The organism is Stenotrophomonas sp. YJH_SMC_130, from assembly GCF_059369035.1.
On record NZ_JCAFSH010000003.1, the window covers coordinates 275,078 to 376,808 of the forward strand.

The following is a 101,731-nucleotide window of genomic DNA, read 5'->3' on the forward strand; positions in this document are numbered from 1 at the left end:
CGAGATCGCGTTGGTTGTTGTCGACGGACATGGGCGGGACCAGATCGGGGGCGGCAAGGGTAGCGCGTTGCCGCCGCGCTGGCAGCCGCCGGGTCCATACCGGGGCGTGCGGCTGGCCGTGGAGCATCGGCCGATGCCGGGCCTGCGCGTGGAACCGTCCGCGCCGTTGTACCGGCGGTCAGCCAGAGGCGTATTCTGATGCTTTGCAGCAACGACTGAATACGTTGTTGTTATTGGCCCCCCACCCGCCGGCAGGGGTAAAACGGGGAATCTCCGTGTTGCGGCGCAGGAAGGCTATTCCGTACGCGTTCCTTAACATGGCGATTCATATCATTTGTAACTTCTCTGTCGAAGGTGCAGTACGCAATGACGGTTGCCGCTGAATTCAAGATCGAATACCTGCAGTACCTGGACACGGACGGCACGCTCGTCCGTGACGACCTGCCCGCGTCGCTGCGCGACCCCAAGGTGCTGGTACCGCTGTTCAAGCAGATGCTGTTCGTACGTACGTTCGACAGCAAATCCATCGCGCTGCAGCGCACCGGCAAGCTCGGCACGTATGCCGCCTGCCTGGGCCATGAAGCCGCCCACGTGGGTATCGGCGCGGCGATGCAGAAGGACGACGTGTTCGCGCCTTCGTACCGCGAGTATGGCGCGATGTTCATGCGTGGCGTGCGCCCGCACGACGTGCTGATGTACTGGGGCGGCGACGAACGCGGCAACGATTACGGCGGCAACGCGGCCAGGGACTTCCCGTTCTGCGTGCCGATTTCCACCCAGTGCCTGCATGCGGCAGGTGCTGCGCTGAAGTTCAAGCTCAACAAGGAACCGCAGATCGCCGTGGCGGTGTGCGGCGACGGCGGCAGCTCCAAGACCGACTTCTACGCGGCACTGAACTCGGCCGGCGCCTACAAGCTGCCGCTGATTCTGTGCATCGTCAACAACGGCTGGGCCATCTCGGTGCCGCGTTCGGCCCAGACCGGTGCCGAAACACTGGCGCAGAAGGGCCTGGCCGGTGGCCTGCACTGCCTGCAGGTGGACGGCAACGACCTGATCGCGGTGCTGGCGGCAATGGAGCAGGCGCGCGAACGTGCGCTGGCCGGCGACGGCGGCACCGTGCTGGAACTGATGACCTACCGCCTGTCCGACCACACCACCGCCGATGACGCGCGCCGCTACCGCGACGACGCCGAAGTGAAGGATGCCTGGCAGCGCGAGCCGATGCTGCGCCTGCGCAAGTACCTGGTCAACGCCGGCGTGTGGAGCGAGGACGAGGAAGCCGCGTGGGTCGCCGAGTGCGGCACGCGCGTGGACGAGGAAGTGAACCTGTACCTCAACACGCCGGTGCAGCCGGTCGAGGCGATGTTCGACTTCCTGTATGCCGATCCGCCGCCGGACCTGCTGGCCCAGCGTGCCCAGGCGATCGCCCTGGAGAAGCGCCATGGATGAGATCAAGAACGGCGCGCCCGGCGCGCACACCAACGCCGCCGACAGCGCTGCGGTCGCGCGCGGAGATGACAGCATGACCACCACCCCGATCACCCTCATCGAAGCCATCACCCAGGCGCTGGCCTGGGAACTGGAACACGACCCGTCGGTGCTGGTGCTGGGCGAGGACGTGGGCGTCAACGGCGGCGTGTTCCGCGCCACTGCCGGCCTGCAGCAGCGCTTCGGCTCGGACCGCATCCTCGACACCCCGCTGGACGAAACCACCATCGCCGGCCTGACGATTGGTCTTGCCGCGCAGGGCATGAAGCCGGTGGCCGAAGCCCAGTTCGATGGCTTCATGTACCCGATGGTCGACCATATCGTCTGCCACGCCGCGCGCCTGCGTTACCGCACGCGTGGCCGCCTGCACTGCCCGATGGTGCTGCGCGTGCCGTGGGGCGGTGGCATCCGCGCGCCGGAACACCACAGCGAAGCCAACGAGGCGATCTTCACCAACGTGCCGGGCCTGCGCGTGGTGCTGCCGTCGTCGCCGCAGCGTGCCTACGGCCTGCTGCTGGCTGCGATCCGCGAGCCGGATCCGGTGATCTACATGGAGCCCAAGCGCATCTATCGCCAGTACAAGGAAGTGGTCGTCAACGACGGCGAAGCGTTGCCGCTGGACGTCTGCTTCGTGCTGCGCGACGGCACCGACGTGACCCTGGTGACCTGGGGCGCGCAGGTGAAGGAAGCCCTGGAAGCGGCCGACAAGCTGGCCGGCGAAGGCATCAGTGCCGAAGTCATCGACGTGGCCACGCTGCGCCCGCTGGACTTCGCCACCATCGCCGAATCGGTGGCCAAGACCGGTCGCTGCGTGATCGTGCAGGAGGCCCCGAAGACCGCGGGCTTCGGCGCCGAGATCGCCGCGCGCCTGGCCGAGGAATCGATCTACGACCTGCTGGCCCCGGTCGAGCGCGTTACTGGCTACGACACCCACATTCCGCTGTTCCGCCTGGAAATGAAGTACCTGCCGAGCGTTGAGCGGATCGTGGCGGCGGCCAAGCGCGCGGTGGCGGCCGGCTGACATGCGGGCCCGCCTTCTGGGGGCTTACCGCAGCCAGTATCCCAACCCGCTCCGGTTCCACACCGGCCAGATCGTCGAAGTAGGTGTACGTGACGAGGAATGGCCGGCGTTTGCCTGGGTACGCACCAACGATGGGCGCGCTGGATGGGCGCCCATCGCCTGGTTGCAGCTGCTGGACGAGGGTCGCGCCGAAGCCCTGTGCGACTACGACGCCCGCGAGCTGGATGTGGAAAGCGGCGAGATGGTGAAGCTTCATCACGAACACGGCGGGTGGTGGTGGTCCGAGCGCGCCAATGGCGCGACGGGTTGGCTGCCGGCCCGCGAACTGGAACTGCTGGAAGAGAACTGCAAATGAGCCAGACCAAGAACTTCAACCTGCCCGACCTGGGCGAAGGCCTGCCGGACGCGACCATCGTCGAGTGGTTCGTCAAGGAAGGCGATGTGATCAAGCTGGACGAGCCGCTGGTCTCGATGGAGACCGCCAAGGCCGTGGTGGAAGTGCCCTCGCCGTTCTCAGGCAAGGTGCTGAAGCTGTCCGGCGCTGCCGGCGACATCATCCCGACCGGCTCGGTGCTGGCCAGCTTCGAACTGGACCCGAACCTGCCGCAGCGTGCCGATGGCCAGGACACCGGCCACAGCCATGGTCACGCAGCGCCTGCCGCTGCACCGACGCCGCCGCCGCTGCCGGCGGCCGCCGCACCGGTTGCCGTGGAAGAAGCCAAGCCCGCCGCGGCCGAGCGTGATGACGCCGGTACCGTGGTCGGCGCCATGCAGAGCTCCAACACCGTGCATGCCGAACAGGCACTGGCCGTCGGTGGCGTCAAGGCCGTGCCAGCCGTGCGTGCGATGGCGCGCAAGCTGGGCGTGGACCTGAGCCGCGTGGCCGCTACTGGCACCGATGGAGCGGTGACCATGGCCGACGTCAAGCAGGCCGCCGCCAACGGCACCGCCAAGCTCGGCGCTGCTCCGGCACCGGTTGCCGCCGCGTATGCCGCGCCGGCCCCGGCGCAGGTGTCTGCCCCGGTGCAGAGCGAAGCCCGCACCCCGCTGTCCGCCGCCGGCAAGCCGATGCGCACCCAGCCGCCGGGCGTGGTCGCCAAGGGCCAGCCGGAACCGCTGAAGGGCGTGCGCCGCAACATGGCCCGCGTCATGGCCGATGCGCACAGCAAGGTCGTGCCGACCACGCTGAACGACGACGCCGACATCCACGCCTGGCTGCCGGGCAACGACGTCACCGCCCGCCTGGTGCGCGCGATTGTCGTTGCCGCGCAGAAGGTGCCGGCCATGAACGCCTGGTTCGACGGTGAAGCACTGACCCGCACCCTGCACGCGCAGGTAGACATCGGCATCGCCGTGGACACCGACGACGGCCTGTTCGTGCCGGCCCTGCGCAATGCCGACATGCTCGACGCGCGTGGCATCCGAGAGGGCGTCAACCGCCTGCGCGAGCAGGTGGAATCGCGCTCGATCGCCGCCTCGGAACTAAGCGGCTACACCATCTCGCTGTCCAACTTCGGCATGTTCGCCGGCCGCTACGCGACCCCGGTCGTGGTGCCGCCGTGCGTGGCCATCGTCGGTGCCGGCCGTGCCCGCCACCAGATGACCCCGGTGATGGGCGGCGTGGAAGCGCACAAGGTAATCCCGCTGTCGGTCACCTTCGACCACCGCGCGGCGACCGGCGGCGAAGCCGCCCGCTTCCTGCGCGCGATGATGGACGACCTGGCGCTGGCCAGCTGATCGACTACCTGACCGGTGGGTGCCAACCGTTGGTTGGCACCTGACTTGGAAAGAACGCCGGGCATTGCCCGGCGTTTTTTTGTGCCCGCTCCTTCGCGCTCCATCCACGCATGGCGGGGATCTACTGGGCTCTCCGACCGTCGGTTGAAAGCCCAACGGAGCATTTTGAGAATAGTTGCATGGATTCCCAAGAGCAGCTCGATAGCCTTGAGCCTCTCTGCAGACGTCGAACTTCCGTGATTGAGACACCACCCACACTCGAAGAATTCATGAAGGCGGGCAATGATTTTTTCCGCGCCTCTCCATTCTTCCTACGGTTGACGAAGGACGAGGATCCGTCAGACACGAACTGGGTCCTTGGGATCATCTTCCTGCGCTGGCTCGCCCGAAATCACGCTTTCCTTGACGTATCGGTCGGCTCTACGGTGGCAGCCGCCCCCTCGCCGACAGATACCCTGGCATGCATCGAAGCTGCCTTCCAGGACGAAATCCCCGGTACTGCGTTCGACCCGGAATTGCTGGAGTTCACCGTTCGCTACTTCTGCATGGCCGCTCCCTACTTTTCGGACTTCTTCTCGTTGTTCCCCCAAGACGCCATGCCTTCGCCGGACGCCATGTGGGACAAACAGGAGGAGGTGTACGCAATTATCGACTCCCGTCTGCGGTCATGGCGCAACGGCGAGCCCCTCGTCCGGGCGGTCCTCCCCATGACCGATCAACAAGGAGACGCCGAACCGGCTACGCCGCTGGACGCTGACGTCTGGATCTCAACACTGGCAACGCTATCGGATGCTGCGGTCACCCACGAAGGATGCTGTGCATACGCCGACCACTTCTACACGCCTCTGACGAAACCAGCGTCAGTAGAAGTCGTTTTGGCGGTCATGAAGGAATTTCTTCGGAACCCGCCACATGATGCGTCAGTGATGTGCGCAGCGGAGAACTTCCTGTCGGATATTCCGTTCTCCCGCTACGTCAAAGCCTATTCCATCCTCGCGCCCGACCTCTTGGACGCCTCTTCAGATGCCGCGCTCAATCTCTTCAATTATCCAGGTTGTGAATTGACGCCACGTCAGGTCCGGCAGTTCATCAAGAAGCTCAGGCGGTGCAACCCCGAGCGCGATGTGGTCGGAGAACTGGCCCAGCTGGCCATTGCATGGAATTCGGAAGACGACGAGACATTTTCAATCGTCATCGAAGCAGCGCAGAAGCAAGGGTAGTTCCAGGAGCCGGCACGTACCGGCTCCCTCCCTGAATCAACTCCGCGCCACCAACCCCTCGGCGCGGCTGTACACACGCAGGCGGTGGCCATCAGGATCTGCCCCGACAAAGGTATGGCCGAACTCCAGCGTCACCGGCGCCTGCAGGATCTGCACGCCGAGCGCGCGCCACGCATCGTGCATCTGCTGCACGGCGTCGGGGTTGGCGACCACCATCGCCAGTTCAGCGGCGCCGGCCTGCGCGGACACCGGAGGCTGCACGTCGTCGCGTTGCCACAGGCCGAGTGCGGCGCCATCGCCGAGCAGGAACAGGGCAAAGCCGGGCGACTGCTCGACCGGCGGCTTGCCGAGGATGCCACTGTAGAAAGAGGCGCTGGTGGCGACGTCGCGCACGTACTGCAGCAGAGTGCTGGGCGTGAACATGGGGAAGCTCCGTTGTTGGGAGCGCTCATGGTGGTACTGGCCTGCTGACAGATTCTGTCAGCATATTCGACTGTCGGTAGAGTCGACTGTTAGTCGACTGCTCTTCCCTCAACCTGCCTAAAACTCCGCGCTGCGCGCGATAGTCGACTAACAGTCGACTCTACACGCCCCGGGTCCCGGCTGTTGCTGTGGTTATGAGCGATCCAGCCAGTCCGGCGCGATGCCCTGCGCCTTCTGCCAGCGTCGCAGCAGGGTGGCGCGTGGCACGAGGTAGTGATCCTCCAGCACACGCGCCTGGCGGATGCGGTCCAGACGGAAATGGCGGAAATCCTCGCGGCGCTCGCACCACGCCGCCAGCATCGGCACCTCATCGAAGTAGCCCAGCGCGAACGGCCAGACGATGCGCTCGCTGCGCTGGCCGTGCGCGTCCTCGTAGCCGAACTTCAGGCGCTGCTGTGAACCGACAGCCTCTCGCACGGCCTGCAGACGAGCTGGGGGAACCTTGGCCGCCGCACGCGAAGGGCCCACCCGCAGGCCACTGTCACGCAAGGCCTCGCGCCGCGCTGCGGGCAACACATGCGCGATACGCGCCAGGGCATCGCGTGCGGCTTCGGCCAACGCGGGTTCGGTACGGGCCGCAACCCAGCGCAGGCCCAGCACCAGCGCATCGATCTCGGCCGGCGGCAGGGTCATCGGCGGCAGGGTATCGCTCGGCGCCAGCTGGTAGCCGACGCCGGCCTCACCACGCAGGTCGGCGCCTTGCTCGCGCAGGGTCTCGATATCGCGGTACAGCGTGCGCAGGCTGATGCCCAGCGCTTCGGCCAGCACCTGCCCGGCCACCGGCCGCCGATGGCGGCGCAGCAGCTGTTGAAGCTGGGTCAGACGCAGCGCACGCGACATCAGCCGGCCAGCGCGCTCGATGCCACCACGTGTTCACCCGGTTGCGGGGCGAGTGCGGCCTCGACCAGTGCCTTGGCAATTTCGCTGGCCGGATTGATCCGCCACGCCCGTGGCAGTACTGGCCCCAGTGCGCCGAGTACCGTCAATGCGAAACGCTCGCCGCGACGCACCTCGTTGCGCTCACCCCCGATCAGCCCTGGGCGGACCAGGGTCAACGAGTTGAAGCCCTGCGCACGCAGGTCACGCTCCAGCTCGCCCTTCACCCGGCTGTAGAAGATCGACGACTGCGGGTTGGCACCGGCTGCGGAATTCAGCACATAGGTCTGCGCCCCCCGTGCCTGCGCCAGGCGGGCGAACGCCAGCGGGTAGTCATGATCGATGCGGTGGAAAGCCTCGCGGCTGCCGGCCTGGGCAATGGTGCTGCCCAGCGCGCAGATGACCGCGTCAACGCGCGCCCATTCGGGCGAAGTGGGCAACGCGTCGAAGGCCAGCACCGGGTTCTCCAGCTTCCCGTGGGTTACGCCCAACGGGCGGCGGGTGGGCGCCACCACGGCGCTGCAGCGCGGGTCGTCCAGCAGCCTGGGAAGGGTCAGCCCGCCGACCAGGCCGGTCGCCCCCAGCAACATCACGCGCATCACCACCTCCACTGCGGCATCCTGTCGCCCATCGTAGCCGTTCAAGCCATCGGCAGCCGCGCCGATATGCTGGAACCAGTCCCTGCCAGCCCCAGGATTCGCTCCATGACGGACCAGCCCGACCACCGCCCTGCCCCCGGTACCGCCCTTGGGCCGCCGGCACGCGTGCGCGCGGTGGTGGACGATGGCCGGGGTGACCGCGTGGTGCTGCAGGGCGGCGGTGGCGTGGCGCTGCAGCAGCTGTTCGCGGGCGCCGATGCGCCGGAACCGCTGCTGGCGGCGTTCGCCAACGGCATGGCCACCCTGCCCGGCGAACTGGGCGACATGGGCGACCGCCTGCAGTCCGCACAGGCCAGCGCCGATTGGCCACGTTACGGCCGCGCGATGCGGCAGCTGATCGACAAGTACATCCGCACCATCGAGCAGCATTCGCCGGACGGGCAGCCGGAAAGCCTGCGCCTGTCCGAGCAGCTGCGGCTGCTGCTGGGCGGTGCGGTGGTGGCCCTGCTGCAGCATGACCCGGACCTGCGCGAGCAGGCGCAGGCGCTGGCCCTGCGCCTGCGCCAATGGCAGCCGGGCACAGCCCTGGAACCCATCGAACAGGGCGTGCGCGAACTTGGCCACCAGGTCGGCGTGCGTGCCGAAAGCTGGCAGGAGCAGCAGGCGCTGCTGCTGGAGCTGTTCGCGCTGCTGCTGGAGAACGTCAGCGAGCTGCTGGATGACCGCAGCTGGCTGCAGGGCCAGATCGCGGCGGTTCGCCAGTTGCTGGACGGTCCGTTGGAAGCCGAGGCAGTCGAGCGCACCCGCGCCGAGTTGCGCGAAGTGATCTACAAGCAGGGCCTGCTGCGCCAGGGCATCGATGATTCGAAGGCGGCGATGCGCGGGTTGATGGGCGAGTTCATCGAGCGCATGGACGGCATGGCCACCAGCACCGGCGAATACCACGACCGCATCGGCAGCTACGCGTTGCAGCTGCGCGAGGCGCGCAGCATCGCCGACCTCAACCAGCTGCTGCAGGAGGTGATGCGCGATACCGGCAAAGTGCAGCAGCAGGCCGCACAGGCCCGCGATCACCTGGCCAATGCGCGGCAGGAAGTGGAGCGCGCAGAGCAGCGCATTGCCGAGCTGGAGCAGGAACTGCGCGCCGCCGGTGACCTGGCACGCATCGATCCGCTGACCCAGGCGCTGAACCGCCGTGGCCTGGACGAACTGCTGGAGCGCGAGCTGGCCCGAGCCGCGCGCAACAACTCACCGCTGGGCGTAGCGGTGATCGACCTGGATGATTTCCACCAGACCAATGACGCGCATGGGCATGCCGGTGGCGATGCGTTGCTGCAGCACCTGGTGGCCGTGTGCAAGCTGCTGCTGCGCGCCACCGACGGCATCGCACGGCTGGGCGGCGACGAGTTCGTGCTGGTGCTGCCGGAAACCCAGGGCGCCGACAGCATGGCCACCGTGCAGCGCCTGCAGCGCTCGCTGGCCCATCGCGTGCTGACCGTGCAGGAGCAGCGCGTGCCGGTGCATTTCAGCGCCGGGCTGGCGCAGTGGCAACCCGGTGACGATACCGAAACCCTGCTGCGGCGCGCCGATGACGCGCTGTATGCGGCCAAGCGGCAGGGCAAGAACCGGGTGCAGGCGGGCTGATGATCCAGCGTGCAGACGCTGTAGCGCCCGAGCCCATGCTCGGGCGGCGGCGCGCAGCGCCGTAGAGCAGCCGAGCGTGGGCTCGGCTCTACAGATCACTTCCCGCGCAGCTTCTGGAACCCGGTCACCGCTGCCAGCACGATGGCGCCGGCGATGATGCCGACCACCATGTTGCCCACCGCGCTCACCAGCCAGCCCCACTGCCCTTCGCCGCCCAGCGCCTGCACCGCGTGGTGCAGGGCCGGCACGTTGTGCACCAGGATGCCGCCACCGACCAGGAACATGGCGATGGTGCCGGCCACCGACAGGAACTTCATCAGCCACGGCGCCGACGCCACCAGCCCGCGACCGAAGGCGGCAATGGCACCGCCCTTGCGCGACAGGTACAGCCCAACGTCATCGAGCTTGACGATGCCCGCCACCAGCCCATAGACGAACACGGTCATCGCCAGTGCGACCACGCTCAGCGTGAGGATCTGGTTGGTGAACGACGCAGTGGCGACCACGCCCAGGGTGAGCACGATGATCTCGGCCGAAAGGATGAAGTCGGTGCGGATCGCGCCCTTCACCTTGTCCTTCTCCCACGCGACCATGTCCACCTGCGCGTCAGCCAGCGCCTTGCGGCGTTCGGCCTGGCGCTCGGCATCGTCGTCGGAGGAATGCAGGAAGCGGTGCGCCAGCTTCTCCACGCCTTCGAAGCACAGGAAGGCACCGCCGATCATCATCAGCGGCACGATCAGCGGCACGTTCCAGCCGCGGCTGTGCAGCCAGGCTTCCAGCGCACTGATCGCCAGCGCCGCCGGCACCAGGATGACCTTGTTGACCAGCGAGCCCTTGGCCACCGCCCAGACCACCGGCAGTTCGCGGTTGGCGTTGACCCCGGTCACCTGCTGCGCGTTCAGCGCCAGATCGTCGCCCAGCACACCGGCGGTCTTCTTCGCGGCGACTTTGGTCAGCACTGAGACATCGTCTAGCAGGGAGGCGATATCGTCGAGCAGGGCAAACAGGCTGGCACCGGCCATGGGGCGTCCAAGAATGGGAATGAGCGGATTCTGACCGATCCGCCGGCCTCTGCGATAGCTGCGGGGTTCACCGCATGCCCACCTTCCCCCGGCGACACTGCCGAATCCGGACATTGCCGGCCAGCGGCCGGCACTACCGTCCTTGCCGCATGGGAGTTCCGCTTGAGCAATCCGCCCACCGCCAATGGCAATCCTCCGCTGGTCAAAGGCATGAACCGGCGCAGCCAGATCCTGCGCCTGCTGCTGCGCTACCGCCATTCGGGCGTGTTCTCCGGCATGAACCTGGACGCCGCCAGCAACCAGGCCGACGTGCCCGCCGATGGCAACCCGGAACAGTTCGTCAGTGACCTGGAGGCCCTGGGGCCGACCTTCGTCAAGCTGGGCCAGATGCTGTCCACCCGCCCGGACATGGTGCCGGTGGAGTTCGCCACCGCCCTGGAGCGCATGCAGGAGAAGGTGGCGCCGATCCCGGTAGAGCGCATCCACGCCATCATCGAGCAGGAGCTGGGGGTGGGGGTGAACAAGCTGTTTGCCTCGTTCGATCCCGAGCCGTTGGGTTGTGCGTCGATCGCGCAGGTACATCGTGCGGTGCTGCACGATGGCCGCCAGGTGGCAGTGAAAGTGCAGAAGCCCGAAGTGGCCGCGCAGCTGCGCTCGGACCTGGAAGCGCTGCGCAGCTTTGCGCTGGCCGCCGATCATCTGACCCAGGTGGGCCGCCGCGTGCGCCTGCGCGACTGGCTCAACGAGTTCGCCAAGACCCTGATGCAGGAGCTGGACTACCACGCCGAGGCCGAGAACCTGGCCCGCTTCGGACGGCATCTGCGGCCCTTCCGCCGCCTGTGGGTACCGCAGCCGATCTGGGACTACAGCAGCCAGCGCGTGCTGACCATGGAGCTCGCCACCGGCGTGCGCGTGGATGCGATCTCTGGCGTGCGCCGCACCGAGCAGGACATGGATCCGCTGGCAGCGGCGCTGATCCGCGGCTACCTGGACCAGATCTTCGTGCACGGCGAGATCCATGCCGACCCGCACCCGGGCAACCTGCGGGTGATGCCCGATGGCCGGCTGGCGATCTTCGACCTGGGCATGGTCGCGCACATGCCGCCGCGCCTGCGCGAGCGGCTGCTGAAGATCCTGTTCGCCGCCGTCGATGGCCGCGGCGAAGAAGTGGCCGACGATCTGATCAGCATCAGCACGCGGCTGGAGGCCTTCGACGAAGAGCGCTACCTGCGCGAGACCGGCCAGCTGATCGCGCGCTACGCCGCCAGTGGCAGCTTCTCCGAAGGCCGCGTGGTGCTGGACATGGTGCGCATCGCCACTGCCTGCGGGCTGCGCACGCCGCCGGAACTGAGCCTGCTGGGCAAGGCCCTGCTCAACCTGGAAACCGTGTGCCGGCTGCTGGCGCCGGAGCTGGACACGCGCCGCATCGTCGAGCGCCAGCTGCAGCACGTGATGCGCGCGCGCCTGAAGAAATCCCTGTCGGCGGCCAACATCGCCAGCGAGGCGATGGAGCTGCAGCAGCTGCTGCGCGACGGGCCGCGCAAGCTGTCGGACATCATGGCGCTGCTGGCCGAGAACCGCCTGCAGATGAAGGTGACCGGGCTGGAAGAATCGCGGTTGATGGAGAACCTGCAGAAGATCGCCAACCGCGTGGCGGCCGGCATCATCAGCGCCGCGTTGATCATGGCTGCGGCAATGATGATGAAGATCGACACCGGCTGGCACCTGTTCGGCTATCCCCTTATCGCACTGATACTGCTGTTGATCGGCGTGGTGCTGGGGCTGGGCATCGTTACCAGTGCATTGCTGTTCGATCGTCGCGCGCGGGCACGCGAAGAGCGCGGGCACCGCTAGCGCGTCGACGAAAACACCCGTATTCATGCAGTTTTTAATGCAATCCAACGAAGCCTTTCACGCTCGTTTTACCTTCGCAGCGTGATTGCGCGCGCGTGCTTTCAACAAACATTTCAGTCAGCTTCGTGCATGCACTATCGGGTCATCGGCCTGTCATGTGGATGTGCTTTCAGCAGCGCCGGTCGGATGGACACGCGTCGGTACGACGTCCATCACCACCACCCCGTCACTGCCGAAGCTGCCTATGCTCTGGATACTGCTGTTGTCGTTGTTGCTGCTGTGCTGGCTGTTCCTCGCGTCCGACAAGTGGGTGTGGTGGAAGGCCGGTGCATTCTCGCTGCTACTGCTGATGCTCAGCGCGTGGTGGCTGATCGACAAGCTGTCCGGGGATGGGCTCAACGCCGCCACGCTTTATCACCTCGGCGCCGACATGGAAGGCGCTGGTGTCTCCGACTTCAAGGGCTACATCGCCGGCTTCATCGTGCTGGCGCTGGTCTCGCTGCTGCCGCTGTTTGCCACGCGGGTGAAGCGCTGGCGCCGGCCCGGCCACGGTGGTGCGCTGTTCGCCGGTTTCGCGACCGTGTGGGTGGCCACGATCCTGATCAGCCCGCTGGCCCGTGACGGCCAACGCCTTTATCAGCAGCTGCGCCCGGTCGATTTCGCCCGCATCGCCCCCGAGTACCAGGTGCCGACGCAGCCGTTGCAGCGCCCGCGCAACATCGTATGGATCTACGGCGAGAGCCTGGAACGCACCTATCTGGACGAGGCCGTGTTTCCCGGCCTGATGCCCAACCTCAACCGCCTGGCGTCCGAGTCGCTGGACGTGCGTGGCCTGGCCTCGGCCGAAGGCAGCGGCTGGACCATCGCCGGCCTGGTGTCGTCAATGTGTGGCGTGCCGCTGACCACCTCGCAGGGCGACGAGAACAGCATGGACCGCATGGGCAGTTTCCTGCCCAAGGCGGTGTGCCTGGGCGACTACCTGAAGCAGCAGGGCTACACCAACCATTACCTGGGCGGCGCCAACGGCCAGTTCGCCGGCAAGGGCCAGTTCCTGGCCAGCCATGGCTTTGACGAAGTGCATGACCTGGCCTGGTTCAAGCAGCAGAAGAAGATCGGGCGCATCCACTACTCGGCCTGGGGCGTGCACGACGACGTGCTGCTGGACACCGCCTACCAGCGCTTCGAGCAGCTCTCGCGCGCCGGTTCACCGTTCATGCTGACCACGCTGACCATGGACACCCACCACCCGGCGGGCCACCTGCCGGTGTCATGCAAGGGCGAGCGCTACCGGAGCGGGTACGGCAACATCGGCCTGCTCAATGCACTCAAGTGCACCGACCGCCTGATCTCACAGCTGGTCGAGCGAATCCAGGCCAGCCCGTATGGGAAGGACACGCTGATCGTGATCGCCTCCGACCACCTGGCGATGCCCAACGATCTCAGCCACGTGCTGGCCAAGCAGAAGCGCGAGAACCTGCTGCTGTTCCTTGGCGACGGCATTGCCCCGCAGCAGCTCAGTGCCGACGCTGGCACCACCCTGGATTCCGGGGCGACCCTGCTCAGCCTGCTGGACCCGAACCTGAAGACGATGGGCTTTGGCCGCTCGCTGATTGACCCGCAGCGCGCGCCCAGTGCCAGCGTGGCCGCGCGCCGCGATGACGGCCGCGACTACCCGCCGTACCTGGCCTTCGCCCGTTCGCTGTGGCTGGGCCAGCCGACCCGCGAACTGAAGATCGATGGCGATGATCAGGTGGTCGTTGGCCTGCAGCACGTGCAACCGCCGGTGCTGCTGGAGTACGACAAGGACTGGGGCCTGAAGTCCGTGTATCTGGAAAACACCTCGCGCCAGTTCGATGATGCCAACCCGGACAACACCCTGGCCTACGTCGACCGTTGCACCGCGTTCGAGGACGGCTCGACCGACGGCGACTGGTGCGCCCTGCTCGTCAACCGCGACAATGGCATCAAGCTGTACCGCGACAACGACCTGCGCGGTGGCATCGCGGTGGATGCACCGCTGGATACGCTCCAGGGCCCGCGCCCGAGCGTGCGCCAGGCACACATGATCACCCAGAAGGGACGCCGTACGCGTGCCGGCCAGTACATGCTGCAACTGGTGGCGAGCACGCGCCCGGACCGCGGCTTCTGGATCGAAGCGGTGTCCTCGCAGCGCAAGGTGGTGCTGGCCCAGCAGTGGGTGCAGCCCGATGCCAACGGCAAGATCAACGTGTCGTTCGGGCTGGATCACGAAGTGGACGATCTGGAGATCCGCGCGTGGTTGAACCACGCCGAGAAGCTGGCGGTGGATACGTTCGCCCTGGTGCCCTCGCGCAGCCGACCGCGGGGGTAGGGCTATTTGCAGGGCTGCGCCCTGCACCCGCTCCAAACCGGAGCAACGGCAACAGCAACAGCGTGCATTCCGTGGTTTGGCGGTGTGGGTCCGGTTGCGGGGGACGCTGCAAGTACGTCCATGTAAGCTCGGTCGCCGCATCCATGCGGCTCACGCCCCCGCAACCGGACCCACACCGCCTTCGACAGTTTGCTGCGGTCTGTTGGACATGCCGATGGGATCAGATCCGCTTTCCGGAGAAAAACGGATCTGATCCCAGATTGATTTCGATATCTGACAGAAATGTCGACCAAGGTCGACACCTACCGACAGCCTCAGGAATCTGTCAGAGGTGGGGCGGTGTCGGAGTGCGGGGTGTCAGCCGCATGGATGCGGCTGCCAAGCCTCCATGGACGGATTTACGGCGTCCCCGCACTCCGGCACCGCCCCGCCATCCCACGGAATGCACGCTGTTGCTGTTGCTTCTGCTCGTAGCGGGTGCAGGGCGCAGCCCTGCAGAACACCCCCTACTCCTGCGGATCGCGGATGATGTGGATGTCGGTCGGGGTCGACAGCGGAATGTTCCGCTCGGCCAGGATCTGCAGCAGGCTGAAGTACAGGTCGCTGCGGGTGGCGTACACCTGCCGCGGGCTGGCCACGTAAGCGAAGCTGTTGATGGTGATCTGGCCACCGGCAATGCTGTCGATGTAGACCGTCGGTGCCGGCTGTTTCAGCACATTCGTGTGCGCGGTGTACGCATCCAGCAGCGCCTGCCGCAGATTGCCGACATCCGTGCTGGGCGGCACCGCGAACTGGATCTGGATGCGGCCCTGGTTGTTGCCCATCGTCATGTTGCGCACGGTCTTGGTGACCAGCTCGGAGTTGGGCACGATCAACGTCGACTTGTCGCCCACCTGGATCTCGGTCGAACGCAGGCTGATGCGGCGGATGTCGCCCTCCTGGTCACCCAGCTTCACCCAGTCACCGATCTTCACCGGCCGCTCGGCCAGCAGGATCAGGCCGGAGACGAAGTTCTGGGTGATCACCTGCAGGCCGAAACCGATACCCACCGACAGCGCGCTGACCAGCAGGGCCAGCTTGCTCAGCTGCAGCCCCATCGCGCTCAGCGCCCAGATCACCGCGATGATGATGCCCACATAGCGGGCAACGGTACTCACCGAATTACGCGCGCCCAGGTCCAGCTCGGTCTTGGGCAGGTAGGTGTCGGTCAGCCAGCGCTGTACCAGCTGGGTAACGGCCAGGCCAGCCAGCAGCACCAGCACCGCCAGCACGATGCGCACCGGCTCCAGCTTGGTTCCGCCAATGTCGAATCCAGAGGTGAACAGCGAGGAGAAGCGCTCCACCACCGCGCCGATGTTGCCGAACGGTGCCACCAGCGCCAGCAGCGCGATCAGTACGACGATGGTGCGCAACGCCGCCGACAGCAGCACGCCCGCCTGTTCCAGCCGGGATACGCTCAGGCCGGTGCTGAGCAGGATGGTCTGGCCGACCTTGCTGTCGGCGTTGAGCATCCAGGTGCTCAGGTCATCGACGAACTTGAACAGCAAGGTTGCGGCCAGCACTACGATGCTGCCGCCGATCAGCTGCTGGTTCACGAACTTGGCGAAATTCAGGTAGCCCAGCAACGTGGCGACGATGGCCGCCACCACCGCGATGTTGCCCGCTACCCGGGCCAGTACCAGCCAGCTGCTGCGGCGCACGGGCGTGGTTGCCCCCACGCCATCGGCCTGTGCTTCCAGCTTGGCCTCGGCCTCGGCGGTCTGCCGCCGATGCAGGCGCGCCAGGGTCACCAGCATGGCCATGATCAGGCCGAGGTAGGTCAGGGCAATCAGGCCGTCCAACGCCACCGTGGTGACATCGCTGGTGCGCGTAGCCTGGTCGAGGGCCACCAGCACCGTGCTCAGCCAGGCCAGTGCCGCAGCGCCCCAGGCGTATTTGCGAAGCTTCAGCGCGGCGGTGTCGTCCAGGTTCAACAGCCGCCATGATGGGCGCTTGGGCACCAGCAGGCAGGCGCTGAGCGCGGCAATGAAGGCCGCACGGAAGGTGGCGGTCTCCAGGCCGTCGGCCACGACCTGCAGGCGCGGCGCGATGGCATCGATCGCATCCAGCGCCGCCATCAGCACCACTACCGCATAACCGGGCAGCAGCGTGCCCACCAGCAGCAGCCACATCGCCAGGCCAGACCGGCGCAGTCGTCCATCAGGCGCGCGCTCGGACGCGGCGAACTGCCGCCCCAGCCTGCGCAGCCACAACCGCAGCGGGAACATCATCACCAGCGCGGCCAGCAGGCCCAGCAACGGCGTGCCCCAGCCATGGGCGCGGATGCCGGCGACCAGCGCGTCACGCCCCTGCTCGGCCAACGGCGCAACGCGCGCGATATCGATCGGCAGGCGCTCGGCCACCTTGCTCCACAACGCGGGCGACAGCGGCGAGGCGACCTTCTGGCCCAGTTCTTCCGTACGTTGTGCGGTGCGCTGCTGCTCGATGTCCGCCGCCAGCTGCTGTGCACGCACGGCACTGGCCTTGGCCTGTGCCACCGACGCGGCCACGCCGTCGCGCTGCCTGGTTATGGCCCGTCGCTGCGCCGCCAGCTCTGGCGGCTCTGTGGTGCCCTCGGCAGGCGTCCCCAGCTGCGCCAGTTGCTCGTTGATGCGATCCAGCTGGGGCTGCAGTGCCTTTTCCAGTGCCTCGGCGTCACGCCGTGCCTGCGAGGCATTCTCGGACAGCATCGCCAGCGTCTCGGTGGCTTCCGCATCGCCACGCTTGCGCTCGACATCCTTCAACCGCGAATCGATGTCCGCCAGCTGCTGCTTGGGCGTGGGGTCCTCCTCCTGTGCCAGCACCGGCGCGGACAGCAGGAAGGCAGTGCACAGCAGCAGGACCCACCAGGGCCCCCGTGCACGGATCGATCGCAGGAAAGAAGACACGCAGCCACACCGGTTCGCGCGGACCACCGCGCCTGCGCGCGACTATACGGCACAGGCGGTAAACGGCGGATGGGGGACGTGCAGCAGTATCAGTACTTCAGGCGCAGCTCTTCCACAGTCGGCTGCTGCAGCGCGTACCAGTCCTGGAACTCTTCCTCGGTGATCTCATCGGGCGCATACACCGCCACCGGGTGCCACTCGTGGTCGGTCGACAGTGGCTGGCGCGGGCCGGCTCGCAGGCTGTAGGCCACGCCCTCGTAGTCGACCAGGTCGTCGACCTGCGGCCACTGTTCGCGTGCGAACGCGGATTCACTCTTCAACAGGATCACCTGGTACATCGGCACCTCCACCTTGGTTGGATCAGGAAAACACGGCGCTGGCGGCAGGATACCGCCATGCCGGTGACAACAGGCACGTCGCAGCGGCGACGGATCGTTCTGGACACGGCCGTCGCCCCGGCTTCACCCGCCCATGGCGAGCCCATGGGCATCGTGGAGGCCCGTCCCTGCCACGATGACCGATGACCGAGCACCCGCCGCTGAAGACCGTCGCCGACCTCAAGCTGCCGCGCTACCTGGGCACCTGGTACGAGATCGCGCGCCTGCCGATGCGCCACGAGCCGGAAGGCTGCACCGATGTGTCGGCGCACTACACCCTGCTCGACAACGGCAACGTCGGCGTCACCAACCGCTGCCGCATGGACGGCGAGATCGAAGAGGCCACCGGCGAGGCCTGCGCCGTCGACAACGACAGCGCGCGCCTGGAGGTCAGTTTCCTGCCCAAGGGCCTGCGCTGGCTGCCGTTCGCCAAGGGCGACTACTGGGTGATCCAGGTCGCCCCGGACTACAGCGTCTCGCTGGTCGGCAGCCCGGACCGCAAGTACCTGTGGCTGCTGGCGCGCGAGCCACGCCTGGACGCGACCGTGCAGGACCATTATCTGGCCGCGGCCCGCCTGCAGGGCTTCGATCTGTCCGAACTGATCCAGACCCCGCATACCGGCCACCCCACCGCCTGAGCACGACCACGCATGGACCTGAAAAGTGGCTACCCCTGGTGGGCAGTGCGCAACGGGCTGCTGCAGGCCTTTCCCCCGCTGGAGCAGGATCTGCGCTGCGACGTGCTGGTGGTCGGTGGCGGCATCACCGGTGCGCTGATCGCCGACGAACTGTCCACCCACGGCCACGAGGTGGCGGTGATCGAGCAGCGCGACATCGGCTGGGGCAGCACGGCGGCCAGCACCGCGCTGCTGCAGTACGAGATCGATACCCATCTGCTGGAACTGGCCGAGCGCTATGGCAACGATGCCGCCGCCCTGGCCTACCTTGCCTGTGCCGACGCGATCCCGGCACTGGCTGAAGTGGCACGCGGGCTGAAGGAGGTGGACTTCCGCCAGATGGACAGCCTGTACCTGGCCAGCCGGCGGCGCGACGTGCCGCGCCTGATGGCCGAAGGAGCTGCACGCCGCGATATTGGACTGGACGCGCGTTGGCTGGACCGCGAAGCCCTGCGCGAACGCTTCGACGTGGATGCCGGCGGCGCCCTGCTGACCCGCCAGGCAGCGCGGGTCGATCCCTACTGCCTCACCTACGGCCTGCTCAAACGCGTGCGCCGCCGCGGCGGCCATGTGCACGACCGCACCGTGCTGCACACGCTGAAGCCTGGCGCGCAGGGGGTGACCGCGATGACCGAGGCCGGCGCCACGGTCCGTGCCCGCCACGTGGTCCTGGCGATGGGCTACGCCAACCAGCGCTGGCTTGAACAGCGGGTCGCGCGCAACCGCAGCAGCTACGCCTTCATCACCGACCCGATCGATGCGGACACGCTGGGCCGGCTGCAGCGCACGATGGTGTGGGAGAGCGCACGCCCGTACCTGTACCTGCGCGCCACCGGCGACCGCCGCCTGCTGGTGGGTGGGCTGGACGACGCCATCGATATCCCGGCGCGGCGCGACCGGCGCGTGCAGCGCAAGGCCGAAAAGCTGATGGATCAGCTCCTGCACTGGTTCCCGCGGCTGGACCCGGTGCCCGCCTTTTCCTGGGCCGGCACCTTCGCCGAAACCGCCGACGGCCTGCCCTTCTTCGGCCCGCACCCGCAGTGGGGCCCGCGGGTGCATTTCGCCATGGCCTACGGTGGCAACGGCATCACCTATTCAATGATCGGCGCCCAGCTGCTGCGGGCCCGGATCGAGCGGCGCAAGCATGCACTGGAAGGGCTGTTCGGGTTCGAACGGTTGTAGCGTGCAGCCAGGCATGGCCTGGCTCTACCGCAAGCGGGCGCCGACAGGCATCATTCAAGCAACCCCTGCTAGCGTCGGCCTGTACCGCCGCGTGTTGCGCGGCCACCTGTCCGCTGGAGCGCCGTCATGATCCGCCCCCTGACCCTGCTGCTGTGCCTGGCCCTGCCGGGAACCGTGCTGGCCCAGTCCGCCGCTGGCGCTACCGCGCCGCAGGCTGCCGGCCTGGACCTGACGCTGCCGCAGGCGCCGCTGCGCTACCTCAACGACCCGGCCCTGCAGCAGGACCCGCCCGGCACCTATTACGGTGACAAGAGCGGCCCGCGCGTGCACGACGACGCCAGGATCGCCGACGTCACCGACGACAAGGTCAAGGTGTCGGGCAGCTTCACCACTGGCATCGGCTATTCCAAGAACGGCGGCAACAGCCACTACAACGCGGCCACGCTGAACCTGAGCAAGAACTACACCACCGATGAGGGCAAGACCCACGGGGTCAACGTCAACATCCACGTGAGCGAAGGCAAGGGACCGGGCTTCTTCGGTCCGTATGGCGGCTATTACGGCCGCGGCCCGGGCTATTGGGACTACCCGCCGCCGTACGGCTGGTAGGGCAGCCTCTGTAGAGCCGAGCCCATGCTCGGCTACGGTTTGCCGCAAAGCCGAGCATGGGCTCGGCTCTACAGAGGCCAACGTCAATCCAGCCAGCCATCGCGCTCGCTGTGCAGGATGCGGCCGTCGTAACCGCTCAGGCGCACCTCCACCTTCTGGTTGCGGGCATTGCGGGCTTCCAGCGACCAGGTCGCCCCATCGCGTTCCAGCGAATGGATCTCGCGCAGGCCATGCGACTGCGCCCGTGCCAGCACCTGCTCGGTGGTCAGCAGCGCGCGGCCGCTGTGCTCATCGAAGATCTCGCCGGTCTTCGGGTCCACGTAGACTTCGCTGAAGCGGCCATCGGCGCGGCTCACGTCGGCTTCCCACAGGCCGTCATCGCGTTCGATCTCGTGGATCTGGGTGTAGCCGGCCTTGCGCAGGGTCTGTTCGACCTGGGCCATGCCCAGCGGTGCGGCCTGTGCGGCCGGTGCAATGGCCAGCAGGGCAACGGTGGCGAGGGTGAGCGACTTCAACATGGGGGTTCTCCTGTTCGTATTCGTGGCCGGACCATCCCGGCAACGCCACGATGCATGCCACGGCTAACAACGCCTTAGCCGTGGCTGTTAGCCGGCTGTTAGTCATCCCCGGCACACTCGCGCCTGCCCCCCTCCTTCTTTCTGCACCCGCATGCTCTCCACCCTGCCCCTGCTGCTGGCCCTGGCCAACGCCCCGATCGCCGCCGCGCCCGTCCAGGACCCGGCGCAGCAGGTCGCGCGCCGCGCCGTGCAGCAGGGCCGCTACGTGCCGCTGGAAAGCGTGGTCCGCGACGCACTCAAGCGCTACCCGGGCCAGCTGCTGGAAGTGGAGCTGGACGACGGCGTCTACGAAGTGGAGATCCTGCGCGGCGACGGCGTGGTGGTGGAGCTGGACTATGATGCGCGCAGCGGAAAGCTGCTGAAGACGGAGCTCGACGACTGATGCGCATCCTGTTGGCCGAAGACGATGCCGCACTGGCACAGCGCCTGGTGCCCCTGCTGGAGCAGGCCGGCTATGTGGTGGCGGTGGTCGCCGATGGCCGCCAGGCCGAGGAGATCGGCCAGATCGAGGACCTGCAGGCGGCCATCGTTGACCTCGGCCTGCCCGGGCTGGATGGCCTGAGCGTGATCGAGCGCTGGCGCGGCAATGGCCGCAGCTTTCCGGTGCTGGTGCTCACTGCGCGCGGGCGCTGGCACGACAAGCTGGCCGGCTTCGACGCCGGCGCCGACGACTACCTGACAAAACCTTTCCAGGCCGACGAACTGGTGCTGCGGCTGCGCGCACTGATCCGTCGCAGCCATGGCCACGCCAGCCCGCGCCTGCACTGCGGTCCGCTGCAGCTGGACGTCAACGCCGGCCGCTTCGAGCTGGATGGCCAGGCGCTGCCCCTCAGCCCGCAGGAGTTCCGCCTGCTCAGCTACTTCATCCATCACAGCGGACAGGTGATCGGCCGCGACCGGCTGGGCGAGCAGGTGTTCGACGGTGGCCACGACCCGGACTCCAATGCACTGGACGTGCTGCTCGGACGCGTGCGACGCAAGCTCGGCATCGACCTGATCCAGACCGTGCGCGGCCAGGGCTGGCGGCTGGCCGCGCCGTGAGCCGGCAACCATCGCTGCGACGGCGCCTGCTGCAGGCCGGCGGCGTCGGCCTGCTGCTGGTCTCGCTGCTGGCCAGCGCGCTGCTGGGCGAGCTGTTCAAGCGCAGCGCGCGCGACCGCCTCGACCACGAACTGCAGCAGGACATGCTGACCCTGCTGGCGCAGGCCGAAGTGGATGCGGACGGACAGCTGCGCCTGCGCCAGGAACCCAATGACGCACGCTTCCAGCGCGTGTTTTCCGGTGCCTACTGGCAGATCGCCGGTGCCGATGGCCGCGTGTTGCTGCAGTCGCGCTCGCTGTGGGACGAAACCCTGCCGGCGCCGGTTGCCGGGCCGGCCACCCGCAACCTGCCCGGGCCGCTGCAGCAATCCCTGCGCGCACGCGTGCAGCAGGTGCGCCTCCCGCGCGCCAGCGAACCGTTCGTGGCCGTGGTCGCCACCGATCGCAGCGCGCTGGATGCGGATGTCGCTGCATTCCGCAAGCGCACCGCCATCGCGCTGGGCGTGCTGGTCGCCGCCTGGCTGGCGGTGCTGGCCAGCCAGGTGCACTTCGGCCTGCGCCCGCTGCATCGCCTCGGTGCGCAGCTGGAACAGGTACGGCGCGGCGACGCGCAACGCATCGACACGCAGGGACTGGGGGCAGAGGTTGCGCCGCTTGGCGAAGAACTCAACGCGCTGCTGGACCACCAGCAACGCATGGTCGCGCGCGCGCGCACCAGTGCACAGGATCTGGCGCATGCGCTGAAGACACCACTGAGCGTATTGGCCACCGAGGCCGACGGCGACGGTACGCACTGGCGCGCCACCGTGCGCGAACAGAGCGCACGCATGCAGGCCAGTGTCGACCGTTACCTGGCTGCAGGACTGGCCGCCGACCATCGCCAGCGCACCGGCGTGGCGGCCGTCGCTCAGGCGATGTGCCGGCTGATGGCACGCGTGCATGGCGAACGTGGCATCACGTTCACGGCGGCCGGTATCGATCCGGCGCTGCAGTTCGCCGGTGCCAGTGCGGACTTGGAAGAGATGCTGGGCAACCTGCTGGACAATGCCGGGCGCTGGGCACAGCGGCAGGTCCAGGTCAGCGCGGAAGCCGACGACGGCCAGTTGCGCATTGAGGTCCGCGACGACGGCCCCGGCCTGGCCGCGGACGCCCTGCAACGGGTCACCCAGCGTGGCGTGCGGCTGGATGAGCGCGTGGGCAGCAGTGGATTGGGGCTGGCGATCGTCGGAGATATCGCCGCCAGTTATGGCGGACGCGTGGCGCTGGAGAATGTACAGCCGGGCCTGCGCGCGACGTTGTGGCTGCCGGTGGGGTGAAACGACCAACCTGACGGTGGGTAGTGCCGGCCGCTGGCCGGCAACCACGTGGTCACCGGGAACGCCCTGCGGAAGCCGGCCTGCGGAAGCCGGCCAGCGGCCGGCTCTACCAAGCGCCAATCCGACCGGCCAGCGTGCACCCGATAGCTGTCGACCTTGGTCGACACGCATCAAGCATCAACGGTGATGCATCCACCAGCAATCAATTGCGTCCAGCGCGATGTGGATGATCAGACCGATGCCGAACAACCGCGTTTTCTTCGGAACGCACAGGCCTGCATACACGGCAATTGCCGGTGCGGTGTGCAGCGGATGGAAACCGATGCTGCAGCGGTTCGGTGCATAGATCGGATCGGCCAGCAGGTGGTCCAGGTCGATGATCCAGCCCAGCAGCATCAACAACCACGCCGAGGCGAAGCGCTTGCGCCAGAACAGCCATGCCAGCAACGCTGGCACGGCGGCATGCAGGAACAGGTGGAAGATCGCGCGCGCGCTCATCGGGGCCGGTAGCGCCGGGCCTATGCCCGGCATTCCCGTTTACCTCAGACCAACGGCTCGTCGGAGAGGTAGGTATAACCGGTCAGGCCGGCTTCCAGCGCGTCCGACAGTTCCTGCGCGCGTTCCGGCGACAGCTGCGCTGCAGCCACGCGCTGCGCATAGGTCGCCCGCAGTTCGTCCAGGCGGTAACCCACGTAATCCAGCATCACGTCAGTGGTATCGCCGCGGCGCTGCTGGGTGATGGCATAGCCATCGGCATCGGCCAGCACTTCCACCGCGTCGGTATCGCCGAACAGGTTATGGATGTCGCCCAGGATTTCCTGATAGGCGCCGACCATGAAGAAGCCGATGCGGTAGCTCTCGCCCGGCTTCATCTTGTGCAGCGGCAGCGAGCTGTCCAGGCTCTCGTTCTCGACATAGGTTTCCACCATGCCGTCCGAGTCGCAGGTCATGTCGGCGATGATGCCGCGGCGGTCCGGGGTTTCGTCCAGGCGCTCGATCGGCACGATCGGGAACACCTGGTCGATCGCCCACACGTCCGGGATCGATTCGAACACGCTGAAGTTGACGAAGTACTTGTCGACCAGGCGCTCGTTCAGTTCGTCCAGCACCGGGCGGTGGCTCTTCTCGTCATAGCTCAGGCGCGCACGCACGCCGTGGGCGATGGCGTAGAACAGATCGTCGATGCGCGCGCGCTGCGGCAGGTCGATCTGGCCCAGCGCGTAGCTGGCCAGGCCTTCGGCATGGAAATGCTGCGCTTCCTGGAACAGTTCCACCGCCGGGCGCACGTCCAGCTCGTCGTGGATTTCGCGCAGGTGTCGGATCGCCGCCGGTTCGTCGTCGTGCTGGTCCGGCACGCGGCCTTCCTGCGCTTCTTCCACTTCCGAGACGTTGGCGATCAGTACCGCGTGGTGCGCGGTCATCGCGCGGCCGCACTCGGTGACGATGCGCGGCGGGGTCAGGCCGAACTCTTCGCAGGCATTGGCCAGCGGCTGCACGATGTTGCTGGCGTAGGAATGCAGGCCGTAGTTGATCGAGCAGAAGCTGCGCGAACGGGTGCCTTCATAGTCCACGCCCAGGCCACCGCCGACATCGACGTGGGTGATCTTCGCGCCCAGGCGCGACAGCTCCACGAAGTAGCGGGTGGCTTCGCGCATGCCGTTGGCGATGTCGCGCACGTTGGAGATCTGCGAGCCCATGTGGAAGTGCAGCAGGTTCAGGCAGTCGGCGTACTCGGTGTCACGCAGCGACTTCCACAGGTCCAGCAGCTGGCGCGGCGACAGGCCGAACTTGGCCTTGTCGCCACCGCTGTTCTGCCACTTGCCGGCGCCCAGCGAGGCCAGGCGCATGCGCACGCCCAGGCCCGGCTTCACGTCCAGCGCCTTGGACTCTTCCAGCACCAGCTTCAGCTCGGACGGCTTCTCGATGACGATGAAGGTCTGCAGGCCCAGCTTGCGGCCGATCAGGGCCAGGCGGATGTACTCGCGGTCCTTGTAGCCGTTGCAGACGATCAGCCCGCCCGGGCGCGACAGCGCCAGCACGGCCATCAGCTCGGGCTTGCTGCCCGCTTCCAGGCCGAAGCCCTCGCCGTGGTGGCTGGCCAGGGTGCCGGCCACGCCGCGGGTCTGGTTGACCTTGATCGGGTACACGGCCGTGTAGCCGCCGCTGTACTCCCAGTCCTGCTGGGCCTGGGCGAAGGCCGCCTGCAGCTTGCCCAGGCGCTGGCCGAGGATGTCCGGGAAGCGCACCAGCAGCGGCAGCTTGGCGCCCGCCGCGCGCGCCGCATCGACCACCTTGGGCAGCGACACCACCGGGCCGTCCGCCCCGGTCGGTCTCACCACCATGTGCCCGGCCTGATCCACGTCGAAGTAACCGTCCGCCCAATGCGGGATCGAGTAGGTCTTGCGGGCTTGGTCGAGGGACCAATCGGTCATTTCAGTCGGCCTTGTTGGCAATAAAAGGGGGGGCATGATAACGCCTATGTGCCCACAGGTTCGTTATCATGCGCGCCCGCGCCCGTGACAGGTTCCAACCTGAACGGGCCGATCCGTCCGGATGTGGCATCTGTGCCACGCGGCCCCGCCCGCCAGCCCGGCTCCACCCCTCCGAACAGGACTGTTTTCCCATGACTGACAGCAACAACTGGTACATCGAACACTTCGAGCGCACCGGCTCGGCCATCGGCTACCGCATCACCGGCAAGCTGGACGAGGTGCAGTCGCCGTTCCAGAAGATCGAGATCTTCCAGACCACCGACTGGGGCAACCTGATGACCATCGACGGGGCCATCATGCTGACCAGCAAGGACAACTTCTTCTACCACGAGATGATCAGCCACCCGGTGCTGTTCACCCACGCCGCGCCCAAGCGCGTGGTGATCATCGGTGGCGGCGACTGCGGCACCCTGCGCGAAGTGCTCAAGCACACCGGCGTGGAGAGCGTGACCCAGTGCGATATCGACGAGCAGGTCACCGTGATGGCGCGCAAGCACTTCCCGGAACTGTGCGACTCCAACGATGACGCCCGCGCCGAGCTGCTGTTCGATGACGGCGTGGCCTACATGGCCAATTGCCCGGCCGGCAGCGTGGACGTGGTGATCGTCGATTCGACCGACCCGGTCGGCCCGGGCGAAGGCCTGTTCAACAAGGCCTTCTACGAGAGCTGCTTCAAGGCCCTGAAGGACGACGGCATCCTGGTGCAGCAGTCCGAGTCGCCGCTGATGCAGCTGGCGCTGATCAACGAGATGCGCACCGAGATGGGCAAGGCCGGCTTCGGTTCGTTCAAGACCCTGCCGTTCCCGCAGCCGTGCTACCCCACCGGCTGGTGGAGCGTGACCATGGCGCGCAAGGGCGACAGCAGCTTCGACTTCCGCCAGGCCGACTCGGCCGCCAAGACCTTCAACACCCTGTACTACACCGCCGCGCTGCACACCGGCGTACTGGTGACCCCGCCGTTCGTGCAGGCGGCATTGAAGGGTTGATCCAAACAGAAACCCGCGCTGGCGACAGCGCAGGTTTTTGCTGTCTGTAGAGCCGAGCCATGCTCGGCTGCTGTTCGGACAGGTTGCGATAAATCAAGCCGAGCATAGGCTCGGCTCTACAGTCACAGCGCCCAGATACCGGCGATGACCGCCACCACCAGGCCCCACTTGATCAGCTGGTAGGCCACCACGCTGCGCTCGCGCAGCGCCTTGGCCTTCAGGCGCACCTTGTAGACGCTGCCGAATGCCTTGTTGACGCCACCGGTCGGGTCACCCGGCAGGTTCGGCGAGGCGCCACCGGCCAGCAGCGTGGCCGCCACCGCGCGGTTGAACAGCCCCGGCAGGCCGAAGCGCAGCGGGCGGGCGATGTCGCAGAACAGGATCACGCGATCCTGCTGGGTCTCGTTGTGTGCATGGTGGATGTAGGTCTCGTCGAACATCATCCACTCGCCGTCGCGCCAGCTCTTCTTGATGCCGTCCACTTCGATGTAGCAGGCATCGTCGTTGGGTGTGCTCAGGCCCAGATGCAGGCGCAGCGAGCCGGCGAACGGGTCGCGGTGCGGGCGCAGCTCACTACCCGGCGGCAGCTGCGCGAACATCGCCGCACGCACATCCGGGATCGACTCGATCAGCGCCGTGGTCTTCGGGCACAGCGTCTTCGCCGACGGGTGCGACGGGCCGTACCACTTCAGGTAGAAGCGCTTCCAGCCTCGGCGGAAGAACGAATTGAAGCCGGCATCGTTGAACGTGCTGGAGGCGGCGATCTTCTGCGCGTCGCGCAGCGCCAGCGCCTCGTCGCGGATCATCTGCCAGTTCTGGCGCAGCGGCTCCAGCTGCGGGAACTCCTTGCCCGGGTCCAGGAACGGCGTGGTCGGCACCTTCGAGAACATGTACATGACCACGTTGATCGGGGCCATGAAACTGGAGTGGTCCAGCAGCTGGCGCGACCAGCGCGCGCGGACCTTGCCACGGAAGTGGATGTACAGCACGCAGGCTACGAACAGCGCTGCAATGACGATTTTGATGATCAAAGCACTTTCCTCCAGCCGGGGCCGGAACGGGAAACGGGGCGATGCACGGCCAGGCGGCCAGCACCGGTGGGGAACGCGGCAGGGGACGGGGACGTGCCGGAGGGGGGCGGCCGCCAATGTCGCGGGTTAACAGCTTATGGTCGGCAGGCCGTGCGCCGGGGTCAAGTTGCGCGTGCGCCGCGTTCAGCCGGTTGTGAACGAGGCACAGGGCGGAGCGCGCAAGCTGTTGATGCTGAAGGCCAACTGGAATAAGTGAGACATAATTGTCCGATTCTGCGTGACGAACTGTTCCAGCCACGACCCCGACATTTCTCCGACAAATCGTGGAATAGCGAACTGGCGAGTACTAAAATTAACGAAAACTTAGTAACTCCCTGTAACACCGGTTCGCTTGACGCATTGCGCCACCCACCGGGTCGTCCGAGACCCCGACATGCATCTTCCTGCCCTGCCCCCCTCCTCCTGCGGCGATGACGCCGCCTCCCCGCTGCTGCTCAAGCGCGGCGAACGTTTCCTGGCCCCCGACGTCTACCGCACCTGCCTGGACGGGCGCGAGGCGGTCATCAAGGACTACTCCCGCTACCGCGGCACTCCCGTTTCGCTGATCGCGCGACTGATGGTGCGCCGGGAAGCCCGCATGCTGCAGCGCCTGGGCGGCTGGAAGCATGCCCCCGCGCTGCTTGGCACCTTGGGTGGCCTGGCACTGGGCATGGAGTTCATTCCCGGCCAGACCCTGAGCACCGCGCAGGCCGTGGGCAATGAAGTGTTCGAGCAGCTGCAGCACGCGCTCAGCCGTTTGCATGCCGCCGGCATCACCCACAACGACCTGCATGGCACCAACGTGGTGGTCAGCGGCGGCGTGCCGGTGCTGCTGGACTTCACCTCCGCCTGGCGCGCCCCGCGCTGGCTGCGCCGCAATCCACTGAGCCGGCAGATGCGCCGCAGCGACATGAAGAACCTGCTGAAGATCCGCCAGCGCGTGACCGGCCAGGCCCCGAGTGCCGCGCAGGCCGCACTGGTGGCCGATCCGGGCTGGGTGGCCGCGGTGCGGCAGGGCTGGAAGCGGTTCTACAAGTGGGCGAAGCGCCGGTAAGCGCTGTTCGCCCTGCATTGCTTGCGCGACTGCGGTTTGCCCCTGCATTTGCCCCGGGCCACACGCCCGATATGCTCTGCGATACTCGTCGGCACGCCACTCGCAAGGACGCTGGGGATGCCGACACCTGAACACACTCGCCTGCTGACTGCAGCCGCAAGATCCATACTGCGCCCCTTGGGCTGCGTGCAGAAAGGCCGTTCGCGCACCTGGCTTGACGACCAGGGCTGGTGGGTCGGGGTGGTCGAGTTCCAGCCTTCGGCATGGGACAGGGGCAGCTATCTCAATGTCGGCGCCTGCTGGCTCTGGGAAGAAAAGGACTACCTGTCCTTCGACGTGGGCGGCCGCGTTGCCGGATTCCAACCCTTCACCGAGACCGCCGAGTTTGCCTCGGCCGCACAGACACTGGCCGAGCAGGCCGCGGCCGAGGTAATGGCCCTGCGTGACCGCTTTCCCACCCCGGGGCATGTGCGTACATTGATGAGTCATCACCCCAAACCGGGCATCCGCGAACACATCCATGCCGGCATCACTGCCGGGCTGGCGGGCGCTTACGACGAGGGTCGCAGGCACTTGGCACTGGCCGCTACGGAGACCCACCCAGCGCCATGGGTCGATGTGCTGAAGCAACGCTGTGCCGAACTCACGCCGCTGCTGCAACCTGATGGCGGCTTCGAGGCAGAGATCGGCGCCATCGTGACGCGCACCCGCCGCGCGCTCGGTCTGCCGGAGTGGCGGTCGTCACCCCTCATTCCGCCCGGTTGATCACACCGGGAGGGCACTTCGTCGCACACGGGTATTCGCGCCTCCCGATCCCGGCTAGGGTCATCGCCTTCCACGCACAGGACTGCACCGAACCATGCGCCGCTGGCTCCTTCTCGCCTGGGCTACCCTGCCCTTCTCCGCCGACGCCATTGTCATCCGCAGCGATGTGGATGACAGCGCCTACCGCGTACCGGCATCCGCGTTCCCGGCCTTGGTCGACCTGCCCGGTGAGGGCCACGGCGTCCTGATCGCGCCGCGCTGGGTGGTGACCGCCGCACACGCCGCGCCCATGGAAGGCATGGACACCGAGGTGCAGATCAACGGTCGCCCGTACCGTGTCGAGCGCGTGTTCGTGCATCCCGGTTACCGGCGCATGCCCGAAGCGCTTGGCCAGGCGGCGCTGGCGTCAGGCAACCCAGGCCCCATCCACGCCTTCCTCGCCGCCTCCGATGACATCGCCCTGATTCAGCTGGCCGCACCGGTCAGCGACGTTGCGCCGGTTCGCCTCTATCGCGGGCAGGCCGAAGCGGGAAAGATCGCTACTCTGGTCGGCAAGGGGGCCACGGGCACCGGCATGACCGGGCTGGCGCCGGGTGGATCGCACCGCGGCATCCTGCGCCGCGCCGAAAACGCAGTGACAGGTGGCAATGGCCGCTATCTGTGGTATCGATTCGACGGGCCCAACGGCGGCCTGCCACTGGAGGGCGTGCTCGGCAGCGGTGACAGCGGCGGCCCGTTGATGATCCACGGCGCTCATGGCTGGGAGCTGATCGGCCTGGGCTCGTGGATCACCGCAGTGCCGGAGCATGCGCTTGAAGCCGGCTACTACGGGCAGGTGGTGCACAACGTGCGCATCTCGCGCTATGCCGACTGGATCGACACCATGATACGCACCGCGCCGTAGAGTCGAGTCTGCTCGACTCAAGCAACCCGCCGGCCAAGCGACAGAGCCGAATAGCCTGGTGGCATTGAATGCCTGACGGGGTAGAGTCGACTGTTAGTCGACTGCTCTTCCCGTCCGTGACCGAAATGCCCGCGCTGCGCGCGATAGTCGACTAACAGTCGACTCTACCCCGTAGCGTTCCCGGGACCAGTCGCGTTCGCGCATCCGGCGATGCACTTACAACGCGTCCGCGTCCAGCTCACCGGTACGAATACGCACCACGCTGCCCAGGTCGTACACGAACACCTTGCCGTCCCCAATCTTGCCGGTGCCGGCGGCCTTCACGATGGCCTCAACCACCGCCTCCACCTGGTCATCGGTTACCGCCACTTCCAGCTTCACCTTCGGCAGGAAATCGACCACATACTCCGCGCCACGGTACAGCTCGGTGTGGCCCTTCTGGCGACCAAAGCCCTTCACTTCCGTCACCGTGATCCCGGTGACCCCACGCTCGGCCAGCGCTTCGCGCACGTCGTCGAGCTTGAACGGCTTGATCACCGCCATGACCATCTTCATCGTCTATCTCCTGTCTTCCGGCGTGGAGGATAGCGCCTGAACGCGGCCCGTGCGAAGCCGCTGCCGCCTGTCCGGGCAGTGGGTGCCAGCAGTATCCTTGTGCCCGAACGGCCTGCCCGCGCCGGATGCACGGGCCCCCCCCCCCACGGAGCACCCCATGATCGACCTGAACCAAATCGATGACCTCGCCCGTCGCCTCAGCGACCTGGTGCCGCCGGGCCTGCGCGAATCGCGCGAGGAACTGCAGGCCACCTTCAAGAGCGCGCTGCAGGCCGGCCTGGCCAAGCTCGACCTGGTCACCCGCGAGGAGTTCGAAGTGCAGCGCGCCGTGCTGCTGAAGACCCGCGAAAAGCTGGATGCGCTGGAAACGGCCGTGCGCGAGCTGGAAGGGCGCGGCACCGCAGAATGAAAAAAGGAGGCGCACCGCGCCTCCCGTTTACAGATTATTTCCCGGATGGGGCCTTGCAGCAAGGCCCACCGGGCGCCCTAGACTCGCCGGCCTGTCGATCCGGCAGGACACGCAGGGGCAGTGCCGATGGCGCAGGACACCGAATGGACACCCGTTTCGCATGACACCTGCGACCAGATCGCCGGGCCGTTCTATCACGGCACCCGCGCTGATCTGGCGGTGGGCGAGCTGCTGAGTGCCGGTTTCCGCTCCAACTACCGCGACAGCCTGGTGATGAACCACATCTACTTCACCACCATTGCCAAGGGCGCCGGGCTGGCTGCGGAGATGGCCCGGGGTGAGGGGCGACCGCGCGTGTATGTGGTGGAGCCGACCGGGCCGTTTGAGGACGACCCGAATGTGACCAACAAGAAGTTTCCCGGGAACCCGACGCGGTCGTATCGGAGTGCGCAGCCGTTGCGGGTGGTGGGGGAGATTGTGGAGTGGGAGCTCTACGACGCGGAATTCGTTCGGCAGTTGAAGGCATTTGTTGCTTCGGGGAGTGGGGAGATCATCAATTGATGACCTTTTGGCGTTGGGCGTTGCGCACCTCTTCATCGGCTTCATAGATGTCCAGCCCGAGCTCAATGCCGCGCTCTCCCAGAGCGAGCAGCACGCGGGGCGAAAGCGAGACACCGTCATTGCTGCTGCCCATGAAAAGACCGCAGAACAGGTCAGGTCGGAAGCGTGCCAGAGCCTGCCATACGGCGAGATCGCCGGTGAGTTGATCGAGGATCTCGAAGATCTGAGCGTCCAGATCTTCAGGCTCACGACGCTCCGCATCACGTTGCCAGCTGCCAGTCCTGGCGATACGCACGGTGCCTGATGGGTTGCCTCTGAGTTCCTGGCCCTTGTGATGCGAAGCGGTCGGGGTCGCCCCGAGCAAGGCACTGACTTCTTCGGGCAGGAGGTCGTCTCCGAAGAATCTGAGGGTTACCAGGGAATGATCGAATGCGGCCATTGGAATCCAGTGCGTAGGCATCGTTGATGTCAGATTACGGCCGACCTGCCCACAAAGCACCATGTGGCGTACTTTCCCCTGGTACAGCGCGATCCTAGAGCGGCCGAGTTCAGCCATCAGGCCGACGCATGGCCGGCCCCACGCGTGGGATCAGGAGCCCTGCCAGATCCACGTTCAAGACACACGGGCAAGTTCGCTACGGGTCGCTGGCAGGTCAGTGATCCACAGGAAATGCCCTGCGCGAGCCAATGTCCGCTCTCGGCCAGTGGTGGACATTGGTGAACGTCATGAGTTGAGCCGCGAAGTGCTTCAGATCGAAAGAACGCCCAGCATCGACCAGTAAGCCTCCTTCTCGTACGAGACACTCTTGCTGTGCCAGTGATTGCCGCCCCTTAGAGCTTCGTAGTGCCCGATCTCCGTGCTGGACAAAGGGCACCAGCCAGATCCGCGGCGAAAGCCGCTTGCGACCTCGACGCCAAGGGGGAAACTGGAAAGAGCATTCTGCTGCGCTTGCGCCAGAGACTCGCCGTTGGCTCCGCCGGTGGATGTGGGGTTGGCAAGTTGCACTCCGTCATCCTCCCAGTTGCAGATCGGACATATGGCGTGGGACCCGTAGACGTCCTCCAGGGTCAGGAAGCCACACGATGGACAAGGCAAATCGATCATTGAGAATCAAGAACCTCAGGTGGACGAATCACTGGACTGGCAGGTGTCGCGTAGGGCTGAAGGGGACGAACGTCCGCTTCGGATCGAGAGCGGCCTCTAGCATTCCGGGTCGCGTTGTCTGGCGCCGGCACGTTTGCATTCAGCCAAGAGCGGGCATCAATCGCAAGAGCCTTCCATATCGTGGAGCACCGACACGAAAGTGTGAGCCCCGTCAGGCCGGCTGGATAGGCGATGCAAGATTCTCAAGCTCGACTCTTGCCGCGATACTGCAAGATGATAACCGGCTAGCGGCCGTGGTCTCTAGAGCAGCTCCATGCCGGAACCAGCCATCTACTCCAGCGATTCGTCACTCCCGCCTTTCCGCCTGGATATGGATACACGAAACACCGGAAGCCAAGGAATGATTGGACCAAGCATCCAGCTCTTCTGCAATTGAGCCATTCAGGAGCCATCCGCGGCCGGTGCCCTGAGCCGAAGCCAGGGCAAGAACCACAAATTCAGGTCACGATTGCGCAGCATGATTGGAGCAGGCACTCACCATGAAGCCGCCCTTCTGATATGGCTCGACGTGGAGATTGCTGACGCCAAGACCAGCTTGCTCAAAAGCTCGCGCCGCCACCTTGAGGGCGGCCTGCTGCGATGTGCAATCGGTGAACAAGCGCCAGTACAACTCCATGAATCCACAATCTTCTAAAAGGCCCTCTGGGCGCGGTTGCGCTACTTATAGCAGAAGGCGCGCACGACCATTTCCCCCCTTGCCACCCATGGTGCGAGCATCAAGGAACAGACAGATGGTTGAAAACGCCCAGGGCTTGAGCAGTGAGACCCCTGGCATGAGCCCCGAGAAGATCACCTTGAGCTGGGCCTGAGAATCGAGAAGTTCCTGGCTGAACCCGCCTGCTCCTGTCGTGCGCCCCCATCAATGCACGGTCTGCGTCTGCAGCACGCTTGAACCCCCGCGCAGCAGGTACAGCGCAACCAGGAATGGCCACAGCGAGTTGATCGACGAGAACAGGCGCTGGGTCAGCCCCCTGAACCCCTCCGGGTCCACGCCCACCACGTTCAACCAGAGATAGACGATGCTCGCGATGCTCACCAACGCGGTCACAGCATAAGCCCTTCGGTTGGCAGACCATGCGCTCAATTCGATGTGCGACATCGCCGGCGCAATGATATTTGCGATACCGATGGTGTAGAAGCCATGCATCGGATGGCCCATGGGCCAGAGCCCGTTGGTCAGCATAGAGACGCCAAAGACCATCCAGCAGATTGCACCTACTGCAATCCGGCGACCGGACTCCCTCCATACCCCGATGGAGAACGCCACGAAGCCTACGCCAGAGCCGATGGCGGCGATCCTGGCGCAGATGCTTGCGAGCGTCGGCGCCTGCAGCAGCTCGCTGGCGTGCTGTGCGAGCGGGTTGTAGCCCGGCGCGAACACGGCGGCAACGCTGGTCCAGAACAGGAACCACGGGAGCGGGAGCAGACCCGCAGACAGAAGAAGTCGATTGCGGCGTAACACGACAGTGATCCTTGTAGCGGCCTGCGCCAGTGGGTGGAGTCCGTTCAAACGCCGCAGAACCTTCCTGCTGCGGGCAGAACAGTTCCGAGTGACTACAGCGGTAGTCAGATTCTGCGTGGCGCCCCGTGGGGTCAATAGGCAGAAAGTCACTCACGCATGGAGGCGAAATACGCGGCATCCATCAGCGACCGTCGGACCAATGTTGTCGCATTTGCCGCTCCCTGCGTCTCTGGCGGAAGGTTCTGACGACTCCGTCCCAGAAGTGCTGCTGCGCCAAGCACGCCAAGGCTCTCGCCGCTTTCCTCGCTATGCGACAATGCCAAAAACGTCTCGGGTTTTGGCGGCATTGCCCCCTACCCGTTGGCATTCCGAACAACAGCAGGTAATCGTTACTGCGCCACCGTGCATCGGTGGTCGGGACTCGAAAACCCGGATTGCTAGACGTAAGTTTGCGCTTGCCAGCCGGCACCACCGCGCGTGGTGCCGGCTGGCAATCCGTCTGCCGGCTATGGCGGGCGGGGCGTGGGGGCCCTCGTGCCCGCCGGCTTTGTCTAGCAACCGGTTTTCGAGCCACGCTCTGCCCGCCACCTTTATCGGTGGCGGCTTCCGCCTGCATGCACGGAGCCAGCCATGACCACGCCGCACTCCCCTCCCCCGCGCCCGATCCAGCAAGCGCCCTCGGCCACTCCGGCCCCGGACCCCAACAGCCTCATCGCCACCCTGCACGCCATCGGTGCCGGTGCCGCAGCCGACGGCCAGCCCTGGCCCGAGCGACATCACCTGCGCAGCCGGCAGATGCAGTTGTCCGACGCCGACTGCGCCCTCACCGGCCAGCGCATCGTTCAGGAGATCCTGCTGGCGGCCGAGCGCACGCGCCAGAACGGTGAGCCCGAACAGTACGTCGGCGACCGGGTGATGGAGGGGCTGGTGATGGCCGATCTGGCACTCACCGCCTTCATCCACGAGCGGATGCGACCCAAGGACTGAGCGCGCTTATGGCGCGGACCTTTCTGCCTGTGTGCGGGGTGACGAATGAAGATGCACGGCCTTGCCGCTGCGGCGGTGTGCATCGCGGTGATCGGCGCGATGTGGGTGGAGTGGCCTGAGCCCGCGGGCAATCAGGTGTGGGCCTACCAGAAGCTGCAGCCGGCCGATTACCGCCTGCTGCACAGTGATGCGCTCGGCTTCGTGACCGCGAAGGCCCACGAGGGTTTTGAACTGCACACGCGCCATGCCAGGGCAACGTCCTTCGAGATCCGATGCAAGGGCGTGCTGGTGATGGAGGTGGAGAATGCGCCCTCGCGCGTGCTGATCCGCATGCCCGCCGATGCACGGTGGCGGGCGCCGGACATCGAGCGTCTACGCACCAGCTTCGAGCGCTGGCTGGATCTGCATCAGAGCCAGGGACGGTTGCTGGTGGAAAGTGCGGGGCCATCGTGGGTTGAGAAGCGGTTTGGGCGCTTCAATGGGCTGGTGCTGGATGAGCAGCGGTGTCTGTTTGGGGCGCCCGGCATCCGCCAGCCCGATCCCAGCAACGACTTCAGCGCTGAAGTGCCTTCGTAGGCTGACGCTCACAGTTGCGCTGCGCCTGCACCGCAAGGGGCCGCCCGATGCTCGATCATCAAGGACGGCGCCAACGTCAGGGGCGGTCTGTACTGATGGAAACCGAGCCGTCTTCCAGCAGGTGGACGTTTACATATGCGTCTGGCGGAGGTATCCGATCGATCGACGCCCCTGCGGGGAGAATGTCCCAACTGGTGATCGAGCCGCAGACTGTCCTATGCACCAATCGGCGACTATCCAACCCTCGCTTGGCAAGCTCGGCCACAACTACTTCAGGAGGCTGGCGGTCGAAGCCCTTGTAGGCGGTGCACGTCTCTCCCGTCTGGCCAATGGGATACGTTGAACTCTCCACCTCATCCCGGCACCCCGGCAGGCCCATGGCGAGCGAGAGGGCCATCAGTACTCGCAAGCCACGATAGAATTGTAGTGAACGCAGTTTTTCCAGCAGCTGATGTGGAGATTGGCATGCTTTCACTTGCACGCTGGTGAACCGGCCCCTGAAAAGAACAAGCCGCCCATTGGGCGATTTGTTCTTTGGTGCGAACGAAATCCCGGGACGGTGCACGCCTATCGCCTTCGATGCGAATTTTCCCACCACTGCTTCAGCGCAAGAAGCAGTTGAAGGAATAGAAAGATCACCGCGAAGTAGCCCCAAATACGCAATCCCGTGTGCATAGCGTCCGGGTAATTGCGGTACGTGAGAACTGCGAAGTACGAAACGCCAAAGACCGCAGCGAGAAGCTGAGTGCCTATGAAGCCTTTCAACAAGGGACTCATTTCTTCTTCTCCAAGTCCTTCTGTACGATAGTCGCCCCTGCTCCCGCCAGGCCCTGGCCCGCTTGGGACGCCGCACCCTGGAGCGCCGATTGCCTGGGAATGGCAGTTCCGGTTGACGCAGTGGCAGTTGCCATGTTCGGTCCACCTGGGCCGCGGGATTGACTCAGCCGTTGGAGTGATCCCCGTGCAGCTGGGCCTGCGAAATCACCCATGGCAACGCCAACCCCGGAGGCTGCCAATCCACCCGCTGCACTGCCAATCGCGTTTGAAGCGACGCCCTCCGCCGTGATGGGCTGCCCTTTGATTGCGCTCTCTGCGGCGGAGCCGGCACCGCCTGCCACCGCATTGACCACGGTCTGTATAGCAACTGCACGCCCTACCGAAATCGTGCCAGATCCGACTGCCGCAACGGCTACTCCACCGGCGCCTCCGGAGACAGAGCCAACCGCAGCCGCAATGCCAGCCTCCACTTTGTCGATAGGCTTATCCGGATTCATGGCTTTCTGGACTGCGATATCTGCGAGGCCGCCCAGGACGGCACCATAGATGAATGGCATTACCGGAACTCTTCCGTCCGGATCGGTGAAGGAATACGGATTGCCATAAGCGTAGCTGTAGCGATTGAAGTGTTTCGGACTTGAATGCGTGGAGATCGGATCCACCGAGAGGAAGAGTCCCAAGTGGGGATCATAGTAGCGCTGCTGCATGTAGCTCAGCCCAGTGGCAGCGTCGCTCACGTGTCCCGTATATCCAGGTCCATCCGCAACCTGCCCACCAACAACGGCCCCATAGGGTTCGTAGTCATAGCGCTTGACCACGTTGCCATTGGCGTCGGTCTCGGCAACCACCGAACCAAGCGCATCAGTATGAATGTAGGTGACCGTCTCGGCGCTTGCCGATGGCGCCAACGCCAAGCTCATCATTGGTATGCAACTGAGCCAGGTCCCCATGGGGGTCCGTTTAGGAAAGCGCTTCGCCAAGCCCCAAGGAAAAAGGAAAACACGGTGATCGATCTCCTCGAACTTTTCCATCCTTCCAATCCCATTGAAAGAGCCTACAGCAAGATCCCGTCTTCATATCACAGCCCCTGATGGCTGGGGAAGCCACACTGAGACCCGTGCGTGTTGACGTGAATCAAGCGCTGGTTGTTGCCACGCTGATCTTTCAGAAGCATCCGCAGGTAGGGCACCTGGATTCCCCAAGTGAAATTGGCGTGGCGCTAGGAAGTGCGCGGCATGTGAAACCGACGCCCCTCATTGGAGTAGCACAGCGTTAGCGTCGATCTTTCACTTGATGGCAGAGACCCGTGTCCGCAGAGGAAGAAGACACGCTCCAACCATCGGCCGGAATCCCCCTAGTATCTGCACCAGCAATTCCCGATAGTCCCACGCAGATTACCTGCAGCACCATCGAGCGTCCCTCTGCAGGAATCCACACATGAGCCTGGCGCTGGTCCACAGCCGTGCCCGCGCCGGGGTCGATGCCCCGCTGGTGCGGGTGGAAGTGCATCTCTCCGGTGGCCTGCCTGCCACCCAGATTGTCGGCCTGGCCGAGACCAGCGTGCGTGAATCCCGTGAGCGCGTGCGTGCCGCCCTTCTTTGCGCGCGCTTCGACTTTCCGCAGCGACGCATCACGCTCAACCTCGCGCCCGCTGACCTGCCCAAGGAAGGCGGGCCTTACGACCTGGCCATCGCGTTGGGCATTCTGGCAGCCAGTGGCCAGATCGATCCGCAGTCGCTGCTGCAATACGAGTTCCTGGGTGAGCTTGGCCTGACCGGCGAGCTGAGGCCGGTGGCCGGCGCGCTGCCGGCGGCGATTGCGGCGGCTGATGCCGGGCGCATCCTGGTGGTGCCACCGGGCAATGCCGCCGAGGCGGCCCTGGCCGAGCACGCCGATGTGCGCGTGGCCCGCACGCTGCTGGAGTGCTGCGCCGGGTTGGGCAATCCGCGTCTGTTGCCGTCCGTGGAGCGCGTGGACACGACACCGTTGCCACTGCCCGATCTGGCCGACGTGCGCGGGCAAGCGCATGCGCGGCGTGCGTTGGAAGTGGCCGCAGCGGGTGGTCACCATCTTCTGCTGATCGGCAGCCCTGGCTGCGGCAAGACATTGCTGGCCTCGCGCCTGCCCAGTCTGTTGCCGGACACCGAGGAGGCCGAGGCGTTGCAGCTGGCCGCGATTGCGTCGGTGAGTGGCGAAGGGCTGGATCCGCGGCGCTGGCGGCAACGGCCGTTCCGCTCTCCCCACCACAGTGCGAGCGCGGCGGCGCTGGTGGGCGGCGGCAACCCGCCCTGCCCCGGTGAGATCTCGCTGGCCCATCACGGCGTGCTGTTCCTGGATGAGCTTCCAGAGTGGAACCGCAGTGCATTGGAAACCCTGCGAGAGCCGCTGGAATCCGGCCACATCCGCATCGCCCGCGCGGCACGCAGCGTGCAGTATCCGGCGCGATTCCAGCTGGTGGCGGCGATGAATCCCTGCCCCTGCGGCTGGGCCGGCGACCGCAGCAACCGCTGCCTGTGCAGCGACGAACGCATCAACCGCTACCGTGCGCGCGTGTCAGGCCCACTGCTGGACCGCATCGACCTGCATATCAGCGTTGCGCGCATGGATGCGGTGGAGCTACGGGAAAGCACGCCGCTGGGTGAGCCCAGTGCCGCGGTACGTGCACGGGTGGAAGCCGCACATGCGCGGCAGCAGGTGCGTGGCGGGCTCAATGCGCATCTGCCGCCAGCGGCGCTGCGAGCCTGTACCCGACTCAGCGAGGCAGATCAGGACATGCTGGAGCAGGCCATCGAGCGTCTGCAGCTTTCCGCACGTGCGATGCACCGGATTCTGCGCGTGGCGCGCACGATTGCGGATCTGGCGGGTTGTGAAACGATCCAGACGGCGCATCTGGCTGAGGCGATTGGCTATCGGCAGTTGGATCGGGGAAAGCCTTAGAAATGCCGGTCGGGTTGGCTATTGGTAGAGTCGACCGTTGGTCGACTCTCGCGCGAAGCGCGGCCTTCTGAGAGGTAGATGCGAAGAGCGGTGGACTAACAGTCGACCCTACCAAGGGCAGGCATCAGGCTGCCGTATGCAACCGTCCCCGCTTCGCCAGCGACGCCACCCGACGGCTGACCAGCGCGTGGAGCTCCGCCAGTTCCGACGCCCGGCCAGCCGTCATGTTGTCGCCGAACAGCACCCGTGACAGTCCCGCCGCGTCGCTGTCCTCCGGGTGCTGCCAGCGGTCGCGATATACCTTCTGGCACACCAGCCACGCCTGCGGCAGCCCTCCGCCGGGCAGCGGGCGGACCACGCGTTCGTAGACCTGCCAGAACTGGTATTCGGCACGTAGGTCGATTGCAGGCGCCACGGACAGCGTCTGCCGGGGCCGTCCTGGGCCTCGGATGCCGAACAACCGGGTTGGCGGGGTCTGCTGTGCCATGCGCACAGGATGACCCAGCAACATTGTGGGAACCTTGCGTCGCCGCCAGAAAATCCCTGTTGATTGCCCAAGGCGGGCTTCCGGGCGGGCTGCGGGGTCAGAGCCCTTTGCCGTGCAAAGGGATCCGCCCCCCCGATCACGGGATGGCTGCGGGGTCGGATGCCTTTGCGCAGCAAAGGGCTCTGACCCCACCCTCATCGCCTCAGAACGCCATCGAGGTACTGAACATCAGCTGCCGTGGCGCGCTGCGCTGCAGGGTCTGGTAGTCCCCCGAGAACGACGAGCCGGCGATGGTGGCGGTGCCGATGTTGTGGCGATTGAACAGGTTGCTCACGTCCAGCCGCAACTCCAGCCCGGGCACTGGGCTGTCCGCACCGAATCGATACGCAGCATAGGTGTTGACCTGCCAGAAGGTCGGCACGCGGATGTCGTTCTCGTAGGTGAAGGGCTGGCGCAGGTACGAGGTGCTGGTGGCACCAAAACGCCAGTCACCGAAGTGGGCGGACAGGTCGCTGACCAGCGAGATCTGCGGGTAGCCCGGCTGGGCGTTGCCCTTGATCGGGTACACCGTGTCACCCACCACGAAATCGCTGTCATAGTACGAACGGGCCACGGCCACGCCCTGGTAGAACTGCAGGTGGTCGCTCAGGTCGGCGGTGATGCCGAGGTCGGCACCGATCACGTGCATCTTCGGCATCAGCCGCACGGTGTTGATCTGCGCGAACTGAGTGCCGATGGCCGCCGACAGCAGGCGATTGCGGATGTCGTTGTAGAACACGTCGCCGGTGATCGTCAGCCGATCGAAGCGGTGCGATGCGCCCACGGTAAGGTTCCAGTTCTTTTCCGGACGCAGGGTACCCGCCACGCGGTCGAACTCTTCCTGGTCGGTGATGGTCCACGCCGAGGCGGTGTAACCGATGTTGCCGCGCTGAGCGACGCGATAGCCGTTCATGGTGTTGGCCAGGTCGATGAAGGCATCGGTGGATTCGGTCGGGCTCCAGAACAGCGAGACGTGCGGCAGGAAGTAGCTCTTCGCGCACAGCGTGCCGTTCACCGGCCGGTCCTTGGCATCACCGAGGCCGCCGCCACGGGTGCGGAAGTCCACGGCCTTGAAGCCGACACCCAGCTTCAGCGTGTCGTTCAACACGATGTCGTCCTGCAGGTAGAACTGGCGCGAGCGGGTCACCCAGCTCGAGGCGTTGTCGGTCTTGAACGCGGGGCCATACACATCGAACGGACCGGTGGCCTTCAGTGGTGGACCCTCGCCCAGCAGCGGCTGCTGGTACCACTCGGTCTTGGCCGCGGCCTTGCTCTTCTCCTGCCAGAAACCGGCGGTGAAGGTGTGCGCGCCCGCCTCGAACTGCAGGTTGAGCATGCCGCCCAGCCGGTTGAGGTGTGGTGTCTGCACCTGTTCGGAGAACGGCGCGCCGTTGGGCGACGGTACGGTCGGGTCGGTGAGCGTGGCCTGGGTGTGGCTGTTGGCGTTGTACAGCTGCACGTTGCCGCTCAGCGCCGGGGTGATCTGGAAGCGATGGTTGATCGATGACACGCGGTCGCGGGTGATCTGGCCGGTGTCGTACGGAATCAGTTCGGACAGCTCACCGCAGGTGTAGGCGCCACAGGATTTGTCCGCGTTCTCCGGCGAGGCCACGTACCAGGCCCACGCATAATCGGGATAGAAGATGTCGGCCTTCCAGCCCAGCTTGCGGATCATGTCGAAGGAGATGTTGTTGTAGCCCCAGACCTTGGCCTTGCTGTCGGACAGGAACACGGTGAAGTCACCCCAGGCGACGTCCTGTTGCAGCTTCAGGTCGCCGCGCAGGAAGTTCTGCGTGCCCTCGCCCTGGTACTTGTCGGCAGACACGCGCTGCAGGTCGACAAGTACCTTCGGGCCCTGCTCGCCGAGCTGGCCGGTCTGCCCGGATACGGTGGTGACCAACGTGCTGTTGCTGCCCACGCCCTGCTTCACGCGCAGGCTGGGCGTGTCCTGCAGGTCACGCAGGCGGTACTCCAGGCTGCCGCCGTTGACGCTGCTGGAGAACACGCTGACCGGTGCGCCACCGGGGCTGACCGTGATCGCGCCGATGCCATCGGGCACGCCCACGTTCACCACGCTGGTGCCGGTGAGCGAGAGGAAGCCGTTGTCGTTCAGCGGCACGCCTTCGAAGGTGATGCCCATTTCGTTCATGCGGAAGCCGCGCACGAACAGGCTGGTGGCCGAGATATCCAGGCCCAGTCCATCTGTGGCGGTGTAGCTGGCGCCCGGCACCTGCTTGAGCATCGCCAGGCCGTTGTTGCCGGTGACCATCGCGTCGAGATCTTCGGCCTTGATGATGTAGCGGTTGGGACCAACCACCTGGGTCGGTGCCACGGCGGCGCCACGCGGCGTGGCGATGACCTGCAGGGCGTTGAGCGTGGTGGGCGTGTCGTGCGCGGCATCGTGCGTTTCTGCGGCGTACGCAGGGGCTGTGATGGCCGCGATGATCGCCAAGGCAAGGCGTGTCGTGGGTGGGGTGTTCATGGCAGCAGATCCAGGGTGCAGGGGGAAAGCGGCGCAGGCGCACGCCCAGCGCGTTGCAGCGCCGGTGTCGGCGCCCTGGCTGGCAGTGCGATTGCGTTGAGGGGGTAACAGCGCGGTGCGCGCCGGTCAGCAGATGAAGACGATCATCTGCCGCAGGATTCGATGGCGTGATTTCGACGTGCGAAATTCTTGCATCGCGCTGCTGCATCCGCCATTGCACCGTGGTACAGCGCCGATGGCGGTGGGGATGGGTGGGCTATACGTGGGTATAGCCCCGCCGTGGTAGAGGCCGGCCTTGGTTGGCGCTTGCCGCTTGCGTGTGCCAACCAAGGTTGGCACCTACCAGCGCAAGCGGACGCGCAGTTACTGCAGGACGAAACGCTCGATCGCACGCGCCACGCCTTCATCGGCATTGCTGGTGGTTTCGAAGCGCGCCACGGCCTTCACCGCATCGATGGCATTGCCCATCGACACGCTGGTGCCGGCGTACTGCAGCATGGTCAGGTCGTTTTCCTGGTCACCGATGGCCATCACGTTGGCGCGGTCGATGCCCAGGTGCTCGGCCAGCTTCTGCAGGCTCGGGCCCTTGCCGGCGCGGTGGTCGAACACTTCCAGGAAGAACGGCGCGCTCTTCAGTACCGCGAAGCGCTCGGTCAGTTCGCTCGGCAGGCGCGCGATGGCGGCATCCAGCACGTCCGGCGCGTCGATCATCATCAGCTTGATGAAGGACATCGATGGATCCATGTCCTCCACGCGGCGGTAGGACAGCGGCATCCGCGAGAGATGCGAGTCGGCTACGGTGTAGTAGCTGATGTCCTGGTTGGGCGTGTACATGCGCTGGCTGTCCAGCGCCTGGAAGTGCACGCCCAGGTCGCGGGCGACCTGCTCGCAGAACAGGAAGTCGTCGAAGCTGAGCGGATACTCGACCACGGTTTCGCGCGTGCCGATGCGCTGCACCAGGCCGCCATTGCAGGCGATGCAGTAGTCGTCGTTGCCGGTGATGCCCAGCTCGTGCAGGTACGGCGCCAGGCCCGGAACCGGGCGGCCACTGGTCAGCACGATGTGCACGCCCAGCGCCCGCGCCTGCGCGATGGCCTTCCTGGCGCGGGAGGTGAGCTGGTGCGACGGGTCCAGCAGCGTGCCATCCATGTCGATGGCGACCAGTTCGATGGTCGATTGCCTGCGGCCCATGTCCATTGCGTTCAACTCGTGCGGGGCACGCCAGTTTACCCCCTCATGCCCGGTTCACTTCTTTGCCCACGTTGGCCGGGATACTGCGGGAGCCTGTGCGTCCCCCACCGCAGGACGGCCCGTTGACCGCCCTTCCCTGGAGAACCTTGCGACGCATGACCTACCGTGCCCCCGAAACCAATGACAGCGCGCCCCTGGCCCAGCAGATCGAGCAGATGATCGACGAGCTGCCCGGCGACCAGGTGCGCGTCGGCACCCTGCTCAGCGCGCTGGGCGATGAGGGCCTGCTGCTGATCGTGATCCTGCTCTCGGCCATCTTCATCATTCCGGTGTCGATTCCCGGGCTGAGTACCGTGTTTGGCGCCTCGATCCTGCTGATCGGCCTGAGCCGGGTGCGCAGCCGCCCGCTGTGGGTGCCACAGAAGCTGGCCCGCCGCGAGATCGCCACCGACAAGCTGAAGGCCAACCTGGGTCGTGCGCTGAAATGGGTGCACCGCATGGAGCGGCTGTCGCGGCCGATGCGGCTGGCGGTGATGGTGCGCTCGAAGAAGATGATGCGCCTGAACAACCTGATGCTGGTGTTCGCGACCCTGCTGTTGATGGCGCCGGCCGGGCCGATACCCTTCAGCAACACGCTGCCGGCGCTGGCGCTGATGTCCTTCGCCATTGGTTTCATCCAGCGCGATGGCGCGGCAGTGGCAGCCGGCTATGGTTTCGTGGTGGCCACGGTGGTGTATTTCGGCGTGCTGCTGGGCGGCGTGGGATTTGCCGCCGAATCGGTGTTCAGCGGGTTCCGCAGCAGTACCGCGGAACTGTAGAGCCGAGCCCACGCTCGGCTGCTCTTCAACCTGTACGCGGAAACCCCGCGCTGCGCGCGTAAGCCGAGCATGGGCTCGGCTCTACAGAACTACTTGGCCGACACCCGCCACACCACGTCGCCCACGTCGTCGGCCACCAGCAATGCGCCTTCGGCATCCATCGCCATGCCCACCGGTGCGCCCATCAGGGTCTTCTCGTCCTTCGATGCAAAGCCGCTGACCACGGTCTGCGGCCGCCCGGTCGGCTTGCCGTCCTTGAACGAGACGTAGACCACTTCATAGCCGCTCAATGGCGAGCGGTCCCAGCTGCCGTGCTCGCCGATGAAGGCACCGCCGTGATACTGCGCCGGCAGTGCCTGGCCGGTGTAGAACAGCAGGCCCAGCGGTGCCACGTGCGAGCCGATGGCGTAGTCCGGCACGATCGCCTTGGCCACCAGGTCCGGCCGCTGCGGCTGCACGCGCTCGTCCACGTGCTGGCCGTAGTAGCTGTAGGGCCAGCCGTAGAAGCCATCTTCCTTCACCGAGGTGAGGTAATCAGGCACCAGGTCGGCACCGATCTCGTCGCGTTCGTTCGCCACGGCCCACAACGTGCCGGTGCTCGGCTCCCAGTCCAGGCCGGTCGGATTGCGGATGCCCGACGCAAAGATACGGCTGCCACGGGTGGCCACGTCCACTTCCAGTACCACCGCACGGCGGTATTCAACGGCCAGGCCATTTTCGGTGATGTTGCTGTTGGAGCCGACGCCCACGTACAGCTTGCGGCCATCGCGGCTGGCCAGCAGTTCCTTGGTCCAGTGATGGTTGATGGTGCTGGGCAGGTCGGTGAACTCGCGGCCCTTGTCCGACATGCGGGTTTCGCCGGGCACGTAGTGGTACTGCATGATGTTGCCGGTGTTGGCCACGTACAGCGTGTCGCCGATCAGCTGGATGCCGAACGGCGAATGCAGGCCCTCGATGTAGACATGCTGGGTCCAGGTGTTCGTTCCCGGCGAGCGGCGCAGCAGGGTGACCCGGTTGCCGCCCTTGCCGGCCTTGCCCGAGCGCGCCTTCACCTTGCCGGCGATCCACTGCTTGGGCGTGGTGACCGGTTCTTCGCCGGGGCCGTTGCCCTCCACCACCAGTACATCGCCATTGGGCAGGGTCAGCAGCCGCCGCGGATGCTGCAGGTTGGCGGCGATGCGTTCGATCTTCAGGCCCTCGGCCACCGTGGGGGTCTGTCCATCAGCCCAGCCGACGCCCTTGGGCACCTGCATCGGCGGCATCAGGAAGTTCTTCGGCGCCGGCAGCGGCGGCTTTGCGCCGGACTGGTCGGAGGGGTGGTATTCGGCCTTGCCCGCGCAGGCCGACAGCGTGACGGCCAGTGCCAGCGCGGCCACGGTGGGCAGGATGTGCTTAGCCATGACGACCTCCCTGCAGCAGCGGCGGCTGCAGTGACAGCAGGATCAGGCCCAGGGCGATCAGGGCCACGGTCAGCGCCGACAGGATCGTGCCCGGCACTGCAATGGCATACGCATCACGGCTGTGCACGAAGGCATTCCAGATGGCCAGCACCACCGCGACCAGGTTGAGGAAGAAGTCGATGCGGTCGATGCGGGTGGCGGTGCCGTTGCGGCGCCAGACCGTGAACAGGTTGATCAGCCGCGGAATGATGGCGATCAGCAGGCCGAAGGTGATCAGCCAGGCAGCGGCCTTGCCCCACATCACCTCGGCGCTGTTGAGGTAGATCGCGTCGAAGATCAGGGCACCGACGAAGAAGCCGAAGGGTATCGGGTTCAACAGGCTGAACAGCGTGGTGCCGAGGCCGCGATGGGCCTGGGCGAGCGGATTGACCATCATCGTGCTCCGTGCGGAAGGGTGCACGGGCTGTAGTAGCACAGCGCGATGTGAGGGCACGCGATGATGCCCCGGCAGGGCTGCCGCACCCACCGGGCAGGCACCGCACTACGCGGGCTCGTCCTCGCGCACCTCGTGGAAGGGCAGCATCGTCTCGAAGCCGAATTCGTGTTCCATGCTGGTGCGGACCAGGCCGCCGATGGCGTAACGGCTGGTGTTGGCATGCACGTCTATGCCACCGGGCCGCCACTCAGTGCGCAGATGCAGCGTCTCTGCGCGGCGCATGACGATCCGTTCCTCCTGCAGCAGTGCGCGACGGTGTTTCTTCATCAGCAGGCGCAGCGGTTTCACCGTGGTGATGCCGAATGCTGCCAACTCGGGCAGCAACTCGGCGATATCGGCATCGTCGCCGTAGTCGTGGCTGCGCGTATGCACGGACAGCACCACCTTGCGGATGGCGGCAACCGAGAGCGGGGTCTGGTCCGCGCGCGCACGGCCGCGCTTCCGTTCGTTCTTCATGTGTGTGGTCATCTGCACGTAGTTCTCCCTGTTTCCCACAACTCAGATTCAACCGCGCGAAGATCGCGTGAAGATGCTTGTGTGCACTGTCATAACCAGACGTACTAAGCGTTTGTGACGCAATTGGCACATCTGCAGATTGCTTGTGTGAAGAGGTAGGGGGTTGTTCGTTGTGTCGCGTTTGGCTCGTTGCGATGGGGCAGATCCGCCCCGCCGTCCTGCCATGCCGATTCACAACAGAAGGATTCGTGTATGAAGCGACACACGCAACGCACCGCGCCACCGCGCTCCGCGCGCCTGGCCCTGGCCACTGCCCTGGTACTGGGCAGCCTGGCCGTCACCGCCCAGGCCCAACAGGCCGATCCACTGGCGGCAATCCAGTGGCACCTGCTCAACACCGGGCAGACGGTCCCGGCCGACACGCTGCCGGTGGCCGGCAACGACCTGAACGTGGATGGCCTGTTCCGCAATGGCATCCGTGGCCAGGGCGTCACCATCGCCATCGTCGATGATGGCCTGCAGATCGCGCATCCGGACCTGGCGGCCAACGTGGCCGCTGTAGCCGGCAAGAACTTCACCAATGGCTCGAACAACCCCACCCCGACCAACCCGGATGTCGACAACCACGGCACCATGGTCGGCGGCATCGCCGGTGCGGTGGGCGCCAACAACCTGGGCGTGCGCGGTGTAGCCCCGGCGGCGACGTTGAAGGGCTTCAACCCGATTTCGCGCTCGGCCCTGGGCAACCAGCAGAGCAACATCGAGTACGCCTGGTGGGACGGCGCGGAATCGGCCGACGTGCAGGTGTTCAACAACAGCTGGGGCGCCGGCCCGGGCAATCCGAACCTGCCGCTGGCGTACAGCGAAAACACGATTCGTTCGTATGAGCAGGCACTGTCGGGGACGCGCGGTGGCCGCGGCGGCATCTACGTGAAGTCGGCCGGCAACAACTTCAACAATGCCTCGATCAGCCAGACCCAGGATGTCTGCACCACCGACACCAAGAACCGCAACACCGGCTGTGTGCCGGCCGGCCGTGATCCGCGCAACAACCTGTTCAACGTGATCACGGTAGGCGCGGTGCGCGCCGATGGCGTGCGCTCGTCTTACTCCTCCACCGGCTCGGCCCTGTGGGTGTCGGCCTTTGGTGGTGAGTACGGCCTGCAGGCACAGTTTGCGCCCGGCCTGGTGGCGCGCGCGTACGACCCGGCCATCGTCACCACCGACGTGACCGGGTGCGCGCAGGGCAGCAACAAGAACACCAACCGCCAGAACACGCTGGACAGCAACCTGTCGGCCATCGACAGCACCTGCAACTACACCGCCAAGATGAACGGCACCTCGGCGTCGGCGCCGATGGTGTCGGGCGTGGCGGCACTGGTGCTGGAGGCCAATCCGAACCTGTCCTATCGCGATGTGAAGTACATCCTGGCCACCACCGCCACCCGCAACCACCCGAACCAGCCGGCGGTGACGCTGGCCGACGGGCGCACGCTGGTGCCGGGCTGGACGGTGAATGCTGCCGGCCGTGCCTACAGCAACTGGTATGGCTTCGGCGTGGTCAACGCTGCGCGTGCAGTGCAGGTCGCTGAGAACTTCCAGTCGCTGGGCCCGCTGGTCGACAGTGGCTGGCGCAACACGACGCGTACCGTGGCCATCGGCAACACCTCGGCTGCCGCCGCACGCCTGACCTTCCAGTTGGCCAACGGCGCGCGCAATATCGAAAGCGTGCAGCTGGGCTTCCGGGTCAACCACCGCAACACGCGCCAGCTGCAGTTCGTGCTGGTGTCGCCCAGCGGCACCCGCAGCGTGGTGCAACCGGCGTTCACCGCGATCGGTTCGGGCACGGGTGGCGCGCAGAGCAACTTCACCAGCTGGGACCTGCTGTCCAGCAATGCCTTCCTGGATGAGAATGCCAGCGGCACCTGGACGCTGGAAGTGACCGACATGGGGCAGGCCGCGACCGCAGCATCGCGCGGCAACCTCGAATTCTTCAAGATCCGCGTTCTGGGGCACTGATGATGAAGACCACCATTCTGTTGAGCACGCTCGCCTTCGCGGCGATGACCTCCCCTGCCTGGGCGCAGAGCTCGGGGCAGACCCCTCCAGCCAGGACCCTGTCGACCGTGGATGCGCAGGAACTGAAGGCCTCCGCTACCGGCCGCACGTTCGATGTGGGCGGCACGCGATTCCAGCTGTCCCCCTCGGCCACCGTGAAGCAGGCCAGCGGCGGCCAGTTCACGATCACCCCGCAGGCGGCGGCGACCACCAGCTCGCGTACCAAGCGTTCGCTGGATGGCGCAACGGCGGCACCTGCCGATGCCGGCGCCGGCAAGTTCGCGGCGGCGGTCTCCCGTGACGGCGCGCCGGTGGTGGCGACGTCGCGGGTCAAGGTGTTCTTCACCGATGCGGCCTCGGCCCAGCGCGCAGCCGCCGCCACTGGCGGTACCGTGGTGAAGGTCTCCAAGGCTTCGGGCCAGGCGATCGTGGAGTACCCGTCGGTAAACGCGGCGCTGGATGCGACCACCAGGCTGCTGTCCACCGCCGGTATCCGCGCGACCGAGCCGGACGTGGTGCAGTGGGAAGAGACCAAGTAAGGCGTTGAGTGGTGCCCCTGGCCGGTTGGCTCTCCTGGCCGGCCGGGGGATTGGTCCTGCGAGGGGCGGCGAGCATGTAGAGCCGAGCCGATGCTCGGCTGCTGTCTGCGCGGCGCGCGCGTGTCGCGTTGAGCCGAGCATGGGCTCGGCTCTACAGCTGTGCCAACCAAGGTTGGCACCTACCAAGAGCGGATCCGCACGTACCAACCAAGGTTGGCACCTACCGGGGACAGTGGTCGAAACCCACCGGCGTCAGCGCGCGGCGAGTGTGCCGCTGTGCTTGAGGTGGCAGCTGGCCAGTGCGTCGTTGCCGGCGGCCGGGTAGCCAGGCTCGAGCAGCAGGCGCTGCACATCGGAGAACAGCTTTTCCACCGGCATGCCGTACGGCGCGAACAGGCGCAGGCGGCCCTGGCGGTCGAACACGTAGCCGCCGGCAATGTGGCTCATGGTGTAGGTATCCGGTACCTGACCGGGTTCCTTTTCGTAGAACGCCTTGAAGTCGCTGGCCATCGCGGCCAGCTGCGCATCGTTGCCAACCAGCGCGATTGCCTTGGGATCGAACGCTTCCACATAGGTGCGCGCGACCTCAGGCGTGTCGCGGGCCGGGTCGACGCTGACGAACACCACTTGTAGCTGATCGGCATCCTTGCCCATCAGGTGCTTGACCTGGCTCAGCTCGACCATCGTGGTCGGGCACACGTCCGGGCAGCTGGTGAAGCCGAAGAACAGATAGGTCACCTGCCCCTGCAGGTCCTTGGGGCCACGCACGGTGCCGTGGCTGTCGGGCATCGACCACTGCTGGCCAAGTTCTTCGCAGGCGATGTCCTTCGCATAGAAGTCCATGCGCGACTGCGCGCTGCAGCCGGCCAGCAGGCCGAGCAGCAGGCCTGCGGCCAGGCGCAGGCCACGATGGGGGAACGCAATGCCTTTCACGGTTCGCAGGCTCAGTTGATCATCATGTGGTAGTGCATGCTCCAGATGATCCAGACCGACAGTGCGATGACGATGAACAGGATCACCAGGGTGAACACGAAGCTGGCCAGGTTCCAGCCGCCTTCGGACTTGCGGTCCATGTGCAGGAAATAGACCAGCTGCACCAGGATCTGCGCCACTGCGAAGCCGACCAGCAGGAACAGCGTGAGCGGCCGCGACAGCACCGGATTCATCACCAGTGCGAACGGCACCACGGTCAGCAGCGCGCACAGCACGAAACCGATCAGGTAGGACTTGGTGGAGCCGTGCGCATTGCCGGCGCGCGAGGTTTCGACGTGGGCCATGTCAGAAGGCTCCGATCAGGTAGACGAAGGTGAAGACGCAGATCCACACCAGGTCCAGGAAGTGCCAGAACAGGCTCAGGCACGAAACACGGGTGATGTTGGTCGGGGTCAGGCCACGGCGGTAGACCTGGTGCATGACCACCGCCATCCAGATCAGGCCACTGGCGACGTGCAGTCCGTGGGTGGCGACCAGCGCGAAGAACGCCGACAGGTAGGCACTGGTGCTCGGGCCCGCGCCTTCGTGGATCAGGTGCGAGAACTCGTAGATCTCCATGCCGATGAACGAGGCACCGAGCACGAAGGTCACGCCCAGCCAGCGCAGCACCGCCGAGGCATCGTGGCGATGCATGGCCAGCACGGCCTGGCCGTAGGTGATGCTGGAGACCAGCAGCAGGAAGGTCTCGGCCATCACGAACGGCAACGAGAACAGCTCCTTGCCGGTGGGGCCGCCGGCGTAGGCGGTGCTGAGCACCGCGTACGAGGCGAACAGGGAACCGAACAGCACCAGGTCGGACATGAGGTACACCCACATGCCGAACACCTTCATGCCGCCCTGTTCGTGGCCATGGTCGTGCTCGTGGTGGTCCTCGTGCGCCTGCGTGTCGCTGGCCAGCTCCGGGCGGGTCAACAGGTTCATGCGCGTACCTCCTTCAGCTTGGCAAGGTTGGCCGCTTCGGTGCGCGCCACCTCTTCGGAACTGACGTAGTAATCCACGTCCTCATCGTAGGACCGCACGATCAGGGTCACGATCATCGCGATGAAGCTGGCTGCGGCCATCCACCAGATGTGCCAGACCAGGGCGAAGCACAGCACCAGGATCCAGATGTTTAGGATCAGCGGCACGCCGGTGTTCTTCGGCATGTGGATCGGGGCGTACGTCTTCGGCGGCGGCGGCAGGCCGCGCTTCTTCGCTTCGTGGAAGGCATCCAGCTCATCGGCCTTGGGCACCACGGCGAAGTTGTAGAACGGCGGCGGCGACGGCGTGGCCCATTCCAGCGTGCGTGCGTTCCACGGATCGCCGGTCAGGTCCAGGTTGCGCTTGCGGTCGCGCACGCTCACGTAGATCTGCACCAGCATCAGGATGATGCCCGCGAACACGAACAGTGCACCGATGAAGGCGACGATCAGGTACGGCGTCCACGCCGGGTTGTCGTACTGGTTCATGCGGCGGGTCATGCCCATGAAGCCCAGCATGTACAGCGGCATGAAGGCCAGGTAGAAGCCGATCACCCAGCAGGCGAACGACCACTTGCCCAGGCGCTCGTTGAGGGTGAAGCCGAACACCTTCGGGAACCAGTAGGCGAAGCCGGCCAGGTAGCCGAACAGCGCGCCGCCGATGATGGTGTTATGGAAGTGGGCGACCAGGAACAGGCTGTTGTGCAGCAGGAAGTCCGCGCCCGGGATGGCCAGCAGCACGCCGGTCATGCCACCGATGGTGAAGGTGACCAGGAAGGCGATGGTCCACAGCATCGGTACGCTGAACTCGACGCGGCCGCCGTACATGGTGAACAGCCAGGTAAAGATCTTCACGCCGGTGGGGATGGCGATGATCATCGTCATGATGCCGAAGAAGGCATTGACGCTGGCACCCGAGCCCATGGTGAAGAAGTGGTGCAGCCAGACGATGAACGACAGGATGCCGATCGCCAGCGTGGCGCCCACCATCGACTTGTAGCCGAACAGCTTCTTGCGCGCGAACGTGGCGGTGACTTCAGAGAAGATGCCGAACGCCGGCAGCACCAGGATGTACACCTCCGGGTGGCCCCAGGCCCACACCAGGTTCACGTACATCATCGGGTTGCCACCCAACGTGTTGGTGTAGAAGTTGAAGTCCAGGTAGCGGTCCAGGGTGAGCGCACCCAGCGCCACGGTCAGGATCGGGAAGGCGGCGATGATGATCACGCTGGTGACCAGCACGGTCCAGGTGAACACCGGCATCTTCATCAGGGTCATGCCCGGCGCACGCATGCGCAGGATGGTGATGAACAGGTTGACGCCGGTCAGCAATGTGCCGATGCCCGAGGCCTGCAACGCCCAGATGTAGTAGTCCACGCCTACGCCCGGACTGAACTCGATGCCCGACAGCGGCGGATAGGCCACCCAGCCGGTCATGGCGAACTCGCCAACGCCCAGCGAGATCATCATCAGCGCAGCGCCAACCACGAAGATCCAGAAGCTGAAGGCGTTGAGGAACGGGAACGCCATGTCGCGTGCGCCGATCTGCAGCGGCACGATGATGTTCATCAGGCCGACCACGAACGGGGTGGCCACGAAGAAGATCATGATCACGCCATGCGCGGTGAAGATCTGGTCGTAGTGCTCCGGTGGCAGGAAGCCATCACTGCCTGGCCCGGCCGCGGCCAACTGCGCGCGCATCATCAGCGCGTCGGCGAAGCCACGCACCAGCATGACCAGCGCCACTACCACGTACATGATGCCGATCTTCTTGTGGTCCACGGTGGTGAACCAGTCGCGCCAGAGCACGCCCCATAGCTTGAAGTACGTCACCGCGCCAAGCAGCGCGAGGCCACCCAGCACCATGGCCGCCAGCGTGACCACGACGATCGGCTCGTGCAGCGGCACGGCCTCCCACGTCAATTTACCCAACATGTTCGTTACTCCTGGGAAACCTGGGCACCACCGGCAGCACCCGCCGGGGACGCAGCAGCGGTGTTCTCACCGACGCCGATGAACTGGTCGATGACCTTCTTGAACAGCAGCGGTTCGACGCTGGAGAAGTGCTGCACCGGCGCGTTCTTCGACGGTGCGGCCAGCGCCTTGAACTGGTTGAAGTCCAGCGCCTGTGGTGCGCTGCGTACCTCGGCCACCCAGCGCTCGAACTCCTCGTTGCTGCTGGCGGTGGCAATGAACTTCATGTTCGAGAAGCCATGCCCGCTGTAGTTGCCGGACATGCCACGGAACTGGCCGGGCTCGTTGGCGATCAGGTGCAGCTGCGTGCGCATGCCGGCCATCGCGTAGATCTGCCCACCCAGCTGCGGGATGAAGAAGGTATTCATCGTCGAGTTGGAGGTGATGTTGAACGCCAGCGGGCGGTTGGCCGGGAAGTTGAGCTGGTTGACCGTGGCGATGCCCAGGTCCGGGTATACGAACACCCATTTCCAGTCGGTGGCGATCACGTCCACGTGCAGCGGCTCACCGGCCACGTCCAGCGGCTTGTACGGGTCCAGTTCGTGGGTCGACTTCCACACGATCACCGCCAGGCCGGCAATGATCAGCAGCGGCACGCCCCAGACCACGATCTCCACCTTGGTGGAGTGCGACCAGTCCGGCGTGTACTTCGCCTTGGTGTTGCCGGCGCGGAAGCGCCAGGCGAATACGAAGGTCAGCACGATGGCCGGTATCACCACGATCAGCATCAGGCCGATGCAGATCAGGATCAGGTCGCGCTGGGCGAGCCCGACCATGCCCTTCGAATCCAGCAGCACCCAGTCACAGCCCGACAGGCCGACGCAGGCCAGGGCGACCAGCGCCAGGCGGATGCGGTTCCAGCAGATATTCATTGGAGGTCAACCCTGTTGAAGAAGCGCGCTTGACCGGCTCGCCTGCGCGCAGCGCCCGGGCGTGGAGCGGCTACACTGTGGGTACGAGGTCGCCTACAAGAGAGCGATCCACTCCAATCAAGCCCATACAAGATACATGATTGTATGGACTTGTGCATCTGCACGTATGGAAAACTGACCGATGACGCCACCTCCCGCCGGCCGCCGCCTGAAAAACCCCAATCGCACCTGGGTTCGCCCCTTCCGCGAGGGCGCTGGCCCGCTGTACCTGCAGATCGCCCAGCAGGTGCGCGAGGCGGTGGATGACGGCGTGCTGCGCCCGGGCGACCGGCTGCCGCCGCAGCGCGACCTGGCCCAGCAGGTGGGCGTGGATCTGACCACGGTCACCCGTGCCTTTGCCGAGCTGCGCCAGGCTGGCCTGCTGGATGCGCAGGGCGCCGGCGGCACCTTCATCGCGCTGTCGGCCGGCAACCGCAGCACCTCGGTGGACCTGAGCATGAACATCCCGCCGCTGCTGGGCAGCGCGCCGTTCGCACAGGGCATGGAGGCCGGTTTCCAGCACGTGGGCCAGCAGCTGGGCCAGGGCGAACTGATGAGCTACCACGTCGGCGCCGGCACCCGCGAGGACCGCGCCGCCGCCGTGCAGTGGCTGTCACCGGTGCTGGGCACGGTGGGTGCCGACCAGGTGGTGATCTGCCCCGGCGCGCAGACCGCACTGTGCGCACTGATCCTGGCCCGCACCCAGCCGGGCGAGCTGATCGCCGCCGAGCAGCTGACCTACCCGGGCCTGCTGGCCGCCACGCGCGTGCTGCAGCGGGGTGTGGTGCCAGTGGCGATGGACGCCGAAGGCATGCTGCCCGAAGCGCTGGAAGAGGCCTGCCAGCTACGCCGCCCGCGCCTGCTGTACCTGGTACCGACCATCCAGAACCCGACCACGGCGACGATGTCGGCACAACGCCGGCAGGCCCTGCTGGCGGTTGCCAAGCGCCACGATCTGACCGTGATCGAAGACGATCCCTACTGGTTGCTGGCCGGGGACGCCGCACCGCCGCTGGCCGCCCACCGCGACGCCGGCTGCCCGGTGTATTACATCTCCACCCTGTCCAAATGCCTGGCACCGGGCCTGCGCACCGCTTACCTGGTGGTGCCGGCCGGCGAACCGATGGAACCGGTGCTGGACGCCCTGCGTGCGATCGCGCTGATGCCGACCCAGTCGATGGTGGCGGTGGCGTCGCAGTGGATCCGCAGCGGCCAGGCCCAGGACATGGTGCAGCGCTTCCAGCAGGAGCTGCGCGAGCGCCAGGCGATTGCCGCGCAGTACCTGCCGTCCCGCGCGCGGGCGCACCCGGCCGGCCTGCACGTATGGCTGCCGCTACCGCCGCGGCTGGACCAGTACCGGCTGATCCAGGCCGCACAGGAACAGGGGCTGGGCATCGCCAGCTCGGACGCCTTCAGCGTGGAGGAACCGCCACCGGGCAACGCCATCCGCCTGTCGCTGGGCGGCGCGGTCGACCAGGATGCGCTGGCCGGGGCGCTGGCCAAACTGAACGAGATCCTGTCTGAAGCCCCCGAGGCCCGGCACAACGCCATCGTCTGAACCGGGCGCATGGCGCCACATCCATACAAGATGATATTTTGTATTCAATGTATGGATGAAGGGACGTGCATCGATGCGCGCCGAGAGACTGAAGTTCCACCTGGTAATGGCCGGCTGTGGTGGCTTTGTGGTGTTGATGCTGGCCGCGCTGGCCTGGGTCTGCCTGCAGCCGCAGACCGTGGATGTGCAGGCCGCCGAGCGCCACGCCATCGAGCAATGCGTGCAGCGCAGCGAGGATCCGTCGCGTAGCGAGATCCAGCGTCGCGCGCAGGCCGACTCCTGCCGCGAGATGCGCAAGCAGTACGTGCACAAGTTCGGCGGGGACGCGTCCTGATGGGCGCAGCCGCGCCGCGCCGCCGCTGGCTGCTGCCGACGATGATCGACCTCGCCTGCCTGTTCATGGCCGGCGTGGCGGCTGCGCTGTGGCAGTACTTCGGCTACAGCGCGCAGTCGACGTTCACCGAACAGGCCATCGTCTTCGACGACTCGCAGCTGCGCCTGCCGTCCGATCTGGCCGGTGATACCGGCCGCATCCGCGTGGTGCACTTCTGGGACCCGGCGTGTGCCGTCTGCAACCGCGAAACCGGCGCACACCTGAGCTACCTGATCAGCATGTACCGCCGCGCCGGCATCGACTTCTATGCGATCCGCCGCCCCGGTACCCACGGCGAACTGCCTGAGCCGCTGCGCAACAAGGTGATCAACCTGCCGACCATCGACGGCATCGAACACATCCCGGCCAGCCCTGCCGTGGCGATCTGGGACCGGCAGGGCCACCTCGCCTATGCCGGCCCGTACAGCATCGGCATGGTCTGCAACTCGGCCAACAGCTTCGTCGAACCACTGCTGGACAGACTGGTGCGCGGCGAAACCGTGCGCCCGAAAGGACTGCTTGCCGTGGGCTGCTACTGCCCCTGGCAGGCCAAGCGCTGAGGACGCGCAATGACACCACTGACGCTGGCCGCTGTGGCCGCCACAAGCAACAACGGCGGTCACCTGTCCGAACCGACCGATGGTTATGGACAGGCTCCCGCCGTTGGAAGCAACGATACGCCCCGACATGCTCCGTACATGCCGCGACCGGATGTCGCAGCCCGCGAATGGGTGCAGGACGTGCTCGCGCACAACGGGCCGATCTACCTGCGCATCGTCAATTCGCTGGAGCGCACGGTGCGTCGCGGTGGTCTTGCACCAGGACAACGCCTGCCCTCGCAGCGCGCGTTGGCGCAGCAGCTCGGCGTCGACCTGACCACGGTAACGCGGGCGTTCGACGAAGCGCGCAAGCGCGGCCTGATCGAGGCGCGCGGGCCACAAGGCAGTTTCATCGCACCACCCAAGGCCGGCTTCGACCAGGTGGTGGACCTGAGCATGAACGTGCCGCCGGTGCCCGATGCCGATGCGCTGGCCGAGACCCTGCGCCGCGGTGCCGCCGCCGTGCTTGCGCGCAGCAACGCGCCGAACCTGATGACCTACCACCTGGGCGGCGGCAATCCCACCGACCGCCACGCGGCAGCGCGCTGGCTGCAACCGATGCTGGGCGCGGTGGAGGATGCCAGCCTGTTGCTGACCGAAGGCGCGCAGGTGGCATTGGCCGCGATCCTGCTCAGCCAGGGCCGCGATGGCGACGCGATCCTGTGTGACACGCTGGTCTACCCGGGGCTGCTGCAGGCCGCCGGGGCGCTTCGGCGGCGGCTGGTACCGGTGGAAGGCGATGAGTACGGGATGTGCCCCGAGGCACTGGTGAGGCAGGCGCGCGGGAGTGGCGCGCGGCTGGTCTATCTCAACCCCACCTGCCAGAACCCGACCGCGCTGACGCTGTCGTTGCAGCGGCGCGAAGCGCTGGCACGCGTATTGGAAAGCCAGGGCCTGTTGGCGGTCGAGGATGATCCTTACTGGCACCTTGCCGAAGAGGCACCCATACCGTTGGCAACGCTGGCACCGCGCCACGTGTTCCATGTGGCGACGCTGTCGAAGGTGATCAGCCCCGGCCTGCGCACGGCCTTCGTGCGCTGCCCGGGTGCCGCGCACGCCGAGGCGATGGCTTCGGCCTTGCGCTCCACCCGGTTGATGGGGCATCCGCTGGTGGCGGCGCTGGCCAGCCAGCTGCTGCTGGATGGTTCGGCGCAATCGCTGCTGGCGCAGGTGCGCAGCGAAGCGCACGAGCGCATGCGCATGGCGCGCTACCTGCTGGCGCCTTCGCTGCTGCTGCGCGCCGAAGGCCTGCATGCCTGGTGCCGGGTACCAGCGCCATGGACTGACGCCACCCTGGTGCGTACCGCACAGCTGCAGGGGCTGGCGATTGCGCCATCTTCGGCGTTCTGTCCGCCAGGGGTCTCGCACCAGAGCGGCGTGCGGTTGTCGCTGGGGCTGGCGGCGGACCGCCGACAGCTGGAGAGTGCGCTGCGACGGATTGATCGGTTGTTGTTGTCGGACGCGTTGCCGGCGATCGAGCGGTAGCCCTGGAATGGGATGTGCCGACCAACGGTCGGCACCCACCCGACCGGTAGTGCCGGCCGCTGGCCGGCGGAAGACTCCTCAGCACGGTTGGAATGTGCCAGCCAACAGTTGGCACCCACCCGACCGGTAGCGCCGGCCGCTGGCCGGCGGAAGATTCCCCGGCACGGTTGGAATGTGCCAACCAAGGTTGGCACCCACCAAAGCAGGGTCAGGCCAAGGCGGAGAGGGCCTGCACCAGCGCATCCATCTGCTGCGGCCGGGTGAACACCGACGGCGTCACCCGCACGCAGGCGCCGGAGTCCAAGCCGTCGCGATGGGTGGTGAACACGCGATGTTCGTCCAGCAGGCGCTTCTGCAGCGCGATGTTGTCAGCCACGCTGGTGCGCCCGCGCAGGCGGAAGCTGGCCAATGCACTCGCCAACGCCGGATCCGGCGAAGACAGCACTTCGATGTGCGCCATCTGCCGCGCCGGCAGCGTCCAGCGCTCGCGCAGGTAACGCAGGCGCGCCTGCTTGTTGTCCGCACCGATGCGCTGGTGCAGGGCAATCGCCTCCGGAAGTGCCAGGTAAGCGGCGAAGTTGACCGTGCCGGTATGTACGCGGCTGCCCACGCGGCCGTCGTCGGTCTCGCCCATGTACGGGTCGAGGTCCGCAACGCGGCCCCTGCGCACGTACATCGCGCCGACACCGACCGGTGCGCCGATCCACTTGTGCAGGTTGATGCCGACGAAATCGGCCTTGAGCTGCGGCACCGCGTAGTCGATCTGGCCGAACCCGTGCGCCGCATCAACGATCACGTCGATGCCGCGTGCCCGCGCACGTTCGGCGATTTCGGCCACCGGCAGCACCAGTCCATGGCGATGGCTGACCTGGGTCAGCAGCACCAGTTTCAGGCGTGGCAGCCGCGCGAACGCGGCCTCGTAGGCCTGCAGGATCTGCGCATGGTCGGGCACGGCCGGCAGCGCGATGCGCTCGACCTGCACGCCGCGGCGCTGCTGCAGCCAGCGCATCGCGCCGATCATGCTTTCGTAGTCGATGTCGGCGTACAGCACCTGGTCGCCAGGCTGCAGGCGGTTGTAGCCGCCGATCAGCGCCAGCATCGCCTCGGTGGCACCGCGGGTGAGTGCGATCTCTTCAGCGCTCACGCCCAGCAGTTCGGCCACCTGCCGCTGCACCGCCATGTACTGCGCCGGGAACTCACGGCGGCCATACCAGGCATTGCCTCGGTTCACTTCAGCGGTGTGGCGCTGGTAGCTGGCCAGCGTCTCGCGGCCCATCGCGCCCCAGTAGCCGTTCTCCAGATGGTTCACTTCGTCGGTGACATCGAAGTGGCTGGCCACGGCGGCCCAGTAGTTTTCATCGCGGGCCAGCACGTCCGGCGCCACGGTCGTTGCGGGAATCTGCATGGACGCAGCGTAACGCGTGGCAGCCATGGCCGGCGGTGAAGAAAGTGCGGCTGCGGCCGGCAGCAAGGCGCCGGCACGCAACAGGGAGCGGCGGGCCGGGTCCATCAGAAGCTCAGCCGGTACTGTGCGTACAGGTTGGCACCGTCGGTGTCGTATGGCGCGTTGCGCGAGTAGACCAGGCCGCGACTGGCCTGGAAGGTGGCTTCGTCCGGATAGCGGTCGAATACGTTGTCGGCACCGACGCGCAGGCTGTGATGTTCGTTGATGCGATAGCCGACGGCCAGGTCGAGGAAGCTCATCGCGCCGAAGCGCTGGTAGATATCGCCCACTGCATTGCCGCTGGAATCGGTCCAGGCGCCGTAGTAGCGCATGCGTGCCATCAGCGACCAGGCGCCGATGTCCCAGCTGCCGGTCAGGCTGCCCTTGTGCTCGGGCAGGCGATCCTCGAACAGCACGCGCTGGGTTTCGTTGGTGGCCACCGAGGTGCTGCCGTTGTCCACGCGGGTGCGGTTGTAGTTGTAGGCCAGGGTCAGCGTCATGCGGCCGGCGCCGAGGTCGCGCAGGTAGTTGCCGACCACGTCCACGCCGGTGGTGGTGGTATCGAAGTCGTTGGTGAAATAGTTCACCGAGGTATAGCCCAGCGGATTGGGCGTACCGGCCGGAATGGCGAAACTGGCCGACTGGCTGAAGCGGTCGCTGAGCTTGATCTGGTAGACATCCACCGAGCCGGACAGGCCCAGGTCGGTGCGCCAGGTCAGGCCCAGCGACGCGGTACGCGATTCTTCCGGCTTCAGCGGCCTGGCACCGAGCAGCTGCGCCAGCGGATCGTTCGGCGACAGGCGGCCACTGGTGAAGATCTGCAGCGTGCGCGTATCCAACCCCTGGGTGGTGCTGGTGGTGTTGAGCTGCGCCGGCGTCGGCGCACGGAAGCCGCTGGACACGGTGCCGCGCAGGGCCACGTCCGGGGTGATCGCGAAGCGCGCCGAGAGCTTGCCGTCCAGCGTGCTGCCAAAGCTGGAGAAGTCCTCGTAGCGGCTGGCCGCACCGATGCTCCAGCGCTCGCCCAGCGGCACTTCCATATCCACGTAGGCCGCCTTGCTGCGCTGGCTCCACTGCCCGGCCTGGCTGGCCGAGAAACCCGGAGCGCCGTTGGAATTGGCCTCCAGGCCCGCGGCCGCGCCCGGACCCACCGCGTACGAGGCCGGGTCACCGGCACGCACCTGGTAGGTCTCCTGGCGGAACTCGCCACCGAAGGCGACGTTGACCGGCTGGGACAGCGCGGCCACGTCCCACTCGTAGCTGAAGTCTGCGTTGGCGTTCTTCTCGGTCTGGGTCAGGCGGCCAAGATCGAACGCGGTCGGGCTGGCCGGGCCGAGCGAAGCGTTGATGGAGTTCTTCAGGCTGTAGTCGATGGCGTTGCGGCCATACGAGGCGCTGACATCCCAGCGCAGCTTCGGCGTGATCTCGCCGCGCAGGCCGCCGACCAGCTGCAGGTCGTTCTGCGTGTTGCCGTACCGCGGGCTGAAGCCGACCGGATACAGCGAGCGCAGGTTCCAGCCGGGGAAGATGGTGGTGGTGCGATAGGCGCCGGTGGTGGTGTCCGGGTTGCGCCAGTTGAAATCACTGACGCCATCGCTGTGGCTGTACAGGCCGAACGCATACAGCTCCAGCGTGTCGTTGGCATGGGCCTTCACGTTGAAGCCGACGCGGCGGCTTTCCAGTTCCGGCTGGCCCCAGCGCTGCACCGGATTGGGCACCTCCAGCTCCGGATGTGCAGCCTGGAAGGCGATCGCGTCCGGGCGCTGGCGGGTGCGCGAGGTGGCATCGGAGTTGGACGATTCGGCGAACAACACCAGGCTGCCGTAGTCGCCCAGCGACCAGCCGGTGCGTGCGCTGAAATCGCGCGAGGCGCCATCGCCCTGCGCATACTGCGAGTAGCCGGCGGTGATCTCGGTGCCGGGCCCCTCTTCGAGGATGATGTTGATGACACCGGCGATGGCATCCGAACCGTACTGCGCCGACGCACCATCGCGCAGCACTTCGATGCGCTTGATCGCACTGGTGGGAATCTGTGCCAGATCAGCCGCCTGCGCACCGCGGTTGCCGAGCAGCGCGCTGCGATGGAAGCGGCGGCCGTTGACCAGCACCAGGGTCTGATCCGGCGACAGGCCACGCAGGGTGGCCGGGCGCACGAACACCTGGCCGTCCGCCATCGGCAGGCGCTGCACCACGAACGATGGCACCAGCTGCGCCAGCACGTCCTTCAGGTCGGTGGATTCAACGGACCTGATGTCTTCCTTGGTGAACACATCCACCGGCGCCAGCGTTTCGAACTGGGTGCGATTGGACGCGCGGGTACCGGTGACCAGCATCGCGTCGAGCTGGGTGGGCGCGGCGCGGCTGCCGCCGGCGGCATCGACCGCATCGGCCTCCGCTGCGATCGCGCCTCCTGCGCTGGCCATGCAAAGGGCAAGGAGGATGGAACGCGAAAGCTTCGAACGATGCACGGCAGGGCTCCGGGAGGACGCGGCAGGGCCAGCACCTGCGGGGGTAGCGCAGGCCTGGACAAGGCGCGCAGTCTCGGCGCGATCTGTGAAGGAGGCATGACGTCAGTGCGACAGCTTGAATCCGCACAGGCGCAAGAACTGCTAAACGCCGCGCCTGCCGATCCGCTACTGTGCCCAGCATCGGATTCAAGGAACGGCAGGATGAGCGCGGCAGGCAAGGCGTTGTGGTACATCGAAACCCATGCGGACCAGCCACTGGCGCTGGCCGACATTGCCGCTGCGGCGGGCCTGTCGCCATTCCATCTGTCGCGCCTGTTCCAGGCCCGCACCGGCACCTCGGTGGTGCGCTACCTGCGCGGGCGCCGCCTGACCGCTGCCGCGCAGCAGTTGGCCAACGGCGCCGGCGACATCCTGCAGGTGGCGCTGGATGCCGGCTATACCACCCATGCCGCCTTCACGCGTGCCTTCAGCGAACAGTTCGGGCAGACGCCGGAGCGCGTACGCGAACAGGGCACCGATGGCCTGGCGCTGGTACAGGCGATCCGCGTGGACGACGCGCCGGCGCCCTGTGGTGAAGCGCCGCGACTGCTCGATACGCCCGCGTTCCAGCTGGCAGGCGTCGGCATGCGGCATACCCGCGACAGCAGCGGCGCGATTCCGGGCCAATGGGCCCAGCTCAACCGCGAGTGGCCGACGCCGGCAACGGTCAGCTTCGGCGTGTGCTGCAACAGTGATGACGATGGTAGCTTCGACTACATTGCGGCACTACCGGCAAGCACGGTGCCGAGCGTGCCTGCGCACTGGCGACGCGTGGACATCCCGGCGCGCCGCTACCTGGTGGCTTGGCACGGCGGACACATCTCGGCCATCCGCTCGACCTGGTTCTGGTTGCTGGATCATTATCTCCCTGCGTCCAACCTGAGCCTTGCCGATGCGCCGGATCTGGAGCGCTACGACGCCCGGTTCGACGAGCACACCGGCCAGGGCGGCGTGGAAATCTGGCTGCCCGTCGACGACCGTCGCCACTGACAAGGAGTTGAAGATGCGCATGACCGCTGCTGTGCTGGGAGCGATGCTGATGGTGTTCGCGAGCACCGGCGCCGCCCGCGAAAGCGGGGTGGCCGGCGAGCGCCACGGCACAACGACGCTGGCCAGCGCCGCCGTGCGCGACGCAGAGCACCGCGACGCGCTGCGCTACACGGTCTGGTATCCGGCACTTGCAGGCAGCCGGGAAACCGCGCTGACCATCGGTCCACCCGACGCGCCGCTGTTCGAGGTCGGCCGGTCGTCCAAGGATGCGCCGGTCGCGGGTGATCGCCTGCCGACCCTGCTGCTCTCCCATGGCAACGGCGGCAGCGCGCGCATGATGGGCTGGCTGGGCACCGCGTTGGCGCGGGCAGGCTATCTGGTGATCGCAGTCGATCATCCGGGCAACAACGGCGTTGACAGCATGACCCTGCCCGGCAGCGTGCTGACCTGGCTGCGCGCCGATGACCTGCGTGCCGCACTGGCGGCTGTGCAGGCCGATCCGGTGCTGGGCCCGCATGTCGATCCTGAGCGCCTGGGGGTCGCCGGGTTCTCGGCCGGCGGCTACACCGCACTGTTGGCGGCCGGCGCGCGACCGGACCTGCAGCGACTGCTGGCCTTCTGCACGGCGCATCCGGATGACGGCGTCTGCCGGCCCCAGCAGGAAGCGGCAACGCACACGATGGAGGCGCGCGTTGCCGCTGCGGCGTCGCCCGAGCTGTCGCCGTGGATGTCCCACGCCAACGACGCACGCGCCCTTCCCGGCGTGCGCGCGGTGTTCCTGCTGGCACCGGCAATCGTGCAGGCCTTTGCGCCCGAACAGCTCTCCTCGCTGGAACAGCCGGTGGCGATCGTACTGGGCGAGGCTGACACGGTTGCGCCACCGCAGAGCAATGGCGAGGCTGCGCGTGCGGTGATTGCGGGCGCTGCACTGCAGGTACTGCCCGGCGTCGGCCATTACGATTTCCTCGCCGCATGCACCCCGACCGGACAGCGGCGGCTGCAGGACCTGTGCAGGACGTCGGTGCCGAAGGCGCAGACCCACGCGCAGGCAGTGGACGCCGCAATACGATTCTTCAACCAGTCACTGCGCTAGTGGCCGCCGGGCAGTCCCCAGCGCTACAGTGAGCGCGTCCATGGAGAATCGGTCATGCGCCTGCTTCACCTCACCCTGCCGGTGTCCGACGTCGCCACCGTCGCCGCGTATTTCCACGATGTGCTGCAGCAGCGCGTGGTCGGCAACCATGTGCACATCGGCTGGAGCACGATCGAACTGCAGGCGGCGGGTGATCACCCCGTCGGTGGCGTGCACCTGGCCTTCAACGTACCGGACAACCGCTTCGGCGAGGCGATGGCCTGGTTGCGCGAACGTACCCCGCTGCAACGTAATCCTGAGGGCCTGGATTACTTTGCGCTGGAAAGCAGCTGGCAGTCACAGTCGGTGTACTTCACCGGCCCGGACGGCCTGATCCTTGAACTGATCGGCCGCCGTCGCTTGCCGGCCAGCGCGCGCGAAGGCGTGTTCCATGGCAGCGAGCTGACCTGCCTGAGCGAGGTTGGCCTGCCCAGCCACGATGTCGATGCGGTGCGCGAACAGTCCAGCCAGCGCTTCGGCCTGCAGCCGATCAGCCCGCCGTCGCCGCAGTTCGCGCCGATGGGCGACGACGAGGGCCTGCTGATCATCGTCGCCGCCGACCGTCGTTGGTTCCCCGAGCAGAAAGACCTGCCCAATGCGCAGGGCGTGCAGCTGCAGGTGGGTGATGTGAGCGGCAGCGGCGAGCTGCGCGATGCGGCGCTGGGCTGGCGGGTGTGGGCGGCCTGAACTACCAGCTGCCCGAAGCGCCGCCGCCGCCGCTGCGACCACCACCACCGGACCAGCTGCCGGAACTGCTTGAGGACGAACTCGACGACGAGGTGCTGGACGAGGAACGGTAGCCTTGGGACGACCTTCGTCCGCTGCGTGCTTTTTCGCCGGGCAGCAGGGTGAACACCCAGATGAAGTACAGGAACAGCGTGCTTGCGCTGGACACGATCGTCGCCAACACGCGTGCGTTCTCGTCGCTGGCCCGGTCGATGGCCAGCAGCGCGCCCAGCGCATAGCCGCCGGTCAACAGCACCAGCACCACCAGGCGCACGGCGAAGCTGTTGCGGTTCTTCCGCCAGCGCGCGCGGCCGGCCTGCACCAGGAAGAACACCAGCATGGCGGCAATGGCGACCGCCAGGTTCAGCAACGTGTGCAGGGCAAGGCTGGGCGGCAACTGACCACGGACCAGCATCACCACAAAGAAACCGATACTGACGGCCAACATGCCGCACAGCACGATGCGCACACCACGGCTGCGACGCCAGCACCACCCCAGCAGCGCCGCCACCGGTACGGCGGGTAACAGCACGAAGAACAGCGCAGGCAGCACATGCCGCGGCAGCAGCAGCGTCGCCGAAACCAACCCAGCGGCCATCACCGCCGTTACCAGCAACGGCCTGCCCCAGGCAGGCAATGTCGGCCAGTTCGGCCTGGGCATTGCCGCATTGGCTGCCAGTGCCTTGCGCCGCCGCTCACGGCGTTTACCGCTGGACTCGGCCTCGGTCCTGGTGGCCAGCAGGCGCGGCGGTGATCGCCACAGACCGGCCAGGAACCCCACCAGCAACGTCAGGGCAACGACCGAATCCCCTGTGCGCCAATCCGCAGGCAACAGGTTGCGTGCGGATGAATCCTGCTCGGGCGGCAGCGGCTCGCCATCGATCAGCGCCACCAGCACCTTGCTGCCGTCCAGCATGCCCCGGTCCAGGTCTCCTTCGCGCAGGCGCGGCACGATGGCTTTGTCGATGATGCGCGCGGCATAGGCATCGGGAATGGTGCCTTCCAGGCCATAGCCGGTCTGGATGCGTACGCGCCTGTCCTGTACCGCCACCAGCAGCAACACCCCGTCATCGACACCGGCGCGGCCCAGCTGCCACTGGTCGAAGACACGCTGTGCATAGGCTTCGATGCCGTCATCGCCAACACTGGGCACCACCAGCACCTGCAGTTGCGCGCCTTTGCGTGCCTGCAGCTGCAATGCCTGCTCGCGCAGCGTTGCGCGGGTGCTGGCGGACAGCGCGTTGGCGGTGTCCACCACCGGGTCGTCCAGTGCCGGAATCGGGACCGCCGCCAGCACTGGCAGCGGCAACAGGCAGAGCAGCAGTGCCAGCCCTCCCCACTGCCATGCGTTGCGCCACCGCAGCACCCGGCTCATGTGGACGCCGTGCCTTGCATTGGCGGCGTGCTGTGCATCATGCGAAACGGCATCCGTGTATGTCCTTGCCCCATGAACGGAAAAGCCGGCCGGATTACTCCGGCCGGCCTCCTTTACCACACACATCTTCACACGCAGCGGTCAACGGCCCATGGCCACTCGCTGCTGCTCGTCCTGCACGTGTTGCTGCGAAGGCTCGTGCTTGGCCAGCATTGCAGCGCTGGTCTCCTGCAGGCTAGGTGCCGTCTGGGTCATGTCCACCGCAGTACGGAAGCCGGGAACGGTGCCCACGACGAAGGCCTTGCCATCCTGCACGGTGACGCCCTGCAGCTTTTCCGGCGAATCGATGCCGGCGGCCTTGGCCTGGGCGGTCACATGCGCGCTCATCTCGTTGCAGATCATGCCCGGCATGTGGCTGCGGATCGCATTGTGCAGCGGCGTATCCGGATGCGCCTTGTCGCCCAGTTGCGGCCCCTTCGGCGCCGCCTCGGCATGGCTGCGGCCTTCGGCCAGCTTGCCCAGCGTCGCCGGACCCGCCACGCCATCGGCGGAGAGCCCGTGCTGCTTCTGGTAGGCGATCAGTGCGTCCCTGGTATTGGCACCGAACTTGCCGTCCTCGCTCAGCGGGTTGCCTTGGCCGTCGCGCACGCCCAGGCGGTTGAGTTCCTTCTGCAGCGCAGTCACTTCCTCGCCCTTGGCCCCCTGGCGCAGCACACCGTTGTGGTCGGCGTCATGCGAATGGCCACCCTTGCCGGTTTCCTTCAGCTTGCCGTGGTCCCAGAAGTCCTGCGGGCTGATCAGCTTGCCGTGCGGATCCTTCAACTGATAATGCACGTGCTGGGCATACTGACCCGCACCGCCCGGGCCACGGCCGCCCATGGTACCGATCGGCTCACCCGCCTTGATCGGCTGGCCTTCCTTCACCTGGGTCGACTGCAGGTGCAGGATCTCGTGCGAGTTGCCCTGTGCATCCCTGATCTTCACCGTACCGTAGTCGCCACCGACGAACGTCACCGTTCCGGAGATCGGCGCGTTGACGGTCGGGTGCTGCAGATTACGGCCGTGCTGGCCGCCGACATAGTTGAAGTCGGTGCCTCCGTGCGGCTTGTGCGCGCGGTGTTCGCCGAACTCGCCGGTAATGTGCGGCTTGACCCCGTTCTGCGGGGGCAGCATCACCTGCATCGTCTGCTCGAAGGTGCGGGTCTGGCCTTCGGCATGCACCGCTGCCGGCTTGGCCTGCGCGTGCGTGGCCGCAGCTACGGCGGGGGCCGCGTGGCTGCCCTGGGACTGGCCGTGGGTCAGTCCCAGGCGCTGCTCCACGAACCGCTCGTACTTGTCCACGTACGGCATCACCTTCTTTTCAGACAGGGCGAGGCCGCCGTAATCGCGGGTCGGACCGTCGTGGTGGTACTTGTAGATGTACTCCTCACCCTGGCCGCGCTTGTGCGCCAGCGTGCGGTTATCGATGTAATGGTCAACCAGTGCGTCGGACTGTGCGCCGACGTCGAAGCGGTTGCGGTTGTTGAGGTGGTAGTGGTTGCCGGTCTTGTCGATGAACTGGCCCAGGCCCGAGGCCGAGGTGGTGCCAGCGGCGGCATCGGGGTTGAAGCCCGATTCAACGCGGGCGATGGCCAGTACGTGCGCGGTTTCGCGCGGGGTCAGGCCCTTCTCGCGCGCCGACTCGATGATCGTGTCGATCACCCGTGACTGTACTTCCGGGGTCGCATCGCCCCACCGGCGGGAGTTGCCATGCAGGCGGCCGTCGCTCTGGTCGATCGGCTCGCGGTAGTGGCTCCACGGTTTGATGCGGTCACTGCTGTAGGCCGCCCCGCGGGGCTGGACCATGTCCTGGTAGATGTCTGCCATGTCTGTGCTATCCATTCTATGAAAAGGGGGATTTCCTTAAGGGGTACTGCTCCTGGTACTTCTGGTACTGCGGTACTGCAGTGCTGCGTTCACAGCGCGCGTGCGACGTCCTGCCGCTGCGCTCAGTCTTCGATGTAGTTCACCTCCGGGTGCTTGATGCCGAGCGAGTCGATCAACTTCTCGTACTCGTCGTTGTTGGGCTCCTGCTCCTCGCCTTCCGCGCCGCGCAGCGGCGGTGTGCTGTGGGTCAACTGGCGGCCACTGGCGTCGTACAGGTAGTACCACTCGCAGAAGCTGCAGCCGAACGGCAGTTCACCGTACTGCACGACGAAGTACGGCGTACCGCTGCGGTCCTGCACGCAGGCCAGGCCAACGGCGGTATAGCCGTCCATCTCCTTGGGCGCAGCAATGGCCTGGCGTGCGCCGTCCTTTTCAATTTCCAGCGTGGTCAGCCGGGAAGCGTCCGTGTCTTGGGTGGGCTGGGCCGCCAGGTGCAGGCGGGTGCCTTGGCAATCGATATGCATGCCGGTCTCGTCGCGCGTAAGAGGGGTGGAATGGTCCGCAACGGCAGCCGCAGGTGCGGCCGGCGTCGCTGCCGGGTCAGTGGAAGCAGGGGCCGCCGGTACAGCCGCCTCAGGGCCGCTGCAGGCAGCAAGCATCAGGGCCAGCACGGGGGCAACGGGAGACAGACGCATGCGGGGCTCCTTGGGTGAATCACACGACCGCCCGCAGGCGGTCGCTCAGGGGTCAGATCGATTCGTCCTCACGCTTGACCAGTTGCCAGCACGGCTTCTGGGCAAAGGTGTAGATCTGCTGGTCGCTGGTATCGGGGGTGCGCATCTGCACCTGTACCTGGCCATCGGGCAGGCGGGTGACCTGCATCTCGCGGCCCTGGCGCTGCAGCGTGACCGGGTCCGGCATCACCGGCCATTCGACCTTGGCAAGCGGCACCTTCTCTTCCACCTTGCGTGGCTCCGGCTCGGCTTCGCTGTCGATGTGGCTGTCCAGCAGCGGATCGGCAGTGGACGTTTCCTGCAGCGCGATCTCGTTGCCGAAATGCTTGAGGAAGTCGTCGAAGACCGGATGGGGGCAGCTGGCAGACGCGTCTGCCGGGGCCGCGGCAACCGGCGTGGCCGGCGCCGTGGCGGCGGCCGTGCTGGTCGCAGCCGGTGCGGCGGCGTCAGCGGGGGCCGCCTGGGGCGCAGGCTTGCAGCCGGACAGCGCAAGCCCCAGGGCAAGCGCAAGCAGGGCAACGGGGCGGAGCTGGTTCACGGGATCCTCCTGATTCCGGGCGGTCGCGCGCGGTTCCGGCGCGGTAGGGAGGCAAGGATAGCCATGCCTCGGTCAATTCAGTTTCAACATCCGCTGTCAGGAATATCCCGACATGCTGAAATGAGACTAGTATCACACTAATACTGAAATCAACGTCATCGCAGCAGCCGTTAGACTACGCCGCACACGCTTCGATCCTGGCCCCATGCGCGCATTCCTGCTTGCCCTCTCCCTGCTGGTGCCAATGCTGTGGCCTGGTGGTGTGGCCGCGCTGGAGGTCCGGGAAGGCGATCTGCTGTTCGTCACCGCCGGCCATGCCGGCCTGAGCGCGGCCATCGACGATGCCACCGGCAAGCAGGGCGCGCCCAGCTTCGATCACGTGGCCCTGGTCGCTGCGGCGCCAGACGGCTGGGAGGTACTGCATGCGGACGAGAAAGGCTCGCGCCGGCAATCGCTGGTCGAGTTCCGCCAGGACGCCCGGGCCAAGCAACGGCAGGTCGTGGTCTATCGCCTGCACGCATCGCAGCAGGCTGCCATCAAGGATGCGGTCGCGACCGCACGCACGATGCTGGGCAAGCCCTACAACACGTCGTATGTGTTGAACGAGGACAGCTACTACTGTTCGGATTTCATCGAGCGCGCGTTCCGTGCGCACCATGTGTTCGCACTGCAGCCGATGAACTTCCGCAACCCGAAGACCGGGCAGATCGCACGGCACTGGGTCGATCTCTACCGCGCCATGGGCATGGAGGTGCCGCAGGATCAGCCGGGCACCAACCCGAACGACATGTCAGCAGCGCCGGTGCTGCAACGCATCGGCGTGCTGGAATAAGCGAAGCCCCGCACGGGGCGGGGCTTCGCGCACCACAGGAAGTGGGTGCCGAAGTCACTCTTCCTCGTCCTGCCCACCCTGCTGCTGGTTGCGCTGGTTGCGCTGCTGCTGTTCCTGCTGCTGTTGCTGCTGCTGGTCGCGGCCACGACCCTGCTGCTGATCCTGCTGGTTCTGCTGGCCCTGCTGCTTCTGGTTCGGGTTCTGGTTCTGCTGTGCCATGTCCGTTCTCCGAAAGCCACGCGCGGAATGCGGTGGACGGGGCCATCGTCTGCAGCGGAGAGTTAATCGCGCGTGGGTGGGCGGCTACACGGATGTGTACGCGCGTGAATGAACGGGCAAGGCCCCTTGCGGCACAAGCCGATGAAGGATTCATATGGGTTCGGCATGTGCTCATGCCGTCAGCGCGACTGTGCGCATTCATGGCGCGCTCTGTCGGAAACACGCGCTGAACGGAGCTGGCGTCCTGCTCGCGCACGGACGCCAGCCCTGCACTCACGGCATCACCGGCGGCACATACGCCAGCGTCATGCCCAGCAGCCACAACAGGCCCAGCACCAGCGGGATGTGCACCAGCAACTGGATGAAGGTGAAGCCCACGATGTCGCGTGCCTTCAGCCCCAGCACGCCCAGCAATGGCAGCATCCAGAACGGATTGATCAGGTTCGGCAGTGCTTCGGCCGCGTTGTAGACCTGCACGGCCCAGCCCAGGTGCGCCTTCAGTTCGTTGGCGGCCTGCATCACGTACGGCGCCTCGATGATCCACTTGCCGCCACCGGACGGCACGAAGAAGCCCAGCACCGCCGAGTAGACGCCCATCACCAGCGCGAAGCTATCGGTGCTGGCCACGTGCACGAACAGGCTCGACAGCCGGTGCGCCAGGGTCTGCCCGTCACCACCGGCGGCGTGGGTGAGGATCATCGCGATACCGCCGTACAGCGGGAACTGGATCAGCACGCCGGTGGTGCTCGGCACCGCCTTGGCCACCGCGTTGAGGAAGCTGCGCGGGCGCCAGTGCAGCAGCAGGCCCAGCGAAATGAACAGGAAGTTGTAGGTGTTGAGGTTGGCGATGGCGGTGACCACCGGCTTGTTGGCGAACTCGTTGAACAGCCAGCCGAATGCCAGCAGCGAAAGCAGCACGGTCAGCAACGGGCTGTATTCCAGCCATTCGCCTGGGCGCGTGCGTCGCTGCAGCGGTTCCGGCTCGGCCTGCGCAGCGCCGGGGAACTCCTCGGCAGTACGCGCACTGCCGGCCGCAGGCGCGGTCAGCCAGGCGATCAGCAGCGAGACCAGGATCAGCACCGCGGTCAGGGCGATCGACTGCCACAGGAAGATGGTTTCGGTGAACGGCAGCACGCCGGTGATCTCCACCAGCCCCGGCGGCATGCTGGCCGGGTTGGCCTGGAGCTGTGCGGCCGAGGAACTCAGCCCCATGGCCCACACCGCGCCCAGGCCAAGATAGGCCGACGCACCGGCCGCGCGGTAGTCCATGCGCAGCTCGGTACGGCGGGCCAGCGCGCGGACCAGCAGGCCACCGAACACCAGCGAGAAGCCCCAGCTGAGCAGCGAGGCGAGCATGCTGACCAGGCCCACGTACACCACCGCACCGCGGCCGGTGCGTGGCACCCGGGCCAGGAAGTCGATGAAGCGCGCGACCACCGGCGCGGTCGCCACGGCGTAGCCGCCGATGACCACGAAGGCCATCTGCATGGTGAAGGGGATCAGGCTCCAGAAGCCGTCACCGAAGGCGCTGGCGGTGGCCTGAGGGGTCGAACCGAAACCCATCGCGGCCAGCGCGACGATGACCACGCCCAGCACTGCGAATACGTACGCGTCGGGGAACCACTTTTCCGCCCAGGCGGCCGAGCGCAGCGCTGCGCGCGCCATCCAGCCATCCTGTACTGCTGCCGTCGAGGCCATCGCCTACCCTCCCAGGTTCGATGGATCGATTCTGGGCGGTGGGGTGCAGGCTGTCAGCCACCTATTGGTCGTAGGTGGCGGAAGGCCCGGCGCTGCGCGCCGCCGCCCGAGCGTAGGCTCGGGCGCTACGGAAGCACTGTCAGCTGTAGAGCCGAGCCCACGCTCGGCTGCGCTTCTCAACGCAGCGCCAGGTCCACGGCTATACCGGCGAACAGCGCGGCGCCCACCCAGTTATTGTGCAGGAACGCCCTGAAACACGGGCCGCGCTCGCGGTTGCGGCAGATCCAGAATTCGTACACCACCAGTACCGTAGCCACGGCCACGCCGGCCAGGTAGTAGCCCCCCAGCCCGCCGCGCACGCCAACCAGCGCCATGGTGGCCAGGAACAGCGCGTACAGCACGCCCTGGATGACCAGATCGAGATCACCGAACAGGATCGCGGTGGAGTGCGAGCCCATCTTCAGGTCGTCCTCGCGGTCGACCATCGCATACCAGGTGTCGTAGGCGGTCGACCACAGGATGTTGCCGGCATACAGCAGCCAGCCCAGCATCGGCACTTCACCCTGCACGGCGGCGAACGCCATCGGGATGCCCCAGCCGAACGACATGCCCAGGTAGACCTGCGGCAGATGGGTGTAGCGCTTCAGGTACGGGTAGCTGGCAGCCAGGAACACGCCGATGAAGCTCAGGCCGATGGTCAGCCCGTTCAGGGTCAGCACCAGGCCGAACGCCACCAGCATCAGCACCGCGAACAGCGCCAGCGCGGCGCGTCCGCTGATTGCGCCGGTGGCCAGCGGACGCGCCTTGGTGCGCTCCACGTGCGGGTCGAGCCAGCGGTCGGCGTAGTCGTTGATGACGCAGCCGGCCGAGCGGGTCAGCCACACGCCGGCGGTGAACACGAACAGCGTCCACAGCGGCGGCAGGCCGCCGGCAGCCAGCCATAACGCCCACCAGGTGGGCCACAGCAGCAGCAACGTGCCGATCGGGCGATCAGCGCGCATCAGACTCCAGTAATGCCGCCAACGCGGCGTCGCCGGCGACTGCGGCGAAGTGAGGGGGGTATCAGCCATGGCGATAGGATACTCCTGCCCCTCTGGCAGGGCTTTGCCGGTGGGGGGAGATTTGTTCGACGAAACTGGATAGAATGCCGGTCCCGCACCGCCTCATGGCGCTGCGATGCCCGCCCCGGCACTGGCCGACGGCGCGGCGGTTCTACAACGCGCCCGTAGCTCAGCCGGATAGAGTAGTGGCTTCCGAAGCCATTGGTCGGGGGTTCGAATCCCTCCGGGCGCGCCATTTTTCCTTCGTTGCCTGGCCGGCGCGCCGCCAGAAATGTCAGGGAATGAACGTTGCCGAGCGATGTTCGCAACCGGCTGCATCCTGTACCACGATGGAGTAATTCGCGCCCGCGCTGGATGCGCCGGGCAGGAACAGGCCATCACCATCGAACAGAACGCTCTGCTGTTCTTCCTGCCCGATCGACAGCCCGATCGCTCCCGGTGTGATTTCCTCAAGGATCACGTTGTAAGGCCGCCAGGCATCCTCGCCTGTGCGCCTCATCTCTGCGCGAGCGGTCCTTGGGTTCAACCTGCGTCTCTCATCCACCCACAGCTGAAGCGGCTGATCAGCATTGTGGGTGACCTGGAAGCGCCCGTAGGTCAGTCCGTCGACGCTCTCGGTGCCGACGTAGGTGAAATGGGCCGGCGGACACTTCGTGGTGCGGCTCGGATGCGCCGCACAGGATGTCAGTGCAACCACGAGGCAAAAGGCGTTCAGGTGCTTCATGGCTTCGAGGCCTGACGTGGGTGGTTGTCGCGGCGGTGTTCGGCAGTGAGGGCAACCAGCACTACGCCCCAGAGCGGCGTGAGCAGCACGACGCTCATCACCGTCAGCGAAACCGGTACCTGCCAGAGCAGCGATGGGCTGAATCCGCTGAATCTATAGGCTTCCAGTACAAGCACCACGACCTGGGCCAGAAGGCCCGCGAGCAGCCCCAAGCCAGCCCCCTTGGCAAGCCGCCTGATCGTCAGGCGGCCCGCGGCGGGAACCCGTGCGCAGATTCCCAGCAACAAAAGGCTGACGGCATACAGCCAGAAGAAAACCTGATGTGAGTCGAAGGCGTAAAGCGCCCTGCCCACAAAGTGCAGGAACAGCCAGAGTGCTCCACACGACACCGCGTAGGCCAGCCCGTACCGAAGAATCTGCCTGGCTTTCATCTTGTACCTCTCCGAGGGCGTGCAGCCCGATCGCGTTCCTTTGTGGAGGAGTGCGGGAGCTCATGCACCTTGCCTCCCGCTTGGCGCCCTACTCGCGCAAGGCATCGCGCAGCGCTCGAGAGTACCTGCCTGCCTCCAGCGTTCGCAGCTGGGCCAGTGGAATCCGATACCTCCTGAACAGTGCGGCCAGTTCCCAGACCTCCTCCTCCAGAACCGCATCTGGATCCAGGGGTAGATAGATGACATCCCCTCTGCCGACTACATTCCCGATGCAGCCGATTCGACCAATCCACTCGAAGAAGCACCGTTCATCCTGTTGAGAAAAGAAAATTACCCTTTTCGCTTCAAGGTCCATGGTAAATCACCGTCCATTCAACCAAATTATTTGGATTACCCGCCCTATTCCAACCTTTGCGCTGATTACTCTGGAGCGGCGACAACGAACAGAGCTGTCAGCGCGCTGCAGAACATCCCGAGAAGACACTGGTGGGCTTCTCCTTCAGGCTCACAGCGATCACGCAGCCCATGGGATGCTCCGGCACCTGCACGCGCATCTGCAATCACACTTCTTCATTCAACCTCCCCCCTATCTCGTAGAGGAGGCAGGCCAGGGCGGAAAGATGTTAGGCCAGTGGTTCCTGCTGCCCCAATGCGACTCTTTGAATATCAGATTAGTCATCGAAAGACTTCCAACTTCAAGCTCCACCCGCTCACCGCCCATGGAGTGGCGTTCCAACCATGGCACTCGACTATAGCGCCGCCGAGCATCGACCGAATACGTTGGCGGGCTTCTCCCGAAGGCTCACGGCAACCACCCGTTGCTTCTGCTCACCGCAGCCCCCCATCACCCCATACACGATGAGAAGTCCCCTGTCGTTGACGTAGCCGATGAACTTGCCCCTACTTTCATCCGAAGCGGCCCTGACGAGATAGACGCTCTCCCCGGGCGCTGGCTTCAGGTCACTCAACGGCATTGGACCGATCTTCCCTTCAACCTCTGATGCCGAGACAACGACCAGCGAATGCTCCAACATCCACTTCGCAATGGCTGCCTCACTATCAGGATCAAGCGTGGAAATGCGGTCAAGCGGCAGCGTCGTTGAATTGCCAGGGAAGATCGCACCGGACGAAACATCGACCCAGTCCGACCTCCATTCCGTATGTTGAAACTGATGAATGCTGCAGCCCCCCAGCATTGGCAAGAGCAGCACCGCTACACGCAAGATGCCAGCCTTCGGCATGGACATGAGAGCCCCAGAAAGGGCCGGCCAAATGTTAATTACCATCTGCAACCCGTTCTGCAAAACGATTCAGGGACTGCACCTCGCGCCCAAGATGGTATGTCATTTCTTGACTTCCCTATCATGGGCTGGCACTTGGCGTGTCGCTACGCTGCTCCGGATTTGCGGCAGCGTGCGCAGTCGAAGCACCTGGCCTGCGCGCATAGCTGTAATCGGCATCCCGGCAGGCGCGCACGATCGGACTTCGTGCGTGCCTGATCACGCCCGGGAACCAGCACAGCATCAGCACTACCAGACAGATCATTCCCAGCCGTACCCATTCACCCGCGACACTGGCCCCGATCAGCGGCAATGCCGCCACAAGGATGACGACCTGTGTGTACAGAAGATAGAGCGTGTACGTGCCCAACCGCGGGTCTGAACGAAGCTCCACGCGCCCCCCCCGGCACGACGTCTTTGCTTGACGCCTTCCAGCAAATCGCAGGGGAAAGCGCTGCCCGCTAGCGCCACAAAGTGGGCAGATGAAGGTCATCAGGCGCATCGGTAAAACCTCTTTTCAGAAGTTTCCATCAGCAGGTTCCATCTGCGGCGTCGACCATACACACCACATCATCAAACCTCGGGTCCTGGCACATCATTTCCAGTGGTGTCCGATCAAGCTCATTCCGTGCGTGTGGGTCTGCACCATAGGAGATAGGCCGCAGCCGCGAAGCTGCCATGTGCCACCGCGCTTGCCAGCGGCGTCAGATCAAGATCGCCATGCACATCGATGGTGGTCACGAAGGGCATCAATGCGCTGAGGAGGGCCACATCGTTGTAATAGGCCACCACATGCAGGGGCGTGTCCTCATAGGCTCCTTGGGTCTCCGGACAGGTCAGCACCGTATCGCCGAAGTCAGTGTCGACACCGAGCCGGGAAAGCAGTTCGCTGAGTACAGGATCCATGATGTTCATCGGGCTGCACGCACGGTAGAGCCCATTGCGTTGGCCCGATGGTGGTCCGTCCTGTAATCCATCTCTCCGTCAGCTCCCTGCCGGCCCACATGACCCACAGCCCGTCCCAGCTCAAGCCAAGCGGTGAGTGCGCCGTGGAGCGATGCCCTCAACTGATCACTCCGCACTCACGATGGATTTGTGTAGAAATGAAAATTCCCTCCCCATCCGGCGTATCCATCTGCTGTTGCCCCCGTGATCGATAGCTCGATCGCCCCGGGAAGCTCTGCTCAAGAATCATGATTTGACAGGAATCAACCGGCCTTCCCAAGTGCCATCTACCAGAAGTGCAATCTCCGCACCGACAGAGGCCTCAATGAAGACCAAGGTGTCGCCATCGACGATTTCCCGGGCAGCCACTGGGTCTAAACCAAGGAGGAAGCAACACCGCTGGAACTCAAAGGAATCATCCTTTCGATTGAAGACCTTAAGATCGAGCACGACATTCTGGCTAGAGAAACCATCAATGCTCGCTTTTCTGACTCGACCAAAGACTAAATCATAGGATCCCTGCGAAGAATCATCAAACAGAGAAACGGTCACACCTGACACCGGATCAAGACGAATTCCAGCCAACTGGAAATCATGAATATCAATACTCATAGGCTCACCTCTTCGGCCAATCACTTACCGGAACCCCCGATTTTCTGACCCCACTTTCCCATTCGTGAACATGCGGATTTCCTTGGCCATGATCGTGCCCTCTGTCCACGTCGAACTTGGGACTTCCATCGTCCCCATAGTAACGAGACTGCTTGCCTGTCGGGTGATCTGACCATGTATTCGGCTCACCACTTGCCGGCAAGCCGCGCTGGCCCGGAATTGGACAAGCTGAGCCATCCTCACTCTTGTTCATCATCAACCCAGGGAAGACAAGGTCCTTGGATTTCGACAACGCAATGAGTGCATTGGCCACTATCGATTCTGCAATTTTCTCTGGATAGATATATAACCCAGGCGGTTCGTTGCGACCGTAATTGGGAAGGTCCGGGTTTTGCTGCTGGAGCTGACCGTCTCCGCCCCCGTAGTAGCCTCCTGGGGGCGAGCGGACGGCACGGGCAATCGAAGACTGCAACCCAAATGGGTCCAGGAACGATGCAACATTGGAGTTCGCGTACACGTAACTGCCCCCCCCCCCCATCAACCCAATCGGATCACTCTGCGAATACCGCCCCACAGCCGGGTCGTATTCACGCTGGTAGTTGTAGAACAACCCACTCGCATCCGTCGCCTGCTGGCCCGGGAAGCGCAGCGCCAGCTCGAACGCCACACCATCCCCATCCGGATCAGCGCTCGGAATCTGGTTGCCGAACACCTCGCTCTTGTTGCTCCACTCCCAGATCGCCACATCACGCACCGGATCGATCACCACGCGCGGCGTGCCCAGATGATCCGGCTGCACGTAGGCCAGTTCCGGCACGCCGGCGCTCGGCACGCTGATCAAAGCCACCGGGTAGTTGTCCAGCCAGATGGCCTGCTGCTGCGCCTGGCCCGTAGCCGAGTAGTTGCCCAGCCACTGCCCTGCTTCGTCGTACAGGGTGATCTGCGCTGCGCCACTACCCGGGGTACGCAGTACGCGCTCGCCGCGGTGGTTGTAACCGTAGCTTTCCAGCACGGCATCGCCCTGCTTCACCGCGTTCATGCGGTTGGCATCGCTGTAGGTGAACGTCTTGCTGCCGATGCTGGTGGTATTGCCCACCGCGTCATGGTTGCGCGCTTCGCCGTCCACGGCGGTCAGCCGGTGGCTGGTTGCGGGATAGGTGTAGCTGGCGGTGCCTGCCGAGGTGGTCAGCGCGGTGCGATTGCCGGTGGCGTCGTAGGCATAGGTTTCAATCGGCGTGCCTGTCGTCCCGTCCTGGGTCTGGGTCAGGCGACCCAGCGCGTCGTAGGCGTACTTGGCCAGCACCGACGAGCCTGCGCCGCTCTTCAGCTCGGTGATCGAACCGACGGGATCGTAGCCATAGCCCAGTGACAGACCGCCTGCCGCGGGGTCATGCACCGCCTGCGGGCGGTAATCCAGATCCAGCGGACGCTGCAGCTGGCGGCCGTTGCCGTAGGTCCAGCCGGTCGCCGGGCCGAAGGCCGCATAGGTCACGTTGTTCACCACGATCTGGCGTGCCTGGCCGGGCCGGGTCAGGCCGATCTGGCTGATGCGCCCTTGGATATCACGCACGTAGTCGGCCACGCTGCCGTCAGGGTAGGTCAACGCAGTCAGACGGCCCGACTTGCTGTAGGCGTAGCGCAGCGTGCTGGTGACACCATTGATCGTCTGCACTTTACGGGTGACCTGGCCGAAGCGGTCGTGGCAGTACTGGGTGCTGCCATTGGCATGCAGCACCTGACCCACGCGCCCCTTGGCAAAGCGCTCGTCGGCGGCACAGGCAGTCGGTGCCACGTCATAGCTGTAGCCCACGTCCAGATTGGGGTCTGGATAGGCAATGCCGATCAGGCGATTGAGCGCATCGTAGTGATAGGTGGCAGTGACGCCACGCGCGTCGGTGGCCGTCTTGCGGTTGCCGGCGGCGTCCACGGTGAAGCTGCTGGCGCCACTGTCCGGGCTGACCTGCCCGGTCAGATCACCGAACCCGTTGTAGGCGTAGGTGGTGTGCAGGCCCTTCGGGTCGGTGACCTGGGTGACCTGGTCCAGCGCGTTGTACTGGCTGCGGATCTCCGCCGCGACGCCGCCCACGTCCTGCAGGGTCTGCGCCAGGCGGTTCAGCGGGTCGTACTGCTGGCTGGTCACGCGCTGCAGGGCATCGGTCACCGTCTGTGGGTTGCCGTTGGCATCGTAGGCAAAGCCGGTGGCGTGGTTGCCCGCATCCTTCAGCGCGGTCAGCTGGCCAAGCGTGTTGAACGTCCGCGCCAGGGTACGGCGCAGGGTGCCGCCTGCATCCAGCGTGTCTTCCTTGAGGCGGTTGCCGGCGTTGTCCAATGCGTAGTGGATCGTGTTGCCGCTGTTGTCCGCAATATCGGTCAAGCGCTGGGCGGCGTCATAGACATAGGTGACACTGCTGCCGTCCGGCTCGGTGACCTGCTGCACCTGGCCGGTCGGCCAGTAGCTGATCTGGGTCACCCGGTCCTCGGCTGTGGTGGCACCGCGCACGGTGACCGAGGTCGGCCAGCCGCGCGCATGGTAGGTGTAATCGGTGACCACGCCGTTGGCATCCTTGACCGACAACGGCCGCCCGAACGCGTCGTAGGCCAAGGTCTCGACCGTCTGGCCCAGCGCATTGGTCACGCTGCGCAGGTCGCCCTTGCGATAACTGCAGGCACCACTGGTCGCGCATCCCGCGTCGTCCGCGGTGTAGTAGGCATAGGTGGAGACATCCGCCACATCACTGCGTGGGCCATCCACGCTACGCAGCAGTCCCACCAGCGGGCACTCCGGCCCTTCGGCCTCACAGTAGGTCTGCGTGGTGATGCGGGTGTCATCGGTTACCCTGTCGCGCACGGTGATGGTGGTTGGCTGGAGGCGTGCATTGCGCGCGACGCGGACCTCACGGTTACCGACGGTCTGCTGCACCAGCCGATTGCTGTCCATGGCCACGCGCGTTTCGCTGATGCGCTGGTCCGGAGTACCGGCCGCTTCGGTGGTGGTGGTCACACTGACAGCACCTGCGACAGCGTCGCTGGCCTCGGCATAGGCGTAGTTGGTAACAACGCCACGGCGATCGGTCACCGACTGAAGCCGACGCCGGAAATCGGTGCCCTCGGGCAGATAGGTGCGACTGATGCTGCCGTTGCTCTCGGTGATGCCGTTGACCTTGCGCGGAAGGCCACTGGTGCCGCTGGCGGTCAACGCGTAGGTGCTCTGCTTGCCCAGTGCGTCGGTGACGATGGTGGTGCCTGCCGGCGTGTACTCCAGGCGCACGCCATCAATGCCCACGTCGGCTTGACTGCAATCGCCGGAATGGCGGCTGCAGGTGACCCGCCCCTTGGCGTCGTAGCCGTACCAGCTGTAGCGCCGGGTGTCTTCGGCGGTCACGCCGGTCAGGTAGCCCGGGAAGCGGGCGTCCTCATAGTGATACGTACGGCTGGCACCGTCTGCATAGGTCGCGGTGATCAGTTCCCCGGCCGGGGAGTAGGCGTAGCTCACCACAGGCTGGCCGGCGATCACCAGGGCCGAGATCAGTGAATCGTCGCCTGGCGCGAGGTACTGGACGTCCACGCGTCGGCCGGTTGAATGGGTGATGCTGAGCAGGCGGCCGCGGCTGTCGTGTGCATAGGTCAGCGAAGTACCGTCTTCAAAATCGCGGCGCTGCATCAAGCCATCAGCATCAAAATAAATGCGCTCTCCGGCACGTGAAAGTTGCCAGTTGGTGCCCTGCTGGACCGCGCGATCGCCGCTTCCGTCCATGGCTTCGTAGCTTGCCCCCACTTTCTGGAATGCGGTCTGCCCGCCATCGGCGCCGATCAGCCCAACTTTCAGTTCGGAGCTGGGAGGGAAGGTGGAATCGTCTACGCCTGCGGTAAGCCGCAGATTGTGGGAATGGGTCCAGCCCGTACCCAACGCGCCGCCCGCCGTGCTCGTCAGGGAGTGATAGTGGCGTTGGAAGCTCACCCATCCAAGGTTGAAATCCGGCTCAGGCTGGGATTTATCGCCAGTGGTCGGATCACACGGGTTACCAACAGGACACTGCTGCGGCGGCAGCGGCCCGCTTGTATAGGAGAGCATGGGCGACATGTGCGGCTCGTCCTGCTGGACCAGGGAGCACATCTGCAGGGCCTCATTCCACGTCAGGGACGGTCGATTCGGACAAAGCGCCGTTCTGGCCCGGCGCACACGCTCCCACCCCACTATCGACGAGCATTCTTGAGTGCTCTGATGATAGAAGTTCAAGGTGTAATGGAAATCCTTCTCCTCGTTGGTGACGCTACCGTCGTCGCCCCTGCCAAGTCCGAGGAGCTCCACCCAAGGATCCTCCGTGAGTGAAGTCGCCGGGCACTGCGGGTCGCTGACGCGGGTAGCGAGGATCACGCTACGAATCTGATCTTCGGATGAGTACTCCTGCCCTGAGTGGATGTAGACCCAGTCGGTAGTAACGATCTTCTCGGGTCTCACCCGGTAATCGTAGATGACCTTCTTTCCAAGGACGCGTTGGCGTTTGACATGCCAATCGAAGGGTTTGTCCTTTTCGTACTGGGAAAAGAGCGACTTGATGTCCTTCTGCACCGCCGCTTCGGTGGCTCGCGGCTGGCCCATCGACAGGTAGCTCTCCCATTTCTTCTGCACCTCCTGCGCCTGCGCAGCCCAAGGAGCCAAGCTCCCCAGCGCGATCATCGCCAGTGCGGCACACGAAATGGTCTTCAGTCGTTCCAACATCCCTGTTCTCCTTCCTGGACAAGCACAGCACCGGCAGGAACGAGAACGTGGGGCGGTTGCCTCACCACGTCATGCTTCGGATCGTCCCTGGTCCGGAATGCGGTCTGACCGCATGGGGGACGTTATCTCCGATGTCGTTTACACATTCAAGTCAGAAACTGTGGAGTGGGTCGGATTTCAGAGTTTTCTGATTCAGGGGGGGGGAACGTGTCGGAAATTCAGCCGAGCGTGGGCTCGGCTCTACAAGGCGAATGCCTCCAGAAACAGAAACACCGGGCAGTGCCCGGCGTCTCCGTCACAGCGTGGAAGGGTGTAAACCTCAATACCTCCCGTCGAACGCGAAGATCGGCTTGCGCGTCTTCCACGCACCAGCAGTAAAGTCCGGGAACTCCAGCGTCTGGAAGCTGTTGGCGATCGACTGCTCGCTCAACGGGGTGATCGCACTCCAGGTCACTGCGTCGTAGATGTCGATCGGCATCGGTGCCTTGGCCTTCAGTGCTTCTACAAATGCATGGATGACGAACCAGTCCATGCCGCCGTGGCCGGCGCTGGCGGCGGTGTCGGCATTCTGCTTCCACAGCGGGTGTTCGTACTCATCCTGGTACTTCTTGAACTCTTCCCACTGGTGCGGCGGGCTGCGGCCTTCGATGTGGATCGAATGGTTCACGTCCATCCACAGGCCCTTGGTGCCCTGCACGCGGAAGCCCATCGAGTACGGGCGCGGCAGCGAGGTGTCGTGCTGCAGCAGAATGGTCTCGCCGTTCTCGCACGCCAGCGTGGTGGTGACGATGTCGCCCAGCTTGAACTTCACCTGGGTACTGGGGTGGGTGGTGCCACCACTCTTGGCCACGGTGTATTCGTGCAGGCCGCGTGCCTTGGTCGCGAAGGCATTGATGTGGGTGAAGCGGTTGCCGCGGTTGATGCCGGTGTACATCGCGCACGGGCCGATGCCGTGGCTGGGGTAGAGCTCGCCGTTGCGCTCCACCGAATGCTCGGTGCGCCAGCGGGCTTCGCTCCAGCCCTTGGGCCCGAACTCCACGCCGCTGTCGTAGGGCTGGTCCGGATCGCCGGAATTGAACTTCACGCCGCGCAGGTCGTGCTGGTAGCCGGCCTGCAGATGCACCAGTTCGCCGAACAGGCCCTGGCGCACCATCTGCAACGCCGCCATCACGTCGCGGCGGTAGCAGACGTTCTCCAGCAGCATGTACGGGGTGCCGGTGCTCAGCTGGGTCTTCAGCACGTCCCAGTGGTCCTGCAGGGTGATGCCGGCCACCACTTCACAGCCCACGGCCACGCCGGCCTGCATCGCGGCAATCGCCATCGGTGCGTGGTACTCCCACGGCGTGGCGATGATCACGCCATCGATGCCCTTCTGTTCCAGCAGGCGCTTCCACGCGTTGGTATCACGATCCTGGCCATAGGTCTTCGGCGCGGGCTTGCCGGCCTTCGCCACCATCTCTGTGGCACGGCCCAGCATGATCGGCTCGATGTCGCACAGGGCAACCACTTCGACGTCGTCGCGACGTACCAGCTCCTTCAGCAGCACCAGCCCGCGCATGCCGGTACCGATCATGGCCAGGCGCACCTTGCGCCCGCGTGCCCATGCCGGGGTCTGCGGCAGCAGGCTGCTGGCGGCGACAGCGGCACTGACCGCGATGAATTCCCTACGCTTCATGGCAAACATCTCTCCTCTTGGCAGCGTGCCGGCCGCAGCCGGCACGCCAGGTCACGCAAACGGAATTACTTGAACCGGTAGCCGATGGTCACACTGTAACCGCGACCGAAGATGGTGGCGTAGTCACTGGAGTCACCCAGGAAGCTGTTCGGATCGTAGAACGGCAGGCGGTTGAACAGGTTCTTGACGGTGAAGCTCAGGTTCCACGCATCGTCCGGGCGCCAGGTGACGCTCATGTTGGCAGTCCACCACGACGGTGCACCATCGCACTTGCTCTTCTGCAGGGCCAGGTAGCCGCCGGTGCAGGTTTCCTTGTTGTTGCTCTCTTCGTCGATCTGGTCGGTGGCCCACTTGGTGCCACCCACGTAGTTGACGAACATGCTGGTGGTCACCTGCTTGTAGGTCCAGTCTGCATTGAGCGTGGCACGCAGGCGCGGGTTGTTGTAGTAGCCCACCACGTCGCCGTAGTACCAGCCGTTCTCCGCGTCCATATAGAAGCGGTTGCGGTTGGCGATGGTGGCGGCCAGGCCGATGTTCAGGCTGCCCCAGTCGCCCAGCGAGAAGCGGCTGCGCGCGTCGATGTCGAAGCCGTCGATCAGCGTCTTGCCGCGGTTCTTGTACTGGCCGACCACGCTGGCCACGTTGCCGGCGGAGTAGCCCGGCAGGGTGGCCGGGCAGCTCACGCCGCTGGCCGGGTCGGCGCACATCGCCGCCAACTGGGCAAGATTGGCACGGTCGCTGTCGGTGATCGGCGAGCGCGACATCGAGATGATGTCTTCCATGCGGCGGTAGTCCGGCGCGACGATTTCGTTGTCACGGTAGATGAACCAGTAGTCGGCCGACACCGACAGCCAGGTTGCCGGCTCGTAGACGAAGCCGAGGGTGGCGATCTTCGCCTTCTCAGGCTTCAGATCCTTGTTCGGCTGGGTCATGCGCGCCACGGTGCGGCTGCAGTCGACGTTCAGCAGGGTCTTGCCGAGGTCGACGTCACCCGGCCGCTGCGACTTCAGCAGCAGGTTGGCGATGGCGTTGGTCTCGCCGCAGCGCAGTTCGTCACGGAAGCCACCGAGCTGTGCGAACACGCCGCCGTTGCCGGACTCGGCCAGGCTCGGTGCGCGGAAGCCGGTGGAATAGGTGCCGCGCAGCATCAGCTGATCGAACGCCTGGTACTTGAAGCCGATCTTCGGCGCCACGTTGGCACTGAAGCTCGGGTACTTGTCCACGCGCACCGCCGCATCCAGTTCCAGCTTGTCGGTGATCGGTGCCACGGTCTCGGCAAACAGCGCGTAGGTGTTGCGCTTGCCGTCGAACCACGAGCCGCCCTGCTGGGTGATCAGGCCATTGGCCGCATCGGCGTTGCCCGGGGTGTAGAAGGTCTCACGGCTGGCGTTGAAACCGAACGCGGCGCGCATCTCGCCCGCCGGCAGCTGGAACAGCGGTCCTTCGATCTTGCCGTCCAGGGTATGCAGGCGGGTCCACGACTGGATGTCGAAGGTCGGGAACGCTTCACGGATCAACGCGGCATTGGCTTCGCTGATCTCGCCGAACTTGTACGCCGGGTGGTCGGAGATGATCACCCGACCGGTACCAGGATCGATCGTGTACGGCCCGAACGCCTTCTCGAAGCCCTTGGTGTTGACGTTGATCGTCTGGTAGGTGGTGGAGTGGGTACCGGCGCTGGCGAAGGCGGTCTCCCAGTTCCAGTCACCGCGGTTGCCACGCGCACCGGCCAGCACGCGGTAGCTCTTGTCGGTATTGCGCTGGCCGAAGTAGTTCGGGCCGGCATCCTGCAGCAGGTAGTTCAGGCCGACCACGCCGCCCATCATGGCCTTCAACTGCGGGCTGGCGTGGTTGTACTCGTTGTTCGGGCCCAGGAACGGGTACAGGAACTGGTTGACGGTGTTGCCGGTGTTGCGCGAGAACCAGCTGGTCGGGTTGCCAGTCGTGGTGCCATAGGTGCGCGGCGTGCCGCCGTTGGCGCGCAGGTCGATGTCGGTGTAGGTCGCCTCGGCGAAGATCTCGGTGTTGTCACCGACCAGGAAGGTGCCGTTGAGGTAGGCGGTGTTGCGCTCGGACTTGGCGCCGGCATCGATCTCGTTGTTCATCCAGGTTTCCCAGACGCAACGCGGGCCGGCCGCTTCACTGGTCAGCACGTTCTTGCAGCCCGGCGCAGCTTCCTGCACGCGGCGGCCGGTGACCGGATCGAAGGCGAAGTAGGTGCCCGGGTTGAACTCGCCCGGCTTGCTGCCCACGCCCAGGCGCAGGTTGTTGAGGTAGTTCGGGTTGTTGACGTAGTACTGGTCCGGACGCTTGTCGTAGAAATCGCTCAGCGGAATCGCGTCGCGACGGTACATGTTGACCGCGCCATAGATATTGAAGCGGTTCTCGGCCAGGTCACCGAAGCCGGCGGTGATGCTGGCCTGGCGCTCACCGTAGGAATCGATGCGCGAGGAGGTGTCGTTGGTGAAGCTGATCTCGGCACCCTGGAAGTTGCGCTTGGTGATCACGTTGATCACGCCGGCCACCGCGTCGGTACCGTACACGGCCGACGCGCCGTCGGTCAGCACTTCCATGCGCTCGATGGCCGCCGCCGGAATCGCATCGATGTTGACGAACTGGGTCTGGAAGCCGGCCGGCGCACCGTAGTACGACAGGCGGCGACCGTTCAGCAGCACCAGCGTGCCCTGTGCGCCGAGCCCGCGCAGGTTGGCCTGCGAGGCACCATCGGAACCGGTGAACAGCGAGCGCGCATCCTGCTGCGCAGGGCGTGCGGCCGGCAGGTTGTCGAGCACCTGCAGCAGCGTGCGCGCACCCATGTTCTGGATGTCCTGCTTGCTGATCACCTGCACCGGCGAGGCGGTTTCAACGTCGGTGCGGCGGATGTTGGAGCCGGTGACCTCGATGCGGGCCAGGTCGGTGGCGTTGTCCTTGCTCTCCTGGGCGAAGGCAGGAGCGGCAAGCGAGAACAGCGCGCCGGCAATGGCCAGCGTCAGCGGAGCGATCGAGCGGCAGGGGGGGCGGTGGTGGCGGGCGGGCAACATCGGGGTTCTCTCCTGGCAGGGGTGCGGCGCAACTGAGTGAGCGCGTGGGCGTTCGGCGGGCAAAACGCTCCCGGGCCACGGCCATGAGGGCCGTAGTCGGGATGGGGCGGGGGAGGAGCGGTGTTACGTGGGGGTCATGGGGCGACGATGCTGGCGGAGTCGCCCTCCTGGCCGATCAGTACGGCGTTGGCCCAGTTGGCACAGACCTGGGCGGGTTGGCTGCCCTGCGCACCCAGCGTGCGCAGGCTCAGGGTGGAAAGGCCACGGATGTCCAGCTCCGGCTTGACCACGCCGGGCGCCTTCACCAGGCCGCTGTCGTACAGCAGGCGGTTGTCGCCCCATACCTGGAACTGCAGGCCGCCGGCGTTGCGGCAGGCGTCGTCGATGCCGAGGTCGGCACGCAGCAGGTGCCAGCCGCCCTGCAGGCGCAGGTCGATGCGGCTGTTGGCGCCGACCCCCAGGCCACGGCGGAACTGCAGGCCGTTCATGCGCATGCCGGCGTCGCCACGGAAGGACTGGTCGGTACGCAGCTGGCTGGCCAGCGCGGCCGGCACCGGCAGCTCGGAGAGATAGCGCTGCCGGGCCGGTCGCTCCGGTTCCTGGTGTTCGAGGATGTGGAAGGTGGACAGTGCGATCGGGCCGACGTCGCGCGGCTGCAACGCATCGAAGGCGCGGGCACTGCCCTGTGCTGCCGTCACCATCGGGTCGGTGCTGCTGGCGCCGTCGCCTTCCGGGTTCTGCACGCTCAGGACGCGGAAGCGCAGCAGGCGGCCGGCATGGGCCGGGAAGTCGATGCGTTGCACGCCTTGCTTCAGCTGCAGGCGGCCACGGGTGATCGGCTCGCCCCACTCGCCATTGCTGTCGCCCAGGTACACCTCGTAATCGCGCACCTGGCCGTGCTTCCAGTTCTTGTCGTTGCGCGGCGCGATGTCGATGCCATCAATCATCCTGCGCTCGCCGAAGCCGATCACCCACTCGTGCGCGCCGGTGCGCACGGCCTGGTTGCGCACGCTGCGGAACCAGGTGTTGGGATCATCATCGAAGGCGTTCTCCAGCGCATGGCCGGGCTCCTCGGCCGGGCGGTTGACCACCAGCAGGCTGTCTGCGGGCAGTTCGCGGCCCAGCACCGGCGCGGCCGGATAGGCATCGTCGGCGGCCGCAGCGGCCACCGCGAAGTCCAGCTGCAGCTGCAGCGGCTGGCGGATGTCCTGTGTGGCCGTGCGCACATGCAGCGTGCCGCGGCGCTCCCGCGCGTCGAAGTACCAGCCCTCGTTGGCGCTGTTGAAGGCGGCGGCATCGGCCAGCGCCGGCAAGGCGCGGCCACCGGCCTGCACTGCACGCGGCGCCTGCCGGCTGAGCACACGCAGGCCGTAGCGGCGCTGCGCCAGCTGGCCGTTGTACTGGCCCTGCACCGCGTCGATCTGCACCTGCACCGGGCCGCTGCCCTGCGCCGGCGCCTGCACGCGGATCTGCTGCGTGCTCGACTCGCCCTGCTGGTAACGGCGCGTGTTGCCATCGTCTTCGTACAACGTGTACTGCGAATCGCCCTGCGGGTACAGGTCGAAGGTCACTTCATCGAGCGGCTTTTCGCCATCGAACAGCATCGACGGGTACATCGGCAGGATCGCGCCGGCACGCACGAACACCGGCAGCGTGGCCAGGTCCACCTGGCGGTCCAGCTGGCGGCCGTCGGCACCGGCCTGCACGCGGCGGCCGTCCCAGTAGTCGATCCACCCCCCGGCCGGCAGGTGGATATCGCGGCGCCAGCCACGGCTGGCGGCCTGGCTGCGGTACACCGGCGCCACCAGCAGGTCGCGGCCGAGCAGGAACTGGTACTTGTAGATCTCATCCTGTGCATGCGGGTCGCGCGGGTAGTCCCACATCAGCCCCCGCACCGGCGGTGCGCCGGTCTGCGCGGCCTCGCGCACCAGCCCGTACATGTACGGGGTCAGGCGCATCTTCAACTTCAGGTAATCGCGGTTGATGCTGCGGTACGGCTCGTCGTACCACCACGGGTGCTTGCGCGCATTCGACGACCAGCCGCTCATGCCCATCAGCACCGGCGTGAACGCCTTCCACTGCAGGTCGCGGGTGAAGGTCTCGGCGCTGCCGCCGAAGATTGCATCGACGTCGCCACTGGCGTAGGCCATGCCGGACAGGCCCGAACCGACCAGGGTCGGCACGTGCCAGCGGATGTAATCCCAGCTGCTGCTCTGGTCGCCGGTCCACGCGACGGCGTAGCGCTGGATACCGGCCCAGCCCATCACCGTCCACAGGAACGGGCGCGAATCGGAATTGTCGAGGATGCCGTTGAACGCCTGGCGGTTGGCGTCCATCGCGAACTGGTAGCCCTTGCCGGTCCAGGCCACGTCCAGCTTCTGCACGCGGCTGCCGGCCTTGCCCACTTCCCAGGCGATCTTGTCGACGCCGTTCTCGGTCCACAGTCCGGTGCGGAAACCGTAGCCGGCCAGCCCCTTCACGGTTTCCGGCAACTGCTTGTAACCGCAGCCGTAGCCGTCGTTGGGCAGAATCCAGCCACCGGGCATGTCGTGCTCGCGGTACTGCTTGGCCACGCTGTCGATCACATCCGGCGTGGTGCCGGTCGGGCCGTCGCTCCAGCCCTCGGGCACGGTGCCGGGCTTCCTGCTGTTGTCGCCGTCGTTGTAGCAGTCGGCATCGCCATAGGACAGCGCCCAGCGCGCCACCATGTTCGGGCGGCCGGTCAGCTGAGTGTAGCGCTCGATCAGCTTGGGCAGGTCGGCGCCGACGAAGTAGTACGCGTCGAAACGGTCTTCGCGATGCAGCAGCGTGGCCTGATCGGGCTGGCGCAGGTCGTAGCTGCCATCGCTCCAGGTATTGCGCAGCATGCCCCAGCCACGGCTGCTCAGCAGCATCGGTGCAGGGCTGGGGCGGTCGCCCTCTTCCCAGCCGCCGGAATAGGACACTTCCAGCTCGCGGCCCTTGAACTGGTAACGGCCGTTCTGCTGGCCGCCCCCGAAGTAGCCCTCATCGGCCTGCGAGGACAGCACCTGCACGCTCTGCGTGGCCTCCAGGTCCAGCGGCTGCAGTTCCTGCCACAGCGCGGTGGGTTGGCCGTTGTCCAGACGTTCCAGGCGCAGGCGCAGCGGCTGCCGCTGCACATGCAGGACCAGTGCGTCGGTACGCACGCGGATTTCCTGCGCGTCTTCTTCCAGCTGCGCCTGCACGTTCGCCTTGGGCTGCGGCAGCACGATCGGTGCGGCCTTGTCGCCGGCCCCGGTCAACGTGCCGTTGCGGCCGGCCTGCACGCGGATGATGTCGGTCGCCGGCAGTTCAATGCGGATGCGCGCTCCCTTGTCGGTCTGCAGGTCCCAGCCCTGCACGCCATCGCGGCTGGCGCTGGCGCTGACCGACCGCAGGTTGCCGACCGGCTCGGCCCGGGCCGTCATGGACGCCAGCATCAAGGCCGGCATCAGGGCCAGCATCAGCGGCGAGCGACGAACGCAGTTTTCCACGCGGACTCCCAACCCGTTCACCGGGCGTTTCGAAAGCGACTGGGCCGACTCTAGGGCAGCGATTCGAAAGATGTCAACAAATTGAAAGGAAAAAGGAAGATATATTCCATTGAAACGAAAGTTGTTGCGTCGCAATACTTTGTGTAAGCGCTTGCAGGTGCCTGTTAAGCATTGTGCGATACGGCATCCGGCCCGTTCTTTCGTTTCCCCGAGCACTCCCTGGCGGGAAAAGCCACCACGCCATTTTCTTTCTTTTTACTTTCGCTATTTGACATTTCGAAAGAAAACGCAGATGGTGCGCTGGCCCAACTGGAACCTCCGAATGGACGTCACCCTGCTTTCCGATGTGTCCGCCTGGCAGCGCCTTGGCGGAGCCGATACCGCTACCGAAATCGCCCAGCAGCCTGCGCTGTGGGAAGCCCTTGCACAGGACCTGTCGCGTGCCCGCGACCGCCTGCAGGCCTTCCTCGGCGACAGCCTCAACGATCCCAACCAGCGCGTGCTGTTCACCGGCGCCGGCAGCTCCGGCTTCATCGCCGAGATGGTGGCCGATGCGATCAACGCGCAGTGGCCGGCCGAGGTGCGCGTGGTGCACACCACCAGCCTGCTGACCCATCCGGCGCTGTACCTGCAGCGCGACCGCCCCACCCTGCTGGTCTCGTTTGGCCGCAGTGGTTCCAGTCCGGAAAGCGTGGCCGCGGTGGACCGCGTGCGCAGCGACGTGGACGACGCGCACTTCCTCGATATCACCTGCAACGCCGATGGCGAACTGGCCCGCCGTGGCGCCGGCCGTGCCGATACCTGCACCCTGCTGATGCCCTCGGCAAGCTGCGATCGTGCCTTCGCCATGACCAGCAGCCTGACCTGCATGCTGCTGGCGGCACTGACGGTGTTCGATCGCTCGCCGTGGGATGCGCGCGTGGCGCGCCTGAAGCAGATCGCCGCGCTGGCCCGCGAAGGCCAGGCGCAGTGGGACGCACCAGTGGCAACGCTTGCGCAGCGCCCGTTCAACCGCGTGATCTACCTTGGCAGCGGGCCGCTGGAAGCGCTGGCCCGCGAGTGTGCACTGAAGGTGCTGGAGCTGACCGCTGGCCGCGTTCTGGCGCTGGCCAACACGCCGCTGGGCTTCCGTCACGGCCCCAAGTCGACGCTGGATGGCAACACCCTAGTGGTGGTGCTGCGCAGCGTGCAGCCGCTCGCGCGCCGCTACGAGCAGGACCTGCTGGAAGAACTGCGCCGCGATGGCGTGGCCGGGCAGGTGCTGGCGATCGGTCCGCATTCGGATATCGGCGCCGATGACGATTACACCCTCACCGTACCGGCGCTGGACGATCCGTGGCTGGCACCGGTGTGGCTGGGCTTCGCGCAGCTGTTCGCGCTGCAGCGCTCGGCCGCGCTGGGACTGACCCCGGACAACCCGTTCCCGGACGGCACCGTCAACCGCGTCGTCAAGGGCGTCACCATCCACCATGGCTGAGCTGATCGCCCACGCCTGCTATGGCATCGACATCGGCGGCACCAAGATCGAGCTGGTGGCGTGCGATGCGGCGATGCAGGTCACCTGGCGCCGCCGCGTGGCCACGCCGCAGGGCGACTACGATGGTTTCCTGCAGGCCGTGGTGACGCTGGTGGCCGAGGCCGACGCCGCGCTGGGCCGGAATGATGCGGCCATCGGCATTGCCCTGCCCGGCGTGCGTGACCGCCGCAGCGGCCGCCAGCTCAGCGCGAACGTGCCTGCACTGACCGGCCAATGCGTGGCGCAGGATCTGCAGGCACGCCTGCAGCGCCCGCTGCACTTCGGCAACGATCTGCAGTGCTTTGCCCTGTCGGAAGCGCACGGCGGCGCCGCCGACGGCTACCCCAGCATGTTCGGCGCCATCCTCGGCACCGGTGCCGGCGGTGGCTTCTGTCTGCAGGGCCGGCTGCTGTCCGGCTTCAACGGTCTGGCCGGCGAATGGGGCCACTGTAGCGTGCCCGGCCATCTGCTGCAGCGCCATGGCCTGCCGCTGCTGGACTGCGGCTGCGGCCTGCAGGGCTGCGTGGAGCGCTATGTGTCCGGCAGCGGATTGGCCATGATCGAACGCCACCTCGGAGGCAGCGCCGTCGATGCCAGTGCGGTGATCACGCTGGCCGAAGCCGGCGATGCCCGCGCGCGCAAGGCGCTGGACATCCATCGTGATCTGCTCGGCCACAGCCTGGCCGCGCTGGTGCTGGCGCTGGACCCGCACGTGATCGTGCTCGGCGGCGGACTCTCGCAGTACGCGCCGCTGTACCAGCAGCTGCCGGCCGCCATCGCCACCCATCTGTTCAATGGCGTGCAGGTCCCGCCGATCGTGCCGCCACGGTTCGGCGATGCCGGTGGCGCACGTGGCGCTGCCCTGCTCGCCTGCCAACCCTCGTTTTCCTGATCTCCGGAGCCTGACCATGTCCCCGTTGCAGACCCTGCTTGCTTCCCACCGCGCCGGCGCCAACGTCGGCCTGTACAGCGTCTGCTGCAGCAACGAGCAGGTGCTGCGCGCGGCCATGCACGTCGCCCTGGCGCATGGCACCGTGCTGCTGATCGAGGCCACCTCCAACCAGGTCGACCAGTTCGGCGGCTACACCGGCATGACCCCGCCGCAGTACCGCGACTACGTGGGCACGCTGGCCGATGAAGAAGGCTTCCCGCGCGAGCGGCTGATGCTGGGCGGCGACCACCTCGGCCCGAATGCCTGGCAGAAGCGCCCGGCGGCCGAAGCGATGACCCACGCGCGCGTGCTGATCGAGGCCTACGTCGCCGCCGGTTTCCACAAGATCCATCTGGATTGCAGCATGTCCTGCGCCGATGATCCGGTGCCGCTGCCCGATGCCATCGTCGCCGCGCGCTCGGCCGAGCTGGCCGAAATCGCCGAGCGCACCGCCGCCGAACATGGCCTGCCGCCGCCGGTCTACGTGATCGGTACCGAAGTGCCGATTCCCGGAGGCGAAGCCTCGCTGGCCGAGGGCCTGCAGGTGACCACGCCGGCCGCCGCCGCGCAGACCCTGGCCATCCACCGGCAGGCCTTCGATACCTCGCAGTTGCGCGATGCGTGGCAGCGTGTGATCGCGATGGTGGTGCAGCCGGGCGTGGACTTCGACCACAGCAGCGTGCACGAGTACGACGCCTCCGCTGCCAGTACGCTGGCCGATTTCCTCGAACAGCAGCCACGCATCGTGTTCGAAGCGCACTCCACCGACTACCAGCGCGAGAGCGGCCTGCACGCGCTGGTGCGCGACCACTTCGCCATCCTCAAGGTCGGGCCCGCGGCCACCTTCGCCTACCGCGAAGCGCTGTTCGCGCTGGCCGCGATCGAGGCCGAACTGCTGCCGGCGGCACAGTGCTCGCGCCTGCCGCAGGTGCTGGACGAGGTGATGGTGGCGCAGCCGAAGTACTGGCAGTCCTACTACCAGGGCGATGACGCCGCGCTGCGCCTGCTGCGCAGTTACTCCTTCAGCGACCGCTGCCGTTACTACTGGGGCGAGCCCGCGCTGGTGCAGGCGGTGCAGACCCTGTTCGCCAACCTGGAACAGAACGCGCCGCCACTGGTGCTGCTCAGCCAGTACCTGCCGGAGCAGTACCGCGCCGTGCGTGAGGGCACGCTGGCCAACACCCCCACCGCGCTGGTGCAGCACCGCATCGGCCTGTGCCTGGGCGAGTACGCGCGCGCCTGCAGCGCCAACCAGGCCGGAACCCGCACGCAGAACGCAGGTTCGGCTGCCGCAGTTGCTGCGAACGGCTAATCTCTACCTTTCCCCGCGAAACCGAGAATGGCCATGCGCAACACCCGCTCCCGCCGGCAACAGATCCTGCAGCTGCTGATCGAGCACGGCTCGGTGCAGGTGGCCGATCTGGTCGAGCGTTTCGGCGTGTCGGCGGTGACCATCCGTGCCGACCTGACCCACTTCGAGTCGCAGGGGCTGGCCAACCGCACCCACGGCGGCGCCACCCTGGTGCGCACGCCGCCGCAGGAACAGGACATCCATGAGAAGGACGCGCTGAACCTGCCGTTGAAGGAATCGATCGGTGCGCGCGCTGCGCGCCTGGTGCAGCCGGGCGACAACATCATCATCGATTCCGGTTCGACCACGATGACGCTGGCCCGCCACCTGCGCGCGCATCGCGACGTGACGGTGATGACCAATGGCCTGAACATCGCCTGGGAACTGGCCAATGCCGCGGGCATCACCGTGCTGCTGACCGGTGGCCTGCTGCGCCAGCAGTCGCTGTCGCTGCAGGGCAGCCAGGCCGAGGCCAGCCTCAACTCGTACAGCTTCGACACCCTGTTCCTGGGCGTGGATGGCCTGGACCTGCAGTTCGGCCTGACCACCCACGACGAGGCCGAAGCCCGCCTCAACCACCGCATGGTCGAGCGTGCGCGCCGCATCGTGGTGCTGACCGACGCCTCCAAGTTCGGCCGCGTCAGCCTGCACCGCATCGCCCGCCTGGACCAGATCCACGCCATCATCACCGATGCCGGTATCGACGACGCAACCCGCGAAGGGCTGCAGCGGCTGGGCATCGAAGTGATCATCGCCGAGCCTCCCGCATGACCGACGCCCGTTCCCTGCACGGCCGCATCCTCACCCCGCTGGGCTGGCGGCGTGGCCAGGTCCACTTCGATTCACACGTGCGCCAGCTGCAGGTGGATGACCACAGTGGTGCTGACGACCTGCAGCTGCCGGTCATCCTGCCCGGCTTCATCGACCTGCATGTACACGGTGCGGCCGGGGTGGACCTGATGCAGGGCGGCGACGTGGCGCGCACCATCGCACGCACCCATCTGCGCTTCGGTACCACCACACTGCTGGCGACCACCATGACCGCCGGCCTGGATGAGATCGAGCACGCGCTGCAGGGCGTGGCTGCGGCGATGGCGGCGCCCGATGCCGACGCCGCCAGCATCGTCGGCGTGCATCTGGAAGGACCATTCATCAGCCCGCAGCGCCTGGGTGCACAGCCCAACCGTACGATCGAGGCGACGCTGGCGCTGGTGCGGCAACTGCACGCACTCGCGCCGATCCGGGTGATGACGCTGGCTCCGGAAATCGGCGAGCACACCGCACTGATACCCGCGCTGGCGGCAATGGGCATCCGCGTGCAGCTCGGCCACAGCGCCGGCACCTACGAGGAAGGCGTGGCCGCGCTGCAGGCCGGTGCCTCCGGCTTCACCCATCTGTTCAACGGCATGACCGGCGTCGATCACTATCACCCGGGCATCGCGGCGGCAGCACTGGCGCATGCACAGTACGCCGAGATCATTCCCGACCTGCAGCACATCCATCCCGGCGTGATCCGCCTGGCCGCGCGCGCGATCCCGCGCCTGTATGCGGTGACCGACGCGACGGCCGCCACCGGCATGCCCGACGGCGAGTACGCGCTGGGCGAGCAGCGCGTGCACAAGTGCGGCGGCTGCGTGCGACTGGCCACGGGTTCACTGGCCGGCAGCGCGCTGACCATGGACCAGGCGCTGCGCAACCTGGTGCGCGTGGGCCTGGAGCTGGCCGACGCCTCGCAACGTGTTTCCACCTTCCCGGCCGACTACCTGGGCCTGGGCGATCGCGGCCGCATCGCGCCCGACGCCCGCGCCGACCTGGTGGTACTGGACGCCGAACTGCACCTGAAGCAGGTGGTGGTTGGCGGGCGCGTGATTGATCTGAGCTGACGCAAGCGATGCGGCCCGGATGCCGCGCGGGCTCCCTGTGGTGCCGAGCCATGCTCGGCTCACCGCGCGAAGCGCGGCATGGGGAACCTCGATATCGGAACGGAAAGCAGCCGGGCATGGCTCGGCTCTACAGAATGCACTCTGCGACGAACCGCCGCCGGGCCTGGCCCGGCGCTACCACAGGAACTGCCGATGACCGCAAGCACCGCTCCGCGCTGGCCCGTACGCTACCTGCTCTTCATCGGCGGCCTCGGTGGCCTGCTGTACGGCATCGACATCGGCATCATCGCCGGCGCCCTGCCCTATCTTGAAGCGACTGCCAGCCACGCCTGGCAGCTCAGCAGCCAGCAGCTCGGCTTCGTGGTGGCCGCGGTACTGCTGGGCAGCGTGCTGTCGTCGCTGTTCGCCGGCATGATCGCCGACCTGATCGGCCGCCGCGGCGCGATGCTGCTGGCCGGCCTGCTGTTCACCGCCTCGATTCCGATCATGGCGCTGGCCTCCGGTTACACGCCGCTGCTGCTGGGCCGCCTGCTGCAGGGCATCAGTGGCGGTTTGATCGGTGTAGTGATTCCGCTGTACCTGGCCGAAGTCCTCAGCCCCGAGCGACGCGGGCGCGGCGCCGCGATGTTCCAGCTGCTGCTGACCGTTGGCCTGGTGCTGGCAGCCCTGATCGGCCTGTACCACGCCCACGCCGTGGATGCCGCCGCCGAAGCCGTGCGCTCGCTGCCGCTGGCACAGCAGGCGCAGGAGCTGTTCACGGTGAAGGACCACGCCTGGCGCACCATCTTCTGGACCTGCCTGGCGCCGGGCCTGCTGTTCTGCGCGGGCATCTTCTGGCTGTCCGAATCGCCACGCTGGCTGGTACGCCGGGGCCGCATTGATGAAGCCCGCCGCAGCCTGCATCGCGTACTGCCCGCTGCCGATGTGGAGCCCACCCTTGCGCAGATCCAGGCGCCGGAATCGAGCAGCAGCGACAGCAAGCGCGACCCGCTGCTCAGCCGCCGCTACGTGGTGCCGTTCCTGCTCGCCTGCGTCGTGCTGGCCTGCACCCAGGCCACCGGCATCAACTCGGTGCTGGCGTACGCGGTGAACATCCTCAATCAGGCCGGCCTGTCCGGTTCAGTGGCCAACGGCGCCGACGTGGCGATCAAGCTGCTGAATGCGGTGATGACCGTGGTCGCGTTGCTGCTGGTCGACCGCAAGGGCCGCAAGTTCCTGCTGATGCTCGGCAGTGGTGGCATCTGCGTGGCGCTGCTGGCCGCGGCCACGCTGTTCTTCCAGGCCGAGCGCGGTCGCGCTGATGTGCAGCCGCAGCTGCAGGCGGCGGTCAACTGCGACGGCCTGCAGCTGGTGCTGGATGATGCGCAGTGGCAGCGCCTGGGCGCGGGGATCGACCGCGAAGGGCGGCCGATGCAGCTGACCGTCTCCTATGCCTACGGTGATTTCACCAACGTGCGCGCCGTGCGTAGCGACAACCTGATTGATCGCGAACTGCGTATCGACCGCACCGGCACCGTACAGCCAGACAGCGTGATCGGCGCATTCTTCCGCAAGTTGCATCTGAACCCGTTCGCCGACCCGGCCAGTGCCGCGCAGGCGCCGCTGCGCATCGAACAGGCGCGCATCGGCCCGGTGCCGCCACCGGCACACGGCTGGGCGGTGGCCGCCTGCATCCTGGTGTTCGTCGCGTTCTTCGCGGTCGGCCCCGGCGTGTGCGTGTGGCTGGCGCTGTCGGAACTGATGCCGAACCGCATCCGCTCCAACGGCATGAGCATCGCACTGCTGATCAACCAGTTCGTGTCCACCACCATCGCCGCCATCTTCCTGCCCGCGGTGGGCCACTACGGCTACGCCAGCATGTTCGTGTTCTGGGCGGCGTGCACCTTCGTGTTCTTCTTGGTAGCCGCGTTCTGGCTGCCGGAGACCAAGGGCAAGTCACTGGAGGAGATCGAGGCACGGTTCGCGGGAAAGCGGGGCTGACAGCGCCTGCAGCTCAGGTTGCCCTTGTTGCTCTCGAGGAATTCCGAGATCGCGATCTTGGCCTTCTCCGCACCGGCAGCACTCACCGCGCCCTTCAGCGCATCCGCACCACCCAATGCGGCCATCGCTGCACCGGCCATGCCGTGCAGCAGCGCGCGGCCATTGCCGCCGTCGGCCCAGAACGCCTTGCCTTCCTCGGTCTCCGCCTTCTGGCTCAGGTAGCCGCCCAGGTCACCCACGCCCTTGAACAGCAGCTGCCCACCCAGCTGCATCACCTCGGCACGCTCCTGCATCTTGCGCAGGTCAACGGCCGACAGCGCGCTGTTCAGGTCACCGGCAGTGGCGACGATGCTGAAGTAGCCCTGGCTGCGGATGGTGCGGTCCACCGCCAACTGGTCGTCGCTGGTCTGGCTGGCACTGGAGCTGGAGGAACCGATGCCGATGTGCAGGCTCACGCCGTCGGTGGCGTCGGAAGCCCCTGCTGCATGGCGTCGCCCACGCCAGCGGCGACATTGGCCGCTAAGGCGACATCGACGAGCTACTACATCACGATCTCAAACTGCGATGGCCGCAGTGCAACCTGTACAGTTGAGGCGCCATGCTCGTCGCAAAACTCAACCTCATAGGCCTCCTCTGGCTCGGAGAAGAGGGCAACCACTACCCCGGTACTGCCACGACAAATCTCCTCCGAAGGAATGTCTTCTAGCAGGCGCACGACATCATTTGTTTCCACAGGCATATAAACTACCTCGAAGGCGCACATCTGATCTAATTCAGACATCATTCTCGCTCTCAATGCATCTCCCGCCTCGTCAAAAGTCCAATTCTGCGGAATGCCATGGCGAAGTGCATAGTCCAGATCACTGGCAGAAAAACTGAAGGATCGCAGCTACGTTTTACGCAAAGCCCATCATCGACACTTCAAATCAGGCTCAAATATAACCATGGCCTCTGAATTTTAGCCATAGATAGCAAAGACAACGCGGACTCCCGCCTCTGAACCATCCCGTACGACCTCGCGAAAGGGGAAATGCGACCATCCCTTTACGGCAGCGGGATCATGGCAAGGTTCGTAACACACTCTAGTTGAGAGGTGCCGTCCGGCTGGAGACCATAAACTCATTACGCGTGAGCGCACAGCACCCACCAGCACTCCAAAAGTGAAAGCAAGGCTCAAGATCAATATTGATTTCAAACAGCGGTCCAGCAATATACCAAGCCAAACAATAATCAGCAGCCAACCCATAAAGCGCCTCAAGCAGGGCGTACATCTGATCTGAATCAGATACTTTGCTCGCCCTCAATGCATCTCCAACGTCATCAAAAATCCAGTGCTGCGGAATGTCTTGGCGAAGCGCAGAGTCCAGATCATCGGCCCGAAACAAATATCACACTCGCACCAGCACAGATCTCGGAGATCTCTACATCACCGATCTCCCTTCATATTGACGCCTGCGCGCTCAGCCATTCACGCCCAAGCCGCACAATTCCATCTCTAGATGCAAATGATGCGAGCAAAAGATAAAAAGAGTCCTCGATCGCCCCGGATGAAACTACTTGCGCAGCCCTAAATGCAAGAATATGAGTAGATCTACACCGCCCCCAGAACAAGCCTATTAAAACGTTCAAGTTCCGAAGGACTTACATCCTGATACTCACAATTCAATCCCGAACCACAAACAAAGCCGATACGTTCACTATATGCGGCATATACCGAACCAGAGCTATCCACTGATGAGAACACATCCAAGGAGGGGCTACTCAGTTCCGATCCACACCAGGAAATGATTGCGCCCCCCTCAACAAACCATTCCAGTGATCGCCTAATGCATATCAACCACTCGTCCTCATCAGGCCAGGAATTTATCTTAACTTCGGCGGACAAATTGCTCATACCTTGCCCCTCCCACTCCCTGAATCTCACATCGACGCGACCACTCCATATGTCCTCAAACGAGGCACTATTCTTGCCAAATTCGCCAATCGAACCACAACTCCAATACCCGTAGAAAATAATTCCGCATACCTCCTCCTGATAAACAAAACGACCAGACTGGTCTGGAATGGCCCAATATATTCCGAGGCTGCCTTTCGTTATCATAGTCCGAAATTCTTGATCTGCTGCGGGGATGGCTTGATCACTGTAACAATATCTCCAGCCGCTATCTTGCCGCGAGGCTCCTTCGCCACAAAGATAACAACGTCCTCTCCGTTAATTTTCCCATAAAAGCCTTTAACCGGCTGCCCGCCTTGAACCATTACGTGATCAAAAGTTTTTATTGGTTTTGTAAGAATAGCCCGCCCAATATCCTGAAATGCCTGCCGAGCGGCTTTTGACCCAGAATTCTCCGTAATTATTCCAGCTTCAATCAAATGCCTGGCAGAGTGATCAATTCGACCGATGTTGGAGAGCGGCAGATTTACGACATCATTAGCGAATGCTACATGCCCTTCTTTGGCAGCTTCGCTAGCCGCATTCTGTACCGACTTCAGGATCTCCTCAGATTTGAGCACACCCTGCTTGGTCGCGGCCCCGGCGATCTCCGCACCCACTTCACCAACGATCTTCGCCCCGGGCAACCGCACCGGGATCAGGAACGTCGCTGCGCCGATGGCAGCACCGTTGCCGTCGCCCTTGGCTACGCTGGCGATCACGCTACCAGCGGCGCCAATGTCGCCACTGAAGGTCCCCATCATCGTCCAGCCGTCACCACCCCGGATCTTCGTTCCGCGGAGGTTGTTCAGATCATAGAATTTGAGCTGCAGGGCATCCTTGGATACGCCGGAGGACTGCAGGGATCCGATGACCTGCCCGTACAGCGCATCGTTGTTGAGAAGCTCGTTGCCATAGAGATTGAAGTTGTTGTACTCAGCCTCCGTCGCGGTGAACCCGTACGTCCCACCCATCTTGCTCAGGAACGCGGTTGCTTCGAGATCAACGTTCTCGTTGCCCACCAACCGGTTGACCTTTGCATCAACACGCGCGGCACCTTCCGTGGTCAGCCTGCGTACCGCCTCTGCTTCGCTGATACCTTCCTGGGCGGCGAACGCGGCAGCATTCATGTTGATCCACTTCACCTCATCCGGATGCAGCTGCCGATTGAACCGATCCCCGGTCACGGCAATGTTGGCGCCCGTGCTTCCACCCAGAGCCCCGCCCACCATCGCGCTGCCAACTTCCATCAGCGACTGGTAGTCCTCCCAGCTCAGGTTGCCCTTGTTGCTCTCGAGGAATTCCGAGATCGCGATCTTGGCCTTCTCCGCACCAGCAGCACTCACCGCGCCGTTCAGCGCATCCGCACCACCCAATGCGGCCATCGCTGCACCGGCCATGCCGTGCAGCAGCGCGCGGCCGTTGCCGCCGTCGGCCCAGAACGCCTTGCCTTCTTCGGTCTCCGCCTTCTGGCTCAGGTAGCCGCCCAGGTCACCCACGCCCTTGAACAGCAGCTGCCCACCCAGCTGCATCACCTCGGCACGCTCCTGCATCTTGCGCAGGTCAACGGCCGA

At 65.6% G+C, this 101,731-nt stretch carries 88 protein-coding genes, 1 tRNA gene and 2 pseudogenes (1 of these 91 only partly in view); 41 read left to right on the forward strand and 50 right to left on the reverse strand.

All coding sequences use genetic code 11. The annotated features are described in order from the left end of the window. Positions 1 to 31, reverse strand: partial view of a tryptophan 2,3-dioxygenase gene (locus tag AC5P5V_RS07650; RefSeq protein ID WP_005419892.1) — the start only. 845 nt of this gene lie to the left of the window's left edge; the window shows 31 of its 876 coding nt (coding positions 1–31); it begins with the start codon at positions 29 to 31; its stop codon lies off the left edge, out of view. A gap of 335 nt (positions 32 to 366) precedes the next feature. On the opposite strand from AC5P5V_RS07650, the gene pdhA reads away from it, so the two are divergent. The 5 genes from pdhA to AC5P5V_RS07675 all read left to right on the forward strand — a co-directional run bounded on the left by pdhA (position 367) and on the right by AC5P5V_RS07675 (position 5,466). Next, entirely contained in the window at positions 367 to 1,449 is a 1,083-nt protein-coding gene (gene pdhA, locus AC5P5V_RS07655) for a pyruvate dehydrogenase (acetyl-transferring) E1 component subunit alpha (RefSeq protein ID WP_061480235.1), read from the forward strand. Beyond that, the gene (locus tag AC5P5V_RS07660; protein ID WP_005419896.1) at positions 1,442 to 2,509 is read left to right on the forward strand and encodes an alpha-ketoacid dehydrogenase subunit beta; all 1,068 of its coding nucleotides are present in this window, start codon (positions 1,442 to 1,444) and stop codon (positions 2,507 to 2,509) included. The genes pdhA and AC5P5V_RS07660 overlap by 8 nt, the downstream gene beginning before the upstream one ends. 1 nt (position 2,510) lies before the next feature. Next, positions 2,511 to 2,864 (forward strand): SH3 domain-containing protein, encoded by a 354-nt coding sequence (locus AC5P5V_RS07665; RefSeq protein ID WP_005411349.1) that lies wholly within the window; start codon positions 2,511 to 2,513, stop codon positions 2,862 to 2,864. Then, on the forward strand, positions 2,861 to 4,246 hold the full coding sequence (locus tag AC5P5V_RS07670; protein WP_231352357.1) for a dihydrolipoamide acetyltransferase family protein: 1,386 nt from the start codon (positions 2,861 to 2,863) through the stop codon (positions 4,244 to 4,246). The genes AC5P5V_RS07665 and AC5P5V_RS07670 overlap by 4 nt, the downstream gene beginning before the upstream one ends. Positions 4,247 to 4,425: 179 nt before the next feature. Next, positions 4,426 to 5,466 (forward strand): hypothetical protein, encoded by a 1,041-nt coding sequence (locus tag AC5P5V_RS07675; RefSeq protein WP_231352358.1) that lies wholly within the window; start codon positions 4,426 to 4,428, stop codon positions 5,464 to 5,466. Between the two features lie 36 nt (positions 5,467 to 5,502). On the opposite strand, the gene AC5P5V_RS07680 is transcribed toward AC5P5V_RS07675, so the two are convergent. The 3 genes from AC5P5V_RS07680 to AC5P5V_RS07690 all read right to left on the reverse strand — a co-directional run bounded on the left by AC5P5V_RS07680 (position 5,503) and on the right by AC5P5V_RS07690 (position 7,424). Beyond that, complete coding sequence (locus AC5P5V_RS07680) at positions 5,503 to 5,889, reverse strand: VOC family protein (RefSeq protein WP_134969433.1); 387 nt, start codon at positions 5,887 to 5,889, stop codon at positions 5,503 to 5,505. 192 nt (positions 5,890 to 6,081) lie between these two features. Continuing rightward, positions 6,082 to 6,789, reverse strand: a complete 708-nt coding sequence (locus AC5P5V_RS07685; protein ID WP_134969434.1) for a helix-turn-helix transcriptional regulator — start codon at positions 6,787 to 6,789, stop codon at positions 6,082 to 6,084. Then, positions 6,789 to 7,424 (reverse strand): Rossmann-fold NAD(P)-binding domain-containing protein, encoded by a 636-nt coding sequence (locus AC5P5V_RS07690; protein ID WP_181357931.1) that lies wholly within the window; start codon positions 7,422 to 7,424, stop codon positions 6,789 to 6,791. Before AC5P5V_RS07690 ends, AC5P5V_RS07685 begins: the two co-directional genes overlap by 1 nt. Before the next feature lie 105 nt (positions 7,425 to 7,529). On the opposite strand from AC5P5V_RS07690, the gene AC5P5V_RS07695 reads away from it, so the two are divergent. Beyond that, positions 7,530 to 9,068 carry a GGDEF domain-containing protein gene (locus tag AC5P5V_RS07695; protein ID WP_072168894.1) on the forward strand — a complete coding sequence of 513 codons (1,539 nt, stop codon included), beginning with the start codon at positions 7,530 to 7,532 and terminating at the stop codon, positions 9,066 to 9,068. A 95-nt stretch (positions 9,069 to 9,163) separates the two neighbouring features. Here AC5P5V_RS07695 and AC5P5V_RS07700 read toward each other — a convergent pair whose 3' ends face one another. Further along, positions 9,164 to 10,090 (reverse strand): DUF808 domain-containing protein, encoded by a 927-nt coding sequence (locus AC5P5V_RS07700; RefSeq protein WP_061480242.1) that lies wholly within the window; start codon positions 10,088 to 10,090, stop codon positions 9,164 to 9,166. A 207-nt stretch (positions 10,091 to 10,297) separates the two neighbouring features. Here AC5P5V_RS07700 and AC5P5V_RS07705 point away from each other — a divergent pair. Together AC5P5V_RS07705 and AC5P5V_RS07710 are read left to right on the forward strand one after the other, a co-directional pair. Next, positions 10,298 to 11,944 (forward strand): annotated as a pseudogene (locus AC5P5V_RS07705) (ABC1 kinase family protein); the annotation flags it as partial. Positions 11,945 to 12,188: 244 nt separating this feature from the next. After that, positions 12,189 to 14,294 (forward strand): phosphoglycerol transferase I, encoded by a 2,106-nt coding sequence (locus AC5P5V_RS07710; protein WP_495215859.1) that lies wholly within the window; start codon positions 12,189 to 12,191, stop codon positions 14,292 to 14,294. Between the two features lie 506 nt (positions 14,295 to 14,800). Here the strand turns inward: AC5P5V_RS07710 and AC5P5V_RS07715 are convergent. Together AC5P5V_RS07715 and AC5P5V_RS07720 are read right to left on the reverse strand one after the other, a co-directional pair. Beyond that, positions 14,801 to 17,221 carry a DUF3772 domain-containing protein gene (locus AC5P5V_RS07715; protein WP_134968419.1) on the reverse strand — a complete coding sequence of 807 codons (2,421 nt, stop codon included), beginning with the start codon at positions 17,219 to 17,221 and terminating at the stop codon, positions 14,801 to 14,803. 89 nt (positions 17,222 to 17,310) lie between these two features. Next, on the reverse strand, positions 17,311 to 17,559 hold the full coding sequence (locus AC5P5V_RS07720; RefSeq protein ID WP_061480245.1) for a hypothetical protein: 249 nt from the start codon (positions 17,557 to 17,559) through the stop codon (positions 17,311 to 17,313). 182 nt (positions 17,560 to 17,741) lie between these two features. Here AC5P5V_RS07720 and AC5P5V_RS07725 point away from each other — a divergent pair, with 182 nt between their 5' ends. From AC5P5V_RS07725 to AC5P5V_RS07735, 3 genes are all read left to right on the forward strand, one after another. Further along, positions 17,742 to 18,236 (forward strand): lipocalin family protein, encoded by a 495-nt coding sequence (locus tag AC5P5V_RS07725; RefSeq protein WP_005419954.1) that lies wholly within the window; start codon positions 17,742 to 17,744, stop codon positions 18,234 to 18,236. 12 nt (positions 18,237 to 18,248) lie between these two features. Continuing rightward, the gene (locus AC5P5V_RS07730) at positions 18,249 to 19,457 is read left to right on the forward strand and encodes an NAD(P)/FAD-dependent oxidoreductase (protein WP_134968418.1); all 1,209 of its coding nucleotides are present in this window, start codon (positions 18,249 to 18,251) and stop codon (positions 19,455 to 19,457) included. Positions 19,458 to 19,583: 126 nt separating this feature from the next. After that, positions 19,584 to 20,066: a hypothetical protein gene (locus AC5P5V_RS07735; RefSeq protein WP_134968417.1), complete on the forward strand. Its 483-nt coding sequence runs from the start codon at positions 19,584 to 19,586 to the stop codon at positions 20,064 to 20,066. Positions 20,067 to 20,149: 83 nt separating this feature from the next. On the opposite strand, the gene AC5P5V_RS07740 is transcribed toward AC5P5V_RS07735, so the two are convergent. Then, positions 20,150 to 20,584, reverse strand: coding sequence for a PepSY domain-containing protein (locus tag AC5P5V_RS07740; RefSeq protein ID WP_072167930.1), 435 nt, complete (start codon positions 20,582 to 20,584; stop codon positions 20,150 to 20,152). A gap of 151 nt (positions 20,585 to 20,735) precedes the next feature. Between AC5P5V_RS07740 and AC5P5V_RS07745 the strand changes: the two genes are divergently transcribed. Genes AC5P5V_RS07745 through AC5P5V_RS07755 form a run of 3 tightly spaced genes read left to right on the forward strand, consistent with a single transcriptional unit; the run spans position 20,736 to position 23,001 of the window. After that, positions 20,736 to 21,026 (forward strand): PepSY domain-containing protein, encoded by a 291-nt coding sequence (locus AC5P5V_RS07745; protein WP_065198236.1) that lies wholly within the window; start codon positions 20,736 to 20,738, stop codon positions 21,024 to 21,026. Then, positions 21,026 to 21,685, forward strand: coding sequence for a response regulator transcription factor (locus AC5P5V_RS07750; protein WP_005419968.1), 660 nt, complete (start codon positions 21,026 to 21,028; stop codon positions 21,683 to 21,685). The genes AC5P5V_RS07745 and AC5P5V_RS07750 overlap by 1 nt, the downstream gene beginning before the upstream one ends. Continuing rightward, positions 21,682 to 23,001: a sensor histidine kinase gene (locus AC5P5V_RS07755; protein WP_231352360.1), complete on the forward strand. Its 1,320-nt coding sequence runs from the start codon at positions 21,682 to 21,684 to the stop codon at positions 22,999 to 23,001. The genes AC5P5V_RS07750 and AC5P5V_RS07755 overlap by 4 nt, the downstream gene beginning before the upstream one ends. A gap of 177 nt (positions 23,002 to 23,178) precedes the next feature. Here AC5P5V_RS07755 and AC5P5V_RS07760 read toward each other — a convergent pair whose 3' ends face one another. Both AC5P5V_RS07760 and speA read right to left on the reverse strand, forming a co-directional pair. Next, a complete protein-coding gene (locus AC5P5V_RS07760) occupies positions 23,179 to 23,499 on the reverse strand; it encodes a DUF6122 family protein (protein WP_049439080.1) in 321 nt (106 codons plus the stop codon). A 44-nt stretch (positions 23,500 to 23,543) separates the two neighbouring features. Next, entirely contained in the window at positions 23,544 to 25,433 is a 1,890-nt protein-coding gene (speA, locus tag AC5P5V_RS07765) for an arginine decarboxylase (protein WP_061480252.1), read from the reverse strand. Between the two features lie 191 nt (positions 25,434 to 25,624). Between speA and speE the strand changes: the two genes are divergently transcribed. Beyond that, entirely contained in the window at positions 25,625 to 26,479 is an 855-nt protein-coding gene (gene speE, locus AC5P5V_RS07770) for a polyamine aminopropyltransferase (protein WP_072167936.1), read from the forward strand. Positions 26,480 to 26,601: 122 nt separating this feature from the next. On the opposite strand, the gene AC5P5V_RS07775 is transcribed toward speE, so the two are convergent. Then, on the reverse strand, positions 26,602 to 27,507 hold the full coding sequence (locus AC5P5V_RS07775) for an aspartyl/asparaginyl beta-hydroxylase domain-containing protein (protein WP_032954620.1): 906 nt from the start codon (positions 27,505 to 27,507) through the stop codon (positions 26,602 to 26,604). 436 nt (positions 27,508 to 27,943) lie between these two features. On the opposite strand from AC5P5V_RS07775, the gene AC5P5V_RS07780 reads away from it, so the two are divergent. The 3 genes from AC5P5V_RS07780 to AC5P5V_RS07790 all read left to right on the forward strand — a co-directional run bounded on the left by AC5P5V_RS07780 (position 27,944) and on the right by AC5P5V_RS07790 (position 30,272). Continuing rightward, entirely contained in the window at positions 27,944 to 28,603 is a 660-nt protein-coding gene (locus AC5P5V_RS07780; RefSeq protein ID WP_005419978.1) for an RIO1 family regulatory kinase/ATPase domain-containing protein, read from the forward strand. A gap of 117 nt (positions 28,604 to 28,720) precedes the next feature. Then, on the forward strand, positions 28,721 to 29,368 hold the full coding sequence (locus AC5P5V_RS07785; RefSeq protein WP_227844576.1) for a hypothetical protein: 648 nt from the start codon (positions 28,721 to 28,723) through the stop codon (positions 29,366 to 29,368). A 94-nt stretch (positions 29,369 to 29,462) separates the two neighbouring features. Next, a complete protein-coding gene (locus AC5P5V_RS07790) occupies positions 29,463 to 30,272 on the forward strand; it encodes a S1 family peptidase (RefSeq protein WP_134967941.1) in 810 nt (269 codons plus the stop codon). Between the two features lie 216 nt (positions 30,273 to 30,488). Here AC5P5V_RS07790 and AC5P5V_RS07795 read toward each other — a convergent pair whose 3' ends face one another. Further along, on the reverse strand, positions 30,489 to 30,827 hold the full coding sequence (locus tag AC5P5V_RS07795; protein WP_005411374.1) for a P-II family nitrogen regulator: 339 nt from the start codon (positions 30,825 to 30,827) through the stop codon (positions 30,489 to 30,491). A gap of 157 nt (positions 30,828 to 30,984) precedes the next feature. Between AC5P5V_RS07795 and ubiK the strand changes: the two genes are divergently transcribed. Together ubiK and arr are read left to right on the forward strand one after the other, a co-directional pair. Further along, positions 30,985 to 31,236, forward strand: a complete 252-nt coding sequence (gene ubiK / locus AC5P5V_RS07800; RefSeq protein ID WP_012512353.1) for a ubiquinone biosynthesis accessory factor UbiK — start codon at positions 30,985 to 30,987, stop codon at positions 31,234 to 31,236. Positions 31,237 to 31,362: 126 nt separating this feature from the next. Then, complete coding sequence (arr, locus tag AC5P5V_RS07805; RefSeq protein ID WP_134967942.1) at positions 31,363 to 31,797, forward strand: NAD(+)--rifampin ADP-ribosyltransferase; 435 nt, start codon at positions 31,363 to 31,365, stop codon at positions 31,795 to 31,797. Here the strand turns inward: arr and AC5P5V_RS07810 are convergent. The 4 genes from AC5P5V_RS07810 to AC5P5V_RS07825 all read right to left on the reverse strand — a co-directional run bounded on the left by AC5P5V_RS07810 (position 31,790) and on the right by AC5P5V_RS07825 (position 34,424). Then, positions 31,790 to 32,236: a DUF4279 domain-containing protein gene (locus AC5P5V_RS07810; protein WP_321573210.1), complete on the reverse strand. Its 447-nt coding sequence runs from the start codon at positions 32,234 to 32,236 to the stop codon at positions 31,790 to 31,792. The two genes, arr and AC5P5V_RS07810, sit on opposite strands and share 8 nt — an antisense overlap. Before the next feature lie 309 nt (positions 32,237 to 32,545). Then, positions 32,546 to 32,902 (reverse strand): CPCC family cysteine-rich protein, encoded by a 357-nt coding sequence (locus AC5P5V_RS07815; RefSeq protein WP_134967943.1) that lies wholly within the window; start codon positions 32,900 to 32,902, stop codon positions 32,546 to 32,548. 502 nt (positions 32,903 to 33,404) lie between these two features. Continuing rightward, a complete protein-coding gene (locus AC5P5V_RS07820) occupies positions 33,405 to 33,578 on the reverse strand; it encodes a hypothetical protein (RefSeq protein ID WP_231352362.1) in 174 nt (57 codons plus the stop codon). Positions 33,579 to 33,821: 243 nt separating this feature from the next. Beyond that, positions 33,822 to 34,424: a DUF998 domain-containing protein gene (locus AC5P5V_RS07825; RefSeq protein ID WP_134967944.1), complete on the reverse strand. Its 603-nt coding sequence runs from the start codon at positions 34,422 to 34,424 to the stop codon at positions 33,822 to 33,824. 630 nt (positions 34,425 to 35,054) lie between these two features. Here AC5P5V_RS07825 and AC5P5V_RS07830 point away from each other — a divergent pair. Beyond that, complete coding sequence (locus tag AC5P5V_RS07830; RefSeq protein ID WP_134967945.1) at positions 35,055 to 35,411, forward strand: hypothetical protein; 357 nt, start codon at positions 35,055 to 35,057, stop codon at positions 35,409 to 35,411. A gap of 45 nt (positions 35,412 to 35,456) precedes the next feature. Next, positions 35,457 to 35,987 (forward strand): cold-shock protein, encoded by a 531-nt coding sequence (locus tag AC5P5V_RS07835; protein WP_134967946.1) that lies wholly within the window; start codon positions 35,457 to 35,459, stop codon positions 35,985 to 35,987. Between the two features lie 76 nt (positions 35,988 to 36,063). Here AC5P5V_RS07835 and AC5P5V_RS07840 read toward each other — a convergent pair whose 3' ends face one another. Continuing rightward, on the reverse strand, positions 36,064 to 36,582 hold the full coding sequence (locus AC5P5V_RS07840) for a hypothetical protein (protein WP_229298489.1): 519 nt from the start codon (positions 36,580 to 36,582) through the stop codon (positions 36,064 to 36,066). Between the two features lie 178 nt (positions 36,583 to 36,760). Then, on the reverse strand, positions 36,761 to 37,795 hold the full coding sequence (locus tag AC5P5V_RS07845) for an RHS repeat domain-containing protein (protein WP_134967947.1): 1,035 nt from the start codon (positions 37,793 to 37,795) through the stop codon (positions 36,761 to 36,763). Between the two features lie 406 nt (positions 37,796 to 38,201). On the opposite strand from AC5P5V_RS07845, the gene AC5P5V_RS07850 reads away from it, so the two are divergent. Beyond that, a complete protein-coding gene (locus AC5P5V_RS07850; RefSeq protein ID WP_231352363.1) occupies positions 38,202 to 39,701 on the forward strand; it encodes a YifB family Mg chelatase-like AAA ATPase in 1,500 nt (499 codons plus the stop codon). 124 nt (positions 39,702 to 39,825) lie between these two features. Here the strand turns inward: AC5P5V_RS07850 and AC5P5V_RS07855 are convergent, their stop codons facing one another. From AC5P5V_RS07855 to yidA, 3 genes are all read right to left on the reverse strand, one after another. Beyond that, positions 39,826 to 40,212 (reverse strand): hypothetical protein, encoded by a 387-nt coding sequence (locus AC5P5V_RS07855; RefSeq protein WP_134967949.1) that lies wholly within the window; start codon positions 40,210 to 40,212, stop codon positions 39,826 to 39,828. Between the two features lie 178 nt (positions 40,213 to 40,390). Beyond that, positions 40,391 to 42,709, reverse strand: coding sequence for a TonB-dependent receptor (locus AC5P5V_RS07860; protein ID WP_134967950.1), 2,319 nt, complete (start codon positions 42,707 to 42,709; stop codon positions 40,391 to 40,393). A gap of 363 nt (positions 42,710 to 43,072) precedes the next feature. Beyond that, complete coding sequence (gene yidA, locus AC5P5V_RS07865; protein WP_134967951.1) at positions 43,073 to 43,906, reverse strand: sugar-phosphatase; 834 nt, start codon at positions 43,904 to 43,906, stop codon at positions 43,073 to 43,075. Between the two features lie 149 nt (positions 43,907 to 44,055). On the opposite strand from yidA, the gene AC5P5V_RS07870 reads away from it, so the two are divergent. Continuing rightward, positions 44,056 to 44,718, forward strand: coding sequence for an exopolysaccharide biosynthesis protein (locus AC5P5V_RS07870; RefSeq protein WP_061479724.1), 663 nt, complete (start codon positions 44,056 to 44,058; stop codon positions 44,716 to 44,718). 89 nt (positions 44,719 to 44,807) lie between these two features. Here AC5P5V_RS07870 and AC5P5V_RS07875 read toward each other — a convergent pair whose 3' ends face one another. The 3 genes from AC5P5V_RS07875 to AC5P5V_RS07885 form a co-directional block, all read right to left on the reverse strand. After that, positions 44,808 to 46,118: a PQQ-dependent sugar dehydrogenase gene (locus AC5P5V_RS07875; RefSeq protein ID WP_134967952.1), complete on the reverse strand. Its 1,311-nt coding sequence runs from the start codon at positions 46,116 to 46,118 to the stop codon at positions 44,808 to 44,810. Continuing rightward, complete coding sequence (locus tag AC5P5V_RS07880) at positions 46,111 to 46,551, reverse strand: DUF2231 domain-containing protein (protein ID WP_134967953.1); 441 nt, start codon at positions 46,549 to 46,551, stop codon at positions 46,111 to 46,113. The genes AC5P5V_RS07875 and AC5P5V_RS07880 overlap by 8 nt, the downstream gene beginning before the upstream one ends. 108 nt (positions 46,552 to 46,659) lie before the next feature. Beyond that, positions 46,660 to 47,070, reverse strand: a complete 411-nt coding sequence (locus AC5P5V_RS07885) for a hypothetical protein (protein WP_231352364.1) — start codon at positions 47,068 to 47,070, stop codon at positions 46,660 to 46,662. Between the two features lie 252 nt (positions 47,071 to 47,322). Here AC5P5V_RS07885 and AC5P5V_RS07890 point away from each other — a divergent pair, with 252 nt between their 5' ends. Both AC5P5V_RS07890 and AC5P5V_RS07895 read left to right on the forward strand, forming a co-directional pair. After that, complete coding sequence (locus AC5P5V_RS07890; RefSeq protein ID WP_061479727.1) at positions 47,323 to 49,089, forward strand: S8 family serine peptidase; 1,767 nt, start codon at positions 47,323 to 47,325, stop codon at positions 49,087 to 49,089. Next, complete coding sequence (locus AC5P5V_RS07895) at positions 49,089 to 49,667, forward strand: hypothetical protein (RefSeq protein WP_061479728.1); 579 nt, start codon at positions 49,089 to 49,091, stop codon at positions 49,665 to 49,667. Before AC5P5V_RS07890 ends, AC5P5V_RS07895 begins: the two co-directional genes overlap by 1 nt. Positions 49,668 to 49,919: 252 nt before the next feature. Here AC5P5V_RS07895 and AC5P5V_RS07900 read toward each other — a convergent pair whose 3' ends face one another. From AC5P5V_RS07900 to cyoA, 5 genes are read right to left on the reverse strand one after another with little or no spacing between them, the layout of a single operon-like run. After that, positions 49,920 to 50,600: an SCO family protein gene (locus AC5P5V_RS07900; protein WP_134967954.1), complete on the reverse strand. Its 681-nt coding sequence runs from the start codon at positions 50,598 to 50,600 to the stop codon at positions 49,920 to 49,922. 11 nt (positions 50,601 to 50,611) lie between these two features. Continuing rightward, positions 50,612 to 50,944, reverse strand: a complete 333-nt coding sequence (gene cyoD / locus AC5P5V_RS07905) for a cytochrome o ubiquinol oxidase subunit IV (RefSeq protein WP_134967955.1) — start codon at positions 50,942 to 50,944, stop codon at positions 50,612 to 50,614. Between the two features lies 1 nt (position 50,945). After that, positions 50,946 to 51,581, reverse strand: a complete 636-nt coding sequence (gene cyoC / locus AC5P5V_RS07910; protein WP_082783343.1) for a cytochrome o ubiquinol oxidase subunit III — start codon at positions 51,579 to 51,581, stop codon at positions 50,946 to 50,948. Next, a complete protein-coding gene (gene cyoB, locus AC5P5V_RS07915) occupies positions 51,578 to 53,554 on the reverse strand; it encodes a cytochrome o ubiquinol oxidase subunit I (RefSeq protein WP_134967957.1) in 1,977 nt (658 codons plus the stop codon). The genes cyoC and cyoB overlap by 4 nt, the downstream gene beginning before the upstream one ends. Positions 53,555 to 53,559: 5 nt before the next feature. Then, the gene (gene cyoA, locus AC5P5V_RS07920) at positions 53,560 to 54,465 is read right to left on the reverse strand and encodes a ubiquinol oxidase subunit II (protein ID WP_014648731.1); all 906 of its coding nucleotides are present in this window, start codon (positions 54,463 to 54,465) and stop codon (positions 53,560 to 53,562) included. Positions 54,466 to 54,646: 181 nt separating this feature from the next. Between cyoA and AC5P5V_RS07925 the strand changes: the two genes are divergently transcribed. The 4 genes from AC5P5V_RS07925 to AC5P5V_RS07940 are packed head-to-tail and all read left to right on the forward strand — an operon-like array spanning position 54,647 to position 58,519. Next, entirely contained in the window at positions 54,647 to 56,062 is a 1,416-nt protein-coding gene (locus AC5P5V_RS07925; RefSeq protein WP_134967958.1) for an aminotransferase-like domain-containing protein, read from the forward strand. Positions 56,063 to 56,117: 55 nt separating this feature from the next. Further along, on the forward strand, positions 56,118 to 56,396 hold the full coding sequence (locus AC5P5V_RS07930) for a hypothetical protein (RefSeq protein WP_169411283.1): 279 nt from the start codon (positions 56,118 to 56,120) through the stop codon (positions 56,394 to 56,396). Beyond that, positions 56,396 to 56,995, forward strand: coding sequence for a DUF6436 domain-containing protein (locus tag AC5P5V_RS07935; RefSeq protein WP_134967959.1), 600 nt, complete (start codon positions 56,396 to 56,398; stop codon positions 56,993 to 56,995). The genes AC5P5V_RS07930 and AC5P5V_RS07935 overlap by 1 nt, the downstream gene beginning before the upstream one ends. Before the next feature lie 9 nt (positions 56,996 to 57,004). Beyond that, positions 57,005 to 58,519 (forward strand): aminotransferase-like domain-containing protein, encoded by a 1,515-nt coding sequence (locus AC5P5V_RS07940; RefSeq protein WP_134967960.1) that lies wholly within the window; start codon positions 57,005 to 57,007, stop codon positions 58,517 to 58,519. A gap of 208 nt (positions 58,520 to 58,727) precedes the next feature. Here AC5P5V_RS07940 and AC5P5V_RS07945 read toward each other — a convergent pair whose 3' ends face one another. Together AC5P5V_RS07945 and AC5P5V_RS07950 are read right to left on the reverse strand one after the other, a co-directional pair. Next, positions 58,728 to 60,029 carry an aminotransferase class V-fold PLP-dependent enzyme gene (locus AC5P5V_RS07945; RefSeq protein WP_061479732.1) on the reverse strand — a complete coding sequence of 434 codons (1,302 nt, stop codon included), beginning with the start codon at positions 60,027 to 60,029 and terminating at the stop codon, positions 58,728 to 58,730. Beyond that, positions 60,029 to 62,431, reverse strand: a complete 2,403-nt coding sequence (locus tag AC5P5V_RS07950; protein WP_134967961.1) for a TonB-dependent receptor plug domain-containing protein — start codon at positions 62,429 to 62,431, stop codon at positions 60,029 to 60,031. Before AC5P5V_RS07950 ends, AC5P5V_RS07945 begins: the two co-directional genes overlap by 1 nt. Before the next feature lie 201 nt (positions 62,432 to 62,632). Between AC5P5V_RS07950 and AC5P5V_RS07955 the strand changes: the two genes are divergently transcribed. From AC5P5V_RS07955 to AC5P5V_RS07965, 3 genes are read left to right on the forward strand one after another with little or no spacing between them, the layout of a single operon-like run. Then, on the forward strand, positions 62,633 to 63,460 hold the full coding sequence (locus tag AC5P5V_RS07955) for an AraC family transcriptional regulator (RefSeq protein ID WP_134967962.1): 828 nt from the start codon (positions 62,633 to 62,635) through the stop codon (positions 63,458 to 63,460). A gap of 13 nt (positions 63,461 to 63,473) precedes the next feature. Further along, complete coding sequence (locus AC5P5V_RS07960; protein ID WP_231352366.1) at positions 63,474 to 64,553, forward strand: alpha/beta hydrolase family protein; 1,080 nt, start codon at positions 63,474 to 63,476, stop codon at positions 64,551 to 64,553. Positions 64,554 to 64,607: 54 nt separating this feature from the next. Beyond that, entirely contained in the window at positions 64,608 to 65,279 is a 672-nt protein-coding gene (locus AC5P5V_RS07965; protein WP_072167984.1) for a VOC family protein, read from the forward strand. Between the two features lies 1 nt (position 65,280). Here the strand turns inward: AC5P5V_RS07965 and AC5P5V_RS07970 are convergent, their stop codons facing one another. The 4 genes from AC5P5V_RS07970 to AC5P5V_RS07985 form a co-directional block, all read right to left on the reverse strand. Further along, positions 65,281 to 66,693 carry a TPM domain-containing protein gene (locus tag AC5P5V_RS07970; protein ID WP_134967964.1) on the reverse strand — a complete coding sequence of 471 codons (1,413 nt, stop codon included), beginning with the start codon at positions 66,691 to 66,693 and terminating at the stop codon, positions 65,281 to 65,283. Positions 66,694 to 66,834: 141 nt separating this feature from the next. Beyond that, positions 66,835 to 68,559 carry a peptidoglycan-binding protein gene (locus tag AC5P5V_RS07975; protein WP_134967965.1) on the reverse strand — a complete coding sequence of 575 codons (1,725 nt, stop codon included), beginning with the start codon at positions 68,557 to 68,559 and terminating at the stop codon, positions 66,835 to 66,837. A 122-nt stretch (positions 68,560 to 68,681) separates the two neighbouring features. Beyond that, the gene (locus AC5P5V_RS07980; protein WP_231352367.1) at positions 68,682 to 69,254 is read right to left on the reverse strand and encodes a hypothetical protein; all 573 of its coding nucleotides are present in this window, start codon (positions 69,252 to 69,254) and stop codon (positions 68,682 to 68,684) included. Positions 69,255 to 69,306: 52 nt separating this feature from the next. After that, complete coding sequence (locus AC5P5V_RS07985; protein WP_231352368.1) at positions 69,307 to 69,831, reverse strand: hypothetical protein; 525 nt, start codon at positions 69,829 to 69,831, stop codon at positions 69,307 to 69,309. A 205-nt stretch (positions 69,832 to 70,036) separates the two neighbouring features. Here AC5P5V_RS07985 and AC5P5V_RS07990 point away from each other — a divergent pair, with 205 nt between their 5' ends. Continuing rightward, the gene (locus tag AC5P5V_RS07990; RefSeq protein ID WP_134968243.1) at positions 70,037 to 70,663 is read left to right on the forward strand and encodes a YiiX/YebB-like N1pC/P60 family cysteine hydrolase; all 627 of its coding nucleotides are present in this window, start codon (positions 70,037 to 70,039) and stop codon (positions 70,661 to 70,663) included. A 54-nt stretch (positions 70,664 to 70,717) separates the two neighbouring features. Here the strand turns inward: AC5P5V_RS07990 and AC5P5V_RS07995 are convergent, their stop codons facing one another. From AC5P5V_RS07995 to ubiA, 3 genes are all read right to left on the reverse strand, one after another. Then, complete coding sequence (locus tag AC5P5V_RS07995; RefSeq protein ID WP_005414774.1) at positions 70,718 to 70,882, reverse strand: hypothetical protein; 165 nt, start codon at positions 70,880 to 70,882, stop codon at positions 70,718 to 70,720. Between the two features lie 273 nt (positions 70,883 to 71,155). Beyond that, a complete protein-coding gene (locus AC5P5V_RS08000; protein WP_180869447.1) occupies positions 71,156 to 72,580 on the reverse strand; it encodes a short-chain fatty acid transporter in 1,425 nt (474 codons plus the stop codon). Positions 72,581 to 72,756: 176 nt separating this feature from the next. Next, positions 72,757 to 73,650 carry a 4-hydroxybenzoate octaprenyltransferase gene (gene ubiA, locus AC5P5V_RS08005; protein WP_049454031.1) on the reverse strand — a complete coding sequence of 298 codons (894 nt, stop codon included), beginning with the start codon at positions 73,648 to 73,650 and terminating at the stop codon, positions 72,757 to 72,759. Positions 73,651 to 73,799: 149 nt separating this feature from the next. On the opposite strand from ubiA, the gene AC5P5V_RS08010 reads away from it, so the two are divergent. Beyond that, a tRNA-Arg gene (locus tag AC5P5V_RS08010) sits at positions 73,800 to 73,876 on the forward strand. Positions 73,877 to 73,915: 39 nt separating this feature from the next. Here the strand turns inward: AC5P5V_RS08010 and AC5P5V_RS08015 are convergent. From AC5P5V_RS08015 to AC5P5V_RS08060, 10 genes are all read right to left on the reverse strand, one after another. Then, a complete protein-coding gene (locus AC5P5V_RS08015; protein WP_134968244.1) occupies positions 73,916 to 74,365 on the reverse strand; it encodes a Rossmann-fold NAD(P)-binding domain-containing protein in 450 nt (149 codons plus the stop codon). Beyond that, positions 74,362 to 74,796: a hypothetical protein gene (locus AC5P5V_RS08020; protein ID WP_005420072.1), complete on the reverse strand. Its 435-nt coding sequence runs from the start codon at positions 74,794 to 74,796 to the stop codon at positions 74,362 to 74,364. Before AC5P5V_RS08020 ends, AC5P5V_RS08015 begins: the two co-directional genes overlap by 4 nt. 88 nt (positions 74,797 to 74,884) lie before the next feature. Then, positions 74,885 to 75,151 (reverse strand): hypothetical protein, encoded by a 267-nt coding sequence (locus AC5P5V_RS08025; RefSeq protein WP_134968245.1) that lies wholly within the window; start codon positions 75,149 to 75,151, stop codon positions 74,885 to 74,887. Positions 75,152 to 75,545: 394 nt separating this feature from the next. Then, positions 75,546 to 76,043: a hypothetical protein gene (locus AC5P5V_RS08030; RefSeq protein ID WP_229298494.1), complete on the reverse strand. Its 498-nt coding sequence runs from the start codon at positions 76,041 to 76,043 to the stop codon at positions 75,546 to 75,548. A 654-nt stretch (positions 76,044 to 76,697) separates the two neighbouring features. Then, positions 76,698 to 76,982: an ankyrin repeat domain-containing protein gene (locus AC5P5V_RS08035; RefSeq protein WP_134968247.1), complete on the reverse strand. Its 285-nt coding sequence runs from the start codon at positions 76,980 to 76,982 to the stop codon at positions 76,698 to 76,700. Between the two features lie 285 nt (positions 76,983 to 77,267). Beyond that, positions 77,268 to 77,633, reverse strand: coding sequence for a hypothetical protein (locus AC5P5V_RS08040; RefSeq protein ID WP_134968248.1), 366 nt, complete (start codon positions 77,631 to 77,633; stop codon positions 77,268 to 77,270). Between the two features lie 4 nt (positions 77,634 to 77,637). Continuing rightward, the gene (locus AC5P5V_RS08045) at positions 77,638 to 82,353 is read right to left on the reverse strand and encodes an RHS repeat-associated core domain-containing protein (protein ID WP_423181102.1); all 4,716 of its coding nucleotides are present in this window, start codon (positions 82,351 to 82,353) and stop codon (positions 77,638 to 77,640) included. 319 nt (positions 82,354 to 82,672) lie between these two features. After that, positions 82,673 to 84,028, reverse strand: coding sequence for a Gfo/Idh/MocA family protein (locus AC5P5V_RS08050; RefSeq protein ID WP_134968249.1), 1,356 nt, complete (start codon positions 84,026 to 84,028; stop codon positions 82,673 to 82,675). 65 nt (positions 84,029 to 84,093) lie between these two features. Next, on the reverse strand, positions 84,094 to 87,069 hold the full coding sequence (locus tag AC5P5V_RS08055; protein ID WP_231352369.1) for a TonB-dependent receptor: 2,976 nt from the start codon (positions 87,067 to 87,069) through the stop codon (positions 84,094 to 84,096). A gap of 134 nt (positions 87,070 to 87,203) precedes the next feature. Next, positions 87,204 to 90,563, reverse strand: a complete 3,360-nt coding sequence (locus AC5P5V_RS08060; protein WP_231352370.1) for a TIM-barrel domain-containing protein — start codon at positions 90,561 to 90,563, stop codon at positions 87,204 to 87,206. 322 nt (positions 90,564 to 90,885) lie between these two features. On the opposite strand from AC5P5V_RS08060, the gene AC5P5V_RS08065 reads away from it, so the two are divergent. From AC5P5V_RS08065 to AC5P5V_RS08090, 6 genes are all read left to right on the forward strand, one after another. After that, positions 90,886 to 92,040, forward strand: coding sequence for an SIS domain-containing protein (locus AC5P5V_RS08065; protein ID WP_231352371.1), 1,155 nt, complete (start codon positions 90,886 to 90,888; stop codon positions 92,038 to 92,040). Continuing rightward, entirely contained in the window at positions 92,033 to 92,971 is a 939-nt protein-coding gene (locus AC5P5V_RS08070; protein WP_134968250.1) for an ROK family protein, read from the forward strand. Before AC5P5V_RS08065 ends, AC5P5V_RS08070 begins: the two co-directional genes overlap by 8 nt. Positions 92,972 to 92,987: 16 nt before the next feature. Next, complete coding sequence (locus tag AC5P5V_RS08075; RefSeq protein WP_231352372.1) at positions 92,988 to 94,322, forward strand: D-tagatose-bisphosphate aldolase, class II, non-catalytic subunit; 1,335 nt, start codon at positions 92,988 to 92,990, stop codon at positions 94,320 to 94,322. Between the two features lie 33 nt (positions 94,323 to 94,355). Continuing rightward, complete coding sequence (locus AC5P5V_RS08080; protein ID WP_049417055.1) at positions 94,356 to 95,132, forward strand: DeoR family transcriptional regulator; 777 nt, start codon at positions 94,356 to 94,358, stop codon at positions 95,130 to 95,132. Further along, positions 95,129 to 96,244, forward strand: coding sequence for an N-acetylglucosamine-6-phosphate deacetylase (gene nagA, locus AC5P5V_RS08085; protein WP_134968251.1), 1,116 nt, complete (start codon positions 95,129 to 95,131; stop codon positions 96,242 to 96,244). Before AC5P5V_RS08080 ends, nagA begins: the two co-directional genes overlap by 4 nt. 192 nt (positions 96,245 to 96,436) lie before the next feature. After that, complete coding sequence (locus AC5P5V_RS08090; RefSeq protein WP_231352373.1) at positions 96,437 to 98,224, forward strand: MFS transporter; 1,788 nt, start codon at positions 96,437 to 96,439, stop codon at positions 98,222 to 98,224. 541 nt (positions 98,225 to 98,765) lie between these two features. Here AC5P5V_RS08090 and AC5P5V_RS08095 read toward each other — a convergent pair. Together AC5P5V_RS08095 and AC5P5V_RS08100 are read right to left on the reverse strand one after the other, a co-directional pair. Next, on the reverse strand, positions 98,766 to 99,008 hold the full coding sequence (locus AC5P5V_RS08095; RefSeq protein WP_198422618.1) for a DUF4926 domain-containing protein: 243 nt from the start codon (positions 99,006 to 99,008) through the stop codon (positions 98,766 to 98,768). A 1,313-nt stretch (positions 99,009 to 100,321) separates the two neighbouring features. Further along, a pseudogene (locus AC5P5V_RS08100) lies at positions 100,322 to 101,731 on the reverse strand (hypothetical protein); the annotation flags it as partial.

Coding starts and splice junctions, on each gene's coding strand:
- AC5P5V_RS07745 (WP_065198236.1), top strand. CDS start 20,736: ATGCTCTCCACCCTGCCCCTGCTGCTGGCCCTGGCCAACGCCCCGATC.
- AC5P5V_RS07820 (WP_231352362.1), bottom strand. CDS start 33,578: ATGGAGTTGTACTGGCGCTTGTTCACCGATTGCACATCGCAGCAGGCC.
- AC5P5V_RS07750 (WP_005419968.1), top strand. CDS start 21,026: ATGCGCATCCTGTTGGCCGAAGACGATGCCGCACTGGCACAGCGCCTG.
- AC5P5V_RS08045 (WP_423181102.1), bottom strand. CDS start 82,353: ATGTTGGAACGACTGAAGACCATTTCGTGTGCCGCACTGGCGATGATC.
- AC5P5V_RS07875 (WP_134967952.1), bottom strand. CDS start 46,118: ATGGCTAAGCACATCCTGCCCACCGTGGCCGCGCTGGCACTGGCCGTC.
- AC5P5V_RS07885 (WP_231352364.1), bottom strand. CDS start 47,070: ATGAAGAACGAACGGAAGCGCGGCCGTGCGCGCGCGGACCAGACCCCG.
- AC5P5V_RS07955 (WP_134967962.1), top strand. CDS start 62,633: ATGAGCGCGGCAGGCAAGGCGTTGTGGTACATCGAAACCCATGCGGAC.
- AC5P5V_RS07975 (WP_134967965.1), bottom strand. CDS start 68,559: ATGGCAGACATCTACCAGGACATGGTCCAGCCCCGCGGGGCGGCCTAC.
- AC5P5V_RS07945 (WP_061479732.1), bottom strand. CDS start 60,029: ATGGACCCGGCCCGCCGCTCCCTGTTGCGTGCCGGCGCCTTGCTGCCG.
- AC5P5V_RS07965 (WP_072167984.1), top strand. CDS start 64,608: ATGCGCCTGCTTCACCTCACCCTGCCGGTGTCCGACGTCGCCACCGTC.
- AC5P5V_RS07890 (WP_061479727.1), top strand. CDS start 47,323: ATGAAGCGACACACGCAACGCACCGCGCCACCGCGCTCCGCGCGCCTG.
- AC5P5V_RS07970 (WP_134967964.1), bottom strand. CDS start 66,693: ATGAGCCGGGTGCTGCGGTGGCGCAACGCATGGCAGTGGGGAGGGCTG.
- ubiK (WP_012512353.1), top strand. CDS start 30,985: ATGATCGACCTGAACCAAATCGATGACCTCGCCCGTCGCCTCAGCGAC.
- arr (WP_134967942.1), top strand. CDS start 31,363: ATGGCGCAGGACACCGAATGGACACCCGTTTCGCATGACACCTGCGAC.
- AC5P5V_RS07935 (WP_134967959.1), top strand. CDS start 56,396: ATGGGCGCAGCCGCGCCGCGCCGCCGCTGGCTGCTGCCGACGATGATC.
- speA (WP_061480252.1), bottom strand. CDS start 25,433: ATGACCGATTGGTCCCTCGACCAAGCCCGCAAGACCTACTCGATCCCG.
- ubiA (WP_049454031.1), bottom strand. CDS start 73,650: ATGGCTGATACCCCCCTCACTTCGCCGCAGTCGCCGGCGACGCCGCGT.
- AC5P5V_RS08050 (WP_134968249.1), bottom strand. CDS start 84,028: ATGAAGCGTAGGGAATTCATCGCGGTCAGTGCCGCTGTCGCCGCCAGC.
- AC5P5V_RS08030 (WP_229298494.1), bottom strand. CDS start 76,043: ATGTCCATGCCGAAGGCTGGCATCTTGCGTGTAGCGGTGCTGCTCTTG.
- AC5P5V_RS08035 (WP_134968247.1), bottom strand. CDS start 76,982: ATGGATCCTGTACTCAGCGAACTGCTTTCCCGGCTCGGTGTCGACACT.
- AC5P5V_RS07665 (WP_005411349.1), top strand. CDS start 2,511: ATGCGGGCCCGCCTTCTGGGGGCTTACCGCAGCCAGTATCCCAACCCG.
- cyoC (WP_082783343.1), bottom strand. CDS start 51,581: ATGAACCTGTTGACCCGCCCGGAGCTGGCCAGCGACACGCAGGCGCAC.
- AC5P5V_RS07850 (WP_231352363.1), top strand. CDS start 38,202: ATGAGCCTGGCGCTGGTCCACAGCCGTGCCCGCGCCGGGGTCGATGCC.
- pdhA (WP_061480235.1), top strand. CDS start 367: ATGACGGTTGCCGCTGAATTCAAGATCGAATACCTGCAGTACCTGGAC.
- nagA (WP_134968251.1), top strand. CDS start 95,129: ATGACCGACGCCCGTTCCCTGCACGGCCGCATCCTCACCCCGCTGGGC.
- AC5P5V_RS07720 (WP_061480245.1), bottom strand. CDS start 17,559: ATGTACCAGGTGATCCTGTTGAAGAGTGAATCCGCGTTCGCACGCGAA.
- AC5P5V_RS07780 (WP_005419978.1), top strand. CDS start 27,944: ATGCATCTTCCTGCCCTGCCCCCCTCCTCCTGCGGCGATGACGCCGCC.
- AC5P5V_RS07790 (WP_134967941.1), top strand. CDS start 29,463: ATGCGCCGCTGGCTCCTTCTCGCCTGGGCTACCCTGCCCTTCTCCGCC.
- AC5P5V_RS07995 (WP_005414774.1), bottom strand. CDS start 70,882: ATGGCACAGCAGAACCAGAACCCGAACCAGAAGCAGCAGGGCCAGCAG.
- AC5P5V_RS07675 (WP_231352358.1), top strand. CDS start 4,426: ATGGATTCCCAAGAGCAGCTCGATAGCCTTGAGCCTCTCTGCAGACGT.
- yidA (WP_134967951.1), bottom strand. CDS start 43,906: ATGGACATGGGCCGCAGGCAATCGACCATCGAACTGGTCGCCATCGAC.
- AC5P5V_RS07815 (WP_134967943.1), bottom strand. CDS start 32,902: ATGATCGATTTGCCTTGTCCATCGTGTGGCTTCCTGACCCTGGAGGAC.
- AC5P5V_RS07685 (WP_134969434.1), bottom strand. CDS start 6,789: ATGTCGCGTGCGCTGCGTCTGACCCAGCTTCAACAGCTGCTGCGCCGC.
- AC5P5V_RS07880 (WP_134967953.1), bottom strand. CDS start 46,551: ATGGTCAATCCGCTCGCCCAGGCCCATCGCGGCCTCGGCACCACGCTG.
- AC5P5V_RS07660 (WP_005419896.1), top strand. CDS start 1,442: ATGGATGAGATCAAGAACGGCGCGCCCGGCGCGCACACCAACGCCGCC.
- AC5P5V_RS08065 (WP_231352371.1), top strand. CDS start 90,886: ATGGACGTCACCCTGCTTTCCGATGTGTCCGCCTGGCAGCGCCTTGGC.
- AC5P5V_RS07835 (WP_134967946.1), top strand. CDS start 35,457: ATGAAGATGCACGGCCTTGCCGCTGCGGCGGTGTGCATCGCGGTGATC.
- AC5P5V_RS07810 (WP_321573210.1), bottom strand. CDS start 32,236: ATGGCCGCATTCGATCATTCCCTGGTAACCCTCAGATTCTTCGGAGAC.
- AC5P5V_RS07860 (WP_134967950.1), bottom strand. CDS start 42,709: ATGAACACCCCACCCACGACACGCCTTGCCTTGGCGATCATCGCGGCC.
- AC5P5V_RS07830 (WP_134967945.1), top strand. CDS start 35,055: ATGACCACGCCGCACTCCCCTCCCCCGCGCCCGATCCAGCAAGCGCCC.
- AC5P5V_RS08055 (WP_231352369.1), bottom strand. CDS start 87,069: ATGTTGCCCGCCCGCCACCACCGCCCCCCCTGCCGCTCGATCGCTCCG.
- AC5P5V_RS08025 (WP_134968245.1), bottom strand. CDS start 75,151: ATGGACCTTGAAGCGAAAAGGGTAATTTTCTTTTCTCAACAGGATGAA.
- AC5P5V_RS07735 (WP_134968417.1), top strand. CDS start 19,584: ATGATCCGCCCCCTGACCCTGCTGCTGTGCCTGGCCCTGCCGGGAACC.
- AC5P5V_RS07740 (WP_072167930.1), bottom strand. CDS start 20,584: ATGTTGAAGTCGCTCACCCTCGCCACCGTTGCCCTGCTGGCCATTGCA.
- cyoA (WP_014648731.1), bottom strand. CDS start 54,465: ATGAATATCTGCTGGAACCGCATCCGCCTGGCGCTGGTCGCCCTGGCC.
- AC5P5V_RS07855 (WP_134967949.1), bottom strand. CDS start 40,212: ATGTTGCTGGGTCATCCTGTGCGCATGGCACAGCAGACCCCGCCAACC.
- AC5P5V_RS07960 (WP_231352366.1), top strand. CDS start 63,474: ATGCGCATGACCGCTGCTGTGCTGGGAGCGATGCTGATGGTGTTCGCG.
- AC5P5V_RS08015 (WP_134968244.1), bottom strand. CDS start 74,365: ATGAAGCACCTGAACGCCTTTTGCCTCGTGGTTGCACTGACATCCTGT.
- AC5P5V_RS07695 (WP_072168894.1), top strand. CDS start 7,530: ATGACGGACCAGCCCGACCACCGCCCTGCCCCCGGTACCGCCCTTGGG.
- AC5P5V_RS08020 (WP_005420072.1), bottom strand. CDS start 74,796: ATGAAAGCCAGGCAGATTCTTCGGTACGGGCTGGCCTACGCGGTGTCG.
- AC5P5V_RS07730 (WP_134968418.1), top strand. CDS start 18,249: ATGGACCTGAAAAGTGGCTACCCCTGGTGGGCAGTGCGCAACGGGCTG.
- cyoB (WP_134967957.1), bottom strand. CDS start 53,554: ATGTTGGGTAAATTGACGTGGGAGGCCGTGCCGCTGCACGAGCCGATC.
- cyoD (WP_134967955.1), bottom strand. CDS start 50,944: ATGGCCCACGTCGAAACCTCGCGCGCCGGCAATGCGCACGGCTCCACC.
- AC5P5V_RS08070 (WP_134968250.1), top strand. CDS start 92,033: ATGGCTGAGCTGATCGCCCACGCCTGCTATGGCATCGACATCGGCGGC.
- AC5P5V_RS07700 (WP_061480242.1), bottom strand. CDS start 10,090: ATGGCCGGTGCCAGCCTGTTTGCCCTGCTCGACGATATCGCCTCCCTG.
- AC5P5V_RS08095 (WP_198422618.1), bottom strand. CDS start 99,008: ATGATGTCTGAATTAGATCAGATGTGCGCCTTCGAGGTAGTTTATATG.
- AC5P5V_RS07670 (WP_231352357.1), top strand. CDS start 2,861: ATGAGCCAGACCAAGAACTTCAACCTGCCCGACCTGGGCGAAGGCCTG.
- AC5P5V_RS07980 (WP_231352367.1), bottom strand. CDS start 69,254: ATGCGTCTGTCTCCCGTTGCCCCCGTGCTGGCCCTGATGCTTGCTGCC.
- AC5P5V_RS07725 (WP_005419954.1), top strand. CDS start 17,742: ATGACCGAGCACCCGCCGCTGAAGACCGTCGCCGACCTCAAGCTGCCG.
- speE (WP_072167936.1), top strand. CDS start 25,625: ATGACTGACAGCAACAACTGGTACATCGAACACTTCGAGCGCACCGGC.
- AC5P5V_RS07795 (WP_005411374.1), bottom strand. CDS start 30,827: ATGAAGATGGTCATGGCGGTGATCAAGCCGTTCAAGCTCGACGACGTG.
- AC5P5V_RS08080 (WP_049417055.1), top strand. CDS start 94,356: ATGCGCAACACCCGCTCCCGCCGGCAACAGATCCTGCAGCTGCTGATC.
- AC5P5V_RS07845 (WP_134967947.1), bottom strand. CDS start 37,795: ATGGAAAAGTTCGAGGAGATCGATCACCGTGTTTTCCTTTTTCCTTGG.
- AC5P5V_RS07870 (WP_061479724.1), top strand. CDS start 44,056: ATGACCTACCGTGCCCCCGAAACCAATGACAGCGCGCCCCTGGCCCAG.
- AC5P5V_RS08075 (WP_231352372.1), top strand. CDS start 92,988: ATGTCCCCGTTGCAGACCCTGCTTGCTTCCCACCGCGCCGGCGCCAAC.
- AC5P5V_RS07680 (WP_134969433.1), bottom strand. CDS start 5,889: ATGTTCACGCCCAGCACTCTGCTGCAGTACGTGCGCGACGTCGCCACC.
- AC5P5V_RS07785 (WP_227844576.1), top strand. CDS start 28,721: ATGCCGACACCTGAACACACTCGCCTGCTGACTGCAGCCGCAAGATCC.
- AC5P5V_RS08090 (WP_231352373.1), top strand. CDS start 96,437: ATGACCGCAAGCACCGCTCCGCGCTGGCCCGTACGCTACCTGCTCTTC.
- AC5P5V_RS07760 (WP_049439080.1), bottom strand. CDS start 23,499: ATGAGCGCGCGCGCGATCTTCCACCTGTTCCTGCATGCCGCCGTGCCA.
- AC5P5V_RS07940 (WP_134967960.1), top strand. CDS start 57,005: ATGACACCACTGACGCTGGCCGCTGTGGCCGCCACAAGCAACAACGGC.
- AC5P5V_RS08040 (WP_134968248.1), bottom strand. CDS start 77,633: ATGAGTATTGATATTCATGATTTCCAGTTGGCTGGAATTCGTCTTGAT.
- AC5P5V_RS08000 (WP_180869447.1), bottom strand. CDS start 72,580: ATGGCCTCGACGGCAGCAGTACAGGATGGCTGGATGGCGCGCGCAGCG.
- AC5P5V_RS07895 (WP_061479728.1), top strand. CDS start 49,089: ATGATGAAGACCACCATTCTGTTGAGCACGCTCGCCTTCGCGGCGATG.
- AC5P5V_RS07925 (WP_134967958.1), top strand. CDS start 54,647: ATGACGCCACCTCCCGCCGGCCGCCGCCTGAAAAACCCCAATCGCACC.
- AC5P5V_RS07930 (WP_169411283.1), top strand. CDS start 56,118: ATGAAGGGACGTGCATCGATGCGCGCCGAGAGACTGAAGTTCCACCTG.
- AC5P5V_RS07690 (WP_181357931.1), bottom strand. CDS start 7,424: ATGCGCGTGATGTTGCTGGGGGCGACCGGCCTGGTCGGCGGGCTGACC.
- AC5P5V_RS07990 (WP_134968243.1), top strand. CDS start 70,037: ATGCGCGCATTCCTGCTTGCCCTCTCCCTGCTGGTGCCAATGCTGTGG.
- AC5P5V_RS07710 (WP_495215859.1), top strand. CDS start 12,189: ATGCTCTGGATACTGCTGTTGTCGTTGTTGCTGCTGTGCTGGCTGTTC.